This window comes from Streptomyces sp. PsTaAH-124 (genome assembly GCF_000373685.1).
Classification (GTDB): Bacteria; Actinomycetota; Actinomycetes; order Streptomycetales; family Streptomycetaceae; genus Streptomyces; species Streptomyces andamanensis.
Genome location: NZ_KB892162.1, coordinates 191936 through 280205, shown reverse-complemented (window position 1 = coordinate 280205; position 88270 = coordinate 191936). Strand labels below are relative to the sequence as shown.

The 88270-nt window shown below is 74.0% G+C and carries 76 protein-coding genes (1 of these 76 only partly in view); 36 read left to right on the top strand and 40 right to left on the bottom strand.

Annotated features, from left to right (window positions below; translation table 11 throughout):
* The coding region (locus B086_RS39665) for a PP2C family protein-serine/threonine phosphatase (protein WP_018566202.1) at window positions 1-812 on the top strand (812 nt) is incomplete at its 5' end.
* Here B086_RS39665 and B086_RS0109600 read toward each other — a convergent pair.
* From B086_RS0109600 to B086_RS0109580, 5 genes are all read right to left on the bottom strand, one after another.
* The gene (locus B086_RS0109600) at window positions 794-1978 is read right to left on the bottom strand and encodes an MFS transporter (RefSeq protein ID WP_018566201.1); all 1185 of its coding nucleotides are present in this window, start codon (window positions 1976-1978) and stop codon (window positions 794-796) included. The two genes, B086_RS39665 and B086_RS0109600, sit on opposite strands and share 19 nt — an antisense overlap.
* Before the next feature lie 137 nt (window positions 1979-2115).
* The gene (locus tag B086_RS0109595; RefSeq protein WP_026252261.1) at window positions 2116-2712 is read right to left on the bottom strand and encodes a TetR/AcrR family transcriptional regulator; all 597 of its coding nucleotides are present in this window, start codon (window positions 2710-2712) and stop codon (window positions 2116-2118) included.
* A gap of 116 nt (window positions 2713-2828) precedes the next feature.
* A complete protein-coding gene (locus B086_RS39660) occupies window positions 2829-3185 on the bottom strand; it encodes a MerR family transcriptional regulator (protein ID WP_234029282.1) in 357 nt (118 codons plus the stop codon).
* Between the two features lie 30 nt (window positions 3186-3215).
* Complete coding sequence (locus tag B086_RS0109585) at window positions 3216-4292, bottom strand: MDR family NADP-dependent oxidoreductase (protein WP_018566199.1); 1077 nt, start codon at window positions 4290-4292, stop codon at window positions 3216-3218.
* Between the two features lie 221 nt (window positions 4293-4513).
* Window positions 4514-4867, bottom strand: coding sequence for a winged helix-turn-helix transcriptional regulator (locus tag B086_RS0109580; protein ID WP_026252260.1), 354 nt, complete (start codon window positions 4865-4867; stop codon window positions 4514-4516).
* A gap of 52 nt (window positions 4868-4919) precedes the next feature.
* On the opposite strand from B086_RS0109580, the gene B086_RS0109575 reads away from it, so the two are divergent.
* The 3 genes from B086_RS0109575 to B086_RS0109565 all read left to right on the top strand — a co-directional run bounded on the left by B086_RS0109575 (window position 4920) and on the right by B086_RS0109565 (window position 7215).
* Entirely contained in the window at window positions 4920-5807 is an 888-nt protein-coding gene (locus B086_RS0109575; RefSeq protein WP_018566197.1) for an NAD(P)-dependent oxidoreductase, read from the top strand.
* Window positions 5808-6018: 211 nt separating this feature from the next.
* A complete protein-coding gene (locus B086_RS41915; RefSeq protein WP_018566196.1) occupies window positions 6019-6654 on the top strand; it encodes a DUF1707 SHOCT-like domain-containing protein in 636 nt (211 codons plus the stop codon).
* Between the two features lie 114 nt (window positions 6655-6768).
* Entirely contained in the window at window positions 6769-7215 is a 447-nt protein-coding gene (locus B086_RS0109565; protein WP_018566195.1) for a TIGR03618 family F420-dependent PPOX class oxidoreductase, read from the top strand.
* Between the two features lie 25 nt (window positions 7216-7240).
* On the opposite strand, the gene B086_RS0109560 is transcribed toward B086_RS0109565, so the two are convergent.
* The 5 genes from B086_RS0109560 to B086_RS0109540 form a co-directional block, all read right to left on the bottom strand.
* A complete protein-coding gene (locus B086_RS0109560; RefSeq protein WP_018566194.1) occupies window positions 7241-8257 on the bottom strand; it encodes a LacI family DNA-binding transcriptional regulator in 1017 nt (338 codons plus the stop codon).
* A 54-nt stretch (window positions 8258-8311) separates the two neighbouring features.
* Entirely contained in the window at window positions 8312-9328 is a 1017-nt protein-coding gene (locus B086_RS0109555; RefSeq protein WP_018566193.1) for an ABC transporter permease, read from the bottom strand.
* A complete protein-coding gene (locus B086_RS0109550; protein WP_018566192.1) occupies window positions 9325-10293 on the bottom strand; it encodes an ABC transporter permease in 969 nt (322 codons plus the stop codon). The genes B086_RS0109555 and B086_RS0109550 overlap by 4 nt, the downstream gene beginning before the upstream one ends.
* Window positions 10290-11915 carry a sugar ABC transporter ATP-binding protein gene (locus tag B086_RS0109545; RefSeq protein ID WP_037873159.1) on the bottom strand — a complete coding sequence of 542 codons (1626 nt, stop codon included), beginning with the start codon at window positions 11913-11915 and terminating at the stop codon, window positions 10290-10292. The genes B086_RS0109550 and B086_RS0109545 overlap by 4 nt, the downstream gene beginning before the upstream one ends.
* A 91-nt stretch (window positions 11916-12006) precedes the next feature.
* Window positions 12007-13116 (bottom strand): ABC transporter substrate-binding protein, encoded by a 1110-nt coding sequence (locus B086_RS0109540; RefSeq protein WP_026252259.1) that lies wholly within the window; start codon window positions 13114-13116, stop codon window positions 12007-12009.
* A gap of 692 nt (window positions 13117-13808) precedes the next feature.
* Here B086_RS0109540 and B086_RS0109535 point away from each other — a divergent pair.
* A complete protein-coding gene (locus B086_RS0109535; protein WP_018566189.1) occupies window positions 13809-16283 on the top strand; it encodes a beta-L-arabinofuranosidase domain-containing protein in 2475 nt (824 codons plus the stop codon).
* Between the two features lie 127 nt (window positions 16284-16410).
* The gene (locus B086_RS0109530; RefSeq protein WP_018566188.1) at window positions 16411-19062 is read left to right on the top strand and encodes a glycoside hydrolase family 2; all 2652 of its coding nucleotides are present in this window, start codon (window positions 16411-16413) and stop codon (window positions 19060-19062) included.
* A gap of 79 nt (window positions 19063-19141) precedes the next feature.
* Here B086_RS0109530 and B086_RS0109525 read toward each other — a convergent pair whose 3' ends face one another.
* Window positions 19142-20632 carry a family 43 glycosylhydrolase gene (locus tag B086_RS0109525; protein WP_018566187.1) on the bottom strand — a complete coding sequence of 497 codons (1491 nt, stop codon included), beginning with the start codon at window positions 20630-20632 and terminating at the stop codon, window positions 19142-19144.
* Window positions 20633-20966: 334 nt separating this feature from the next.
* Here B086_RS0109525 and B086_RS0109520 point away from each other — a divergent pair, with 334 nt between their 5' ends.
* On the top strand, window positions 20967-21998 hold the full coding sequence (locus B086_RS0109520) for a LacI family DNA-binding transcriptional regulator (protein WP_018566186.1): 1032 nt from the start codon (window positions 20967-20969) through the stop codon (window positions 21996-21998).
* A 30-nt stretch (window positions 21999-22028) separates the two neighbouring features.
* Here B086_RS0109520 and B086_RS0109515 read toward each other — a convergent pair whose 3' ends face one another.
* The 3 genes from B086_RS0109515 to B086_RS0109505 all read right to left on the bottom strand — a co-directional run bounded on the left by B086_RS0109515 (window position 22029) and on the right by B086_RS0109505 (window position 24538).
* On the bottom strand, window positions 22029-22928 hold the full coding sequence (locus B086_RS0109515; RefSeq protein ID WP_018566185.1) for a CAP domain-containing protein: 900 nt from the start codon (window positions 22926-22928) through the stop codon (window positions 22029-22031).
* Window positions 22929-23633: 705 nt separating this feature from the next.
* On the bottom strand, window positions 23634-24146 hold the full coding sequence (locus B086_RS0109510) for a GNAT family N-acetyltransferase (protein ID WP_018566184.1): 513 nt from the start codon (window positions 24144-24146) through the stop codon (window positions 23634-23636).
* Window positions 24147-24160: 14 nt separating this feature from the next.
* Complete coding sequence (locus B086_RS0109505; RefSeq protein WP_018566183.1) at window positions 24161-24538, bottom strand: MerR family transcriptional regulator; 378 nt, start codon at window positions 24536-24538, stop codon at window positions 24161-24163.
* Window positions 24539-24654: 116 nt separating this feature from the next.
* Here B086_RS0109505 and B086_RS0109500 point away from each other — a divergent pair, with 116 nt between their 5' ends.
* Window positions 24655-25734 carry an alkene reductase gene (locus tag B086_RS0109500; RefSeq protein WP_018566182.1) on the top strand — a complete coding sequence of 360 codons (1080 nt, stop codon included), beginning with the start codon at window positions 24655-24657 and terminating at the stop codon, window positions 25732-25734.
* A 102-nt stretch (window positions 25735-25836) separates the two neighbouring features.
* Here the strand turns inward: B086_RS0109500 and B086_RS0109495 are convergent, their stop codons facing one another.
* The gene (locus B086_RS0109495) at window positions 25837-26475 is read right to left on the bottom strand and encodes a ScbR family autoregulator-binding transcription factor (protein ID WP_018566181.1); all 639 of its coding nucleotides are present in this window, start codon (window positions 26473-26475) and stop codon (window positions 25837-25839) included.
* A gap of 109 nt (window positions 26476-26584) precedes the next feature.
* Here B086_RS0109495 and B086_RS0109490 point away from each other — a divergent pair, with 109 nt between their 5' ends.
* Window positions 26585-27541 carry a ScbA/BarX family gamma-butyrolactone biosynthesis protein gene (locus B086_RS0109490; protein WP_018566180.1) on the top strand — a complete coding sequence of 319 codons (957 nt, stop codon included), beginning with the start codon at window positions 26585-26587 and terminating at the stop codon, window positions 27539-27541.
* A 257-nt stretch (window positions 27542-27798) separates the two neighbouring features.
* Window positions 27799-28569, top strand: coding sequence for an HAD family hydrolase (locus B086_RS0109485; protein WP_018566179.1), 771 nt, complete (start codon window positions 27799-27801; stop codon window positions 28567-28569).
* Between the two features lie 162 nt (window positions 28570-28731).
* On the opposite strand, the gene B086_RS0109480 is transcribed toward B086_RS0109485, so the two are convergent.
* From B086_RS0109480 to B086_RS0109470, 3 genes are all read right to left on the bottom strand, one after another.
* Window positions 28732-28926 (bottom strand): ferredoxin, encoded by a 195-nt coding sequence (locus B086_RS0109480; RefSeq protein ID WP_018566178.1) that lies wholly within the window; start codon window positions 28924-28926, stop codon window positions 28732-28734.
* A 30-nt stretch (window positions 28927-28956) separates the two neighbouring features.
* Window positions 28957-30186: a cytochrome P450 gene (locus B086_RS0109475; RefSeq protein ID WP_018566177.1), complete on the bottom strand. Its 1230-nt coding sequence runs from the start codon at window positions 30184-30186 to the stop codon at window positions 28957-28959.
* 112 nt (window positions 30187-30298) lie between these two features.
* Window positions 30299-30910 (bottom strand): TetR/AcrR family transcriptional regulator, encoded by a 612-nt coding sequence (locus tag B086_RS0109470; protein WP_018566176.1) that lies wholly within the window; start codon window positions 30908-30910, stop codon window positions 30299-30301.
* A gap of 319 nt (window positions 30911-31229) precedes the next feature.
* On the opposite strand from B086_RS0109470, the gene B086_RS0109465 reads away from it, so the two are divergent.
* The 4 genes from B086_RS0109465 to B086_RS0109450 all read left to right on the top strand — a co-directional run bounded on the left by B086_RS0109465 (window position 31230) and on the right by B086_RS0109450 (window position 36986).
* On the top strand, window positions 31230-32930 hold the full coding sequence (locus B086_RS0109465; RefSeq protein ID WP_018566175.1) for a PucR family transcriptional regulator: 1701 nt from the start codon (window positions 31230-31232) through the stop codon (window positions 32928-32930).
* A gap of 291 nt (window positions 32931-33221) precedes the next feature.
* The gene (locus B086_RS39650) at window positions 33222-34610 is read left to right on the top strand and encodes a diaminopimelate decarboxylase (protein ID WP_051115797.1); all 1389 of its coding nucleotides are present in this window, start codon (window positions 33222-33224) and stop codon (window positions 34608-34610) included.
* Window positions 34607-35440, top strand: a complete 834-nt coding sequence (locus B086_RS0109455) for a M55 family metallopeptidase (RefSeq protein WP_018566173.1) — start codon at window positions 34607-34609, stop codon at window positions 35438-35440. Before B086_RS39650 ends, B086_RS0109455 begins: the two co-directional genes overlap by 4 nt.
* A 94-nt stretch (window positions 35441-35534) precedes the next feature.
* Window positions 35535-36986 carry an amino acid permease gene (locus B086_RS0109450; RefSeq protein WP_234029281.1) on the top strand — a complete coding sequence of 484 codons (1452 nt, stop codon included), beginning with the start codon at window positions 35535-35537 and terminating at the stop codon, window positions 36984-36986.
* Window positions 36987-37002: 16 nt separating this feature from the next.
* Here the strand turns inward: B086_RS0109450 and B086_RS0109445 are convergent, their stop codons facing one another.
* The gene (locus tag B086_RS0109445) at window positions 37003-37818 is read right to left on the bottom strand and encodes a restriction endonuclease (protein WP_018566171.1); all 816 of its coding nucleotides are present in this window, start codon (window positions 37816-37818) and stop codon (window positions 37003-37005) included.
* A 277-nt stretch (window positions 37819-38095) separates the two neighbouring features.
* Here B086_RS0109445 and B086_RS0109440 point away from each other — a divergent pair, with 277 nt between their 5' ends.
* On the top strand, window positions 38096-38722 hold the full coding sequence (locus tag B086_RS0109440; RefSeq protein ID WP_018566170.1) for a methyltransferase domain-containing protein: 627 nt from the start codon (window positions 38096-38098) through the stop codon (window positions 38720-38722).
* A gap of 85 nt (window positions 38723-38807) precedes the next feature.
* Window positions 38808-39302 carry a DUF664 domain-containing protein gene (locus B086_RS0109435; protein ID WP_018566169.1) on the top strand — a complete coding sequence of 165 codons (495 nt, stop codon included), beginning with the start codon at window positions 38808-38810 and terminating at the stop codon, window positions 39300-39302.
* A gap of 439 nt (window positions 39303-39741) precedes the next feature.
* Here the strand turns inward: B086_RS0109435 and B086_RS0109430 are convergent, their stop codons facing one another.
* Window positions 39742-41457 (bottom strand): MFS transporter, encoded by a 1716-nt coding sequence (locus B086_RS0109430; RefSeq protein ID WP_018566168.1) that lies wholly within the window; start codon window positions 41455-41457, stop codon window positions 39742-39744.
* Window positions 41458-41753: 296 nt separating this feature from the next.
* On the opposite strand from B086_RS0109430, the gene B086_RS0109425 reads away from it, so the two are divergent.
* The 4 genes from B086_RS0109425 (at window position 41754) to B086_RS0109410 (ending at window position 44184) form a co-directional block, all read left to right on the top strand.
* Window positions 41754-42566, top strand: a complete 813-nt coding sequence (locus B086_RS0109425) for a TetR/AcrR family transcriptional regulator (protein ID WP_018566167.1) — start codon at window positions 41754-41756, stop codon at window positions 42564-42566.
* A gap of 184 nt (window positions 42567-42750) precedes the next feature.
* Complete coding sequence (locus B086_RS0109420) at window positions 42751-43221, top strand: hypothetical protein (protein ID WP_018566166.1); 471 nt, start codon at window positions 42751-42753, stop codon at window positions 43219-43221.
* A gap of 74 nt (window positions 43222-43295) precedes the next feature.
* A complete protein-coding gene (locus tag B086_RS0109415; protein ID WP_199790730.1) occupies window positions 43296-43688 on the top strand; it encodes a helix-turn-helix domain-containing protein in 393 nt (130 codons plus the stop codon).
* A gap of 85 nt (window positions 43689-43773) precedes the next feature.
* Complete coding sequence (locus B086_RS0109410) at window positions 43774-44184, top strand: VOC family protein (RefSeq protein ID WP_018566164.1); 411 nt, start codon at window positions 43774-43776, stop codon at window positions 44182-44184.
* Between the two features lie 33 nt (window positions 44185-44217).
* On the opposite strand, the gene B086_RS0109405 is transcribed toward B086_RS0109410, so the two are convergent.
* Window positions 44218-44856, bottom strand: a complete 639-nt coding sequence (locus B086_RS0109405; RefSeq protein WP_018566163.1) for a TetR/AcrR family transcriptional regulator — start codon at window positions 44854-44856, stop codon at window positions 44218-44220.
* Window positions 44857-44958: 102 nt separating this feature from the next.
* On the opposite strand from B086_RS0109405, the gene B086_RS0109400 reads away from it, so the two are divergent.
* Window positions 44959-46005: an aldo/keto reductase gene (locus B086_RS0109400; RefSeq protein WP_037873156.1), complete on the top strand. Its 1047-nt coding sequence runs from the start codon at window positions 44959-44961 to the stop codon at window positions 46003-46005.
* 65 nt (window positions 46006-46070) lie between these two features.
* Here the strand turns inward: B086_RS0109400 and metX are convergent, their stop codons facing one another.
* Window positions 46071-47243: a homoserine O-acetyltransferase MetX gene (gene metX / locus B086_RS0109395; RefSeq protein ID WP_199790732.1), complete on the bottom strand. Its 1173-nt coding sequence runs from the start codon at window positions 47241-47243 to the stop codon at window positions 46071-46073.
* Window positions 47240-48604 (bottom strand): bifunctional o-acetylhomoserine/o-acetylserine sulfhydrylase, encoded by a 1365-nt coding sequence (locus B086_RS39645; RefSeq protein WP_018566160.1) that lies wholly within the window; start codon window positions 48602-48604, stop codon window positions 47240-47242. The genes metX and B086_RS39645 overlap by 4 nt, the downstream gene beginning before the upstream one ends.
* Before the next feature lie 630 nt (window positions 48605-49234).
* Here B086_RS39645 and B086_RS0109385 point away from each other — a divergent pair.
* From B086_RS0109385 to B086_RS0109365, 5 genes are all read left to right on the top strand, one after another.
* Window positions 49235-50164: a DUF1684 domain-containing protein gene (locus B086_RS0109385; protein ID WP_018566159.1), complete on the top strand. Its 930-nt coding sequence runs from the start codon at window positions 49235-49237 to the stop codon at window positions 50162-50164.
* Between the two features lie 301 nt (window positions 50165-50465).
* Window positions 50466-51449 (top strand): ABC transporter permease, encoded by a 984-nt coding sequence (locus B086_RS0109380; protein WP_018566158.1) that lies wholly within the window; start codon window positions 50466-50468, stop codon window positions 51447-51449.
* A gap of 1 nt (window position 51450) precedes the next feature.
* Complete coding sequence (locus B086_RS0109375; RefSeq protein ID WP_018566157.1) at window positions 51451-52440, top strand: ABC transporter permease; 990 nt, start codon at window positions 51451-51453, stop codon at window positions 52438-52440.
* Entirely contained in the window at window positions 52437-54521 is a 2085-nt protein-coding gene (locus tag B086_RS0109370) for an ABC transporter ATP-binding protein (protein ID WP_018566156.1), read from the top strand. The genes B086_RS0109375 and B086_RS0109370 overlap by 4 nt, the downstream gene beginning before the upstream one ends.
* Before the next feature lie 126 nt (window positions 54522-54647).
* The gene (locus tag B086_RS0109365) at window positions 54648-56324 is read left to right on the top strand and encodes an ABC transporter family substrate-binding protein (protein WP_018566155.1); all 1677 of its coding nucleotides are present in this window, start codon (window positions 54648-54650) and stop codon (window positions 56322-56324) included.
* Window positions 56325-56423: 99 nt separating this feature from the next.
* Here B086_RS0109365 and B086_RS0109360 read toward each other — a convergent pair whose 3' ends face one another.
* From B086_RS0109360 to B086_RS0109345, 4 genes are all read right to left on the bottom strand, one after another.
* A complete protein-coding gene (locus B086_RS0109360; protein WP_018566154.1) occupies window positions 56424-56999 on the bottom strand; it encodes a hypothetical protein in 576 nt (191 codons plus the stop codon).
* Window positions 57000-57154: 155 nt separating this feature from the next.
* Entirely contained in the window at window positions 57155-58408 is a 1254-nt protein-coding gene (locus tag B086_RS0109355; RefSeq protein WP_063746770.1) for an MAB_1171c family putative transporter, read from the bottom strand.
* Entirely contained in the window at window positions 58401-59000 is a 600-nt protein-coding gene (locus B086_RS39640) for a ParH-like protein (RefSeq protein WP_199790729.1), read from the bottom strand. The genes B086_RS0109355 and B086_RS39640 overlap by 8 nt, the downstream gene beginning before the upstream one ends.
* Window positions 59001-59044: 44 nt before the next feature.
* Window positions 59045-59518 carry a helix-turn-helix domain-containing protein gene (locus B086_RS0109345; RefSeq protein ID WP_018566151.1) on the bottom strand — a complete coding sequence of 158 codons (474 nt, stop codon included), beginning with the start codon at window positions 59516-59518 and terminating at the stop codon, window positions 59045-59047.
* Between the two features lie 230 nt (window positions 59519-59748).
* On the opposite strand from B086_RS0109345, the gene B086_RS0109340 reads away from it, so the two are divergent.
* Genes B086_RS0109340 through B086_RS0109330 form a run of 3 tightly spaced genes read left to right on the top strand, consistent with a single transcriptional unit; the run spans window position 59749 to window position 63253 of the window.
* On the top strand, window positions 59749-60975 hold the full coding sequence (locus B086_RS0109340; RefSeq protein ID WP_018566150.1) for a lycopene cyclase family protein: 1227 nt from the start codon (window positions 59749-59751) through the stop codon (window positions 60973-60975).
* Entirely contained in the window at window positions 60972-61703 is a 732-nt protein-coding gene (locus B086_RS0109335) for a class I SAM-dependent methyltransferase (RefSeq protein ID WP_018566149.1), read from the top strand. Before B086_RS0109340 ends, B086_RS0109335 begins: the two co-directional genes overlap by 4 nt.
* Complete coding sequence (locus tag B086_RS0109330; RefSeq protein ID WP_026252256.1) at window positions 61700-63253, top strand: FAD-dependent oxidoreductase; 1554 nt, start codon at window positions 61700-61702, stop codon at window positions 63251-63253. The genes B086_RS0109335 and B086_RS0109330 overlap by 4 nt, the downstream gene beginning before the upstream one ends.
* A 13-nt stretch (window positions 63254-63266) precedes the next feature.
* Here B086_RS0109330 and B086_RS0109325 read toward each other — a convergent pair whose 3' ends face one another.
* The 3 genes from B086_RS0109325 to crtI are packed head-to-tail and all read right to left on the bottom strand — an operon-like array spanning window position 63267 to window position 66884.
* A complete protein-coding gene (locus tag B086_RS0109325) occupies window positions 63267-64337 on the bottom strand; it encodes a DUF5914 domain-containing protein (protein WP_018566147.1) in 1071 nt (356 codons plus the stop codon).
* The gene (locus tag B086_RS0109320) at window positions 64334-65326 is read right to left on the bottom strand and encodes a phytoene/squalene synthase family protein (protein WP_018566146.1); all 993 of its coding nucleotides are present in this window, start codon (window positions 65324-65326) and stop codon (window positions 64334-64336) included. The genes B086_RS0109325 and B086_RS0109320 overlap by 4 nt, the downstream gene beginning before the upstream one ends.
* A complete protein-coding gene (crtI, locus tag B086_RS0109315; protein WP_086024188.1) occupies window positions 65313-66884 on the bottom strand; it encodes a phytoene desaturase family protein in 1572 nt (523 codons plus the stop codon). The genes B086_RS0109320 and crtI overlap by 14 nt, the downstream gene beginning before the upstream one ends.
* Before the next feature lie 429 nt (window positions 66885-67313).
* Here crtI and B086_RS0109310 point away from each other — a divergent pair, with 429 nt between their 5' ends.
* Window positions 67314-68504, top strand: a complete 1191-nt coding sequence (locus B086_RS0109310) for a spore photoproduct lyase family protein (RefSeq protein WP_018566144.1) — start codon at window positions 67314-67316, stop codon at window positions 68502-68504.
* On the opposite strand, the gene B086_RS0109305 is transcribed toward B086_RS0109310, so the two are convergent.
* Complete coding sequence (locus B086_RS0109305; RefSeq protein WP_026252255.1) at window positions 68492-69442, bottom strand: helix-turn-helix transcriptional regulator; 951 nt, start codon at window positions 69440-69442, stop codon at window positions 68492-68494. The two genes, B086_RS0109310 and B086_RS0109305, sit on opposite strands and share 13 nt — an antisense overlap.
* A gap of 91 nt (window positions 69443-69533) precedes the next feature.
* Between B086_RS0109305 and B086_RS0109300 the strand changes: the two genes are divergently transcribed.
* Both B086_RS0109300 and B086_RS0109295 read left to right on the top strand, forming a co-directional pair.
* On the top strand, window positions 69534-70445 hold the full coding sequence (locus tag B086_RS0109300) for an NAD(P)H-binding protein (RefSeq protein ID WP_018566142.1): 912 nt from the start codon (window positions 69534-69536) through the stop codon (window positions 70443-70445).
* Between the two features lie 125 nt (window positions 70446-70570).
* Window positions 70571-71029 (top strand): hypothetical protein, encoded by a 459-nt coding sequence (locus tag B086_RS0109295; RefSeq protein WP_158679360.1) that lies wholly within the window; start codon window positions 70571-70573, stop codon window positions 71027-71029.
* Window positions 71030-71098: 69 nt separating this feature from the next.
* Here the strand turns inward: B086_RS0109295 and B086_RS0109290 are convergent, their stop codons facing one another.
* Genes B086_RS0109290 through B086_RS45900 form a run of 3 tightly spaced genes read right to left on the bottom strand, consistent with a single transcriptional unit; the run spans window position 71099 to window position 73902 of the window.
* A complete protein-coding gene (locus tag B086_RS0109290) occupies window positions 71099-72076 on the bottom strand; it encodes a zinc-dependent alcohol dehydrogenase family protein (RefSeq protein ID WP_018566140.1) in 978 nt (325 codons plus the stop codon).
* 36 nt (window positions 72077-72112) lie between these two features.
* Window positions 72113-72778 carry a response regulator gene (locus B086_RS0109285; protein WP_018566139.1) on the bottom strand — a complete coding sequence of 222 codons (666 nt, stop codon included), beginning with the start codon at window positions 72776-72778 and terminating at the stop codon, window positions 72113-72115.
* Window positions 72775-73902 carry a sensor histidine kinase gene (locus tag B086_RS45900; protein WP_018566138.1) on the bottom strand — a complete coding sequence of 376 codons (1128 nt, stop codon included), beginning with the start codon at window positions 73900-73902 and terminating at the stop codon, window positions 72775-72777. Before B086_RS45900 ends, B086_RS0109285 begins: the two co-directional genes overlap by 4 nt.
* Before the next feature lie 455 nt (window positions 73903-74357).
* Between B086_RS45900 and B086_RS0109275 the strand changes: the two genes are divergently transcribed.
* From B086_RS0109275 to B086_RS0109260, 4 genes are all read left to right on the top strand, one after another.
* Complete coding sequence (locus tag B086_RS0109275; protein WP_106436050.1) at window positions 74358-75905, top strand: alpha/beta hydrolase; 1548 nt, start codon at window positions 74358-74360, stop codon at window positions 75903-75905.
* 215 nt (window positions 75906-76120) lie between these two features.
* Window positions 76121-78505: a phosphoketolase gene (locus B086_RS0109270; RefSeq protein ID WP_018566136.1), complete on the top strand. Its 2385-nt coding sequence runs from the start codon at window positions 76121-76123 to the stop codon at window positions 78503-78505.
* Between the two features lie 171 nt (window positions 78506-78676).
* The gene (locus B086_RS0109265) at window positions 78677-79546 is read left to right on the top strand and encodes an MBL fold metallo-hydrolase (protein WP_018566135.1); all 870 of its coding nucleotides are present in this window, start codon (window positions 78677-78679) and stop codon (window positions 79544-79546) included.
* A 141-nt stretch (window positions 79547-79687) separates the two neighbouring features.
* A complete protein-coding gene (locus B086_RS0109260; RefSeq protein WP_026252253.1) occupies window positions 79688-80581 on the top strand; it encodes an NADP-dependent oxidoreductase in 894 nt (297 codons plus the stop codon).
* A gap of 112 nt (window positions 80582-80693) precedes the next feature.
* Here the strand turns inward: B086_RS0109260 and B086_RS39635 are convergent, their stop codons facing one another.
* The 6 genes in view from B086_RS39635 to B086_RS0109230 are tightly spaced (at most 59 nt apart) and all read right to left on the bottom strand, a layout consistent with a single transcriptional unit that may run on beyond the window.
* A complete protein-coding gene (locus B086_RS39635; protein WP_018566133.1) occupies window positions 80694-82670 on the bottom strand; it encodes a TOMM precursor leader peptide-binding protein in 1977 nt (658 codons plus the stop codon).
* Window positions 82663-84087 carry a hypothetical protein gene (locus B086_RS0109250; protein ID WP_018566132.1) on the bottom strand — a complete coding sequence of 475 codons (1425 nt, stop codon included), beginning with the start codon at window positions 84085-84087 and terminating at the stop codon, window positions 82663-82665. Before B086_RS0109250 ends, B086_RS39635 begins: the two co-directional genes overlap by 8 nt.
* A 58-nt stretch (window positions 84088-84145) precedes the next feature.
* The gene (locus B086_RS0109245) at window positions 84146-85507 is read right to left on the bottom strand and encodes a nitroreductase family protein (RefSeq protein ID WP_018566131.1); all 1362 of its coding nucleotides are present in this window, start codon (window positions 85505-85507) and stop codon (window positions 84146-84148) included.
* The gene (locus B086_RS0109240; protein ID WP_018566130.1) at window positions 85504-86850 is read right to left on the bottom strand and encodes a lantibiotic dehydratase C-terminal domain-containing protein; all 1347 of its coding nucleotides are present in this window, start codon (window positions 86848-86850) and stop codon (window positions 85504-85506) included. The genes B086_RS0109245 and B086_RS0109240 overlap by 4 nt, the downstream gene beginning before the upstream one ends.
* 59 nt (window positions 86851-86909) lie before the next feature.
* Window positions 86910-87770, bottom strand: a complete 861-nt coding sequence (locus tag B086_RS41910; protein ID WP_158690379.1) for a lantibiotic dehydratase C-terminal domain-containing protein — start codon at window positions 87768-87770, stop codon at window positions 86910-86912.
* A gap of 47 nt (window positions 87771-87817) precedes the next feature.
* Window positions 87818-88270, bottom strand: partial view of a lantibiotic dehydratase gene (locus B086_RS0109230; RefSeq protein WP_018566128.1) — the 3' end only. It continues 2454 nt past the right edge of the window; 453 of the gene's 2907 nt are visible here — the last part of the coding sequence; its start codon lies off the right edge, out of view — the gene reads right to left on this strand; the stop codon is at window positions 87818-87820.

The window sequence follows — 88270 nt, the reverse complement described above, 5'->3', positions numbered from 1 at the left end:
GGGCGGGGCTGGCCCTTGACAACGCCCGGCTGTACGCGCTCCAGCAGTACACCGCCGAGCAGCTCCAGCTCTCGCTGCTGCCCGACCTGACCGGTCTGGCCCGCCTCCAGCTCGCCGCCCGCTACGTGGCCGCCCGCGAACGCGCCGAGGTCGGCGGGGACTGGTACGACGCCTTCCCGCTGCCCGACGGCTCGGCGGTGCTCGCCATCGGCGACGTCGTCGGCCACGACCTGGCCGCCGCCGTCCGCATGGGCCAGCTGCGCAACATGCTCCGCGCCCTCGCCTACGACAGCGGCGACGACCCCGCCGGAGTGATGAGCCGCCTGGACCGCGTCATGCAGGGCCTGACCGGCATCGAACTCGTCACCGCCGTCATCGCCCGCCTCGAAACCCCCACCACCGACGCCACCTCCACCGAGCCCTGGCGACTCCACTGGACCAACGCGGGCCACCTCCCGCCGCTGCTGGCCCGGCCCGACGGCCGCACCCTGCTGCTGGAGGCGGGCCACGCCCCCGTCCTGGGCGTCGACCCGACCCTCGTCCGCCGCACCGCCACCACCGTCCTGGACCCCGGATCGACCCTGCTCTTCTACACGGACGGCCTGGTGGAACGGCCCGGCGAGGACATCGGACGCGGGCTGACCCGGCTGCGTCAGCACGCCACCGCGCTGGCCCGCGAGCCCCTGCCGGTCTTCCTCGACGAACTGCTCGACCGGCTGAACGACGACCAGCACGACGACATCGCCGTCCTCGCCCTGCGGATCCCCGAGACCCGCGCGGTGCCCGGCACCGGTCAGCCGACGGACCGCTGAAGCGGCTGCCGGGCGGCCCGGTCCCCCAACGCGCGGCGGCGGGTGAATTCGGGCAGGAGCGTGGCCAGACCTGCCACGGCCATGACGGCGCCGAGCCAGAGCGGCGCGCGCAGCCCCCGGGCGTCGATCGCCACGGCGCCCAGGGAGGAGCCGAGGATGACGCCGAGGGTGATGAAGGAGGAGTGGACGGTGTTGACCAGCGGGCCCGCGTTCCCGGCGCGTTGCACCCGGGTGACCATGGCCGGATTCATGGTGACGCCGACCAGTCCGACGCCCAGCATGCAGACGACGGCGGGCACCGGGAGCCCGGCGAGGAGGGCGAAGCCGCTCAGGAAGACCGTGTTGAGCAGCAGACCGAGGGCGAGCACCGGCACGGCGTGGCGGTCGGCGAGACGCCCGACCACATGGTTTCCGGCGACGGTGGCGGCGCCGTACGCGATCAGCAGGACGGGCACGGCACCGGGGGAGAAGCCGGTGACCTCGGTGAGGATGGGGTTGAGGTAGCTGAACGCGGAGAAGGTGGCGCCGATGACGAGCGTGCTGGTGGACAGCACCAGCCACAGCCGGCGCCGCCTGAAGACGCCCAGTTCGGCACGCAGGCCGCCCGAGTCCTCGGCGCGCGCGAGGCGGGGCACCCCGGCGAGGGTGGCCGCGGCGGCGGCCACGGTGATCAGGGTGACGGCCCAGAACGCCGCGCGCCAGCCGAACCGCTCGCCGACCAGGGTCGACAGCGGCAGCCCGAGCAGGGTGCCGAGCATGAGGCCGTTCAGGGCGACGGCGACGGCGCGTCCCCGCACCTCGGGCCGGGTGAGCCGGGCGCACAGCGATATGCCGAGGCCGAAGAACGCCTGTGAGGCGACGCCGGTCACGATCCGGGCGGCCAGCATCATGGCGTAGTCCCGCGCGGTGGCGGCCAGGACGTTGCCCGCCAGGAAGACGGCGAAGAGCGTCAACAGCGCCGTGCGCGGCGGGACCCGCATCAGGGCCACCGTCAGGAAGGGCCCGCCGGCTGCCATGGCCACCGCGAACGCCGTGATGAGGTACCCGATCTGCGGGACGGTCACGTCCAGTCCCCGGGCCATCTGCGGCATCAGCCCGGCGACCACGAACTCACTGGTCACCATGGCGAAGATGCCGAGCGCCAGGACGTATACGGCACGAGGCACGGTGTGTTCTCCTCTGGTTGTGAAACGTTCAGTTCAAAACGCGGGCAGGCGAAGGCGCGGGTCCGCGAGGGGGGATGGCGGGCGGCCTGGCGATGGGGCAGCGGGTCGGTGGATCAGTGCGTCAGCGGTTCAGCGGTTCAGCGGGTCAGCGCGTCCATGGTGACCTCGGCGATCGCCTCCAGGGCGGTCCGGTCGGCGCCGCCCTGACCGGAGACGCGCATGCCGCCGATCGCCGCGTTCACGAAGCGGGCCAGCGCGTCGGCGTCCCGTTCGGAGGTGATGCTGCCGTCCCGCCGGCCCTCCTCGACCGTCGCGCGCAGCGCGGCCAGGCGGCGGGCCGTGTCGCGCTCCAGCATCCGCGCCGCGCGGACGTCCCGGGCGGCCAGCTCGACCGTGGTGTTCACGGTCAGGCAGCCGAGACTGCGGCCGCCGAGCCGGTGTTCCGTCTCGCTGTCCACGATCACGGCCAGCAGGGCGCGGAGACGGTCGGCCGCGGTGTGCCGCCGGTCCTCCAGGACGGCCAGCTGGGTGGCCGTCGTGGAGTCGATGTAGCGGGTCAGGGCGCGCTCGAAGAGGTCGTGCTTGCTCTTGAAGGTGTTGTAGATGCTGCTGCGCCCCAGACCCGTGGCGTCGCACAGGTCCTGGGTGGAGGTGGCTTCGTAGCCCTTCTCCCAGAACATGCGCATCGCCGATTCCAGGGCCCTTTCCTCGTCGAACGTCCTCGGTCGGGCCATGGTGCGAGCGTAGTGTTTTGAATCGTGCGTTTCAATACGGGTGCCGCACTGCGGCCGGGGCGGTTCGGGCCGCTATCGGCCGCCGCCCGGATCCCCGCGTCCGGCCAGGCCCGCCTTCAGCGCGTCCCGCAGCCGGGTGAGCCGTTCGATGTCCGCGTCCAGCGCGGCGATCCGCCGCTCCACGACCGTGGCTCCGACGACTCCGGCCCCCGTGCGCCGGGCTCCGCCGGGGCGCAGCCCGGCGGGCGCCCGGTGAGGAGCGGCAGCCGGTCGGCGATGCCGCGCAGATCCTCGACGGTGAGCCCCAGAGCGAGCAGGTCCCGCACGGTACGCAGCACGGCGAGGTCGTCGGGTCCGTAGTCCCGCTGGCCCGCCGCGGTGCGCCGCGGCGGCGACAGCAGCCCGCGCTGCTCGTAGAAGCGCAGCGCCCTGGGCGTCGCGCCCACGGCCGCCGCCGCGTCCCCGATCCGCATGCCTGCCCCTCCCGCTCCGCGCGGCGGCCGTCAGCCGTGCGGCAACTCGACGACGACCGTGCCGAACCGCTCTCCCGCGATCAGTTCCTGCAACGCCAGCGGGGCGCGATCGATGCCCGGGACCCGGGTGAGCGGGAAACGGATCCGGCCGGAGCGCAGCCAGTGCGCGAACCGCCCGGTCCACTCCCGCTCCACGTCGGGATGGTCGACACCGGTGTACCCCTTCAGCGTCACCCCCTTGACGATGAGCCGGAAGGCGTCGACCTCGACCGGGGCCCTGCCGCCGCCGCCCGCCGCCGCCAACTGCCCGGACAGCGCCCCCACCAGGGCGAAGCGGGCGCCCTGCCGGGCCGCGTCCACCGCCGCGGTGAGCTGGGGTCCGCCCGTCGTGTCGAGCAGGACGTCGATGCCGTCCGGCGCGGCGGCGGCGAGCTGCTCCGTGAACGCCCGCCGCGCCTCGCGGTGCTCCGCCCCGCTCCCGTCCGCCGCCCGGAATCCGGCGGTCAGGGCTGCGTCGTAGCCGAGTTCGGGGACGAGACGCCCTGCCTTGTCCGGTGAGCCGGTGGTGCCGATGACCCGGGCGGCCCCCAGCAGCCGGGCGATCTGCCCCGCGAGGGACCCCACGCCACCCGCCGCGCCGGTGACCAGGACGACATCGCCCTCGCGCACCCCGGTGAGCCTGGTCAGTGCCCCGTAGGCGGCGGATCCGGAGGACAGGTGGGCGACCGGGTCGGGCAGCGCCGGATCGACGGGGGCGCACTGCGCCACCGGGACCAGGGCGTACTCGCGCCAGCCCAGCAGGTGCGTCACCAGGTCGCCGGGCCGCAGCGCGCTGCCCTCCGGCGCGGCGACCACTTCGCCGACCGCCGGCCCGAACAGCGCCTCTCCCGGGCGTATCCCCGGCACCGGAGTGTCCCGGGCGGCGCCGCCGACGAGCGTGCGCAGCCCGCCGAAGACCAGGAACTGCCGGTTGCGGACGAGGACCTGGCCCGGTCCCGGGACGGGCAGCGGGACCTCGGCGACGGTGAAGTCGGCCGGGGCGGGCAGCCCTTCGGGCACGGCGGTGAGCCGGACCTCGCGGCCGGTGCGGGGCAGCGCTGCGGACATGGACGACCTCCTGGGGTGAAACGGGTGGGTGTGCGCACGGCCCGGCGTGCGCGGACGGCGCCGCCTGGCCGGCCGACGCTAAACCCTGACCCGCACGTCAAGGGCAAGCACGCCCCGCCGGTACCCACCTTTTTGTGGGTACTTGTGGGCGGTCCGGCGCGCGGCGACCCTGGTGGAGGACGCACGGAGGACAGCGGATCCCGGCCCCGGGGAAAGGACCGTCAAAAAGCTTGCTGATCCGCCCCGTTGAGCTGCTCCAGACGGCGGTGGCCCCAGTCGGAGAGGGGCGCCAGCGCCTCGGAGAGGTCCCGGCCGAACGCGGTCAGGGAGTACACCGTCTTCAGCGGCAGTACGTCGTGCACCTCCCGGTGCACGAGCCCGTCGCCCTCCATCTCGCGCAGTGCCTGGGTGAGCACCTTCTCACTGAGGCCCGGCAGCCGCCGGCGCAGCTCACCGGGGCGGCGCGGACCGGACTCCAGCAGCCACAGCAGGGCCGTCTTCCACTTGCCGTCGATCACGGCGATGGCCGCGGTCACCCCGCAGACATTCGGATCCTGCGCACGACCGCGCGTCATCCCCGCCCCCCATTTTTCTCACAAAAACCTTTGCCTACCATGGAGTTGCATCATGCCATCGCACACCGGGCAGTCCGCCGTCACCGTCCTCGGCCTGGGGCCGATGGGCCGGTCCCTGGCGGGTGCCTTCCTCGACGCGGGAGTGCGCACCACGGTCTGGAACCGCACGCCCGGCCGGGACCGCGAGCTGGTCGCCCGCGGCGCGGCCGGTGCCCGGACCGCCGGTGAGGCGGTCGCCGCGAGCCCGCTGACGGTGGTCTGCGTGGTGGACTACGACGCGGTGGACGCCGTCGTACGGCGCCCCGAGGTCACCGACGCCCTCAAGGGCCGCACCGTGGTCAATCTGTCCGCCGACACCCCGGACCGCGCCCGCGCCACCGCGGGCTGGGCGGCCGGGCACGGTGTCCGCTACCTCGACGGCGCGATCATGACGCCGACGCCCACCATCGGCACTCCGGCGGCGGTGTTCCTGCACAGCGGCCCCGAGGAGCTGTACCGCGCGCACCGGCCCGTGCTGGCCGCGCTGGGCGGCACCCACACCCACCTCGGAGAGGAGATCGGCCGAGCGGCCGCGTACGACATCGCGCTGCTCGACATCTTCTGGACGGCCGTCGCGGGCTACACCCACGCGCTGGCGCTGGCCCGTGCCGAGGGGGTGGGCGCGTGCGAACTCGCCCCGTTCGCCGCGGGGATCAGCGCCATCCTCCCGCCGATCTTCGAGCAGGCCGCGCGGGAGGTGGACAGCGGGCACTTCTCCGAGCCGGGCAACCCGCTCACCTCCGCGGCGTCCTCCATGGCCCACATCGTGCACACCTCCGAGGGCCACGGCATCGACGCGGGGGTGATGCGCGCCGCCGAGGGCTGGGCCCGCCGCGCCATCGGCCAGGGGCACGGCGCCGACGGCCTCGCCCGGATCGCCGAACTGCTGAGCCGCCGGTGAGCCGCGCCTGAGCCGTGCCTGAGCGGTGCCTGAGCCACCCCGGTTGTCGCCGTCCGCGCCGCTCCGGGCGCGGGCGGAATCCTTGGTGGCGCGGCGAGGTGCCCGGTATCGTCCACCGTGCCGACAGGGGGGCCATGACCGTACGACGCGGGCGCACGTCCGAGCAGGTGCGGGGGAAGCTCCTTTCCGCTCACCGCGAAGGGGCGGCGCCATGACGACCGACCCGGCAGGAACCGACCCGGCACGAACCGGCCCCGCCGGGCGGCCCGTTGCCGCCGCCGAGCAGGCGGTCCTCGCCTCGGACGACGACCGCGAGCAGGCGGCCCGGCGGCTGCGGACGGCCGTGGAGGGCGGGCGGCTGCCCCTGGAACTGCTGGCGCCCCGCCTCGACGAGGTGTACGGGGCGCGCACCCGTGGCGAGCTGGCGGACGCGTGCCGCGGCCTGCCCGCACCGGGCCCCAGGGACGACCTGGTGGTGGACAGCCCGCCGACCTCCGGGCGGTTCGTCGCGGGTGTCTTCGGCGGGTTCGTGCGCAAGGGCCGGTGGGTCGTGCCGCCCCGGCTGACCCTCTGGTCGATGTGGGGCGGCGGCCGGGTGGACCTCGCGCAGGCCCGCTTCAGCAGCCAGGACACCGAGATCCGGACCGTGGCCCTGTGGGGCGGCACCCGGATCACGGTGCCCGACGACATCGACGTCGAGATCAAGGGGTTCGGCCTGTTCGGTGTGTTCGGGAAGGGCGCCGCCCGGAGGACCGGACGGCCCGGCGCGCCCCGCGTCGTGATCAAGGGGCTCGCCCTGTTCGGCGCCGTCGTGACCAGGACGAGCACGACCGGCACCGAGCACTGACGCGGCCCCCGGCGCGACCCCCGCGCGGCCGTCCTGTCGGCCGTCGCGTCGTCGGCCGCCCGGGGGCCGCCCGGGGGCCGGTGTCCGGCGGGCCGCCGTGGGTAGGTGCCCTGGATGGACATGATCTTCGACGAATCCGTACGCGCCCGGCTGCGCGCCCCTCTCATCTGGTACGTCGGCACCGTGTTCGCCGACGGAGCACCCCAGGTCAGTCCGATGTGGGTGGATCTGGAAGGCGACGGCGAGCTGTCGTTCAACACCTCGGTGGGCCGGGTCAAGGAGGAGAACCTGCGTCGCGACCCCCGCGTCTACCTCTCCCACGCGGACGCCGCCGACCCCTTCGACCGGGTGCAGATCAGCGGGGTGGTGGACCGCTTCATCGAGGGCGAGGAGGCGCACGAGCGGATGGACCGGCTGGCCCGCAAGTACCTGGGCGCCGAACGCTTCGAGTGGCTGATGCCGGGGGAGCGGCGGGTCGCGGTGGTCGTACGCCCGGTCAAGGTACGGCACATCGTCGGCGTGGAGCGGTTCCGCCCCGGCGGCCCCGTCCCCGCGCCCTGACCGGCACCGCCGCGCCCCTCCCGGGTCAGGGACGGCGCTCGACCGTGGACTCCCGCACGACGAGTTCGAAGCCGGGCAGGATCCGGCGGGGGACCGGCGGGGTGCGCGCGGTGATGCGTTCCAGCACGCAGTCGACGGCGATCTGGGCGATGGCCTGCTTGTCGGGGGCGATCGTGGTCAGGGCGACGGCGGCGTAGCGGGCCTCCTCGATGTCGTCGAACCCGGCGACGGCGATGTCCTGGGGGACGCGCAGCCCGCGTTCGGCCAGGACGCGCAGGACACCGAGGGCGACCATGTCGTTGAAGGCGAACACGGCGTCGGGCCGCTCGCCGCGGTCGAGCAGGTCGGCCATGCCCGCCGCCCCGTCCTGGCGGTCGTAGCCGTCGGTGGCCACGACCAGCGCCTCCGGGGGCTTCATGCCCGCCGCGGTGTGCGCCTCCCGCCAGCCGCGCAGGCGCAGATGGGCCGGTTCGCGCGCGCTCTCGCGGCGGGCGCCGAGGAAGGCGATGCGGCGGCGCCCGGTGTCGATCAGATGCTGGACGGCGGCGCGCGCCGCCGCCACGTTGTCGATGGCGATGTGGTCGAAGGGAGCGCCGTACTCGCGCTCCCCGAGGAGGACCAGCGGTGAGGGGTCCGTGCGGGAGAGCAGGTCCTCGCGCTCCATCCGGATCGGGCTGAGGATGAGACCGTCGATGATCTGGGCGCGGAAGCCCTGGCAGACGAGGACCTCCTTCTCCCGCAGCCCCGCCGTGTGGTCGAGCAGGACGGTGTAGTCCTGCCGTGCGGCGGCGTCGATGACCGCCCCGGCCACCTCGGAGAAGTACGGGTTGCCCAGTTCGGGCACGGCCAGCGCGATGATGCCGGTGCGGCCGTTGCGCAGATGGCGGGCGACGAGGTTGGGCCGGTAGCCGAGTTCGTCGATGGCCCGCTGCACCCGGGCGCGGGTGCGCGGGGCCACATGGACATAGTTGTTCACGACGTTCGACACAGTCTTGACGGAAACCCCGGCGCGCTGTGCGACGTCCTTCAGGCTGACGCCCACGGAACTCCTTCTGTCGGACGGCCCCATGGGCCGGGCGGGCTCCGGTGCCGGCGGTCAGTCCGGCTGCCGGGCGCGGCTGAGCAGCGTCTGCGCCAGCACCACGACCGCCAGGAACCCGCCGTTGACCGTGTCGGTGAACGCGGAGCCGTACTGGGAGAAGTAGTGGTCGATCAGATTGTGGATGACGGCCAGCACCAGGACTCCGCTGACCGTGCCGCCCACCGAGCCGCTGCCGCCGGTCAGCAGGGTGCCGCCGATCACCACCGAGGCGATGGCGGTGAGTTCGTAGCCGACGCCGATCGTGGTGACGCCCGATCCCAGGCGGGCGCTGCCGAGCGCGCCCGCGGTCGCGGCGAGGGTGGCGGACAGGACGTAGACGAGGACCTTGGTACGGGCCACGGGCAGGCCCATCAGGGTGGCCGCGTTCTCGTTGCCGCCCATCGCGGTCACGGTGGCGCCGAAGCGGGTGCGGGTGAGCAGCAGGGCGCCGAGGACGAACAGCGCGGCGACGACGAGCACCGGCACCCAGGTGCCCTCGCCCAGCCGCCGGAAGGGCGACCCCGCGGGGACCAGATAGGTGGTGGCGCCCTCGTCGGTCAGCGCCTGCAACAGCCCGCGGGCACCCAGCAGTCCGGCCAGGGTGACGATGAACGGCGCCATCCGGGCCCGGGTGACCAGCAGCCCCTGCACCGTGCCCCACACCGCGCCGACCGCCAGCGGCAGGGCGATGGCCAGCCAGGTCCCGCCGGTGTGCGCGCCGTAGGCGGCGACGACCCCGCCCAGCGCGTACACGGACCCCACGGACAGGTCGATGCCGCCGGTGAGGATGACGAAGGTCATGCCCAGGGCCAGCAGCCACACGAAGGAGTTGTTGCCGAGGATGCTGGAGATGTTCGACCAGGTCGGGAAGGTGGAGGAGGTCGCCGAGGCGATGGTCACCATCAGGACCAGCACGGCCAGCGCGCCCCGGCGCTGGATGTGGGAGGCCACGCGCTCGCGGAGCGCGGCGGGCTGCGCCGCGTCGGGCGCGGGCCGCGGCGGCGCGGCGGACCGCAGGGCGGACGGGCTCATCGGGTACCTCGCTCCTGTGAGGCGTAGACCGCGCAGCAGATGATGGCGGCCTCCACGAGCTGGGTGGAGGACGTGTGCACGTTGTGCTGGGTGAGTACGGCGGTGATGAGCTGCATGAACAGCGCGCCCGCCACCGTGCCGAGGACCCGGACCCGGCCGCCGGTCAGCGGAGTGCCCCCGACCACGACCGCGGTGATCGCGTTGAGTTCCATGGTGAGGCCCTGGTGGGCGGGGTCCGCCTCGGCGCCGTGGCCGACGATCAACGCACCGGCGAGGGCCGCGAGGACGCCCGAGAGGACGTAGACGGTGACGAGTACGCGGCGGACCGGCAGCCCGGCCAGCTTGCTCGCCCGGCGGTTGTCGCCGATCGCGACCAACTGCCGCCCGAACGTGGTCCGGCGCACCAGCAGCGCGGTCAGCACGGCACACGCCGCGGCGATCCACGCCATCAGGGGGACGCCGGCGAACCTGTCCGAGCCGAGGCTCAGCAGCCCGGCGTCCATGACAGGCTTGGCGGAGTTGCCGTTGACGAGTTCGGCGACACCCCGCAGACCGATCATGAGGGACAGGGTGGCGACGATCGGCTGGATGCGGGCGAAGGCCACCATCGTGCCGCCGACCGCGCCCGAGACCGCGCCGAAGACCAGGGCGAGCAGCACCGCGAGCGGCGTGCCGTAGCCGAGGTAGAGGGGGACGACCGAGGCGGACAGGGCGATGACGGCGCCCACCGACAGGTCGACGCCCTCCGTCCCGATGACCAGCGCCATGCCGAGGGCGACGATCAGGGTCGGGGCGACCTGGAAGAGCTGGATGCGGACGTTGCCCGCGGACAGGAACGAGGTGTCCAGGGCGGCGGCCACGACGAACAGCACGACCAGCGCGGCGTACACGCCGTACGCCTGGAGCAGCCGGGTCAGCCGGGCCCGGTCCCACCGGTCCGGGGCCGACCAGGTGGTGGGAGTCATCGGGGCTCCTCCTTGGTCACGGCGGAGCCGGCTCCGGCTCCGGCGTCCGTATCGGGGGTGGTGCCGGCCGTGGCCGCGGTGGCGAGCGAGTCGAGCACGGACCGCTCCGTGACCTCCTCGCCCTGGAGGTGGCCGACGACCCGCCCGTCCTTGAGGACCACGATCCGGTCCGAGCCCTCGATCAGCTCCTCCAGGTCGGAGGAGATCAGCAGCACCCCGAGCCCCTGCCGAGCGAGTTCGTCGATGAGCGCCTGCACCTCCGCCTTGGCGCCCACGTCGATGCCCCGGGTCGGTTCGTCCAGGAGCAGCACCTCGGGATCCAGGCACAGCCAGCGGGCCAGGAGCACCTTCTGCTGGTTGCCGCCCGAGAGGTCGCTGACCTTCTGGTCGGGGCCGGACGCCTTGATGCGCAGCCGGTCCATGAAGAAGCGGACGACCTCGTCCTGCTTGGCCTGCGAGACCACACCGGCGCGGGCGAGGCGGGGCAGCAGCGCCAGGGAGATGTTCTCCCGCACGGACAGGTTGGGCAGGATGCCCTCGGTCTTGCGGTCCTCGGCGAGCATCACGACACCGGCCTTGATGGCGGCGGCCGGGCTGCGCCGGGCCAGCGGTCTCCCGCCCACCTCGACGGTGCCGCCGTCGGTGGCCAGGGCGCCGGTGATGGCCTGGGCGGTCTCGCTGCGTCCGGCGCCCAGCAGCCCGCCGAGCCCCACGACCTCGCCGCGGTGGATGTCGAGGCCGACCCCGTGCACCCGGTGCCGGACGGTCAGGTCCGCGGCCCGCAGCGCCGGTACGCCCTCGCGCCGGTCGTGCTGCTCGCCGCCGAACGCCGTGGCGCCCTTGGCCCGCACGGCGGACATCTCCCGGCCCAGCATCAGCGAGATCAGTTCGAGGCGTTCCAGGCCCGCCATGTCGCCGGTGTGCACGACCGCCCCGTCCCGCATCACGGTGACCCGGTCGCAGATGGCGTACAGCTCGTCGAGGCGGTGGCTGACGTAGACGACGGCGATGCCCTGCCGCTTGAGGTCGCGGATCACCGAGAAGAGGGTCTCCACCTCGCGCGGTTCCAGCGACGAGGTCGGCTCGTCCATGACGACCACCCGGGCGTCGATCTGCACCGCGCGCGCCAGGGCCACCATCTGCTGGGCGCCCAGGCCCAGGGAGCCCAGCGGCCGGGTGACGTCCACCTCCACGCCGTAGCGCCGCAGGGTCTGGGCGGCGAAGCGGTTCATGGCGCGTACGTCGACCAGGCCGAAGCGGCGCGGTTCGCGGCCCAGGCACAGATTGCGGGCCACCGACATCAGCGGGACGAGGTTGACCTCCTGGTAGATGGTCGAGACCCCGGCCGCCTGCGCCTCCAGCGGATTGCGGAAGGCGCGTTCCTCGCCCGCGTACCGGATCACTCCGGCGTCGGGGCGGTACACGCCGGTCATCACCTTGATCAGCGTCGACTTTCCGGCGCCGTTCTCGCCGATGAGGGCGTGCACCTCACCGGGGCGCAGGCGGAAGTCCACCCCGCGCAGGGCGTGGACGCCCGCGAAGTTCTTGTCCACCCCGGCGACGTCCACGATCCAGTCGCTGCGAGGTGCCGGGTCCTGCTGGACCAACGTCGTCCTCCTCATGCGGGCTGCCGGGGCAGCCGCCGGTCCGCCGGGCCGGCCGGAACCACCGTGTTCCGGCCCCGGCCCGTTCCCTCCGTGCCGTCGCGTGGCCTCAGTACACGAGACCCTGGTCGAGGGCCTGCTGGGCGTTGTCGTGCGTGAAGTGGCCGTCCTTGATGATGACCTTGGGCTGCACACCGGTGTCGCCGTAGAAGTCCTGGAGGGCCTGGAAGGCGAGCGGACCGAAGCGGGGGTTGGTCTCGATGTCGGCCACCATCTGGCCGGCGGCGACGTTCTTCACGGCCTGCTCGATGCCGTCGATGGAGACGACCTTGATGTCCTTGCCGGGCGTCTTGCCGGCCGAGCGGACGGCCTGGATGGCGCCGAGTGCCATCTCGTCGTTCTCCGCGTACACCGCGTTGATGTCGGAGTGGGACTGGAGCAACTGCTCCATGACCTTCTGGCCGTCGGTCTGGGCGAAGTTGCCGGTCTGCGAGGCCACCACCTTCATCTTCGGGTACTTGGCCTTGACCTGGTCCTGGAAGCCCTTGGTCCGGTCGGTGGTGACGTTGTTGCCGGGGGTGCCGGTCAGGATGGCGACGTGCGCCTCGCCGCCGGTGGCCCCGGCGAGGTCGTCGGCCGCGATCTGCGCCTGGTGGTAGAAGTCCGAGCCGATGAAGGCCATGAAGTCCGTGCACGCGGTGCCGCCGACCGTGCGGTCGATGGTGAGCACGGGGATCTTGGCGGACTTCGCCTTGGCCAGGGCCGGGCCGAGCCCGTCGGAGTTCTCCGGGGCGACGATCAGGGCCTTGGCGCCCTGCGCGATCATGTCCTCGATCTGCGAGTTCTGCGCGTTGACATCGGCGTTGGCGTTGCGCTGGATGAGCTTGACGCCGAGCTTCTTCGCCTGCTGCTCGATGCTCTTGGTCTCGGTCGCGCGGAACGGATTGCTGGTCGACTCCGACTGCGAGAAGCCGACGACCGTCTTGCCGTCGGTGAGGTCGAGCCTGGGGACACCGTCGTTGTAGGTCTTGTACGTGCAGCCGGGGCCCTTCGCGGCCGGTGAGGCGACCTGCTGCGAGGCCGCGGCGTTGTCGTTCGCCGCCGCGGAGGAGGAACCGCCGCCGGAGTCGGACGAGCCGGACTTGGTGCATCCGGTGGCGGCCAGGCACAGCCCGGCGGCCAGCACTGCGGCAGTGAGGGTCTTGGCTTGAACGTTCACGCGCCGATCACATCCTCAACGGGGTGGACGAAGGGGCGGGGCGGAGAAGGCAGGGGCCGCCCAGGGCCCTCGCAGGGCGAAGGCAGAACCGACAGGCGGGCTTTGCAACGTTGTAGACATTGCGGGAACGCCGAAGCGGATGTCAACCCGCTGTAAACAACTCCTCGTCGGAGGTGACGACGGCGCCGGACGGCGGCCGGACGGTCGCTCCGATGGCCCTCCCGGCACCCGTACGCACCCCTCGCGAGGCGGCCAACTCCCCTGCGAGCAGCGGAAACTGTGGTGCGTGCGGCATCCCGGACGGTACTGCCACGGCAATCGCGTACGAGGGGTGGACACCCGGAACGGGGCTGTGCTGTCATGTGGCTGCTCGCGTTTACAACGTTGTCAGGTGCCTGTCGCAGCCGAGGTGCCGCCACCGCGTCGGGGTGAGGCGGACCGAGGCGCGGCGGCGTTCCCCGGCCGGACGCCCCGGGCCCGCGCCGCGACCTCCTCCGGGGTCCGCGCACCCGGCCGGTCACCGACATGTGACGCCACGTCAGACAGCGTCGTGGCACAGGACCCAGCCGATGCGCCCCCTCGCACCCGCACCGCACCCGCACCCCCACGCCCCCACAACCTCCGCCCAGCCCGCACCCGTTGGACACGGTCCCCACCCGTGGGACACGGTCCTCGAACAGGAAGGGCAGCCCATGGAACGCCGTACGTTCCTGACCGGCTCCATGTCCGCCGCCGGCGCCGCAGCCCTGGCCGGCGCCCCCTCGACCGCCCATGCCTCCGCCGACACCTCCGCCCGCGCCGCGGCCCCGCCGAGCCCGACCGGCCCGGCCGCCGCCCCCCGTCCCCACTACACCGCCAACCGGGCCCCGCTGCGGCCGGAGCCGTTCCTGCGGCTGCCGCCCGGCAGCATCACACCCAGGGGATGGCTGCGCGCCCAGCTCGACCTGCAACTGGACGGACTGAACGGGCGCATGCCCGAGGTGTCCGACTACCTCGACGAACGGACCAGCGGCTGGTCCGTCGCCGACCACGACGGCTGGGAGGAACTGCCCTACTGGCTGAGGGGGTTCGGCGACCTCGGCTATGTCACCCAGGACAGCCGGGTGCTGGAGACCACCCGCGCCTGGATCGACCGCATCCTCGCCACCCGGCAGCCCGACGGCTTCTTCGGCCCCGCCCGCCTGCGCACCGCGCTGGGCGGCGGCCCGGACTTCTGGCCGCACATGCCGGTCCTTGACGCACTGCGCACCTGGCACGAGTACAGCGGCGACGACCGGGTCGTACCGGCCCTGACCGGCTGGCTGAAGTACCTCCACACCCAGCCCGGCACCCTCTTCGGACAGGGCTGGGGCGCGGCCCGCGTCGGCGACACCATCGACACCGCCTACTGGCTCTACAACCGCACCGGCGACGCCTGGCTGCTCGACCTGGTGCACACCCTGCACACCCACAGTGCCGACTACACGCACACCGTCCCGACCTGGCACAACGTCAACCTCGCCCAGGGCTTCCGGGAACCCGCCCAGTACGGGGTGCTGGCCGGCGACGACTCCTTCCTCGGCGCCACCCACCGGGTGTACGACACCGTCATGGCCCGCTACGGCCAGTTCCCCGGCGGCGGATTCGCCGCGGACGAGAACGCCCGCCCCGGCTACCACGACCCGCGCCAGGGCTTCGAGACCTGCGGCATCGTCGAGTTCATGCACAGCCACCAGCTGCTCACCCGGATCACGGGCGACACGGTGTGGGCCGACCGCTGCGAGGACCTGGCCCTGAACACGCTGCCCGCCGCCTTCGACCCGCGGCAGAAGGGCACCCACTACGTCACCGCCGCCAACAGCGTCCAGCTGGACAACGTTGCCAAGTCGCACGGGCAGTTCGACAACGGCTTCGCCATGCAGGCGTACCGGCCCGGCGTCCACGACTACCGCTGCTGCCCGCACAACTACGGCATGGGCTGGCCCTACTACGCCGAGGAGATGTGGCTGGCGAGCCTCGACGGCGGCCTGTGCGCCTCCCTGTACGGCGAGTCCACCGTCCGCGCGAAGGTGGGCGACGGCACCACCGTGACCGTGACCGAGCAGACCGCGTACCCCTTCGACGACACCGTCACCCTCACCGTGTCCGCGCCGCGCGCCGTCACCTTCCCGCTCTACCTCAGGGTGCCGGGCTGGTGCCGCGAGCCCTCCGTCCGGCTGGCCGGACGGCCCGTGTCCGTCCGGCGCAGCGGCGGCCACCTCGCCGTGGACCGGCGCTGGCACGACGGCGACCGGCTCGTGCTGCGGCTGCCCATGCGCACCCGGGTGCGCACCTGGCACGGCAGCGCCGACTCCGTCTCCGTCCACCACGGCCCGCTCACCTACTCCCTGCGCATCGAGGAGGAGTGGCGCCGCACCGGCGGCAGCGACGCCTGGCCGGAGTACGAGGTACGTCCCCGCTCGCCGTGGAACTACGCCCTGGAGCTGGACGCCCGGGACCCCGCCCGGTCCTTCACCGTCGAACGCACCCGCGCCCGCGCCGCCGACCCCTTCACCCACTCGGGCACCCCCGTGCTCCTGCGGGCCAAGGGACGCCGCCTGGACGGCTGGACGCGCGACGACCAGGACGTCGTGGCCCCGCTCCAGCAGAGTCCCGCCCGCACCACCCGGCCCGTCGAACACCTCACCCTGGTCCCGGCCGCCGCCGCCCGGCTGCGCATCACCGCCTTCCCGACCGCCGCCGCCGGGGGCAGGGCGAAGGAATGGGCCGCCGTCACCGCCTCCTTCAGCGGTGTCGACAGCCCGCAGGCCCTGCTCATGAACGCGGACGCCGAACCGTCCGGCTCCTACGACCAGTCGGTGCCGCGCTTCACCTGGTGGGACCGGACCGGCACCGAGGAGTGGATCCGGTACGACTACGCCGAGCCGGTCCGCGTCGGCGCGGTGGCCGTGTACTGGTACGACGACACCGGCCACGGCGCGTGCCGGGTCCCGGAGTCCTGGCGCCTGGAGCACCGCGGCACCGACGGCGTGTGGCGGCCCCTCGGCGAGAGCGCCGCCCACGGCACCGCCACCGACCGCTTCAACCGGCTCTCCTTCCCGGCGGTCACCACCACCGCCCTGCGCATCACGGCGCACCTGAAGACCGGGTTCTCCGGCGGCCTGCTGGCCTGGCGCACCGAGTCCTGAGGGCCGGGCGCAAGGCCGCCGCAGAACCCCGGGCCCGCCACGGACGGCAGCACACCCCCAGGCCGCGCCGCCGCACAGCCGTCCGGCGGCGGCCCCTCCCACCGCACCGACGAGAGGTGACACTCCTTTGAGTCCCGGAAGAACGACCCCCGGCAGCACCCGCACCCCCGCCACCCGGCGACTGGCCGCCCTGGCCCCGCTGCTCCTGGGCGCCGCCCTGCTGACCCCGTCCTCCCTCGCCCAGGCGGAGTCCGCCACGGCGTCCGCCGCAACCCCCGCGCAGGGGCTGCGCAGCGACTGCTACCTCAGCTCCGACAGCACCTCACTGGACTTCGCCACCTACACCAGCACCGGGATCCAGCCCTCTCTGAACGTCAAGGACCTCATCCCCACGCTGCGCGGCTGCGCCGGGTCCACCCTGAACGTCGCCGCGCACTGGACGGGCACCCTGGACGTGCCCGCCGGGGGCGCCTACACGTTCTACATCAAGGGCGACAACGGCTTCCGCCTGTCGCTCGACGGTACGAGCGTCATCGACCACTGGACGACCGACTGGGACGTGCCCACCCAGTCCCAGCCCGTCACCCTGACCGCCGGGCGGCACCGGCTCGCCTTCGACTACAACCAGGGCAACGGCGGCGCCTACATCCAGACCGAGTGGTCCGGCCCCGGCTTCGGCCGGCAGCCCGTCCCGGACTCCGCGCTGCACGTCCCGGACGACTACGCGCCCCTCGACCTGGCGAGCACCGTGGACACCACCGGCCGCAAGGCCGTGGTCCGGCTGCCCGGCCGGGTGGACGCGCTCCCCGCCGACCTGACGAAGCACCTGTCGGTGATCGCCGGGGGCCGACGCTGGGCACCGGCCGTGGCGACCGACCCGCACGACCGCTCGGCGCTGGTCCTCACCGCCGCCGCCAAGGACACCCCCGCGGCCATGAAGTCCGACGTCCGGATCAGCTACGACGGCAAGGTCGGTCTGAACACCTCCGCCGGTCCGCTGGGCGTCTTCTCCAGCCTGGCCCGGAACAACTCCACCTGGTACTTCGCCACCCAGTGGGCCAAGGACGTCTCCCCGTCCAACGCGCTGCCCGACTACCCGCGCCCGCAGCAGACCCGCAGGCAGTGGGCCAACCTCAACGGCACCTGGCAGTTCCAGGCCACCGCGCAGGACGCGCCGCTGCCCCGGGGCAGGCTCAGCGGGAAGATCCTCGTGCCCTACCCGATGGAGGCACCGCTGTCCGGTGTCGCCGAGCACCACGACTGGTCGCTGTACCAGCGCACCTTCAAGGTCCCGGCCGGCTGGCGGGTCGGCTCGGGCAACCGGCTGCACCTGAACTTCGGCGCGGTCGACTACGAGGCGTGGGTCTACGTCAACGGCAAGCCGGTGGCCCACCACACCGGCGGCTACGAGGCGTTCACCGCCGACATCACCGACGCGGTCACCCGCCACGGCGACCAGAGCGTACTGCTCAAGATCAAGGACACCACCGACGCCTCCCAGCAGGCGACCGGCAAGCAGTCCCGCGACCCCAGCGGCATCTGGTACACCCCCACCTCCGGCATCTGGCAGACGGTGTGGATGGAGCCGGTGCCCGAGCAGAGCGTCGACTCGCTCGTGCTGACCCCGGACGTGAAGAGCGGCACCGTGTCGGTCACCGTGCGCCCGAGCGCGGGCACCGGGCGCACCGCCCGGGTCACCGCCACCGCGTACGACGGCCACCGGCGCGTCGGCTCGGTCTCCGGCCGCCCCGGCACCGCCCTCACGCTGCGCGTCCCGCACGCCAAACTGTGGAGCCCGGACAGCCCGTTCCTCTACGACCTGAAGGTCACCCTGGACGACGGCCGCTCGCACGACAGCGTCGGCTCGTACTTCGGGATGCGGTCGGTCTCGATCGGCAAGGCGGGCGGGGTCAACAAGATCGAGCTCAACGGCAAGCCCACTTTCCTGCTGGCCACCCTCGACCAGGGATTCTGGCCCGACGGCATCTACACCGCCCCGACGGACGCGGCGCTCAGGTCCGACCTCCAGCTGCACAAGCAGCTCGGGTTCAACACCGTGCGCAAGCACATCAAGGTGGAACCGGCCCGCTGGTACTACTGGGCCGACCGGCTCGGCCTGCTGGTCTGGCAGGACATGCCCAGCCGCAACACCGACAAGGCGAGCGCCGCGAGCAACGCGGAGTTCGACAAGGAGGTGCACGAGATCGTCGACCAGCACATCAGCAGCCCCTCCGTGGTCATGTGGACGATGATGAACGAGGGCTGGGGCGAGCAGAGCAAGCAGTCCACCGGTGAACTCGCCGACGCCGTCAAGCGCCAGGACCCCGCGCGCCTGGTCGACGCCCACTCGGGTGTCAACTGCTGCGCCTCCAAGGGTGATTCCGGCCGTGGTGACGTGATCGACCACCACCTCTACCACGGACCGGCCAACCCGGCGCCCGACGCCACCCGCGCCGCCGTCGACGGGGAGCACGGCGGGTACTCGCTCACCATTCCCGGCCACATCGCCGGGGTCGCGGGCGGCCAGGACTACGGTGACGGCCCCGCCGACATCGCCGAGATGACCAGGACGTACGTGGAGAACACGAGCCAGTTGATCCCCAACGCGGCCGCCGGGCTGTCCGGTTCGGTCTTCACCCAGATCAGTGACGTCGAAGGCGAGCTCAACGGCCTGATCACCTACGACCGGGCCGTCCTGAAGGTCTACCCCGACCAGGTCAGGGACATCAACCGCCGGCTGATCGCGGCCGGGGCCGCGGCGGGCGGCACCGCCCGCTGACAGCGGCGGGAACAGCGGCAGGACAGCAGGGTGCGGGACCGGTCACCGGTCCCGCACCCCTCGCCGTGCCGTGCTGTGCTCAGTTCACATAGACCTCCGCCCGGTCGACGCTCACGAAGGACGCCTGGGACTGCCCGTCGTGCTCACCCGTGACCCGCACCCGCAGGGTGTGCCGTCCGGAGGGCAGCCGCGGACTGAGGTACTGGAGCGTCTCCCCGGTGCGGATCGCGCCGTAGTAGTCCAGCCGCTGCTCGGGACCGCCGTCGATGCTCAGCGCCGCGTAGCCGTTGCCCGTGTCCCGGACGGACAGCAGCGCGATCCGGGTGCCGGTGAAGGTGAACGTGGCGGTGTTCTGCGCCCGGTCGCTCCAGTGGTCGTCGCCCCAGAAGCACTGCACGGCGCAGCCGGACCCCGCGTTCCAGGTGCCGGTGTAGGCGACGCTCCCGGCGCCGTTCGAACGGCCGTCGTCGTTGATCCAGTAGGCGCCCGGACCCGGGTCGCCGGACGGCAGGTCCTGGGTGGCGCCGGTGGCGAGCGGTACGCCGAGGTCGGGGCTGCCGTCCGGGTGCCAGCCGATGCGCTGCGCCCGGGTGGTGCGGTCGCCGTAGGTGTAGGCCGAGGTGGTCTTGGCGTGGTAGACGATCCAGTCCTCGGTGCCGTCCGGCGAGCGGAAGAAGGCGTGGTGCCCGGGGCCGTACACGCCGTGGGCGTCGGCGCGGGAGAAGACCGCGCCCTGGTGCTGCGTCCAGTTGCCGGGCACCAGCGGGTCGGCGCCGGACGGCAGCGACATCATCCACACCTGGTAGTCGGGCTTGCCCGTGTCGCAGGTCGAATACGTCATCCAGGTGCGGCCGTTGCGGTACAGGAACTCCGGCCCCTCCCGGACCTCCGGGCAGCCGCCCGCGCCGTCGATCGCGACGGCGTCGCCCGAGACGGTGTACGGGTTCGACAGCGGCGCGATGTTGAGACCGTTGTGCTGGTACGCGTTGATGCCGCTGTAGGCCAGGTACAGACGGCCGTTGTGCTGGAGGATGCCGGGATCGATGGCGAAGTCGGCGGCGTGGTTGGGCGGCGCCAGCTTCGCCTTGAAGTGGTAGGGCCCGGCCGGGTCGTCCCGGTCGGACTCCGCGACGTAGATCCGGTGGTGGTCGTCGGTGCCGTCGTCGGCGGTGTAGTACAGGTACCAGCGGCCGTCGAAGCGGTAGAACTCCGGTGCCCAGATGTCCCGGTCGCGGGAGGCGTCCGTGTCGGTCCAGACGGTGACCGGATCGGCGGTCAGCAGGGTGCTCAGGGACGGCGAGCGCCACATGCGGATGCTGCCGCCCTGGGTGGTGGTGAGGTAGTAGTTCCCGTTCCAGTACGTCATGAACGGGTCGGGGCCGGTGTTGAGCGGGTTGCGGAACGTGCCCGCGGCGGCGGCGCGCCCGGAGGCCGCCGCGGCGGCGGGGTGCACCGCTCCCGTCCCGGCCAGCAGCAGTCCGAGCGCGGCCAGCAGGCCGAGCAGGCGCAGGCGGAGTGCGCGCCGGTGCCGGTGTGGGGGAGGCGGTGTCCGGTGGAGTCGTGTGCGCATGGGGGGCTCCTTCTCGGGGACCGTGGTGCGCGGAGCGCGAAGGCGCTTTTCATCGTTGCAATGTCGACGGTGCGCCACCGTAGGACGGTGCTGAAAGGCCGTCAAGGCGGCGTGGTGGCCGCACGGCGGGGCGGGGAGGGGCGACTCCGGGGCACGGGCGGGGTGTTTTCGCAGGACATGGCTTGCCAGAGCGGAGCCCGGCCCCGTATAACGTGGGAAATCCGGTACCGGGCCGGGCCGGGCCGCCGGACGGCCGGTGCGCCGGGGCCCGGCTGTCGGGCGGGGGCGGGGTGGCCGTCGGCCCGGGGCCCTGCCCCGGACGGGGAGGAACAGCGTGCGGGTGAGCCTGAAGGACGTCGCGTCGCACGCGGGTGTCTCCATCAAGACCGTCTCCAACGTGGTCAACGACCATCCGCACGTCAGCCCGGCCATGCGGGCGCGGGTGCAGAAGTCCATCGACGAACTCGGCTACCGCCCCAACCTCACCGCCCGGCATCTGCGCAAGGGCAGGACCGGGATCGTCGCCCTCGCCCTGCCCGAACTGGGCAATCCCTACTTCGCCGAACTGGCCGCCGAGGTGGTCGACGCGGCGGCCGCGCACGACTACACCGTCCTGCTCGACCACACCGGCGGGCGGCGCGACCAGGAGGCCCTGGTCAGCCAGGGCTTCCGGGCCAGGGTGATCGACGGGCTGATCCTGAGCCCCATCGAGCTGGAGGCCGAGGACCTGCGCGCGCGGGCCGAGCCGGTCCCGCTGGTGCTGCTCGGCGAGCGCGAGTACGACCTGCCCCACGACCACATCGCCATCGACAACGTCGCCGCCGCCCGCGAGGCGGTGCGGCACCTCATCTCGCTCGGGCGGCGCGACATCGCGTTCCTGGGCGCGCGGCGCGGCCGCAGCCAGCCCGCCCATCTGCGGCTGCGCGGTTGGCGGGAGGCGCTGGACGCGGCCGGACTCGTCGCCGACCACCGGCTGGTGGCGGCCACCGACGGCTGGGGCCACGCCGACGGGGCGGCGGCCATGGCCCGGCTGCTGGACGCCGGGCACCGGCCCGACGCGGTCTTCGCCTACAACGACCCCATCGCCATCGGCGCCATGCGCGTCCTGGCCGAACGGGGGCTGCGCATACCCGAGGACGTCGCCGTGGTCGGCTTCGACGACGTGGTCGAGGGCCGCTTCGGCGCCGTCACCCTCACCTCGGTCTCGCCCGACAAGGCGTCCATCGCCAGGATGGCGGTGGAGTCGGTGCTGTCCCAACTGGACGGCGCGCCCCGGAAGGAGGGCCGCCGGATCCACGCCGGCCACCGCCTGGTCCGCCGGGAGAGCACCCTCGGGTTCGACGCCCCGCCCCCCGCTCCGGCCTGACCCCGCCGCGGAGCGGAGCCGTGCGGCCGGTCAGCGGCTGGTGCCGAAGTCCTGCGTCCAGTAGCCGCCGGGCTGGGCCAGGCCCACACCGATCTCCTTGAACGCGCAGTCGAGGATGTTGGCCTTGTGCCCGGGGCTGTCCATCCAGGCCGCCATGACCTGTGCCGCGTCGGTGTAGCCGTAGGCGACGTTCTCGCCGTAGGTGCTCCAGGTGTATCCGGCGGCGGTGATCCGGTCGCCGGGCGCGGATCCGTCGGACCCGGTGTGCGACATGTTCCGGTGGGCCGCCATGTCCTCGCTGTGCGCCTGGGCGGCCGCCGCGAGCGCCGGGTTGGCGGTCAGCGCAGAACAACCCGCCTTCGCCCGCTCGTTGTTGACGAGCGCCAGGATCTGGGCGGCGGAGTCCGACGGGGCCGAGGCGCTGGGAGCGGGGCTGTCGGAGGCGGTGGGGGACGCGGTGGTGGGGGCGGGCGTGGTGGGCCGGGCAGTGTGCGAGGAGACCGGAGCGGCGGAGGCGCCGCCGTGGTGCTGCGCGGCGGAGCCGGGCGCGGAGGAGGCGGGGACGGCGGGTGCGGCGGAGCGGCGGGCCGACGCGTCGCGCGGGTGCGGCACGGCCGGGGTGCCGGGGGAGGAGGACGCGGCCGGGGAGGAGGGCGCGGACGCGCCGGGCAGGGCCGTACCCGCACCGGCGGTCGGGGACGGGGTGACGGAAGCGGGTCTGCCGCTCGCCGCGCCGGGTGCGGAGCCGCCCCACGCGGACGGGTTCCACTGGACCGAGGGGATCTCCTCGGCGACGCGGTGCGTCTGTTGCGTTCCGCCGCCCGGCCAGCCGCCACAGGCCAGGGCGGCGGACGGGATGCCGACGACGCCCACGGCGACGGCGGCGACGGCTATCCGCCGGTGGTACTGATGCTTGCGATGCTTGCCCATGCGTGACCTCACTCGGTAGTCGCCGAGCGCCTTCCACCGGGTGGCTCCGTGCGGAGTGCGCCTTCTGAACTGCGGCGATGCCTGCGAGTGGTCATCTTGGGACGGCGTCGAGCAGGGACGCAAAGAGCTGTGCTACTACGCTCCCTCGTAGCCTCGCGCGGCCTTGCGGAGCCGCCGCGGTCCGTGCTGATCACCACAGCCCGGCCGGTACCGGGGCCTGGTCACACGTCAGAAGCCCCCGGTGCGCGGGAAGGAGGAGAACGGCGGTGCGCGGCACGGCGAGCCGCCGCGCACCGCCTCCCGCATCCGCATCAAGCCGGACAAGTCCCCCATGTCCCCGGTGTGGCGCCTACTAACCGCGGGGCGTAGTAGCCGGACGCGCTGTGATCGATGTCACGGCCCCCGGGCCGGCCGCAGTCGTGCGGGCGGCGTGCGGTGTCCGTCGCTGACGAGCGAGCGCGGCGGCCGCAACCGGTCGGCGGACACGGCGAGTTCGATGCCGGGGAACCGGTCGGAGAGCCGGGACGGGGCGGAGTGGTGTCGGCCTCCGTGCGGGCGCGAGCGCCACGCGGAAGCAGCAGCGTGCGCCGTACCGAACGCCCTGTGGTCCTCGACCGGGCGGGTGGCGTGGAAGCGGTCGGCGCCCGGCCCGTGCCGGTCGGGGTGGCGGTCCGCGGCGCGGCAGGAGGCGACGCCGCGGGCGGCTCAGACCTCGCCGAACGCGGCGGCGTATCGGATCGTACCGGCCGGAACCGGACGGGTGTCGTCGAGGGACAGGGCCATCATCGCCTCGTCGGGCACCTCGAAGGGGGCGCGGATGCCGAAGCGGGAGGCCGGGGTGAAACCGAACCGCGGGTAGTACGCGGGGTGGCCGAGGACGACGACCAGGTGCTCGCCCCTCGCGCGGGCGGCGTCCAGGGCGGCCCGGACGGCGGCGGAACCGGCGCCGGTGCGCTGGGCCGCGGGCAGCACCGCGCAGGGGGCCAGGGCCAGCGCGGGCCGGTCGCCGATGTGGCACCGGGTCAGCAGCGCGTGCCCGGTCACGGTGCCGTCGGGAGCGGTGGCGAGCAGGGAGAGCCCGTCGATCCAGGCGGCGGGGTCGGCGCGCAGCGCGTCGACGAGATCGGCCTCCGCCGGGGTGGGGAAGGCGGCGAGGCTGACACCGCGCACGGCGGCGGCGTCGGCGGCGGTCTCGGGCCGGGTGGTCCAGTCGGTCATGGGGGCCACGGTACTCACGCGGCGGCGGTCGGCCGCAGGTGCTCCCGGTACTCCCGGGCCGCTGCCATCAGCGCGTCGAGGGCGTCCCTGGTGCGCGCGAGCTCGGCGATGTGCGCGGAGAGCCGGTCGCGTTCCTGCGCCATCCGCTCCAGCGCGGCGTCGGAGTGCTCCTCGCTGGGCGCGTCGACGCACGGCAGGACTTCGGCGATGGTGCGGCTGGACAGCCCCGCGGCGTACAACCGCTGGATGAACGCCACCCGTTCGACCTCCTCCTCGGTGTAGTGCCGCTGGCCGCCGGTGCTGCGGGAACTGCTGAGCAGGCCCTGCTCCTCGTAGTACCGCAAGGACCTGACACTGACCCCCGTGCGCGACGCGAGCTCCCCGATCCGCATACGATCCTCACCTCTGTGACCTGCGGCACAACACTTGCCTCTGACATCAATGTGAGGTTCTAGCGTAACCGTCGTGCCCGAGAGCCGGGCACGGCAGAGCGCGACGGAGTCCTGACATGACGACCCTCTTCGACAGCTACCGGCTCGGGGACCTGACCCTGCCCAACCGGGTGGTGATGGCTCCGATGACCCGGGTGCGGGCCGCCGCCGGGGGACTGGCGACGCCCTCGATGGCGGCGTACTACGCCCAGCGGTCGACGGCCGGACTGATCGTGTCCGAGGGGGTGCAGCCGAGCCTGGTCGGACAGTCGAACCCGGGGACACCGGGGCTGTACACCGACGAGCAGGTCGTGTCCTGGCGTCCCGTGACCGCGGCCGTGCACGCCAACGGCGGCCGGATCTTCGCGCAGATCATGCACGGCGGGCGGGTCTCGCACCCCGACACGACCGGGACGCGGCCGGTGGGACCCTCGGCCGTCGCCGCGACCGGCGACGTGTTCACTCCCTCCGGGCCCCGCCCCGCACCCGTGCCGCGCGCCCTGGACACCGCCGAAGTGCCCGAGCACGCCCAGGCGTACGCCCGAGCGGCCCGCCGAGCCGTGGACGCCGGTTTCGACGGCGTGGAACTGCACGGTGCCAACGGCTATCTGATCTCGCAGTTCCTCTCCTCCAACGCCAACCTCCGCACCGACCGCTACGGAGGCCCGGTCGCCCACCGGATCCGCTTCGCCGTCGAGGCGGTGTCCGCGACCGTCGACGCGGTGGGCGCCGCCCGGACCGGCATCCGGCTCTCCCCGGGCGGCACCTTCTGGGGCGTCGAGGAGCGTGACGTCCCCGAGCTGTACACCGCGCTCCTCGCCGAGCTGGCCCGGCTCCGCGTGGCCTACGTCCACCTGGAGGCGACCGCCGGTGAGGACCTGCTCAGGGAGCTGCGCCGGGCCTGGCCCGGCACCCTCGTCATGAACCCCGTGGTGCCGATGGGGGCCAGGCAGACCGGGCGCACCGACGCCGACCGCTGGCTCGGGCTGGGCGCCGAACTCATCAGCTTCGGCCGCGGCTTCATCGCCAACCCCGACCTGGTCGAGCGGCTGCGCACCGGTGTCCCCCTGGCCCCCGTCGACGAGAGCACGTACTACCAGGGCGGCGACGCCGGATACCTCACCTACCCCACCCACCGGTACACGGCGGCGGGCTGACCGCCCGCACCGGCGCGGTGCGGCGGCGGCGCCGAGGCGGCCTCCGCGCCGGCGCCGGAGCACGGGACGGGGCGCCCGGTGACGTCCCCGGCTCCCCGCCCCTCAGCGCGGCAGGGAGGCGGTGTCCTCCCTGACCCGGTCCAGCAGGGCGGCGGGGGCGGGCGCGCCCTGGAGGGCCGGGAGCATCAGATGCCAGAAGGCGGTCAGCCGGTCCTCGATGAGACGCCGCTCGTCCAGCGCGTCGGACAGCGTGTGCAGACCGAAGAAGGCGGACACCAGCGTCGTCGCGTCCCGGACCGGCTCGGCCCCCGCGGCGAGCGTCCCTTCCGTACGGGCCTCGTCGAGCAGGTGTTCCACCGTGGCGATCCAGTCCAGGAACGGCGGGGGCATCTCCACGTTGATCGACCGGCGTTCGGCCCACAGCCGCGCGCCCGCGCGGACGAACACGTCGTCGCGGAACGCGCGGGCGACCGCGTAGCTGAGCCGCACCAGCCTCTCCAGCGCGGGCGCGCCCACGTTCTCGTGGCGGGCGATCAGCGCGGGCCAGGCGGCGAAATGCGCCTCGACCACCGCGCGCGCCAACTGCTCCTTGCCGGCGTAATGGAAATAGATGGCGCCGCTGGTCCGGGCGGACAGTTCGCTGATGTCGGCGATACTCGTCGCCGCGTACCCCTGTTCGAAGAACAGATGCGCGGCTGCCTGCAATACCGCCCTGCGGGTGTCAGCCGCCCGTTCGTGCACGCGTTTTCCTTGCCCTTGGGGAGATCGCGAGGGGGAATATAGCCCATTTGCGGGAAGGCCGGAAAGGCTCGGCATGCGCACCACGGAATGGTCTTATTAGCATCCCTTCATGGGCTCCGGGCGCAGTTCGCACGCGCCGCGTGCCGTGGACGGACCGCAGGGCTGCGGCGCCGGCGAGACGTGCCTGACACCGTCCAGTTGGTCGCGCACCGTCCCCCGTGAACTCGTCCACCGTGTCTCGGTCGCCGAGGTGCTGCTGACCGACGTACGGCCCTGCGGCCGCCGGGCCTTCTGTGCCGCCGCGCTGTGGCCGCGCTCGCACCCGACGTTCCCGCGCGGACGCGACAGCCGGCACAGCCCGTGGCTGGTCGTCGAGACCGTGCGCCAGCTCGGCATCTACCTCCCGCGGTGCCACTTCGGGGTGCCCGCCGCCGACAGGTTCCTGATCGACGACGTCTCGTACCGGATCGACCCGGCCCGGGAGCCGCGGGCACCGCACGGCGGCAGCGAGATCACCTGCCGGGTCACGGTCACCGGGCTGACCGGGGCCCCCGGCTCCGACCACCCGCGCCGGATGCGGCTGCGGGCCGACTTCCGCAGCGGCGGGCAGGTGTTCGCACGTGCGGACGGCGGGGCGCGCTTCCTGACGGCCGAACGGTACGCGACGGTCCGCACCGTGAGCGCGGCCCCGCCGTCCGGCGCGGGCACCGCCCGCCCCCGGCCCCAGCCGGCCCTGCTCGGCGTCCCGGCGGAGGCGGACGCCCTGGTCGCGCTGGACGGCGGCACCCTGGTGGTGGACCCGGCCGACCTCCGCCACCCGTTCCTGTTCGACCACGAGACGGACCATGTCCCCGGGATGGCCCTGCTGGAGGCGGCGCGGCAGGCCGTGGCCCTGCGCAGCGCAGGACGCCTGGTCCGGCCGCTCGGCGGGCGGATGACCGCGTCGCACTTCACCGAACACGCCCCGCCCGCCGTCGTGGAGAGCGCCGCCTACGGCCGTACGGCGGTCTTCCGCTTCCGCCAGGGCGGCGTGGTGACCGCCGGGGGAGTGCTCCGTTACCAGTGAGGCGTCACCCACAAGTGCGTATTGCGCTGGCAAATGCCTACAGATGAGCCGGTCGAGCGTAACGTTCATTATGTTCCGGTTCCGGAAGCAGGACGGCGCTTCTCGTCCGCGCCGCCCGCCTGTCCGCGCCTGCCGACCGGCCGTGATCGGCAGTGCTTCGCGCTTTGGCCGGCGAAGCACCGCAGCGGCCGGATCCGAGCCGCTGACGGGCGCCCCCACCCCCCAGATGGCACCTCACGCCAAGAACGGCGAAGCACATGACGAAACAGCACACCCTCGATCCCGACTGGGCACCCGAGGCAGTCGTCTTCGACTGCGACGGCACCCTCGTCGACTCCGAACGGCACTGGGAACGCGCCCGTGGCGTCGTCCTGCGCGGCTTCGGCCACGCTCCCGGCCCGGAGTTCGCCGAGCGCAGCAAGGGCCTGCACTACACCGAGTGCGGAGCACTCATGGCCGAAGTGATCGGCAGACCGGACTGCGCCGAGGAGCTGGCGGAACAGCTTCTCGCCGCGTACCGCGCCCTGGTCGCCCGCGATCCGTCGCCCATGTCGGGCGCACGGGAGCTGGTCACCGTCCTCAGCCGCACGGCATCCCTGGCCGTGGCCAGCAACTGCCCCGCGGACCTCGTGGAGTTCAGCCTGGAGTCGGTCGGCCTGCTCCACCACTTCGAGCACGTGGTCGTCCCCGAGGGCCCCATCCGGCCCAAGCCGTACCCGGACACCTACGCCGAGGCCGTCCGCCGCCTCGGCTCCAACGGCGAGAACGCGCTGGCCGTCGAGGACTCGGTCAACGGGCTCCGGGCGGCCAAGGAGGCCGGACTGCGCGTGGTCGGCGTCGGCGCCCGCCCCAGCGCGGACGCCCTCGACCTGTCCTCGCTGTGGGTCCGCGACCTGGAGGACCCCGAGCTCATGGCCTGGGCGAACGGCCTTCCGCCCGCGACCCGCGGTCGCTCCGGTGCCGCCTTCGAGCCGAGCGTGCCGCCTCCGGGAGGCCCGCCCGACACCGACGCCGACGTGCTGCGCTGAGCCTTCGGCCACCGGGCGGTGACCACGCGACGGCGTGCACCCGCCCGGTTCCGGAAGTCCCCAGGACCGCCCGGCCCGCCGTGCGTTCAGCGGCATCGGCGGGCCGGTGCGCACACACCCGGGTCGCACACACCCGGGCCGCGCGGAAGGGGACGCGCGGTCTCAGTTCTCCAGCAGCCGGATCGCGGCGGCCGGGCAGACCGCCGCGGACTCGCGCACCCCTTCCTCGTGCACCGGATCCGGGTCGCTGCTCAGCAGCAGCACGATGCCGTCGTCGTCCTGGTCGAAGACCTCGGGAGCCATCAGGACACACTGCCCGGACGCGACGCACCTGGGCTGGTCCACTTCCACACGCATGGGTTTCCTCGTTCCGTTCGCAGGGGTGTGCTACCAGGTGACCGGGAGTTCGTGGACGCCGTAGACCAGGCCGTCGTGCTTGAACTCCAACCGGTCCATGCCGGTGGCCAGTTCGAGGGTGGGGATGCGGGAGTACAGGGTGCTGTAGACGACCTGTAGCTCGACGCGGGCCAGCGGCTGGCCGAGGCACTGGTGCACGCCGTACCCGAAGGCCACATGGCGGCGGGCATCGCGGGTGAGGTCGAGCCGGTCGGGTTCGGGGAAGGCCTCCGGGTCCCGGTTGGCGATCTCGTTGGCGAAGACCACACCGTCGCCCGCGCGGATCACCTGGCCGTCGATCTCGATGTCCGCCACCGCCACGCGCCGCCGCCCGGAGTGGGTGATGGTGAGATAGCGCAGCAGCTCCTCGACGGCCCCGGCGACGGTCCTGGGATCGTCGGTGTCGCGGAGCAGGGCCAGCTGCTCCGGGTTGCGCAGCAGGGCCAGGGTGCCCAGCGCGATCATGTTCGCGGTGGTCTCGTGGCCCGCACCGAGCAACAGGACGCCCGTCTCGGCCGCCTGACGCTGCGTCATCTCCCCGGTGGCCACCCGCTGCACCGCGAGCTGGGAAAGCAGATCGTCGCCGGGATCGGCGAGCTTGACGGTCAGCAGATCGTCCAGGTAGTCGGTCAGCGCCTCGGACGCCGTGAGCAGTTCCTCCGCCGTGGAGGAGCGGCGGACGATGACTCTGGTGTTGCGCTGGAAGAAGTCGTGCTTCTCGTAGGGGACGCCGAGCAGTTCGCAGATCACGAGGCTGGGCAGCGGCAGGGCGAAGGACTCGACCAGGTCCACCGGCCTGGGCCCGGCGAGCAGGTCGTCGATCAGGCCGTCGACGATCTGCTGGATCGAGGGCCGCAGCGCCTCGACCTTCCTGATCGCGAAGGGAGCCGTCACCATGCGCCGCAGCCGGGCGTGTTCGGGGTCGTCCATGGTGATGAAGGTGCGCCGGGTCTGGTCGCGCACCTTCAGCCCGGCCGTGCGGTGCGGATAGCCGGGCAGGCTGGGGTCGGCGCTGATGCGCGGATCGCCCAGCAGCGCGCGTACGTCCTCGTGACGGGTGATCAGCCACGGGCTGCTGCCGTCCCAGATGCGTACCCGGGAGACGGGTCGGCCGGCCTGGAGGTCCCGGAGCGCGGGGGGCGGATCGAAGGGGCAGCCGGACGCCCGGGGCATCGGGTGCTCGGGCAGCTGGGCCGGCGTGTCCGTCAGTGTGTCGGTCATACCTGCCTCCTCGGCAGAGGGAGCGGTCCCATCACTCCTTACAGTGTTAGGTGCTCAGGGCAACTATATGGACGGGGTCCGGGACGTCAACGACGGCGGGCGTTCGCCGCTGCTATCCGGCCACCATGCGATCGACCACGGCATCCGCCCGTTGCTCGATCCCGTCCGTGTCGACCTCGTAGGGCAACGCCATGGCGATGGCCACGATCCCGTGCAGCGCCGCCCACAGCATCAGGGCGTCCTCCTTGGCGTCCACCTGCGCGGAGCGCGCCCGGTGGCAGGCGGCGAGCGCCTCCTCCCACGCCGCGAGCACCAGCCACACCGGATGCCGGGGCAACTGCTCGCGCGGCCCGGCGACCCGTTCCACGCCGAACATCAGCCGGTAGCGCCGCGGATTCTCCACCGCGAACGCGCAATACCGCCGTGCCATCGCCCGTACGGCCGCACGCGGCCCGTCGTCGCCCCGCCCGGCCTCCCGCAGTTCCCCGACGAGCCGGTCGTAGGCCCGCTGCGTCACCGCCGCCACCAGCTCCGACCTGTCCTTGAAGTGCAGATACACACTCGGTGCCGAGATCCCGACCTCCCGTGCGACCGCGCGCAGCGACAGGGCCTCCTCCCGGCCCGACTCGGCCAGCAGCCGGGCCGCGGCCATCAGGATCTCCTCCTTCAGGGCACCGCCCGCGCCGCGCCGGCTCGGTGCGCGCCGCTTGAACGTGTCGGACACCTCGGCTCCTTCCCGCCGCCCGTGGGGTCACGGCCGCTCGCAGAGCATTATCGGAAACTTCGCAGGCGGCCGGATCCCGCCCTGGCCGACCCGCCCTGGCCGACCCACCGCCCGGCTTGCGCGCCGGAGCGCGTGTTCCGGTGTGCGCCCCACACTGCACATGTGCCCCCACGCCCCTCACACCGGTTCGCGCGCCGGTCCGCACCCGCGCGCCGGTCCGCACCCGCGCTGCGGGCCGCGCCGGGCGCGCACCGCACCACCCGCGACGCTCCGGGAGCCACCCGCGCTCCCGCACTCCCGCGCGCAACATAATGGGTGGATGGAGCCCGAGCCGACCCCGCACCCCGGCGGTCCGACGCTGGCCCACCTCCTCACCCTGGCCGGGCCCGGGATGCTCGACGTGGTCGCCGCACCGCTCGGCACCGACGTCCCGGTGGCCGACGTGGTGGTGCACGACGTCGGCGAGGACCGCGACGACGACTGGGCGGCGCCCGGACACGTACTGCTCACCCCGGGCACGTCGGCCGACTCCCCGGAGGCGGCGGACGTCCTGCGCGCCGCCGACCGGGCCGGGGCCACCGCCGTGGTGCTGCGCTCCGGCGCCCGCAGGCCGCCCGCGGCCCTGGCCGCGGTCGCCGCCCGGGGCCGCACCGCCCTGCTGCTGCGCGCCCCGGGCACCGACTGGACCGAGGTGCTGGGCCGGCTGCGCACCGCCCTGGCGCACAGCGGCGCCGCTGCCCCGGCCGGGATGGCGGGGCTGCGCCTCGGCGACCTGGCGGGACTGGCCAACACCGTGGCCGACCTGGTCGGCGGTGCCATCACCATCGAGGACCCGCGTTCCCGGGTGCTGGCCTACTCCCGGCTGGAGCACGCGGCGGACCCACTGCGCCTGCTGACCATCCTCGGCCAGGAGGTGCCCCGCTGGCGGGTCGCCGAACTGCGCGAGCGGGGCTTCTTCACGGCGCTGTGGAGCAGCGGCGACGTGGTGCGGCTGCCAGCCGACGACCGCTACGCCGAGCGGCTGGCCATCGCCGTACGGCACGGCGGCGAGGTGCTCGGCTCGATCTGGGCCGCCGCCGACGGGCGCCCGCTCGCCGAGGACGCGGCGGCGGCGCTGCGGGCCGCGGCACGGGCCGCCGCACCGCATCTCGTGCACCACGAGACCTGGGGCCGGGAGGAGGCCGGACGCCGCGAGCAGGCGGTGAAGGACCTGCTCGAAGGCCGCCCCGGCGCGCAGCAGGCGGCCCGCGGGCTCGGCGTGGCACCCGAGGGGCCGTACACGGTCCTCGTCGCCGAGGTGCACGACACCCGGAACCCCGGCGGACCCGCCGGTCCGCGCCCGTCCGGCCCCGGTGCGGCCTCCGGCGCACCGGCGGCGGCCACGGACACCACCGGGCACCGTGTGCTGGATCTGCTCGCCCTCCAGGCCGCCGCCTATCTGCCGGGCTGTGTGAGCGCCCGCTCGGGCGGCCGGCTGTTCGTCCTGACACCCGCCGCCGGGGGAGCCGAGGCCGACCCCGCGCGCCGTATGGTCGCCGCCGCCCGCTCCGTACCGCACAGCGTGGTCTTCGCCGGGGTGGGGCAGCGGGCGGCGGACCTGTCGGAGCTGCCCGCCTCCCGCGCGTCGGCCGAACTGGTGGTACGGGTCCTGCGCGAGCGGGCGGCCGCGGGAGGCGGGCCCTGGACCTCGGCCTCGGCGCTCCACCGGGACGTGGTCTCCGAGGTCGCCCTCCTGCGGGTGCTGGACAGCGTCGAGCCCACCTGGCAGGAGATGAACGGTCCGGTGCACGCGATGGTCGCGCACGACCGGACGCACGGCTCCGCGTACGGCGCGTCGGTCGCCGCCTTCCTCGACGCCTTCGGCGACACCCGGGCCGCGGCGCGCGGCCTCAACGTGCACCCCAACACCCTGCGCTACCGGCTGCGCCGCGCCCGGGAACTGTTCGGCGTCGACGTGGGCGACCCCGTGGGCCGGCTGCTTGCGGGCCTCGGCCTCCGCCTCGCCCGGCGCGGCGGCTGACCCGGGCGCGGAAGCTGACCCCGGCCCCTGGTCCAGGCCCCCACCGGCCCGGACCCGGCCCGGTGGATGGTCGGCCATCAAGATCGTTCAGTTGTCGGGCCGGACCATTCCGAGGGCGAGTCCTGGTCGTCTCGGACGAAGACGAGCCCCGCCACCGCGCCCGAAGCTGTTCGTGCGGCCCGGGGCCCGCCCGGTGAACCCGGGCGATGCGCGGCGCACGGCCGCGGCCTGCCCTGCGCCGAGCGGCTTCCGGCAGGCGTCTTCCGACACATGTGTGAGGTGTGATTCAACGTGACTTCCGCTTCGGCCCGGCGACGGCGTACGGCGCGCGATGCGGCCCTGGCCGCAGCAGTCGGGGAAGGGCTCCTGGACGCCCGGTCGCCCCTCGTCGGCCTGCTGGACGTGGACGGTGTCCTGGCCGCCGTCGACCGCCTGCACGACGCCTTCCGCGGCCCGGCCGCCGTGCAGCACACCTTCGCGGCCAAGGCGTGTTCGCTCGTGCCGGTGCTGCGGCTGCTCGCCAGGGCCGGCATGGGCTGCGAGGTGGCCTCGCCCGGCGAACTGGAACTGGCGCTGGAGGCCGGTTTCACCGCCGACCGGCTGGTCTTCGACAGCCCCGCCAAGACGGTCGGGGAACTGCGGTTCGCGCTCGACCAGGGCATCGCCTTCAACGTGGACAACTTCCAGGAACTGGAGCGCGTCGACGTCCTGCTGGCCGGACACACCCCCCGAGGTCCCGTCGGACTGCGAGTGAACCCGCAGGTGGGCGCCGGTGCCATCGGTGCGATGAGCACCGCGACCAGCACCTCCAAGTTCGGTGTCGCACTGCGCGACGAAGGCGCCGTCCAGGCCGTGGTCGACGCCTTCGCGGCCCGCCCCTGGCTGACCCGGCTGCACGCCCACGTCGGCTCCCAGGGCTGCCCGCTGCCGCTCATCGCCCAGGGCATCCGCGCGGCCCACGAACTGGCGGAGCACATCAACACGGCGCTCGGCCGCCGCCAGATCACCTCGCTGGACATCGGCGGCGGCCTGCCCGTCGACTTCGACAGCGACGAGGACCGGCCCGGCTACGCCGACTACGTCACCGAACTGCGCGCGGCCGTACCCGAGCTGTTCGACGGCCGGTACAGCCTGGTCACCGAGTTCGGCCGTTCGCTGCTCGCCAAGAACGGCACGATCGCCTCCCTCGTCGAGTACACCAAATCCGCCGGCGGACGCCGGATCGCCGTCACCCACGCGGGCGCCCAGGTCGCCACCCGCACCGTGTTCATGCCCGACGCCTGGCCGCTGCGCGCCGGGGTGTACGACGCCGCGGGCCGCCCCAAGCGGGGCGCGACGGAGACCGTCGACATCGCGGGCCCCTGCTGCTTCGCCGGGGATCTCACCGCCGTGGCGCGCGAACTCCCGCCCGTGGCGCCCGGCGACATCGTGGCGCTCTACGACACCGGCGCGTACTACTTCTCGAACCACTTCTCCTACAACTCGCTGCCGCGGCCCGCCGTCCACGGCTACCGCGCGGACGCCGAGGGCCGGATCCGCTTCGCCCTGGTCCGGGCGGCGCAGACCGTGCGCGAGGTGGTCGAGGAGAGCGGCGCCGCACAGGCCGACGCCCTCGTCGGGCTGCTGGCCGCCGACCGCCCGGAAAGCGGTGCCGCGCACGAGGACGGTGCCGCCGCATGACCCTGGTACTGATCTCCGCCGACATGGAGGGGGCCACCGGCACGGTCCTGCCGGCCGACGTGACCGCGGGCACCGCGCGCCACGAGCGCTTCCGGCGGCTGCTCACCGGTGATGTCAACGCGGCCGTCGCCGGGTTCGCGGACGCGGGAGCCGACGAGATCGTCGTCAACGACGCCCACTGCGGCATGGACAACATCCTGATCGAGGAACTCGACCCGCGCGCCACTCTGATCGTGGGCCGGCACAAGCCGCTCGGCATGATGGAGGGCCTCGGCGCCGACGTGGACGCGGTCGCCTTCGTCGGCTACCACACCGGCGCGGGCGAGGACGGCGTCCTCGCGCACACGTATCTCTCGCACAGCGTCCTGGCCGTACGGGTCGACGGGGAAGCGGCCGACGAGGGCCGCCTCAACGCCCTGGTGGCCGCCGAGGCGGGCGTCCCCGTCGTCCTGGTCACCGGTGACGACCTCACCTGCGCCGCGGCCCGCCGGTACGCGCCCGGCTGCCGGACGGTCACCGTCAAGACGGCGGTCTCCCGGCACGCGGCGCGCTGCCGCACTCCGGCCGCCACCGGCGCTGACATCCGCGCCACGGCGTCGGCGGCGCTCGCCGAGGCCCCGCGTCCGCCCGCCGCGCGCCCCGTACCGCATGTCGTGGAGGTCGACGTGGACAGCCCCTATCTCACCGAACGCGCCCGCGCCCTGGCCGGCGTCACCGCGGCGGGCCCGCGCACCCTGCGCTTCGAGGCGGCCGACGCCGCGGAGACGCTGCGCCGCTTCCGCGCCCTGACCTGGGTGCTCGGCGGCGGCCGGGAAGCGGACTGGACCTGACCCGCTCCGGTCCCCGACGACCGCGCCCCCCGTATGCCCGACCGTGAACCCGTGAACCCGTGAACCCGTGAACCGACGACCGAGGGAGACCCCCGTGCCCCCTGCCGACCCCCGCAGACCACAGCAAGCACCGGCACCACGACCCCAGCTGAGCCGTTCCCTGCGCAACCGGCACATGTCGATGATCGCCATCGGCGGTGCCATCGGCGCCGGGCTCTTCGTCGGCAGCGGCTCGGTGATCAAGGCCGCGGGCCCGGCCGCCATCATCTCGTACTGCCTGGCCGGCGCCCTCGTGCTGTGCACCATGCGCATGCTCGGCGAGATGGTCGTGGCCCGGCCGTCCGCGGGCTCGTTCGCCGACTACGCCCGCACCGCCATCGGCCCCTGGGCGGGCTTCACCATCGGCTGGCTGTACTGGTACTACTACGTCATCATCGTCGCCGTCGAGGCGGTCGCGGGCGCGTCGATCCTGCACGCCTGGATCGGACTGCCGCTGTGGGTCATGGCGATGGGCCTGATGGCGGTCATGACCGCGACGAACCTGCTGTCGGTGCGCTCCTTCGGCGAGTTCGAGTTCTGGTTCTCCTCGGTGAAGGTGGCCGCCATCGTCGCCTTCCTGATCGTCGGCGGCCTGTACGTCTTCGGCGCGTGGCCGGGCAGCTCCTTCGACTTCTCGAACCTCACCGCGCACGGCGGCTTCGCCCCGCACGGCTTCACGTCGATCTTCTCGGCGATCGTCGTGGTCATCTTCGCCTTCGGCGGAGCGGAGATCGTCACCATCGCCGCCGCCGAGAGCAAGGAACCCGAACGCTCCGTCGCCCGCGCCACGACCGGCATCATCTGGCGGATCATCCTGTTCTACGTCGGCTCGATCGTGCTGGTCGTCACCATCGTGCCGTGGGACAGCGCCAAGGTACTCGCCAGCCCGTACGTCGCGGCCTGGGACCTCATCGGCCTGCCCGGCGCCGGCACCGTCATGGACATCGTGATCCTCACCGCCGTGCTGAGCGTGCTCAACTCGTCCGTCTACGTCTCCTCCCGCATGCTGCTCGCCCTGGCCGCCCACGGAGACGCCCCGGCCTGGTCGGCGTCGACCGGGAAGCGCAACGTCCCGGTGCGCGCCATCCTCGCGGGAACGGTCGTCGGCTGGGTGTCCGTGGTCCTCGCCTATCTCTCCCCGGACACCGTCTTCAGCTATCTGGTCAACTCCTCCGGAGCCATCGCCATCTTCATGTACCTGATGATCGGGGCGTCCCAGTTGCGCATGCGGCGGCGCCTGCAACGGGAGGCACCGGAGCGGCTGACCCTGCGCATGTGGTTCCACCCGTATCTGACCTGGGTGGTGATGGCGGGTTTCGCCGTGGTGCTGGTGGCCATGGCGGTCATCCACGACCAGCGCACCCAGCTGTTCACCAGCCTCGGCAGCCTCGCCGTCGTCCTGATCGCCTACGCCGTACGCCGGGTCAAGGGGCCGCGCCCCGAACCGGCGGCCAGCGCGGCGGACCAGGACACCGACGCCCGGCCCCGGGCACTGCGCACCCCCTGACGGCGGGCGGTGCGGATCACTGCGGCGGGAGGCCGGCGCCGGGGGCCGGGGCGGGCAGCTCCCAGGGGGCGGGGCCGGTGCCCTCGCTCCAGGCCCGCAGCGCCTCGCCGTCCAGACAGACGATCCCGCAGTGCGCGGCGTACTCGACGGCCGGTGCCGTGAAGCCGCTGGTGGTCACCAGGGCCGCCACGTCGGCCTCGTGCACGGTGAAGCAGGTACCGCCGAAGCGCTGGAGGTCCTGGGAGCCGACGCGGTTGTCCTCGCCGTAGCGCTTGCACTGGACGATCAGCCGCCGCCCCTGCGGGTCCACGCCCACGACATCGGCGCCGAGGTCACCGGCCCCGCCGACCACCTCCACGGACCCGCAGCCGTCCCGCTCGCACAGCGCCGCCACGGCCTGCTCGAACGCGTCGGCATCGAGAGCGGCGTAGTCGACGACGACGGTGGGTTCCGGCTCGTCGGCGGGGACGACGGCGACCGTGGGCGCGGGGGAGGGGCGCTCCCTTCCGGCAGGCGGTTCCAGCGCGTCGAGCGCGGTCCGCGTGGCCTCCTGGAGCGCGGCGGCGGCCCGGTGGGCGGCCCGCGCGGCCGAGCGCCTGCGGTACCGGCCGCGCACGCCCGCCACCAGGGCCGGGGCGCAGAGCAGGCACAGGACGACGGTCCAGACCGGGCGCCGCTCGGCGACCGCGCCCGCCGCCCGCGCCACGACTCCCAGGACGACCAGGAGCAGGGCGAGCAGGGTGAAGAACACGGCGGTCGCGCGGAGATCGAAGCGCGGCAGGCCGGGGTGTCGGAGTCTGCTGCCGCGTATGCGGCGGGTGGGCACGGTCACGGCGGGTGGTTTCCCTCCTCCGGCGGATCCCCGCGGCCCCCGAGGGGCCCGGCGAGGCTCCGAGGGGATCCATGGGGTCCTCGGATCTCCACGGGTGTGAAGATCACCTTCGCCGTCTGCCCCCGTTCTCCCGTTTCACCGCCGCACGCATCGCGCCGGAGAGCCGAAGCGCTTTGCGGTATCGGCAAGTTCGCGTGCCGGATCCGGGGCGCGGGGCAAGGCTGGGGCGTGTTCCGCGACAGGTTCCACGACCGCGACCGATGGAGGAAGTGCCCCGATGAGCACCGAGGATGCCCTGGAGTTCTGGGACGGCGTCTACGCGGCCCGGCCGGTGGCCACCGAGCCCCGGCCCAACGCGCGGCTGACCGAGACCGTCATGGGTCTGCCGTCCGGTGACGTACTGGACCTGGGGTGCGGCGGGGGCGGCGACGCGCTGTGGCTCGCCCGCCAGGGCTGGCGGGTCACCGCTGTCGACGTCTCGGCCGTGGCGATCGACCGGCTCACCGAACTCACCCTCGCGCACGGCCTCGGCGACCGGATCCGCGCCGAGCGGCACGATCTCGGCGCGTCCTTCCCGGACGGCCGGTTCGACCTGGTCAGCGCCCACTACCTGCAAACTCCGCTGGCCCTCGACCGGTCCGCCGCCCTGCACGCCGCCGCTCTCGCGCTGCGGCCGGGCGGGCGGCTGCTGGTCGTCGATCACGGCTCGACCGCGCCCTGGTCCTGGGTGCAGGACCCGGACGTGCGCCACCCGTCCCCGCTGGAGGTCGCCGAGGGCATCGGTCTCGACCCGGTGTCCTGGACGGTCGAACGTGCCGACGCGCCCCGCCGGACCGCGACCGGCCCGGACGGGAGCACCGCCGAGGTCACCGACCACGTCCTGATCATCCGCCGCACCGCCTGAGACGGTTCCCGGCACGCGGTGCCCAGGCAGCCGAGCGCGTGGCCTGGCCTGGCGTCAGAATCGTTTCCCTGCACAGGAGAACACCATGCCCAGCGCGCGCCGTCGCCGCAGCGACACCCCGCCGCCCCGGACCGGAGACAGCGAGATCGAGGCCCTGCGCGGTTTCCTCGACTACCTACGGCACTCGGTCGCCGCCAAGGTCGAGGACGCTCCCGAGCCCGGGATCAGGACCGCCGCGGTGCCCTCGGGCACGAACCTGCTCGGTCTGCTCGGCCACCTCACCCATGTCGAACGGTCGATGTTCCTCGGGGACCGGGTCACCGACTGGCAGGCGACCTTCCACGCCGCTCCGCAGGACAGCGCCGCCGACGTCGTCGCCCGCTACCGGACGGCGGTGGAGCAGGCCGACACGGTCCTGGACCGGTGCACCGACGCCGGTGCCCCGGTACCCCGTCCCCGGTCGGACCGGCCCGCGCCCAGTGTCCGCTGGGCGCTCACCCACATGATCGAGGAGACCGGCCGCCACGCCGGGCACATGGACATCATCCGCGAACTGCTCGACGGGGCGACCGGTCGCTGAGGGCGGACGACGACGTCCGTCCGCGGCGAGAGGTCCCGCACGTCGGCCGCGGTGGTCTCCGCGAGCTGTTGGCGGCAGCTCAGGAAGGCGAGGAACGCGGCCCACAGGTCCGGGGCGGACATCCGCCGGTACGGGGCTTCCCGCCCGAAGCTCCTTGGTCTCCACGGGTGTTCCGGACGGAACTCCCTGGACCACCTGGGCCGGTTGCCGGCGTCGCCCCTCTCGCCCCGGGGGATCATGCGCGACGGGTGTCCCGCTCGGGCCGCCCGTCGAACCGGCGGCGCCCCGGCGGCCCCGGCCCGCCTCGCTGCGGAGCACACGTGTCTCCGGGCGCAGGTCGGGCGGGGTCGGGCGGGGGGGGCAGGCCGGGCGGCCCCCTTCCGGTCCCAGGGCTGCCCGGCCTGCCGCGCACCGCTGTGCGTGCCGCGCCGTACGCGGTTCAGTGCGCGCCGGACTCGCCGGGGCGTGCGTGGCGCGGCAGGAGGAAGGCGAGCAGGAAGGTCAGGACGAGCATGCCGTCGACGATCCAGAGCACCGTCTTTATCACGGTGCCGAAGCCGCTGCGGAAGGCGGAGGACGCCGTGTCCTCCAGCGCCGCGGGTATCCGGGCCGCGTCCTGGGGCGACGTCACCGCCGACCGGGTGTCCTTCTCCAGCCGGGTGCAGGAGGCCGGGGTCGTCTCGGGGTCCTTGGCCACGGCGCGGTCCGAGGCGCAGGTGCGCAGGTCCATGACGACGCGGTCCTGGGCGGCCGGTGCGACGTGCGCGGCGGTCAACTGGCCCCGCAGGGTGTCGGAGTGGTCGTCTACGGCACTGGCGATCCCGCCGCCCAGCAGGCCGAAGAAGACGGTGCCGAGGAGGGCCACGCCGAAGGCGCCGCCGAGCTGCTGGATCGCGGTCATCGTGCCGGACGCCGAGCCCGTCTCGTGCTGCTCGACGCTGGCCAGCACGATGTCGAAGAACGGGGCCATGAGCAGTCCCATGCCGACACCGGTCACGAGCAGGGCCGGCAGGAGCTGCCAGGGACCGACGCCGCTGCCCGCCATGTCCAGGGTCAGCCAGATACCGAACACACCGAGCGCCATCACCAGCGTGCCCGCCTGGAGCACGGCGCGTCCGAACCGGGCGACGGCCTGGGCGAGTCCGAAGCCGACGATCATGCCGCCCGACCACGGCACCATCACGAGGCCCGCCTTGAGGGGCGAGTAGCCGAGACCGATCTGGGTGTAGAGGTTGAAGACCAGCATGAAGCCCTGCATGGTCGAGAAGAAGACCAGTCCGAGGGCCATGCCGCCGCTGAAGCCGCGCTTGCGGAAGAGGCCGGGGATGACCAGCGGGTCCTGCCCGGCCCTGCTGCGCCGCGACTCGTAGGCGCCGAAGGCGATGAAGACGAGCACCGAGGCGCCCATCATCAGGAACGTCCACAGCGGCCAGTCGTACTCACGGCCCTGGACCAGCGGGAAGATGATCAGCATCGCGCCCAGCGAGACCAGGATCATGCCGGGGATGTCCAGGCGCGGCTTGCTGCCGGAACGGCCTCGCGGCAGATAGCGCACGGCGCCCAGCAGGGCCGCGGCGCCCAGCGGCAGATTGATCAGGAAGATCATCCGCCAGCCGGTGCCGAAGTAGTCGGCGTCCACGAGCCAGCCCGCCAGGATCGGTCCGCAGACCGCGGACAGCCCCATGACCGGGCCGAACAGGCCGAAGGCCTTCTGGGACTCCTTCGGCGGGAACATCTCCTTGATCATGCCGAGGCCCTGCGGCAGCATCACCGCGCCGAACAGGCCCTGGACGACGCGCGCGCCGATCAGCATCTCCGGGGACATGGCGATCGCGCACAGGAACGACCCCAGGGTGAAGCCGCCCGCTCCGACGAGGAACATCCGGCGGCGCCCGTGGATGTCGCCGAGCCGTCCGCCGGTGACGAGACCGACGGCCATCGAGAGGGTGTACGCGGCGGCCAGCCACTGCAAGGTGGAGGCACCGCCGCCGACGTCGGCCCGGATGGAGGGGCCGGCGATGTTCGTCACGACGGCGTCGAGGAGATCCATCACCTCGGCCGCGAGGATCACGAAGAGCGCGGCCCAGCGCCACCGGTAGGGCGCCGGTGGATCGGCGTGGGGTGTCTCGGCGGACGCGACGCCTGTGGTGGACATCGGTACTACTCCTCGCGGACGGGCGGGCCCGGGAGGAGAACCCCACGGGCACGGCGGGACGGACGGGTGCGCCTCCGGTGCGCGGGCACGCGCCGGGGACGGCAGATCGGCCACCACCCCCCGGAGAACACTGTTCACTGTACCTGAACACTGCTCATCCAGAGAACGGCGTTCATCAAGATATAGCGCAACTCGGCGACCCGGACAAGATATATCGCGTACTGTTCATCCTCCCGGTGCGTACCGGCGCCCGACCGGAAGGTGAACAGTGTTCTCCGGTTGCCTAGACTGTGCTCATGAACGACGCGGCCGCCGACACCCCCGGGCCCCCTCCGCCCACTCCGTGGGAGCGCAGGCGCCCCTCCCGCCCCCGCCTCACGCCCGCACGCACCCCGCTGTCGCGCGAGCGCATCGTGGACGCCGCCTTCGACGTGCTGGACCGGCAGGGGCTCGACGGGCTGTCGATGCGCCAGGTGGCGGCCGGGCTGGACGTGACGGTCTCCGCCCTCTACGCGCACGTCAGCTCCAAGGACGACCTGCTCCAGCTCATGTACAACCGGCTCTTCGAGGGCGTCGAGATGCCCGAGCCCGACCCCGGGCGCTGGCAGCAGCAGTTGCGCGACTACGCCCGCTCGGGGCGCCGGCGTCTGCTGGCCCACCGGGACATGGCCAGGATCTCCATGGCCCACGTCCCCTTCACCGCCGAACTGCTGCCGCAGGTCGAGTCGTTCCTCGGCATCCTGCGGACCGCGGGGCTGCCGGACCGTATCGCGGCCGAGGCCGGTGACCTCATCTCCACCTACATCGACAGCTTCGTCATGGGCGAGACCATGTGGCAGGGGCGTGCCGACCGGGACGAACACGGCGCGTCCGCCGACGCCGGTCCGGACTGGAGCGAGATCGCCGAGGAGATGCGGACGTACTTCGCGTCCCTGCCCGAGCGGGACTTCCCGCATCTGCGCGCCCTGGCCGGGCTGATGGTGACCGAGTCCGCCGACGAGCGGTTCGACATCGGCCTGGAGATCATCCTGCGCGGACTCGCGAGCTATCTCCCGGACGCCCGGACCGGCACGGCCCCGGACGACGGCGAGCCGCCGCGCGTCGGCTGACCGGCCGGCCTGTGCCGACTGACACGTATCACCCGGGTGCCGCGCACGGGTGTCCGGCGCTCCGGCCGCGCACGAGCGGGCCGCGCCGGGACTGGACGCGGCGCGCGGCGGGGAGACTCGGGACAAGCGCGCCGGTGACTCGCGTACCGGCGCGGCCGTCGGCGGAAGGAATCGGTGGCCTCGGATGGATCCGGTGTCGGTGGCTCTGCTCGGCGCGCTGGCGGGCGGTGCCGGTGGTGAGCTGGGACAGCAGGCGTGGGCGGGACTGACCGCGCTGGTGCGGCGGCCGTTCCGGCGCTCCGCCGGGGACGGCGGCGCGGACGGCGGTGCGCCGCCGGTCGTTCCGGGGCAGCGCGAGCTGGCCAGGCTGGGCGAGGATCCGGGCGATCCGCGGCGGGCGCAGGAGCTGAGCGCGGCACTGGCCCGGCGAGCCCTGTGGGACGCCGGCTTCCGCCATGACCTCGAAGCCTGGTACACGCGGACCAGGACCCTCGGCATCGAGGAGGGCGCGGTGCGCAACACCGTCAGCGGCGGCACCCAGAACGGCCCGGTGCTCCAGGGCCGGGACTTCTCCGGTGTCTCGTTCGGCGCCCCGGCGCCGCCCCCGCCCCCGGCTCCTCGCACCGCCGCCCCGGACGAGGAACCGGGGGACTGAGGTCCGCCCGCGGTCCGCCCGCGCCCGGCGGACCGGGCGGCCGGCTCCCTCCCCGGCGGTGGGATGATGGCGGGGTGAGCCGGGCCGTGGAGGAGAGCAACCGCCGTATGCTGCGGGCGCGGGACGCGATGGACCGCGACTACGCGCGTCCGCTGGACGTGCCCGCCCTGGCCCGGATCGCGCATGTGTCACCGGCGCACTTCGCGCGGACCTTCCGGGCCGCCTTCGGCGAGCCCCCGCACCGCTATCTGCGGCGCCGCCGGGTGGAGCGGGCGATGTTCCTGCTGCGCGGCACGAGCCGCAGTGTCACGGACATCGGGATCGAGGTCGGCTACGCCAGTACGGGCACGTTCAGCCGCACGTTCCGGGACATCGTCGGCAGGTCTCCGCGGACGTACCGCGAGGAGGCGGTGGCCGCCGGGGTCCCGACGTGCTTCACCATGGCCTGGACCCGGCCTGGTGCCTGACGTCGCGTCAGGCACGGTCCGGGGCCGCGGTGATCGAGCAGTTCCGGATAAGTTCTCCGCCCCGCCGCTCGGTAGCGTGAGCGTCATGTTCAACGCCATCACGCACTCGCAGATATACGTCCTCGACCAGAACGAGGCCCATGACTTCTACGTCGGCAAGCTCGGCCTGGAGGTCACCGCCGACATCGACATGGGCTTCATGCGCTGGCTGACTGTCAGCGTCCCCGGCCGTCCCGAGCGGCAGATCCTGCTGGAGCGGCCGGGCGCCCCGGCGATGTCGGAGGAGGTCGCGGAGCAGGTGCGCGAGCTGGTGACGAAGGGGGCGATGGGCGGCTGGCTCATCCTCACCACCGACGACTGCCGCAAGACCTACGAGACACTGCTGGCGCGCGGGGTGGAGTTCACCGAGGAGCCCACCGAGCGCCCGTACGGCATCGACTGCGGTCTGCGCGACCCCTTCGGCAACCGGATCCGCTTCACCCAGCCGAAGGGCTGACCACCGGGGAGGGATCCCGCCGGGGGCGTCGGCTCACGCGCCCTCCCGCGTGGCTCCCGTGTCCCGTACCACGTAGGCGCCCGCCCGTGCGGCGGTCGCGGCTGCCTCGGCGGCCCGGTCGGCGGTGGCCTCGTCGAGCGGGTCGCCGCTGACCAGCAGCCGGTGGTAGAGGGGGGCGGAGACGGCGCGGATCACCTCCCGGGCATCGGTGCCCGGGGGCACCTCGCCCCGCTCGACGGCCTGCCCGACACAGGGGGCCCACTCCTTGAGCCGGATGTCGTAGAAGCGGTGCAGCGCCTCGGCCGTCCGCGCGTCACATGTGGCGGCCGCGATCAGGGCCCGGAACAGCGCGCCCTGGCGCGGATCCGTCAGAGTGCGCCGCACCAGGCGGGCGTTGGCCCGCAGATCACCGAGCAGCGAACCGGTCTCGGTGCGCGGTACGGACTGCTCGGCCATGTCCACCAGGAGATCGGCCAGCAGCCCTGCCACGGTTCCCCAGCGGCGGTAGACGGTCGTCTTGCCCACGTCGGCGCGGCGGGCGACGTCGGCCAGGTCGAGGTGGGCGAAACCGTGCTCCGCCAAGGAGTCCTCGGCCGCCCGCAGCACCGCCTGGCGCACCCGGGCGGTGCGCCCGCCCGGCCGTACGGTTCCCGGTTCGGCTTCGTCCGACATAACGGCACTCCAGTTCCATTAACTCCATGGGCCTGCTACCTTTGGCGGCGGCTAACGAAACTATAGACCCGTTAGCTGGATCGTCGGTGAAAGGGGTCAGTCATGGAGTACAGGCGACTGGGCGCATCCGGGCTCATGGTCCCGGCGCTGAGCTTCGGTGCCGGGACGTTCGGCGGGCAGGGACCGCTCTTCGGCGCGTGGGGCACGACCGGCGCGCAGGAGGCGCGGCGTCTGGTGGACATCTGCCTGGACGCCGGGATCACGATGTTCGACACCGCCGACGTCTACTCCGCCGGCGCCTCCGAGGAGGTGCTGGGGCAGGCGGTCAAGGGCCGCCGCGACCAGGTGATCATCTCCACCAAGGCCGGTCTGCCGACGGGAGACGGGCCGGGGGACGCGGGCTCCTCGCGCTCCCGGCTCATCACCGCCTGCGAGGACGCGCTGCGCAGGCTCGGCACCGACCACCTCGACCTGTTCCAGCTGCACGCCTACGACGCCGGAACACCCGTCGAAGAGGTGCTGTCCACGCTCGACACCCTGGTGCGGGCAGGCAAGGTCCGCTACACCGGGGTCTCCAACTTCTCCGGCTGGCAGGTGATGAAGTCCCTCGCCGCCGCGGAGAAGCACGGCCACCCGCGCCCTGCGGCCCAGCAGGTGTACTACTCCCTCCTCGGCCGCGACTACGAATGGGAGCTGATGCCGCTCGCCGTCGACCAGGGACTCGGCGCGATCGTGTGGAGTCCGCTCGGCTGGGGGCGGCTCACCGGCAGGATCCGCCGCGGAGCGCCGCTGCCGCCCGGCAGCCGTCTGCACCGCACCGCCGACTACGGGCCGCCCGTCACCGACGACCACCTCTACGGCGTCATCGACGCCCTGGAGGCCGTCGCGGCCGAGACGGGCAAGGCGGTGCCGCAGATCGCCCTCAACTGGCTGCTCGGGCGCAAGACCGTCTCCTCGGTCATCATCGGCGCCCGGGACGAGGACCAGCTGCGGCAGAACCTCGGCGCCGTCGGCTGGAGCCTCACCCCCGAGCAGACCGCCCTGCTCGACGCGGCCAGCCACCGCACGGCGCCCTACCCGTACTTCCCCTACGAGCGCCAGGAGGGATTCGCCCGGGTGAACCCGCCGCTGTATCCCGCGCCCTGCTGAGAAGGCTGCGGGGAAAGGCGCCCGCTCCCGCGGGGCGCGAAGAACCGCCGTCCGTGCCGGGCGGGTCAGCCCCCGGCGGCGGCCCCTTCCAGTTCCAGCAGTTCCCGCACCAGCGCGGCGACCTGCTCCACCTCGACGAGGAAGCCGTCGTGGCCGTACGGGGACCGGATCGTGCGGAACCGCGCGGCGGGGATCTTGGCCGCCAACTCGGCCTGCTGGTACGGGGGATAGAGGCGGTCGGAGTCGATCCCCGCGACGAGGGTCCGGGCCGTCACCCGGCGCAGCGCGGCCCGTGTCCCGCCCCGGCCGCGACCGATGTCATGGCTGTTCATGGCCTCGGTGAGGGCGACATAGCTGCCCGCGTCGAAGCGGCGCACGAGCTTGGCGGCGTGGTGGTCGAGATAGGACTCGACCTGGTAGCGGCCGCCGCGCCAGGGGTCCTCCGCACCCTGCGGCGTACGGCCGAAGCGGTCCCGCAGCTCCGGTTCGCTGCGGTAGGTGAGGTGCGCGATGCGCCGGGCCAGGCCGAGACCCGTGTGCGGGCCGCGGCCCGGACCCGCGTCGTGGTAGTCGCCGCCCTGCCAGTGCGGATCGTCGCGCACTGCGTGCAACTGGGCGTTCGACCAGGCCAGTTGCTCCGCGCTCGCCGCGGCACCGGTGGCGAGCAGCAGCAGCGCGCCGGTCCGCTCCGGACGGCTCACCGCCCACTCCAGCGCCCGCATGCCGCCCATCGACCCGCCGACGACCAGCGCCCAGCGCCCGATGCCGAGCGCGTCGGCCAGGTGTGCCTCCGCCGCCACCTGGTCCCGTTGCGTCAGGAAGGGGAAGCGGCTGCCCCAGCGGCGCCCGTCCGGGGCCGGGGAGGCAGGACCGGTGCTGCCCTGGCAGCCGCCGAGCACGTTCGGCGCGACGACGAACCAGCGGCGGGTGTCCAGGGCCCGCCCGGCGCCGACGAGCCCGTCCCACCAGCCGGGCCCGGGGTGGCCGGGCCCGGCCGGGCCCGCGACATGGCTGTCGCCGGTCAGCGCGTGCAGCACGAGCACCGCGTTGGAGCGGTCGGGCGCGAGCCGCCCCCATGTCTCGTACGCCAGGCGCACCCCGGGAAGCTCGCCGCCCGCCTCCAGGGGGAGTGGTGCCGCATGCTCGTACCACAGGCGGCGCCCCGGCGGATCCCCCTCCCGCCAGGCCCCGGAGGCCGGCGGCAGGGGGATCCCGGTGGGCGTCGGCACGGTGCTCAGGACGCGCCCTTCGCCGCGCGGAACCCCGCCTCCAGATCGGCCTTGAGATCGGCGAGGTTCTCCAGCCCGACCGACAGGCGGACCAGACCGGGGGAGGCGCCGGTGGCCGCCAGTTGCTCCTCGTCGAGCTGGCTGTGCGTCGTGGACGCCGGGTGGATGATGAGGCTGCGCACATCGCCGATGTTGGCGAGGTGGCTGAACAGCTCGACCGCGTCCACGAACCGCTTGCCTGCCTCGATGCCGTCCCGCAGCTCGAAGGAGACCACGGCACCGGCGCCCCGGGGCAGATAGGTGCGCGCCGCCGCGTGCCACTTGCTGGACTCCAGCCCCGGATAGTGCACGGCGGCGACCTCGTCCCGCTGCTCCAGCCACTCGGCCAGCGCCAGGGCGTTGGCCGAATGCCGTTCGACGCGCAGGCTCAGCGTCTCCACGCCCTGGAGGAGCAGGAAGGCGGAGTGCGGGGAGAGCGCCGGGCCGAGGTCCCGCAGCAACTGGACCCGGAGCTTGACGGCGAACGCTCCCGGACCGAGCGCGGGCCAGTACCGCAGCCCGTGGTAGCTGGGGTCCGGTTCGGTGAAGTCCGGGAACCGCTCGGGGCGGGCCCCGAAGTCGAAGGTGCCGGCGTCGACGACGACACCCGCGATGGCCGTGCCGTGGCCGCCGAGGAACTTGGTCGCCGAGTGGACGACGATGTCCGCGCCGTGCTCGATCGGACGCAGCAGATAGGGGGTCGGGATGGTGTTGTCCACGATCAGCGGCAGCCCGGCCGTGTGCGCCACGTCGGCAACCGCCCGTACGTCGAGCACGTCGCCGCGCGGGTTGCCCAGCGTCTCGGCGAACAGCGCCTTGGTGTTCGGCCGGACCGCCGCCCGCCATGCCTCGGCGTCGTCCGGGTCGTCCACGAACGACACCTCGATGCCCAGCCTGGGCAGGGTGTGCCGGAACAGGTTGTAGGTGCCGCCGTACAGCGACGTGCTGGAGACGATGTGGTCGCCGGAGCCGGCCAGGGTCAGGATCGCCAGTGTCTCGGCCGCCTGCCCGGAGGCGAGCGCGACTGCCGCCACCCCGCCCTCCAGCGCGGCGATGCGCTGCTCGAAGACGTCCTGGGTGGGGTTGTGGATACGGGTGTAGATGTTGCCGGGCTCGGCCAGCGAGAACAGGTCCGCGGCGTGCTGCGTGTCCCGGAACACGAACGACGTGGTCTGGTAGACGGGCGTCGCCCGCGCACCGGTCGTCGGGTCGGGTGCGGCGCCCGCGTGGATCTGCTTGGTCTCGAAGGACCAGGCGGAGGTGTCGGGACCTGCGGGTTCCTCGTCCGCGGTGTGACCGGCGGTGACGGAGTCGACGGGCTGGCTGCTCATGGCGGTTGCTCCTTGTACGGGGAGGGTCGTGCGGGGCGGGCGGGCACGCCCGGGGCACGGCGGAGGGGAGGCGGGGCGCGCGTGGCCGCGGAGGGACGCGCCGGGACGCGGGAGACGCCGGGGAACCGCACGGCCGACCCCGCCCGCCGCATGGGCGGGTGGGCGGAGCGGTGCGGAACGGGGGAAGGACGCGGTCGGAGACCGGAGCGGGGGCTCAGCTCACGACGGAACAGGCCGTGGTGGTGACACGCACGTAGTCGACGTGGCGGCGGGTCACGAGCACGGTCATGGGGCCAGGTAACCACAGGGGAGCGCCCGCGCACCAGCGCTTCGCGGCCGTTCCCCCGTGCGGGCGGCGGGCCGGGCGTGTCGTTGACACCTCTCGCGCCGCGTGCTTGCATCCCGGCATGCCTCCGCTGGAGCCGCTGACCCGCCGCCGTGCCGTGGACCTCGTCCGCGTGGCCGCCGCGCTGTGTCGTCCGCTCGCGGACTGACCTCCCTCAACTCCCCTGTTCCCAGCGGGCGTTCCCCGGCGTGGCGGGACGCTGCCCGTTACCGGTGCCGCTCGTCCCGTCCCCGGGCGCCGGCGCACGCACCCGCACGCACCCGCACATCCGGCAAGGAGCACACATGACCGTCCAGGACACCGGCCGGAGCACCGCCCGGTCCACCGATCGGTCCACCGGTCAGGACGCCGCCCAGGACGCCGCCCAGGACGCCGGTCAGGACACCGGTCAGGACACCGGTCAGGACTTCGACCGGAAGAGCTTCGTCGCGGCCTGGGAGCGGTGGCACCGGCAGAAGGAGGAGGTCCTCTCCGCCCCGCACGGATTCCTCGCGATCACGAGCCTGCACCGGCTGAGCGCGCGGCCCACCCGGTTCGAGGACGCGCCAGGAGCGTGGTCCAGCACCGACTTGGGGGTGGCGGTCGACCTCGCCGAGGGCGAGGAGCTGACACTCGACGGCCAAGTCCTGCGCGGCCGCCATGACTTCGGGGTGATCGCCGAACGCGACAGCCTGTACCCCGCCGCCGGTGACGCGGTCGTCGAGATCGCCAGGCGCGGCGGCCAGGACATCCTGCGCCCCCGCCACCCCGGCAACGGGCTGCGGACGTCCTTCACCCACACCCCCGCCTACGAGCCGGATCCCCGCTGGGTCCGCACCGGCCGCTTCCTGGCGTTCGAGGAGCCCCGGCCGGTCACGGTCGGCGCCGCGGTGCCCGGCCTCGAACACGTCTATGACGCGCCCGGTCAGGTCGAGTTCACCCTGGACGGCGCGGTGCACCGGCTCACCGCCTTCAACGGCAGGGCACCCGGCAGCCTGCTGGTGCTGTTCACGGACCGCACCTCGGGCGTGACGACGTACGCGGCCAACCGCTCCCTCCAGATCGCCGCGCCGGACGCCGACGGCCGGGTGACCGTGGACTTCAACCGTGCCGGGAACCTGCCCTGCGCCTACACCGACCTGGCCACCTGCCCGCTCCCGCCGGCCGGGAACCGGCTGCCCGTCGCGGTGGAGGCGGGGGAGCGGATCCCGCTGGAGCGGGGCGGGAGCGACTGACTCCCGCGCGCCGGTCCGCACGCGATCCGCGCGGGGACCGGCGCGAACGTAACAGCGGGACCGACCAAGATCATCCGAATTGCACCCGTATACCGGGATGTTTGCTACAGCGACATGTCGACCTCGTGGCGGCACCGGCGAAACGCTGGTGCCGCACCCTCGGTACGGACCAGGCTGACCCGCACACCCCGTGTGTCACTGTTCCGCACCCGCAGAAAGCCGCACCTCGCATGTACTCGACCTGTTCCTCCGGCGCGCCCCGAAAGGCGCACACCCCCAGTGCGGTGAGGAGGTGCCGCGCATGCTGCGCCATGTGACACGCAAGGCGGCGGGCTGGCTTCTGATGATCGCGATCGCGACCAACGCAACGTATTTCCTGGCGAGTTGGTTTCTCGACCCGCGTTCGAACTACCGCGAGCTGCGGCCCGTGCGCACCGAGGAGCAGATCGACCGGGCCCTCGCGCCGTACAACCTGGACCCCCGGGTGCCGCTCGTGCACCGCTGGTGGGACTGGCTCACCTCGGTCACCCTGCACTTCGACTGGGGCACCTCGCCCACCGGTGTCCCCGTCAACGGCGAGGTCGGCTACCGTGCCCTCGTCAGCGCGGAACTGGTCGTCGTCGCGACCGTCCTGTCCGTGGTGATCGGCGTGGCGCTCGGCGTCCACACCGCCGCACGCCAGTACGGCTGGGCGGACCGGGTGACCCAGGCCCTGTCCGTCCTCGTGTTCAACATCCCCACCTCCGTCGCCGCCCTCGCCGTCGTCTTCGTCGCGATCTGGCTGAACCAGCACGCCGGACTGCACTTCCTCTACGTCGCCGGTGAGAACTCACCCGACGTACAGGGGCTGCTCCCCACCCTGGGCGACCGGCTGCTGCACCTGATCCTGCCGACCCTGACCCTCACCCTGATGGGCTACGTCGGCTACCACCTGACCCAGCGCTCCCTGCTTCTCGACACGATCGACGCCGACTTCGTGCGCACCGCACGGGCCACCGGACTCACCCGCGCCCAGGCCATCCGCAGGCACGCCCTGCGCTCCGCGCTCATCCCGACCGCGGCGTCCGTGGCGTTCGGCGTCCCGGCCATCTTCACCGGCGCCGTCATCACCGAGACGATCTTCGGCTGGAACGGCATGGGGCGGTACTTCGTCCAGACCATCGGCAACAACGACGTGCACGGCACGGTCGCCACCGCCGCCTTCGCCGCGGCGCTCACCGCCGTCGGCGCGATCCTCGCCGACCTCGCCACGGTCTTCCTCGACCCGAGAGTGCGGGTGAGCTGACATGTCCACCGATGCGACTCCCGGCCCGGCGGCACACCCGGCCCCCGCACCGGGGCCCGTACCGGCGACCGGCCCGAGCGGGCGGCGGCGCACACCGCGCGGCACACCCGGCGCGGACCGGCCCGCACACCTCGGCCTCGGCCGCCTCTACCTGCGGCGCTTCCTGCGCAACCGGCTCGCCGTCGTCGGCGTGCTGATCCTCCTGCTGCTGGTGCTGTTCAGCGCCCTCGGCGGCCGGTTCACCCCCTACAGCCACACCGACGCCGACTTCGCCGCGCTCACCCGGCCGCCGAGCGCCCTGCACTGGTTCGGCACCAACCAGGGCGGCAACGACATCTACGCCTGCGCCGTGCACGGGCTCCAGCGCTCCCTGACGATCGCCGTGAGCGTGTCGGTGCTGACCATCGCGCTCGCCGCGGTGATCGGTTCCGGCGCCGCGTACTTCGGCGGCCGGGTGGAGCGCGCGACGCTCGCCGTCATCCACTTCCTCCTCGTCGTGCCCTCGTTCCTGATCCTCGCCCTCGTCTCGCACCGGCTGGCCGGCGACTGGCGCGTCCTGATCGTCGTGCTGACCGTGTTCGGCTGGATGCCGACCGCACGGATCATCTGGTCCGTCTCGACGTCCCTGCGCGAACGGGACTATGTGAAGGCGGCCGAATTCATGGGGGTCGGCCCGCTGCGCGTCATCCTGCGCCACATCATCCCCAACCTCGGCTCCCTGCTGATCGTCAACCTGACCCTCGGTGTCGTCGCGACCGTCCTCAGCGAGACCGCCCTGTCCTTCCTCGGGTTCGGCGTGCAGACACCGGACGTCTCCCTCGGCACGATGCTCGCGGACGGCGCGGGCACCCTCACCAGCGCACCGTGGCTCTTCGCCTTCCCGGCGGGGCTCGTCGTCCTGCTCACCGTGTCGATGACCTTCATCGGCGACGGACTGCGCGACGCCCTCGACCCCACCTCGGTGACCGGCTCGGCAGGAGGCCGACGATGACCCTCGCCACCCCCTTGCCCGCCCCGGCACCCGCCGCCGGGCCCGTCCCGGTCCTGTCCGTACGGGACCTGCGCGTCACCTTCCCCTCCGAGGCGGGACCGGTCGAGGCGGTACGCGGCGTCAGCTTCGATGTGCTGCCCGGCCGCACCCTGTGCGTGGTCGGCGAGTCCGGGTCCGGCAAGTCGGCCACCGCCATGGGCATCATGGGGCTGCTGCCGCCCGCCGCCGAACTGCGCGGACAGGTACTGCTCGGCGGACAGGACCTCGTCGGTCTCGACGACCGGGCGCTGTCGAAGATCCGCGGCAACTCCATCGGTATGGTTTTCCAGGACCCGCTGTCCGCCCTCACGCCCATCTACTCCGTGGGCAGGCTGCTCTCCGACGCGCTCCGCGTCCACCAGGACCTGACGAAACGGGCCGCCTGGGAACAGGCCGTCGCCCTCCTCGACCTCGTCGGCATCCCCGACCCGCGCGGCCGGGCCGGCGCCTTCCCGCACGAGTTCTCCGGCGGCATGCGCCAGCGCGTCGTCATCGCCCTGGCCATCGCCAACCGGCCCGCCGTGCTCGTCGCCGACGAACCCACCACCGCGCTCGACGTCACCGTGCAGGCCCAGATCCTGGACGTACTGCGGCTGGCCCAGCGGGAGACGGGCGCCGGGCTCGTCCTCATCACCCACGACCTCGGGGTGGTCGCGGGACACGCCGACGACGTCGCCGTCATGTACGCGGGCCGCTTCGTGGAGCACGCCGGCGCCGGAGAACTCTTCCGGCGGCCGAAGATGCCGTACACCGCGCGGCTGCTGGCCGCCGTACCCACCGTCGACGGCGGCACCCGCCGCCCCCTGGTCCCCATCGGCGGGGAACCGCCCGCCCTGGTGGGACTCACCGGCGGCTGCCCCTTCGCGCCGCGCTGCGCCGTCGCTCTCGACACCTGCCGCACCGCCGAACCGGAGCTGCTCCCCGTCGCCGGGCACGGCAGCGCGGCCTGCCTGCGCGCCGCCGAGATCGCCGACGGCTCCCTGGACCCCACCGGCGGCGCCGCGCCCGCCGACACGCCCGCCGCCCCGAACCCGACCGCGACCGGTGAGGTGGTGCTCCGGGTCGAGGACCTGGTCAAGACGTTCCCGGTCACCAAGGGCGCCCTGCTCAAGCGCCGCGTCGGCACGCTGCGCGCCGTCGACCGGGTGGGCTTCGAACTACGCGCGGGGGAGACGCTCGGCCTGGTCGGCGAGTCCGGCAGCGGCAAGACCACGACCCTGCTGGAGATCCTGCGGCTCGCCCGGCCCGAGGGCGGCCGCATCGAGATCGGCGGCACCGACGTCGCCACCCTCGACTCCCGTGGCCGTGCACGGGAGTTGCGGCGGGACGTGCAGATCGTCATGCAGGACCCGATGGGAGCCCTGGACCCCCGGCTGCCCGTCTTCCACTCGCTGGCCGAACCGCTGCGGGCGACCGGCCGCGACCGCGACTCGATCCCCGCCCGGGTCCGCGAACTCCTGCGTCTGGTGGGCCTGGACGACACGGTCGGCGACCGGTTCCCGGCCGCGCTCTCCGGTGGCCAGCGCCAACGGGTCGGCATCGCCCGCGCCCTGGCGACCGAACCGAAGCTGCTCGTGCTCGACGAACCGCTGTCCGCGCTGGACGTCTCGGTACAGGCCGGCGTGATCAACCTGCTGGCCCGGCTCCAACGGGAACTCGGGCTCGCCTACCTGGTGGTCGCCCACGACCTCGCCGTGGTCCGGTACATCGCCGACCGTATCGCGGTGATGTACCTGGGACAGATCGTCGAGACCGGGGAGACCGAGGCCGTCTTCGCCGGGCCGCGGCACCCCTACACCCGGGCGCTCCTGTCGGCGGTCCCGGTCCCCGACCCGGAGCGCGAACGCACCCGCGAACGCGTCGTGCTGGAGGGCGAGCCGCCCAACGCGGCCCAACCGCCCGCCGGTTGCGTCTTCGTCGACCGCTGCCCGCTGTACCGCCTCGCCGACGAGGAACTGCGCCGGCGCTGCCGTACCGAACGTCCGGCCCAGACCCCCGCCGCCGACGACCCGGGCCACCGCTACGCCTGTCACGCCGTCTGAGCCCCCCCGGCGGCGGGCATCCCGCCCGCTCTCCGAGTCCTGACCCGGCACGCCGCCCCGCGCCCGTCACCGGCGGCGCCGCGCCGTGCCCTCACCCACCCCACTCCCCGAAGGAAACACCCCGCCATGCGCGCAAGACTGGCCCTGCCCGTCGCCCTGATCGCCGCCGTCACCGTCACCGCGTGCCAGTCCGCCACCGGCACGGACTCCGCCGCCCCGGGCGCGAAGAACAGCCCCACGGCCGCCTCGTCCGTCGCCGACTACAACCCGGTGCCCTACGACCGGATCAAGGACGGCGGCAGCTACACCACGGTCGGCACCTTCGACGACCAGGGCAACCCCTTCCATGTGAACTCCACACTGACCGCGTCCCGCGTCTGGGCCTGGTACAACGCCGTCGCGATCACCTACTCGCCGACCGGCGAGGTGCAGTACAACCCGGACTACTTCAGCGAGGTGAAGGTCTCGGTGAGCGGCGGCGACCAGAAGGTCGTGCTGACCATCAACCCCAAGGCCGTCTTCAACGACGGCACCCCCATCGACTGGACCGCCGTCAAGGCCACCTGGCAGGCCAACAACGGTTCCGACAAGTCCTTCTCCGCCTCCTCCACGGACGGCTACTCCCAGATCACCTCGGTCGTCGAGGGCGCGGACGCCAAGCAGGCCGTCATCACCTTCAAGGGCGTCAACGCCTCCTGGTCCGCCCTGTTCACCACCTTCCTGCACCCCAAGGCAGCGACCGTCCAGAACTTCAACAACGCCTACGTCAAGAAGGCGCACCCGGAGTGGGGCACGGGCCCCTACACCGTCGGCACATGGGACACCCACTCCGGCAACATCACCTTCGTACGCAACCCCAAGTGGTGGGGCAAGAAGGGCAAGCTCGACAAGCGCGTCTACGTCAACCTGGAGTCGGCCGCGGCCGTCAACGCCTTCAAGAACGGGCAGCTCGACTACGTCGCCGTCGGCGACGCCGAGAGCCTCAAGCAGATCAAGGGACTCAAGGGCACGGAGATCCGCAGCGGCGGCAGCCCCTTCGAGTACTCGCTCTACTTCAACACCAGGTCCACCGTGCTCGCCGACCCGGCCGTGCGCAAGGCCATCGAGGAGAGCATCGACCGCGCGCAGATCGCGAAGATCCAGTTCCAGGGCCTGGACTACACCGAACCGCTGCCCGGTTCGGCCATCCTCTACAGCTTCCAGAAGAACTACCGGGACAACGTCTCCGCCGTCCTCAAGTACGCGCCCGACGAGGCCCGCAAGGCGCTCGACGCGGCGGGCTGGAAGCCCGGATCCGACGGCATACGCGCCAAGGACGGCAAGAAGCTCGAAGTCGGCTACACCCTCCTCGGCGACGACGCCCTGGGCAAGGCGACCGCCGGCGCCTTCGCGGCGATGCTGAAGACCGTGGGCGTCCGCCTCGACATCAAGAAGGCCGACGAGTCGGAGTTCTCCGGCATCCTCAGCGACCGCAAATTCGACCTGTTCCTGTCGGGCAACCGCTCCATGGACCCGTTCGGAGCCCGCTACCTGTGCGACTTCTACTGCTCCGACCGCGACTCCAACCTCACCGGCGCGGGCTCCCCGGCCCTCGACAAGGAGATCCGCTCCGTCGCCCAGGTCGCCGACCTCACCGCGCAGGCGAAGAAGGCCAACGAGGTGGAACGCCGGGCGCTCCAGCAGTACGCCTTCCTCCCGCTGTTCAGCGGCCCCTCCACCTACGGGGTGAAGAAGGGCCTGGCCAACGTCGGCGCGACCATCTTCCACAACCCCCTTCCGGAGACGGTCGGCTGGCAGAAGTGACGTACCGCCGGGGACGGCGGGCCGTGTCCCGGTCCGCCGTCCCCGGCCCGCTCCTCGGCGCGCGTGCCCGCACCCGCGGCCCTGACCGCGCCGGGCGGCTCAGCGGCGCAGCCGGTACCCGGTCAGCCGGGAGCGGGCCGCACCGGCGCTGATGCCGAGCCCCTGGCCGACCGTCTCGGCCGACAGCTCGTCCGCCTCGGCGGCGTAGGCGGCCTCGTGGCCGATGTCGCGCGTGAGCTGCTCCAGTTGCCGCACGGCCCGCAGCGCCGCCACCGGAGCCTGGTCGACGAGCCGGGAGAGCCGCGCCTCCAGCCGGACCAGGGTCTCCGCGATCTCCTCCGGAACCGGCACGGCCCGGCGGTCCACGGCGTCGATGTGCGCGGACCAGTCGTCGTGCGCCGCACCGACGTCCAGGTCCTCCAGCCCGCCGTCGCCGAGGTCGTCCCAGTCGACGGGATGGTCCGGGCCGCGCCAGTCGCACGAGCACGCCGCCCGGTAGGCCGCCGCCCTCGGCCTGCCCCACTTGCCGCTGTAGGCCCACCACTCACTGGTCTGGTACATGTTCGTCCCGCTGCCGATGTCGATGATGACCGGCTTCGGTTCGCTGCCGTCGGCCAGGACCGCGCCGACGTACCCCTCGTGGGACGCCTCGAACTCCTCCGTCTGCCACACCACGACCGTCTCCCTCCCTCGCGTCCCGCCGGGCCGGCGGGACCGCGTCCGAACCAACGAGGATGCCGCAACCCGGCCGCTGCCGCCGGGGAGTCGGCGACTCGCCCGGCTGAAACCCGCGGCTCGGGTGAAGCAGGCGGCCCGGACCGCACGGGAGTTCACTCGGACGACGGCACCGGGTGCGCGGCGCGGGCACGCGCGCGGGCGCGCACACCGGCGACCGTGGCCGAGCGGGTGAACGCGGCGGTGACCTCCAGCAGCCAGGCCGCCTCCGCCTCGACGGTCCGGGGCAGCGGCACCGGCGCACCGCCCGCGCCGCCGCGCGCCGGGACGGCCTCGTGCGGCCGGTCCGCGCGCTTGTGCTCCAGGGCGGCGGCGATGACCGCGGCCTCCACCACGGCGTGCCGGTCGAAGGCGTCCTCAGGTCCGGCGGCCCGTGCCAGGGCACGCACCACCTCCTCCGGCAGACCGGGCTCCTGGTGGGGGCGGAGCGCCAGGTGCGCGTCGCGGATCTCGATGACCCGGCGGTACAGCGCGAACTCGGCGTGCCGCGGCCCCCGGCGCCACACCGCGGCCGGCCCGTCGAGCGCTATCTCCGGGAGCACGGAGTGCAGTTCGGCCCAGAGCGGCTCCAGCGCCCGGTAGGTGCGGCGGGCGCGCAGCCAGCGCAGCGGCGCGGTCAGCCGGCCGCCCCACAGACTGGTGGTGGCCCCGCCGGTGGCGAGCAGCGCGGTCACCGCGCCCAGCACGGCGGAGACGAGGTCCTCACCCAGCCCCTGTTCGCCACGGGACAGATCGGACGCCACGTCGTTGAACGCCCACAGCGTCCACAGCGCGCCGGACGCGGCGGCCAGCATCATCATCCTGAGCCCGGCCCGCAGCGGTTGGGACGTGGTCCGGCGGGCGTGCCGGGCGAGGGCGCGGACCAGGACGAGCAGGCAGAAGCAGCCGTAGCAGGCGAACACCGCGTTGTAGGCGGCCAGCGCCCAGCCCCGGTCCGCCCGCAGCACGTCCCGACCGGCGTCGGTCGTCACCGCCGCCAGCAGGAAGAGAACGGCCGAACCCGCCTGCACGGCCCCGGCGATCAGGAGCTGGCGGCGTCTGCGGCGCCGCGCCGCGTCCGGATCGCGCTCCGATGCGGTGAGGGCGTGGGCGACCAGCACCAGGAACGTCAGGGCTGCGGTCTTCAGTTCGTGCGTGACCAGCAGGTCCGCGTAGTGCCGCGGCAGGAGGCGGCTCACCGCGTCGAGGGTCGCCCGCGCGTTGAACAGCAGTGCCGTGCCCAGACACCACGCGAACCCGGCGACATGGCGCTGCGCGGGATCGGCGCCGTCGCCGCGGGTGGTCCACAGCCGGTGCCCGGCGAAGACGAGCAGGACGGCGGCGGCCAGATAGACCGCGAGGTCAGCCACCGGCGGGGCCGTCCGGGGCGCGGCGCTCCCGCCGGGGCCGGACACCGGACGCGCCGCCGGGCGGCCCCGGCGGCGGCGCCCCGAACAGCGAACGCAGCCGGGCCTCGTCCTGCCCGGCCGGGACGGCGGTGTCCGTGCCACGCTCCAGGCGGGCGGCGCGGTTGAGGATCAGGGAGGCGACCAGTTCCGCCTCGGCCTCCTGGGGCAGCGTGTAGACGGTGCGGCCCAGGACCCGTTCCACCAGGGCGGCGGGCAGGTGCGGCAGCAGCAGTTCGGCGGCGGCCGAGGCGGCGGGGGAGGTCTCGTGGTGCCCGCAGATGAGGTGGGCGGCCTCGTGCAGCAGGATGTGCTGCTGGTGCAGGGGAGTGGTGTCCGCTGCGTACACGATGCAGTCGGCGCGGTCGGTCGTGATCAGCAGCCCGCAGGGGGTGTGCGGGCGGTAGGCGACCGGCATGAGCCGGATGGCGCGGCCGCGTTTCCCGGCGAGCAGCGCGATGAAGGCGCCGGCGTCGAAGGGGGTGGGCAACTCCAGCCCTTCGACCAGGCGCGTACATCGCCGCCACAACCGTCTGCCGCTCCGGTCCTCCCCCACGAGCCACCCCTTCTCGCGCCCTCGCCGCGGTCCGTCCCGGCCGGTCAGCCGGTGGTGCCGTCCCTGGTGTCCGGCGCGGTGCCACCCCGGTCACGGTGGCCGCCGGCGGCCTGTTCACGGCGGGCGAGCACATCGATCATGTCATTGATCGTGTCCACTCCCTCGGGGGACAGGTTCACCGCCCGCAGCGCGACGCTGCGCACCCCGGCGTCCCGCATCGCGCCGAGCAGCTCCAGCTCCTTGGCGATGGCCTCGCCCTGCTCCTCGTCGAAGAAGTACGCCACCGGCACGTCGAAGAACTGCGCCAGTGCCTCCAGATGCCGCTTCGTCGGGTTGTCCCGGCGCCCCGTGCGCAACTGCCACACGTACGTCGCCGAGAAACTCGCGCCGGTGGTCTCCCGGCATGCCCGAGCGACCTCCTCGTTGCTGAACTGCTCCCGGTTGGGCCGCCGTACGATCCGGAACAGCGCCTCGATCCGGTCGGCCAGGCTTGCCGGAGCGGCCTCGGAGCCGGTCATCCGCACCCTCCCCTCCCTTGAGCCGATGTGGGATGTACCGCGTACGCGTGAATCCTAGCCGCCCCCGTGATCCGCCGGCCGGGTACGTGGACGTGGTGGCGCCTGGCCTCACCGGGCGGAACGTGCTCGGGTGGTGCCGTGCCCGGCCGCCCCGTCCGTCCCGGATCCGGGAGGCCGCGTACGGCGGACGGCACCCGCCCCGCCCGCCCGGCGCCCGCAGGAAGAGCGACATGACACGTCAGCAGCGCGCCGCCCCCGGCCCTCCGTCCGGCGTCGTCATCGTCGGCGGCGGAGCGGCCGGACTCAGCCTCGCCCACCGGCTGGCGGCCGCCGCCGTCCCCGGTGTGACGCTCGTGGACGCCCCCGCCGGACCGCTGACGCCGCCCGAGCGGACGTGGTGCTACTGGGACCGGGGCAGCGGCGACCTCGACGAGGCGGTCAGCGCCTGCTGGTCCCGGCTGCGCGTCCACGGCGCCGACGGCCGGGCCGTCCTCCTGGACCCTGCCCCGCTGAGCTACCGCATGCTGCGCTCCACCGACTTCGAGCGGCTGGTGCACGCCCGGCTCGCCCGGACCCCCACCGTGCGCGTCCTGCGGGCCACGGCCCGCACCGTCCGCGACACCCCCGGCGGCGCCGAGGTGCGCTGCACCACGCCCGACGGGCGGACGCTGTCCCTGCGCGCCCGCCATGTGTACGACTCCCGGCCCCGGCCCGTCCTGCCCCCGGCCCGCACCCATCTGACACAGCACTTCCGCGGCTGGTTCGTCCGCACCCGGACCGCCCGCTTCGACCCGGCCGTCGCCGACCTGATGGACTTCCGTGTGCCGCAGCCGCCGCACGGGCTCGCCTTCGGCTACGTCCTGCCCCTGGCACCCGACCGGGCGCTCGTGGAGTACACCGAGTTCTCCCGGACGCCGCTGACCCGTGCGCGGTACGAGGCGGCGCTGGCCCACTACAGCGAGACCGTCCTGCGGCTCGGCCCGCTCACCGTGGAGTCGGCCGAGCAGGGCGCCATCCCCATGACCGACGGCCGGTTCACACGCAGAGCGGGAGACGCCGTGTTCCGGATCGGGACCGCGGGCGGCGCCACCCGCCCGGCGACCGGCTACACGTTCGCCGCCGTGCAGCGGCAGACCCGGGCCATCGCCGCCGCCCTGCGCGCGGGCCGCGCGACCGCGCCGCCGCCGCACCGGCGGCGGGCCCTCGCCATGGACGCGGTGCTGCTGCGCGCCCTGGACACCGGGCGGATCGACGGCCCCGGCTTCTTCACCGGCCTGTTCCGCCGCGTCCCCGCCGAACGCCTGCTGCGCTTCCTCGACGGCACCACCACCCCCTGGGAGGACTGGGGAATCGGCATACGCACCCCCGTGGTCCCCATGCTGCGGACCGCCGCCGAACTCCCCTTCCTGCCCCGCCGCCCCCCAAGCTCCCCACCGAGCGGAGAGAACCACCGATGACACTGCTGCGCGACCACGACCTGGCCCGCGCCTTCGACCACGCCGCGCCCGCCTACGACCGCCTCACCGCCCTCAACCCCGGCTACCGCACCGACCTCCTGCGCTCGGCACGCCGGCTGCGGCTGCCCGCGGGCGGCGCCGGACTGCGCGTACTGGACCTCGGCTGCGGCACCGGCGCCTCCACCCGGGCGCTGCTGCGGGCCGCGCCCCACGCCCGGATCACGGCCGTCGACGCCTCCTCGGGGATGCTGCGGCGCGCTCTGGCCAAGCGGTGGCCGGCCGGAGTGCGCTTCCGGCATCTGACCGCCGAGGAGGTGGCGGCGGCCGGGGAGGGGCCGTACGACGCGGTGTTCGCCGCCTATCTGTTCCGCAACGTCACCGACCCGGACGGCGTCCTCGCGGCCGTGCGCTCGCTGCTGCGCCCGCACGGCCGGCTCGCCGTCCACGAGTACAGCCTCAGCGGCTCGACCGCCCACCGCGCCCTGTGGACGGCCGTGTGCCGGGGCGTCATCGTCCCCGCGGGCACCCTCACCGGCGACCGCGCGCTCTACCGGCATCTGTGGCGCAGCGTCCTGGACTTCGACACCGCGCCCGCCTTCGGCGCGCGGCTGGCGGCGGCGGGGTTCACCGATGTCCGCGCCGTGCCCGTCGCCGGATGGCAGACGGGCATCGCGCACACCTTCCTGGCCCGCGCGGGGGCCGCCGCACCGGCGGCGGGCGCCCGGTGAGCGCGGCAGGCCGCACGGCCCGCCGGGGCCGCGACCGCAGGGCCGAGACCGTGCCGGCCGCGCCCGGCCGGGACCGCTTCGGGAGCGGGGACGCGCCCCGCGTCGCCGTGGCCGGCGGGGGCGTCGCGGGACTGGCCGCGGCCACCCTGCTGGCCGAACGCGGCGCCCGGGTGACCCTCTACGAACGTGAGCAGTCCCTCGGCGGACGCCTCGCGGGCCGCCGCGTCCGCCTCGCCGACGGATCCGCCGCGACCATGAGCCGCGGCTTCCACGCCTTCTTCCGCCAGTACTACAACCTGCGCGGCCTGCTGCGCCGCACGGACCCCGGCCTCGACCGGCTGCGACCCCTGCCCGACTACCCGCTGCGGCACAGCGGCGGACTGACCGACAGCTTCGCCCATGTCCCGCGCACCCCGCCGTTCAGCGCGCTCGGCTTCGTCGCGCTGAGCCCCACGTTCGGCTGGCGCGACCTCACCGCGATGGACGCCAGGGCCGCGCTGCCGCTCCTGGACGTCCGGGTGCCCGAGGTCTACGCACGCTTCGACGGCATGAGCGCCACCGCGTTCCTGGAAGGGGTCCGCTTCCCCGCGGCCGCGCACCACCTCGCCTTCGAGGTGTTCTCCCGCAGCTTCTTCGCCGACCCGCGCGAACTGTCCGCCGCGGAACTGCTGTTGATGTTCCACATCTACTTCCTCGGCTCGGCCGAGGGCCTGCTCTTCGACGTGCCCACCGAGCCGTTCCCCCAGGCGCTGTGGGAACCCCTCGGCGACTACCTGCGCCGCCTCGGGGCGGACCTGCGCCCCGGCACGCCCGTACACGCCGTCCGTCCCGACGAGAGCGGGGGAGTGGAGGTGCGGACCGACCGCGGCACGGACCGCCACGACGCGGCGGTGCTCGCCCTCGACCCCGGGGCGCTGCGCGACCTGGTCGCCGCGTCACCCGCCCTCGGCACCCCGGCCTGGCGCGCGGACATCGCCGCCCTGAGCACCGCGCCGCCCTTCCTGGTCTCCCGGCTCTGGCTGGACCGCCCGGTCCGCGCCGACCGCCCCGGATTCCTCGGCACCAGCGGCTACGACGGCCTCGACAACATCAGTGTCCTCGAACGCTACGAGGGAGAGGCCGCCCGCTGGGCCGCCCGGACCGGCGGTTCGGTCGTGGAGCTGCACGCCTACGCCGTCGCCCCGGGCACCGGGCCGCAGGACATGCGGCGGCGGCTCGTCGACGGCCTGCACCGCGTGTACCCGGAGACACACCGGGCCCGCGTGGTGGACGCCCGGCACGAGTGGCGCTCCGACTGCCCCTTCTTCCCGGTCGGTTCGCACGCCCGCAGACCCACCGTCCGCACCCCGCACCCGCGGGTGACGCTGGCCGGTGACGCGATCCGCTGCGACCTGCCCGTGGCCCTGATGGAACGCGCCGCCACCACCGGCTTCCTGGCCGCCGGTGCCCTCCTCGCGGCCTGGGGCGTGCGCGGCCAGACGCTGTGGACGGTCCCCCGGGCCGGCCGCTCACCCGTGCTCAGGGCCCTCTGCCGGGCCGGGAGGCGCTGACCGTCGGGCGCGCTCAGCCCGGCGCGCCACGGTCCTCGGCCGCCTCGGCGGGCACACGGCGCTGTGCTGCCGTGCCCGCTCCGGGGAAGCGGCCCGTACCGCGCAGTTCCCAGCGCCGCTCGGCGTAGGCGAGGTCGTCGCGCCACAGCCGCCCGGCCGTGTGCCGGATCAACGGGCGCAGCACGGGCGCCGCGGCCCGCGCGAGGGCGAAGCCGCGCCGGTCCGAGGCGGCCACGACCGCCTCGACGACGGCCGTCCGGGGCGACGCGTGCGCGGCACCGGTCAGCGGCGTGGCGTGGGTCTCCACCACCGACGTGACCCCCTCGCCCTCCGTGATGCGCATGACGACCGTACGCGGCCCGGGAGCAGTGAACTCCGCCCGCACCGGCACCACCAGACGGCCCGTCAGCCGGAAGGACACATCGACGACGAAGGCGTCGTCGCCCCGCTCCCGCGGCGGCCGGACCACCGTCAGGTCCACGAACGCGTACGGATGGAACCACGAACCGTGCCACGGGTCGAGCCGGTTGGCGACCACGTCCTGCGGTTCGCACCGCCCGACGGCCGTGAACACGGCGTCCACCGCGCCGCCCGCCGCCGGACGCTCCGGCACCCGGGGACACTCCGACGGCTCCTCGCCGCCGACCGCGTCCAGCCGGACCCACACCAGCACACCGTCGTCGTGCGCCGGGTACGGGTCCCAGCCGGTGAACGGCCCGCCGTCCAGGGCCAGTCCGTGCCAGCGGCACACCAGTGTGCCGCACACCACCCGGCCCTCCCGCAGGGGCGCCCCGAGATGCGGACAGGCGCCCGGCCCCGCGCGCAGCTCACCGGTGTCCGACCGCCACAGCACGACCTCCGCCCCGCCCACCGTCCGGCCGAGCGGCGGGCCCCCGGCGGGCACGTCCCGGGAGGCACCGACGACGAACCAGTTGCCGGTCGGCCGCGCCGAGGCCCGCGCGAGCGCGGCGGCGATCAGCGCCGGACGCGCCTGCCGCCAGGTCGGTTCCTGCGCCGCCCAGCGCGAGCGGCGCCGCCGCCGCACGGGCGGCGTCCAGCCGGTGCGGTCTGCCCGCCCGCTCACCCCCGCTGTCCTTCCCGCCGCAGCGCCGCCCCGGCCACGGGCGGCGCCGGGCGCCCGGCCCGTGCGCGGCGCGCGGCGGCGACCCGTACGATCCCGGCCGCCGCCACCGCCGCCCGGCGTCCGCGCGAGACCACCGCGCGCCGGTGCAGCACCGGATAGCCCTGGTCCGCGATGGCGTCCAGGATGCCGCCGTAGAGCGTGAACGCGGTCCGGATGCACGGGCGGGTGCGCGGATCGAGCAGGGCGATGCCCGGCTCCGCCGCCCGGTACACCCCGCGCGTCAGCTCCTCGGCGGCGACCAGCGCCGCCCGGATCCGCGCGTCGGTGCGGCCCGTACGGCGGCTCCACTCCAGCAGCGAGCGGTCCGCGCCGTGCGCGGCGAGCAGGTCCGCCGGCAGATAGACGCGCCCCCGGTCCAGGTCCTCGCCCACGTCCCGCAGGAAGTTGGTCAGCTGGAACGCCACCCCGAGGGCCGCCGCGTGCGGTGCCGCCTCCTCGCGGGACACGACCGTGCCGAGCACCGGCAGCATCTGGAGCCCGATCACCGCGGCCGACCCGTGCATGTACGCCCGTAGATCGGCGTACGTGGCGTAGTCCGTGACGTGCAGATCGCTGCGCATCGACGCCAGGAAGTCGGCGAACAGCGTGTGCGCGATGCCGTACCGTCCGGCGGTGTCCGCGAGGGCCCGCACCACGGGCTCGGTGCCCTCCCCGGTACGCAGTCCGTGCGCGAGGCCGTCCTCCAGCCGGCGCAGCGCGCGGTCGCGCTCCTCCGCCGTCCGGGTCCCGTCGAGATCGTCGACGATGTCGTCCGCCCGGCGGGCGAAGCCGTACAGGGCGTGCACGGCCGGCCGGCGCTCCACCGGGAGCAGCCGGGTGGCCAGGAAGTACGTCCTGCCGTGGCGGGCGTTGAGCCGCCGGCACCGCTGGTAGGCGGCGCGCAGGGCGGGGTCGTGGATACCGGCGGCGTCCAGTTCACGACGGGTCATGGACGCCCTCCGCGGTCGCTGCGACGGCCCGGACGGTGCGGGACGGGGGACGGACGGGAACGGTGCGGCGGCGCGTGGCGCCGCCGGTGACGCGGGCGGCGGCGAGCTTGCCGCTCAGCAGGACCGTGGGCACGCCCACGCCGGGGGTGGTGCCGCAGCCCGCCAGGACGACGTTCTCCAGACCGCGGACCAGGTTGCGCGGCCGGAACGGGCCGGTCTGCGCGAAGGTGTGCGACACCGAGAACGGGCTGCCCGCCGCGTGCCCCCGCGCCGTCCAGTGCAGCGGAGTGACGAGCAGTTCCTCGCGGACGCTGCCCGCGAAACCGTCCAGGCCCCGCCGCTCCAGCTCGGCGACCAGGCTGTCCCGGTAGCGGGGCCCCAGGTCGCGCCAGGCGGCGGCGCCGGGGCCGACGTCGGTGTTCGGACAGGGCGCCAGGACGTAGTGGAGGTGGCCGCCCGGCGGTGCCAGGCCGGGGTCGTGGGCCGTGGGCCGGGTGATCAGCAGCGAGGGGTCGCTCATCAGCCGCCCGGAGCGGGTCAGCTCCTCGAAGGTCCGCTCCCAGGCCGCGCCGAAGGACAGCGTGTGGTGCGCGAGACCGGGCCAGGTGCGGTCCGTACCGGCGTGCAGCACGACGGCCGACGGCGAGTGCCGCAGGGCCACCGGCCGCTTCGGGGCGCGCCCCACGAGCCGGTGCGCGACGGACAGCTCGCAGCTCAGGACCACGGCGTCGCAGGCGATCCGCTCGCCCGTGGCCAGCCGAACGGCGCGGACCCGGCCCGCCGAGCGTTCCAGCGCGGTCGCCTCGGCCGACCAGCGGAACGCGGCGCCCGCGCGGCCCGCGGCCTGGGCCATGCCCCGCGGCAGCGCGTGCATGCCGCCCCTGGGGAACCAGACCCCGGCCACGGTGTCCATGTAGGCGATCACCGCGTAGGCCGCCAGGGCGCGGGCCGGGGCGAGACCGGCGTACAGGGACTGGAAGGAGAAGACACGGCGCAGGCGCGGGTCGGACAGGAAGCGGGCGATCCGCCGGTCCAGCCGCCCGAAGCCGCCCAGGGCCGCCAGCCGGGCCAGGTCCGGGTGCAGCAACTGGAAGGGCGAGTCGAAGTTGGTGTCGATGAAGCGCCGCATCTGCGCCCGGTACAGCCGGGTCAGCCAGTCCCGCAGCGCCCGGTAGCCGGCCGCCTCCGCCGGACCCGCGAACCGTCCGACCTCGGCCTCCATGGCCTCCGCCGCGGTGTGCACGTCGAGCGAGCTGCCGTCCGCGAAACACGCCCGGTAGGCCGGGTGCAGGGGGATCAGTTCCACATGGCGGGCGAGGCTGTCGCCCACGGCCGCGAACGCCTCGTCGGCCAGGTGCGGCATGGTCAGCACCGTGGGCCCCGTGTCCAGCTCGTAGCCGCCCAGGCGCACGCGTCCCGCCCGGCCGCCGGGCAGGGCGTCCCGCTCGACGACCGTGACCCGGCGGCCCGCGCCCAGCAGATGCAGCGCGCAGGCGAGACCGGAGAGACCGGCGCCCACCACGACCACGTGATCCGTCCGACCCGGCACCGTCCTCACGCCGCCTCCGGCACGTACCGGCATGCGCAACCCCCTCTCGCGGGTGCGGTTGCGCAGATGCCTGCCCGGTACGCGGGCCGTTGCGGACGCAGGTCACCCCACCGGCGCAACGGCGTCCGTGCGGAGCCACAGGGCCGGACGGAGGCGTCCGCGAGGCCCGGGCCCAGGGCCGGCGTGACGAGGGTGATCGGAGTGGTCGCGCTGCGCAGGGGCGCGCTCCTCCCCAGGAGCGGGGTGGGCCGTCCGGTGACGGGTCACTCGAAGGGAGTCATTCGAGGGCTGCCCCGGCAAGGCGGTCCCGGGCAGGCGAACGACGCGCGCACTCGCCGCAGCCGCCGCCCGGACGGCGACCGCACCGCGGAGCGGGCCGCCGGGCGGAGGACAATGGAAGAGCCAGCAGCACACCGCTCCAGCCCCGCCGGATCCCGTATGCCCTCATCCCACGACCCCCGCAGCCCGCGTCAGGCGAGCCTGTTCCCCCTCGACGACCTGATCGACGCCTCGGAGCCCCGGACCGCGGCCGAGCCGTCCCCGCGGGCCGGGGAGGACATGTCCTCGGCCGCCGCGCGGCTGCTGCGGATCCGCGAGATCGTCGCCGAGCCCGCGGCCGCCGTGTCGCCGCGCGGCCGCCAGATCCTGGCGCGGTTCCCGCAGGCCCGCGTGACGGAGGTCGACTCGCACTGGCGCATCCCGCACCTGCACGGCAACGAGGGGAACGTCGAGCGCTGGGTGCGGGTGAAGACCGAGACACTGATCCTCGGCGTACGCAGAACACTGGCCACCCGGCCCAACGGCCGCTCCGCCGACTGGATCGCGCCGGGCGCCTCCAACGGCTGCGCCATGGCCTGCGCGTACTGCTACGTACCGCGCCGCAAGGGCTACGCCAACCCGATCACCGTCTTCACCGACATCGACCGCATCCTGGCCCACCTGGAGCGGCATGTCGCCGGGCAGGGCCGCAAACCGGCGCCGAACCAGTGCGACCCCACCGCCTGGGTCTACGACATCGGAGAGAACGGCGACTGCTCGGTCGACGCGCTGATCAGCGACAACACCGCCGACCTGATCCGGGCCTTCCGGTCCTGGCCGACCGCCAAGGCCAGTTTCGCCACCAAGTTCGTCAACCGCGACCTCCTCCGCCTCGACCCGCGCGGACGCACCCGGGTCCGTTTCTCGGTGATGCCGCAGGAGGACGCCCGGCTGCTGGACATCCGCACCAGCCCGGTGCCCGAGCGGATCGCCGCCGCCGCGGACTTCGTCGAAGCCGGGTACGAGGTCCACTTCAACCTGTCGCCGGTGGTCCTGCGGCCCGGCTGGGAGGCGGCGTGGGCCGAGCTGCTGCGGCAGTTGGACGATGTGCTCCCGGCGGCCGTCAAGGCGCAGGCCGCCGCCGAGGTCATCCTGCTCACCCACAACCGCGCGCTGCACGAGATCAACCTCGGCTGGCACCCGCGTGCCGAGGAGCTGCTGTGGCGCCCGGAGATCCAGGAGGCCAAGCGGTCGCAGAACGGGGACGACAACGTCCGCTACCGCACCGGTCTGAAGGGTGCCGCCGTGGGGCGCCTGCGGGAACTGATCGCGGCCCACGCACCCTGGCTCACCGTCCGCTACGCCTTCTGATCCGCGGGCGCGGCGGCACCGGCCCGCGCGGTCAGGGCCCGGGTGGCGCGCACCAGCTCCGCGGGGCCCTCGACCCGGTAGGGCAGGCCCACCGAGGCGAGGGCGCCCGCCAGCCAGTCCCAGTCGTCCGTGCCGGTCAGATACCGGCAGCGGCCGGGCCCGGCCGGTTCCAGCGTGCCCGCGCGGGCGGTCAGCCGCCGGGCGACCGCCCCGGCCGGTGCCAGGAACAGCACGGCGCCCCGCGCCGGGCCCGGACCGGGGAACAGCCCGGCGGACCCCTCGGGCAGCGGGCGCGGCGGGAACGTCGTGCCCGGCACCCGCAGACCAGAGATCCGGTCCACCCGGAAGGTGCGCCAGGCCGCGCGGTCCTCGTCCCACGCCAGCAGGTACCAGCGGTGCGCCAGCAGCACCAGGCGGTGCGGCTCCGCACGGCGCCCGCCGCTGCCGCCGTCCCGGCCCGCGTACTCGAAGCCCACGCGTGAGCGCAGGTGCGTGGCCGTGGCCAGGCGCTCCAGCGTGCCGAGGCCGTCCGCCGGGCCCGTCCCGCCCGGCACCTCGGTGGCCGCGAGCAGCGCCTCGATCCGGCCCCGCAGCCGTGCGGGCAGCGCCTGTTCCAGCTTGCGCAGGGCGCTGTCGGCCGGACCCGGCCCGTCCGTCCCGTACGCGGCGGCGGCGTGCCGCAGCCCCACCGCCGTGGCCACCGCCTCCTCCTCGGACAGGTGCAGGGGCGGCATGCCCTGCCCGGCCGGGAGCAGATAGCTGCCGCCGGTCCCGCGCGCCGACTGCACCCGGTAGCCCAGGTCCCGCAGCCGTTCCACGTCCCTGCGCAGGGTGCGCGGCGAGACACCGAGCCGCGCCGCGAGGTCGGCCCCGGCGCGCGGGACCCCGGGGGCCAGCAGCGACAGCAGCTCCAGCATCCGGGCACTCGGGTGATTCATGGGCCCAGCCTCGCACCCTTGCGGTCAGATTCCGGCCGCAAGGGCCGTTACGGTGCCGGGCACACCGGACCACGCAACCGAGGAGAGTCCCATGACCGTCGTCGTCACCACCCCCACCGGCCACGTCGGCTCGCGGGTGGTCAGACTGCTGCTCCAGGCCGGCGTACGCCCCCGTGTCCTGGTGCGCGATCCGGCCCGGCTGGCGCCGGACGTCCGGGAGCGGGTGGACGCCCGCCGCGGCGACCTCACCGACGCGGGCTTCGTCCGTGCGGCGATGGCGGGCGCCGACGCGGCCTTCCTGGTGGACCCGACGCCGCACACCGCCGAGGACCCGGTGGGCACCTCGCGCCGCACCGGGGCGGGCCTGGCCGCCGCCGTGCGCGAAGGGGGCGTGCGGCGGGTGGTGTTCCTCAGCAGCATCGGCGCGGAACTGCGGCACGGCGCGGGCCACATCGACGGACTGGCCGCCGTCGAGGAACAGCTCGACGCCACCGGCGCCGATGTGCTGCACCTGCGCTGCGGCTACTTCTTCACCAACCTGCTCCTCTCCCTGGACGACCTGGCCGCCGGGCGGCTGACCATCGCCGACGCCCCGGAGCGGACCCTTCCCTGGACCGACCCCCGCGACATCGGCGACATCGCCGCCGCCCGGCTGCTCCACGACACCTGGCACGGCCGCGCCGTCCAGGGTGTCCACGGGCCCGAGGACCTGTCGTGGCAGCGCGTCGCGCAGATCCTCACGGTGGCGCTCGGACGAGAGATCCGGCTCCGTACGGTGTCCGACGACGACGTCCGCCGGACGCTGGCCGCGGCCGGTCTGGCGCCGGACGCGGTGGACGGCATCGTCGGCATGACCACGGGCACCCGCGCCTTGGTCCCCGAGCCGCCCCGCGACGCCGTCACCACCACGCCCACCGCCCTGGCGGGCTGGGCCCACGCCCACCTGCGGCCCCTGCTCGCCGCCCGCGGCGGCACCGGGCCGGTACCGGGGACGGATCGCTGACGGCCGGCCTCCGCCGCGCGACGCTCCGTGTCACCATCCCGTCACAGTCGGCTCCCGCTGAAACCCGCGCCCGCGGACGGCCCTCTCCCTCGACGTCAGCGGATCCCTCGGAGCAGAGGATGCTCATGAACCACCGTCACGCCGCCGTCGCCGTCCTGGCCTCCGCCGCCGCGCTGCTCGCCACCACGAGCGGCACCGCGGGCGCCGCCCCGGGCCCGGCGGCCAAGAGCCCGTCCGTGTCCGCCACCACCTGGAAGCCGTGCCATCTGCCCGCCGGTTACCGGCACTTCCTCGAACTCAGGTCGGCCTCGGACGTCCGGGGCAGGACCGTCGTACGCGTCACCCCGCAGACGTGCGTGGTGAACACCGAGAACGACGAGGACGTCATCTACACCCCGAGCGGAGCGACCCGGTCGCTGTCCTTCGCGCCGGGCGCCACCGTCGAGGTCCTCCACGACACCGACACCGTCGAGGTCACCCCGCGGTGGCTGGTGCACCACAAGCTCGCCAACAGCCCCTACTTCTCCTACCGCGTCGACGGCCACGGCCGGATCACCGCCCTGCGGGAGATCTACCACCCGTAGGCGTCCGGCGTCCGCGCAGCCGGTGCACCGCGCCCGGTCCACCGGCTGCGCCGACGCCGCCCGGCGTCGTCACCCCTGCAACGCGATGAGGGTCTTCCCCGGCTCCGTGGCCGCCGGGCTCCCGAGATGTGAGGCGAGTCCGCTGAGCCCGACACGCCGTGCGACCACCGTCCCCAGACGGCCGTGGCGCAGGTGCTCGAAGACCGGCGCGAACAGCGCGGGCAGGTGGCGGCCGCCGGTGGGCCGGACGACGTCGCGCAGCCGGAACAGTTCCACGCGGGCGCCCCGCCCGGTGAAGCACTCCGCCGGGAGCGGCGTCCCCGACAGCAGGCCGTAGTGCACGAACACACCGGCACGGGCCGTCAGCGCGTGCACGGCGCCGCCCACATCACCGCCGACGCAGTCGAGGACGACGTCGGCGCCTCCCGGGCCGGTCTCCGCCCGCAGCCGTTCGCGCCACCCGGGGTCGTCCGACGCGATGACCGCCCGCCACCGGGAGGGTTCGGCCACCGTCCGTCCCGGTGTGCCCCGCACGATGCCGACCGGGGCGATCCCGCGCCCGGCCAGCAGCTCCGCCAGTTGCCCGCCGATGACCGAGGCCGCCGCCGTGACCACCACGCGGCGCACGCCCGGCCCGCAGAACCGCTCGGTCATCGTCACGGCCGTGAGCGGATTGACGTAGGCGAAGCAGGCCACCTCGTCGGGGAGATCGTCCGGCACAGGGACGCACCAGGCGTACGCGAGCCGCTTGTACTGCTGCCAGGCCCCCGCCGAACCCAGCGGAAGCACCCGCAGGCCGACCGCCCCCGGCGGCACGCCCGGCCCGGCGGCTTCGATCACGCCGACGCCCTCGAAGCCCGGGACGAGGGGGAACGTGGTCCGTGACCCGTACGCGCCCGACACGGTGACCGCGTCGGAGGGATTGACGGTCGACGCGACCATGCGCACCACGACCTCGCCCGCGCCGGGCGCCGGGGGCGCCGCCACCTCGCGCACGGCCACCGCCTCCGCGAGCCGGCCCGGCGCGTCGGCCACGGCAGCCAGCATGGACAGCCTCCCTCTCGCACATGTGTCCAGGACGTCTCATCCTAGATCGGGCCGCACCAGGCGGCTCTCATAGGCGAGGACCACGGCCTGCGCGCGGTCGCGCAGCCCGGTCTTCTGGAGGATCCGCCCCAGATGGGACTTCACGGTCGCCTCCGCCAGATGCAGGGCGTCCGCGATCTCGGCGTTGGACAGACCGCGGCCCACCTGGGCGAGCACCTGGCGCTCGCGCGCGGTGAGCGGCCGCAGCCGCTCCTCCTGCCCGGTGCCGCCGCCGCCCGGCAGAAGCGCCGCACAGGTGTCCAGCAGACGGCGGGTGACCCGCGGGGAGACGGCCGCGTCGCCCGCCGCCACCTCGCGGACGGCGGCGAGCAGGCGCTCGGGGTGGGCGTTCTTCAGCAGGAAGCCCGACGCGCCCGCCCTGAGCCCGGCGAACGCGTACTCGTCGAGGTCGAAGGTGGTGAGGAGGAGCACCCTGCTGTCCGGTGCGGCCCGCACGATCCGCCGGGTCGCCTCGATCCCGTCCGTCCCCGGCATCCGTACGTCCATGAGGACCACGTCGGGCCGCAGCCGCCGGGCGAGCCGCACCGCCTCCTCGCCGTCGGCGGCGCCGCCGACCGGTTCCATGTCCGGCTGCGCGCCCAGCACGGTGCGGAACGCCATGCGCAGCAGCGCCTCGTCGTCGGCGAGCAGGACACGTATCACCGCCGCAGGCCCCCTGCCGTCCCGTCGCCGGGGCCGAGGCGCGCGCCGACATGCCAGCCGCCGTCCGGGAGCGGCCCGGCCAGCAGCCGCCCGCCGTGGGCGGCGGCCCGCTCGCGCATCCCGGCGATGCCGTGCCCCGGCGCCGGGCCGGTGCTCCGCCCGCCGGGGCCGTCGTCGACGACATCCACGGTGACACCCTCGGCCAGACACACGACCCTGACCCGGGCCCTGGTGCCGTGCGGGGTGTGCCGGAGCGTGTTGGTGAGGGCTTCCTGCACCAGGCGGTACACGGTCAGCTGGGCCGCGGCCGGTACCCGGCTGCGGTCCCCGAGCACCTCCAGGGCAGTGGGCAGTCCGGCGGCCCGCATCTGCTCGGCCAGCACCTCCAACCGGGCTATGCCGGGCAGCGGTTGCGACTCCGTCTCGGCCGTGTCCGCCCGCAGTACCCCCAGCGCGCGCCGCATGTCGGCCAGTGCCTGCCGTCCCGTCCCGGAGATCTGCTCCAGCGCCGGACGGGCCAGGTCCTCGTCCGGGGGCGCGTATCCGGCGGCGTCCGCCAGCGCGACCATCACGGACAGGTTGTGGGTGACGATGTCATGCATCTCCCGGGCGATGCGCGACCGTTCCCCGGCCACCGCCAGCCGCGCCCGCTGGTCCCGTTCGCGCTCCAGGTGGACCGTACGCTCCCGGAGGGCGCGTGTGTACGCCCCGAGCAGGGCGGCAGCGGCGGCCAGCGCGTTGAGCGCGACCGCGCTGGACACGAAGCGGCCCTCCTCCGCCCAGCTGTGGCAGGCCAGGAGGATGCCGCCCTCCAGCACCGCGCAGGCCACCAGCACCTCGCGCCCGGCCGTGTGCGCGGCCACCGTGGCGAGGGCGATCAGCAGGGCGGCGTCCGCCGGGAGCTGGCAGCCCGCCAGCCACTGGACGAACGCGGCGGCGGCCACGGCACAGAACACCGGCAGCGGCGCACGCCGACGCCACAGCAGCGGCAGCAGGAGCGCCGAACTCAGCGCCACCGGCACCGGTTCCCCGGCCGTCGCGGGCAGCGTCGCCCCGCACAGCACGGCCACCAGCAGGGCGTCCCGGACGAAGGCCGGTATCCGGGCGACGGCAGGTGCGGCCATCGTTCCCCCACTTCGTCGGTCCGGTACGGCGCACTGAAACGGTAGGCCGCCCACGCGCGGGCCACGTACGCCGCCCGGCGGAAAGCATCAGCTCCGCTCTGCGCCCCCAGGATGAGCCGCGTTCCTCCTCCAGTGGCAAATCCGTGCGCTGACCTGCACGGACGCCCGGTCTCCCGGGCCGCTGCCGGACGGGCGCGATGCCTTCGCCGCCCCGACCGCACCCTCAGTCGTAGGGGACACCCCCGAGGCGCATCCTCCCCGGAGGGCGAAGGCGCAGGTCATCGCCCGTCCGCGAGCGCCGGACGGGAGGAGGACACCGGGGGCGGCACACCGGCCGGACCACCGACCGCGGGCCGATGTGCCGGCCGGTGACCGCGGCCTAGCGTCGTCGGGCGGCGGACGGCGACGTTCGTGCCGTGACCCGCTGCCCCGGACCCGAAGGAGAAGACACGACGATGCTGTCCCCACGCGGAAGAGCCATGTGCGCCGCCGCCCTGGCGGCCCTGACGAGCGCGTCCCTGATCACCGGATGCACCACCCGGGCCGGGGCCGCGACCGGCGGGCAGGGCCCGGCCCGCTTCGAGCGCCAGACCCTGGCCTGGCACAGCTGCGCGGACGGCCCGAAGGACGCCGAGGGCACGGCGCTCGACCGGGCCGGAGCCCGGTGCGCCGAGGCCACCGTGCCCCTGGACCACCGCCACCCGGAGGGCCGCACCCTCACGGTCGCCCTCACGCGGCTGCCCGCCACGGACCCCGCCCACCGGCACGGCACCCTGTTCTACAACCCCGGCGGCCCGGGTGTGCCGGTCCGCGCCCTCGCCCTGCAACTGCGCCAGGCGGAACCCGAGTTGGCCGCGCGCTACGACGTGATCGGCATGGACCCGCGGTTCGTCGGCCGCAGCAGCCCCCTCGACTGCGGCTGGCCGTCCGTCTCCATCGGCTCCGCCGGGACCGGCCGGGCCGGCTTCGAGAGGACCGTCGCACGCGCCAGGGACCTGGCGGCACGCTGCGCGGACCACCGCACGGAGCTGCCGCACGTCTCGACCCGCGACACCGCCCGCGACATGGACGTGATCCGCGCCGCACTCGGCGAACGCAGGATCAGCTATCTCGGCTCCTCCTACGGCACCTATCTGGGCCAGGTGTACACACAGCTCTTCCCGGGCCGCACCGACCGGGTGGTGCTCGACAGCACCCTGGACGCCGACACGTACGGCCCCGACCAGACCGCCGCCCTGGGTCCGGCCGTCACCCGGGCCCTGCGCAACTGGGCGGCCTGGGCCGCCCGCCGCGACAGCACCTACGGTCTCGGCTCCACCGCCGACGAGGTCATGGAGAGCGTCGGCGAGCTGGACCGGGCCGTCGCCCGCGCCCCGGTCCGGCTCGGCGCCCACACCGTCGACAGCGGCAACCTGCCGCAGCTCCTGTGGAACGTCACCGCGGGCGACAGCGACGAGACGTACGCGGGCTACGCCGCCGACGTCCGGGTGCTCCTGCGGGCCGCCCGCGGCGACGGGGCCGAGCCCACCCCGAGCCTGGAGCAGGCGCTCACCGGTCTGGCCGCCCCGGACACGGACGGCTCGTTCGCCGTCCAGACCGCGAGCCAGTGCGCGGACCGGCCGGCGGCCTCCCGCGACCCGGAGACCTACTACCGGGACATCCAGGCCCACCGCGCCGACGACCCGCTCTTCGGGCCGCTCACCCGCACCGTCACCCCGTGCACGTTCTGGCCGGCCGCCCCGGCGGAGCCGCCCACAGCGGTCCGCAACGACGTTCCGCTGCTGATGGTGGGCGACACCGGGGACCCGGCGGCCGTCTACCAGGGGCAACTGGCGGCACACCGCGCCCTGCGGGGCTCCCGTCTGGTCACCCTGCGCGGCGCCTTCCGCCACACCGTCTACGGCGGACTCTTCGCCCCGAGGAACCCCTGTGTCGAACACGCCGTCAACGCCTACCTGACGACAGGTGTCCTGCCGTCCCGCGACAGCACCTGCCGGAACTGACCGCCGCCCGGACGGCAGACCGGGCCGGTGCCCCCCCACGCCCCGGTCGGCCGCCCGGGCGGCGCCCCGTGCCTTTCGGCCGATCGGCCCTGCGGCACCGGCGATCCTGTGGAACGGGCCGCTCCCGCGGGTACCCGTCCGTTCGGCGGACGGCGGGAGCCACCGGCCGGAACCCGCCGCCGCCCGGACCGTGCACCGACACGGAAAGGAACCCGATGTCCGTCGACACGCAGCAGGCGCACACCCCCTTGACGGAGGAGGAACTCAGGTCACTGGACGCCCACTGGCGGGCCGCCAACTACCTGGCGGTCGGTCAGATCTATCTCCTCGCCAACCCGTTGCTGACCGAGCCGCTGCGCCGGGAGCACATCAAACCGCGGCTGCTCGGCCACTGGGGCACCTCTCCCGGACTCAACCTGGTCCACACCCACCTCAACCGCGTCATCAAGGCACGGGACCTGGACGCGCTGTGCGTCTGGGGACCCGGGCACGGCGGGCCCGCGGTGCTGGCCAACTCCTGGCTGGAGGGCTCGTACACGGAGACCTACCCGGACGTCACCCGGGACGCGGCCGGGATGGAGCGGCTGTTCCGGCAGTTCTCCTTCCCCGGCGGGGTCCCCAGCCATGTCGCCCCCGAGACACCCGGCTCGATCCACGAGGGCGGCGAACTGGGCTACTCCCTCACCCACGCCTACGGCGCCGCCCTCGACAACCCCGGGCTGCTGGTGGCCTGCGTCATCGGCGACGGCGAGGCGGAGACCGGACCGCTGGCCGCCTCCTGGCACGCGAACAAGTTCCTCGACCCGGTCGACGACGGAGCCGTGCTCCCGATCCTGCACCTCAACGGCTACAAGATCGCCAACCCCACGGTGCTCGCCCGGATCCCCGAGGCGGAACTCGACGCCCTGCTCAGGGGCTACGGACACGACCCGATCCATGTCACCGGCGACGAACCGGCCGCGGTGCACCGGGCCCTGGCCGCCGCCATGGACACCGCCGTCGACCGGATCACCGCTTTCCAGCGGGCCGCCCGCGAGGACGGCGCCACCGAGCGGCCCCGCTGGCCGGTGATCGTCCTGCGCACCCCCAAGGGCTGGACCGGACCCGCCGAGGTCGACGGCCTGCCCGTGGAAGGCACCTGGCGCGCCCACCAGGTCCCGCTGGCCGCCGTGCGCGACAACCCCGCACATCTGCGGCAACTGGAGGAGTGGCTGCGCTCGTACCGGCCGCGGGAACTCTTCGACGAGTACGGCACGCCCCGCCCGGACGTCCTGGCCTGCGTCCCGCACGGCACCCGGCGGCTCGGCGCCACCCCGCACGCCAACGGCGGACTGCTGCTGCGCGAACTGCCCCTGCCGCCACTGGAGAAGCACGCCGTCGCGGTCGACCGGCCCGGCGCGACCCTGCACGAACCGACCCGCGTCCTCGGCGACCTGCTCCGCGACGTCATGGCCGCGACCGCCGACCGCCGCGACTTCCGCCTCGTCGGCCCCGACGAGACCGCCTCCAACCGCCTCCAGGCCGTCTACGACGCCAGCGGCAAGGCCTGGCAGGCCCGGACACTGGACGTGGACGAACACCTCGACGGGCACGGCCGGGTCATGGAGATCCTGTCCGAACACACCTGCCAGGGCTGGCTGGAGGGCTACCTCCTCACCGGGCGGCACGGGCTGTTCTCCTGCTACGAGGCGTTCGCGCACATCGTCGACTCGATGGTCAACCAGCACATCAAGTGGCTGCGCACCACCCGGCGGCTGCCCTGGCGCGCGCCCATCGCCTCCCTCAACTACCTGCTGACCTCGCATGTGTGGCGCCAGGACCACAACGGCTTCTCCCACCAGGACCCCGGCTTCGTCGACCACATCCTCAACAAGAGCCCCGAGGCGGTACGCGTCTACTTCCCGCCGGACGCCAACACCCTGCTGTCGGTGGCCGACCACGCCCTGCGCAGCCGCGACTACGTCAATGTGATCGTCGCCGGGAAGCAGCCCTGCTTCGACTGGCTCCCCATGGAAGCGGCGAAGGCGCACTGCGCGCGCGGAGCCGGTGTCTGGGACTGGGCGGGCACCGAGGACGGCTCCCGCGAACCGGACGTCGTGCTGGCCTGCGCGGGCGACGTGCCCACCCAGGAGGTGCTGGCCGCGGCCCAGTTGCTCCGCCGCGAGCTGCCCGGACTCGCCGTGCGCGTGGTGAACGTCGTGGACATCGCCCGGCTGCTGCCCAGCGAGGAACACCCGCACGGCATGAACGACTTCGAGTACGACGGCCTGTTCACCGCCGACAGGCCGGTGATCTTCGCCTACCACGGCTACCCGTGGCTGATCCACCGCCTGGCCTACCGCCGCTCGGGCCACCAGCACCTGCACGTCCGCGGCTACAAGGAGATCGGCACCACGACCACCCCGTTCGACATGGTGGTCGGCAACGACCTCGACCGCTACCGCCTCGTCATGGACGTCATCGACCGCGTCCCCGGCCTCGCCGTGCGCGCCGCCGCCGTGCGCCAGCGCATGGAGGACGTACGGCTGCGCCACCACGCCTGGATCCGCGAGCACGGCACGGACCTGCCGGAGGTCGCCGACTGGACCTGGGACGCCTGACCGCCCCGAAGGGCGGGACGATCAGGTGTGAACCACCCTTTCCGGCGGGCGGTGAGAGAGGGTGGTGTCGCCAAGCGCAAGATCTGTGGGACCTACCGGTCCCGCCGCCCGGTGGCGTATCCCTGGAGAGCGGCCCCGGCCGGGGCCGTCCCCGCTGGAAGGAGCCCTGCCATGGACGGCTGGTACGTGGACGACCGGTGCACCAACTGCGATGTCGCACGGCAGTTCGCACCGGAGCTGATCGGCGAGTCGCAAGGACGCTCGCACATGCTGCGGGCGCCGCGCGACGAGGCGGAGACGAGGCGCTTACACGCCGCCGCCTTCGCCTGCCCCACCCGCTCGGTGCGCCCGGCGACCGGACGGCCGGACCCCGCGCTCGACCCCTTCCCGATGGCCCTGGACGACGGCGTGCTGATCTGCGGCCACAACTCCCGGCACACCGCGGGAGCCAACTCCTACCTGCTCAAGCGGCCGTCCGGCAGCGTGATGATGATCGACACCCCGCGCTGGAGCCCCGCCCTCGCCGCGCGGTACGCGGCCGTAGGATCCGTGACCGACGTCCTGCTCACCCACCGGGACCACGCCGCCCACGGCCGCGACTACGCCGACCACTTCGGCGCCCGGCTGTGGATCCACGAGGGCGACCTCGACGCGGCACCGGACGCGGACCGGGTGATCCGCGGTCTGGACGCGGTGGACGTCGGCGAGGGCGTCACCGCTCTGCCGCTGCCCGGCCACACCCGGGGGAGCGTCCTCTACCTCGCCGACCGGCGGTACTGCTTCACCGGGGACAGCTTCTACTGGTCGCGTACCACCGGTGACCTGGAGGTCGCGGAGAGCGTGACGTGGTACTCGGTCGAGGAGCTGGCCGCCTCCCTCGCCAGGGTGGCCGGAGAACTGCGGTTCGAGTGGGTCCTGCCGGGCCACGGCGACCGCCGCCGGCTGCCCGCCGACGAGATGTCCCGGCGGCTGCGCTCCCTCACCGAGCGCACCCGGCTGCTGCGGCCCCGTCCCGTCGACTTCACCGCCGTCCGCTGGTGAGCGGGCCCGCGGTGCGCACGCCGTCCGGCCCGTGCGGCGAACGGCGTGCGCGACGAACGGCGTGCGCATCGCGAGTACCGCTACCGGATGCAAAAGGCTAACAGTTTTGAAAACCTAACCGATAGTGTTAGGTTCGGCGGCATGAAGAAAGTGAGCTTCGCCGAGTTCGGCGGCCCGGACGTGCTGCGCCTCCTGGACGCCGAGGAGCCCCACGCGGGCCCAGGCCAGATACGTGTCGCCGTACGGGCGGCAGGTGTGAATCCCGTCGACTGGCGTGTCCGTGAGGGCCAGATCCTGGCGGCCCATCCCCTCGAGTTGCCCGCCGGAGTCGGCCTGGACGCCGCGGGGGTGGTGGACGAGGTCGGAGAGGGCGTCGAAGGGGTCGCGACCGGAGACCGGGTGTTCGGCGAAGGGTCGAGCACCTACGCCGAGTTCGCCGTGCTGTCGGCCTGGGCGCTGATGCCCGAGGGCCTCACGTTCGAGGAGGCGGCCGGATACCCCTCCGTGGTCGAGACCGCGCTGCGCATCATCCGCGAGGTCGGTGTGCGGTCCGGGCAGACGCTGCTGGTCAGCGGCGCGTCCGGCGGCGTGGGATCGGCGGTGCTCCAGATCGCCCGCGAGCGCGGCATCACCGTGATCGGCACCGCCGGGGCGGCGAACCAGGACTATCTGCGGAGCCTGGGCGCCCTCGCCACGACGTACGGGGACGGGTGGGTCGAGCGGGTGCGGCGGCTCGGCCGCGTCGACGCGGCGCTCGACCTGGCCGGGTCCGGTGTGATCCGTGAACTCGTCGAACTGACCGGCGATCCGCACAAGGTCGTCTCCATCGCCGACCTCGGCGCACCGGAGTTCGGAGCCCGCTTCTCCGGCGTGGCCGGCAGCGTGCCGGACGCGCTCACCGAGGCCGTGGACCTCATCTCGCGGGGACGGCTGCACATCCCGGTCGAGAAGACGTATCCGCTCCGCGACGCCGCGGCGGCACACATCGACAGCCAGGCCGGGCACACCCGCGGACGGCGCGTCCTGGTCGTCTGACCCGCCGCCGGACGGCACGGGACCGCGGGCCCACGAGCCGGTGCTCGGGGCCCGCGGTCCCGCGCGGGCGACACGTGCGCACGCGCCCTCGCCCTCGCCCGCGCGTACGCGGTCACGGGAACGGGTGCGGATGCGGGTTGACCTCCTCGGGGCGGAGCGGCGCGGTGGTGTGGCCGAGGGTGTGCGGGGCGGTCAGCACGCGGTCCAGACCGCTGATCCGGCGCAGATGATGGCCGAAGGTCATCGGCAGCAGGCCCGGGACGAGCGCCTTGACACAGGAGAGACCGGCCTCGGCGTGCACCGGGGTGGTCTGATCGACGACGATCGCCTCCAGGCCGGACGCGGCGAAACGGCCCACCAACTCGTCCAGATCCGCGCGCAGATCGGCATGGCGCGGCCAGGCGTGGCGCTCGGTCAGCTCCCGCAGACCGGTGCGCTCCCGTGGCGGCCCGCCGCCCGGACCGAGCAGGAAGTCCAGGCGGCGGGCCGCCACCGGATCGCAGTACAGCAGCGCGTGATCGTCCATCAGCCGCACCTGCTCGGGGTCGTCGCGCATCCGGGCGGCGTCCGCCGCACGCTGCGGATAGACCATCCGGTACGCCTCGACGGCGGTGACCAGCTCGTGCAGCGCGCCGAAGACACCGCGTTCGGGATCGAGCCCCGAACCCCCGGCGCACAGCACGCCCGGACGCGGCACCCCCGGACCGGATCCGGCGTCCGGCCGGGTGTCGACGGCGGCGGCCCAGAAACTGGGGATGCCCTCCGCGCCGGTCACGTCGAACACCTCGACGCGATAGCCGGTGCTCTCGCGGATCCGGTCGGCGAGCAGACCGATCCGCCGGTCGCGCGCGGAGCACAGATCGAGCGCGGGCGCCGGCAGCCGGGCGTACCAGGTGAGCAGGAAGGCGTCGCGCTCGGCGAGTTCCAGCAGACCGTACAGGGCGGCCTCCTCCACACAGCCGCCGAGCGCGCAGCCGTTGGAGATCTCGGAGACGAACGGCCGGACGTCCCCCGGGCTGTGCCGTCCCAGCCGGTAGTAGGCCAGGTGCTCGGGGACCAGGACCGGGCGCTCCCGGGTGAGCGAGTAGCCCCAGACCCAGGGCAGGACGAGATCGGCGTGGTACGGCTGGAAGGGGAAGCCCGGCTCCCGGTAGCGGTGCGGTTCGTGGGCGCCGGTGGTCGCCGGGTCCAGGACGCCGCCGGGGTGCAGGGCGGCCAGTTCGCGGTGGCTGCCGCGCACCACGGTGCGCCGTCCCCCCGGACGGCCACCGCCCAGCCGCTCCAGCGCCTCGGCGACCGCGGTGACCCTGGCGGTACGGAAGTCGAGGGCGCGGCCGTACCCGCCGTCGACCGACTCGGGCGGGCCGACCTTGGCCTCGGCGAACGGCAGCGTGTGCAGGCCGCGGGCGCGCAGCCCCTTGAGGACGCCGGTCTCGTCGTCGGCGTAGCGGGCCTCCAGCTCCGTCCGCTCGGCACGCAGGTCCCGTACCCGCAGGACCGCCGGGTCCGGTTTGGGCCGGGGGACGCGCGGGATCACGGCACCGGCGGCGCAGTCGTCGGGCAGGCCGCCGCAGTGCGCGCAGTGCGGATCGGGCCGGAAGGCGTGGCGGCTGATCCCCAGATCGGCGAGGCGGAGCATGGTGACGGCGGGAGCGGCGTCGTCCGCTGCGGTGAGCCGGTGCAGGGCGAGGGTCGCGGCGAGATCGGCGGCCGACGGGGTGAGCAGCGGGGACACCATGCCGGTCAGCCGGCTGCCGTGAGCGGCTTCCAGGGCCGCAGCCTCGGCCGCGTCGGCCCGCGCCCCGGCGCGCCGGGCCGCGAGGCACCGATGGCAGCCGGGGACACCGGGCCGGACCAGCGGCCCGACGACCACGCGGTCCAGCTCGGCGACGACGAGCAGGAAGGGCGCTTCTCCGACATCCTGACCGGAAAGCAGTGCTGACAAGGCGTCAGGTGTGTCGGCGGAGAAGATCCTGATGCCCGACCCGTCTGCCGGGGACGCGGTCGTCAGCCGTCGGGCCAGGGCACCGCCGACGAGGCCCCCGTCGTGGTGCAGCCGCGCGGCGACGGGCAGCAGGGTCTCAGTCATCGCAGCGCACCGCTTTCAGCAGGTGGGGCAGGACCTCGGTGGCCGCCGGGTCGTGGTCCAGCGGAACGATCAGCGCGCCGCGCGTGGGGCCGCGCAGATCGCTCAGCGCCGCCGCCAGCGCCTCGTCGAACGTGGCGCCCGCGCCGAGTCCGCGCGGTACGCGCGGCGCCTGAGCGGACACGGAGGCCGCCGGGACCAGGCGGGCCGTGCCCAGCTCCGGGGACCAGGCCCACAGCGCGGGCCCCTCGGGAGTGTCGACGAACCGCCTCGGATCGAGGGCGAGTTGAGCGTAGTGGAGCAGGGCGCGTCGCGCGGTGCGCAGCCGTGCGGCGGTGAAGTCGCGGCCGGTGGCGTGGACCCGGTGCCCGGCCCGGCCGGTGTGCGGATCGCGCACCAGGGCGCTGGACGCGTGCCGGGGGAACTGCGGAAGCCCGCCCTCGTCCAGCTCCGCGAGCAGCCCGGCCCGTGGGTCGATGCAGTCCGCGGCACGCCGGGAGAACTCGTCGTCGCCGACCGTGGGGCCGCCGCGCAGGGCCGCGATCCGGGCGAGGAACGTCTCGGCGGACTCCGGTGCGGCGGGGAGCGCGGCCGGATGGGGCCGGTAGCGGTGCCGGGTGGTGGTCAGCGCGGCGGCGTCCAGCCGTACGAGGGGTTCGGGCGCGGCCGGGTCCAGGACGGCCTGCCGGAACCGGTGCGCCAGCAGCACGGCGGCCGCCTCCGCACCCGGGGCGGGGCGGGGGACAGGAGTACGGGGCTCCGCGGTGCGGTCGGCGGCCCGGGTGCCGTGGACCCGCAGCCAGGCACCCGCCCAGCCGCCCGCGGCACGCTCCGCGCCCGGGGCGAGGCTCGGGCCCAGCCACCAGGCGGCGGCATCGCGGACGGCGGCGGCGAACCACAGGCCGTGTCTGCGGCAGTCCTCGTCGAGCCGGGCGACGGACGGCGTGTCGGCATCGGCCGTGAGCAGCACCAGCGCGTCGTGGCCGCCCGCCGCCACCGCTGTCCGGGCCGCGTCGAGGTCCTCGACCGCCGTGGTGGTGTGCAGGCCGGTCAGCCGCAGCGCGTCCGCCTGGGCGCGGGTGTGCTCCGGGTCGCCGAGGAGCAGCACCCGCATCCTCGCGTGGGCGGCGGCGCGCGGGTCGGGCCCGGCGGCGGACCGCTCGTCGAGCAGACCGTGCGCGTCGAGGAGCCGCAGGACGCGCAGGACCACCGTGCGGCGGTTCTCGTCGAGACCGCCGACGAGCTGGTCGACCGTACGGGTGCCGTCGAGGAACGGTGCGAGCCGGTCCAGCCAGGCGGCGATGCCCGGCGCGGCGATCAGATCGGTGCCGCGGCTGGAGCGCACGTGCACGGTGCCGCTGCCGCTCGGGGTGAGGAAGACGTCGGGACGCAGAAGGGGAACGGAGTCGGAGGCGAGCACGGTGTCCTCGGCTGGAGAAGGGGGGAACGGTCGGCTGATGCGCTGAGGGCAGTCCCGGTCACCCGGTGGCAGGAGGCGGAACATCCGGGCTGAAGAGCAGGTGATGGGAGGGCGTGCCCGCGCCGCGTTCCGGCCCGAGCAGCGCGGCCAGCAGCGTCGTACGGTCCGGGGGTGTGCGCAGGGCGGCGTCGGCGGCCCCGGTGTCGGTGTCGCAGCGCAGCCCGGCACCCAGTCCGGCACGGGCCGCCGCCAGGCCGATGCGCTGGCCGAGGACACCCGCCCGCAGATTGAGCATCCGGTACCAGCGGTCCCCGTACACCGGGTAGCCCGCCTCGTAGCTGCCGGTCACCACCACCGCGCAGGCGGCTTCGAAAGCGGCCAGCTCGCCCGGACCGCCCGTCGGGAACAGCTCCCGCGCGCTGACGCCGTCGGCGACCGGCACCAGCCGCCCGGTGCGCGGATCGCGGCGGTGGCAGCCGGGCGCGAGCCCGGTGACGCGGTGGGCCACCACGTAGAGGTCGCAGTCGGCGGGCGGGGTGTGGTCCAGTGCCACCGGGCGGGCCGCCCGGTCCAGAACGCCGAGCACCTGGGCCAGCGGGACCGGGGCTGGCTCGTAACCGGACCTGGCCGTACGGCGGTTCGGCAACGCGGCGCCGGACGCCACGGGGCCCGGCCGCCCGGCGGTGACGACGGCGTGGACGCGTTCCGTCTCCGCGTCCAGGCCGAGCAGCCGCCCCACGTGCTCCTGCGCGAACAGCGCGTGCGCCGTCGGCGCGGCACCGGCCGACTCCAGCAGGGTGAGTGCCTGCCCGGCCAGCACACCCGTGTCGAGCGCCTGGAGGCGGTGGCCGAACGGTCCGTAGCGGGCCAGATTCGCCCCCAGCCGGCTGCTGATCAGCAGCAGCACCTCCGGCGGCGCCGCCGGAGGCGGGCTCAGCGCACCGGCGAGGTCGGCGCGCAGGTCGGTCTCGGAGAGCAGTTCGAGGGCGTGCGCCGCCGGCAGGTAGTGGCAGAGACCGGAGGAGGTCGCCACATACACCTCGCCCGGATAGGTGCCGCCACCGGACGGCACCGGCCGTCCGGCGCGTACGCGGCCGTCCGTCCAGTCGGCGCGGGTGACGCCGTTCAGCAGCGCGAGGAGGGCGCCCAGGTGTTCCAGGTCCCGCGGGTCGGGGGCGAGGTCCGGGTCCGGGGACGGCGAAGGGCGGTCCGCCGCGGGGGCGGGCGGGAAGGCCGGTGGATACGGCAGCGGGAGGACGCGCGCCCCCGGATGGTGCTTGGGCGGGGTGCTGCCCGCCGCCGGGTCGATGGCGGGCAGCACACTGCCGTACCGGGCGTGGTAGCGGCGTGCCGCGGCACCGCCGGTCTCGTCGGACGGGGGACGGGTGCCGGAACCGGCAGCCGGTGCGGGGGCCGTCATCCGCGGGTCCGCGCGGGTACGGCGACGGCTCGCGGGGCACCGCCACCGCTCTCGTCGGTCTCCTCGCTCTCCTTGGCCTCCTCGGTCTCCTTGGCCTTCTCGGTCTCGGGGCCGCGCGCGGTGCCGGTGTTCTCGGCGGTGGCCAGGACGAGTTGGAGGGCGCTGACCCCGTAGACCTCCTCCACGGCGTCGGCCGCCAGATGGCAGAGCAGATAGCGGCTCAGTCCCGGAAGGCCGAGCCGGGAGAGGTGGAGATAGGTGTAGTTGAGCATGAGGCGGTACCTCAGGAAGCGCGGATCGCGGTACATCATCCGCTTGTACGTCGCGCTGCCGCTGATCGCCCGGTGCAGCGGACTGGCGGAGAGCAGACCGCCGATGCCGTTCTCCTCGTCGTCCGGTATCTCCGCCTCGGGGATCTCACCGGCCTCGTACAGCGCGGTCCAGCGGCTGCCCAGCGGGTCGATCGCGGCCACCCAGCGGTGCAGCGTCGCCGCGCCGCCCGGCTCGGCGAGGGCAGCGGCACCGGACGTACCGGACGCGGGCACATCGGTCGAGGGCAGGCCGGGGCCGGGCGGGACGGGTCCGGTGGGGACGGGTCCGGGCGGGACGGGGTCGAAGGCCGCGACCACGGCACGCACCTGCGCGGTGAGCACCGCGCGGTTGGCCGCGTAGCGCTGCTCGAAGCCCTGCCGCGCCCGCGGACCGGCCGTGCTCAGGTACCCCTCGGCGTGCGAGCGGAAGGAGACGAACCCGCGCCGGATCGAGGGGTCCTGCGGATGCCGGCACAGCGTGTGCGCGGTGGCGAGCATCAGGCGCAGGGCCAGTGTCTCGCGCGGCAGACCGGCGGCGACGGCCTCCAGGTGCTCGAACAGCAGGTCGTTGGTGCGCTCGTAGAACAGGGCGAGTTCGTCGGCGCCCACCGGGCACCCGAGCACATCGATCCGGCGGTCGTGCGCCTCCCAGGTGATGGAGTTGTCCGGGGAGAAGGGAGTCAGCGGGCCGGTCTCCCGTTCGGCCTCGGCCAGGCGGCGGTGCAGCGGCAGCAGCGCGTCCTCGTCGGGCGCGGGCGCCGTGGACGGGTGCGCCCGCAGATGGCCGCCGATCAGTTCGCGTACGGCGGGCTCCACCACCTCGGCGAAGACGGCGGGTGTGGCCCGGACCACCAGGCGCAGATGCGGCCCGCGACGCCAGTGCCGCAGCACATGGGCCGCGGCGCCGTGAGCGGCGCACCGCTCGATGACCGGCCGAACGGCCCGCAGGATCAGCTGGTCGGTGTCGTCGCCGAAGTACGCGACATGAGCCGCGCGCCACTGGGGTTCGGCCGTCGGCGGGTTGCCTGCCATGGGGGAGTGCCTCCTTCGTGGTTCTCGGTCGGCCGGGGCCTCCCGGCGGGGGGCCGCGGTCATGCGGGACCGGTGCTGCCGGTGAGTTCCGCAACGGCGAGCCGGGCCAGGCCGCGCAGGGTCGCCTCCTGGTCGAGGCGTACGCCCAGGCGGTTGCAGGCCAGGTGGGTCAGGTGCCCGGCGAGCCGGGCGGGATCGGCGGCCTCCCGCTGGGCGCGGCGGCAGCCGGTGAGCCAGCGGGCCACCGGGTCGGCGTCGGCCCGCTCGTGTGCCACGGCGGCCTGTTCCGGGGCCGCCGCGTGCGCCGCCCGTGCCGCGCGGGCGACGCCGAGCAGTGCGTCGCGTCGGCCCCGGTACTGAGCCGCCACCGCCGGATCCGGCCGCCGCGCGGGCGCGGCGGTGCGCGGGTCCAGGGTGCCGGTCAGCAGGGCGAAGCAGTACGCCATCCGCTGGGCCGTGCTCCGGCGGGCGGCCACGGCGGCGGTGGCCAGCTCACTGCACACGCCGAAGGACTCCTCGGCCGCACGCAACGCCGTGCCCCGGCCGTACTTGGCGTGTTCGGGGCGGTAGGGGAGGAACGCCAGGCTGTCGTTGCACGCCAGGGTTCCGGGTTCGCTCTCTGGTTCATGCGCGGACAACTCCGCTGCGAGCAACTGATATTGACGCTCAGTCATAGATGATGAGGCGGGCAGGACTTGGAAGAACGCCTCGGTATGAGCGGTCAGCACGGCGCGCACCTCGGGTTCGGCGGCCGGTTCGGTGAGGCGTACCCGCAGGCGCAGATGAGGGCCGCCCTGCCAGTGGCGGAGGAAGAAGAGCAGGTCGATCAGACCGCATCGGCGCAGTTCGCCGGAGACCTCGTGGACCAGGTCGCGTATCACCAGGTCCAGCGGGTGGGCGGTGAACACGTGAGCGCTCACCCATCGGTCCGTCGACCCGGAGCCGTCTGCGCCGTCGGCGGTAGGGGTCAGCATGATTCCGACCGCCCCTGTTGCGCCGGGACCGCCGTGCCGGGCAGCTCGATCAGGAATTCGGCGGCGTGACGGCGGCCGTCCCGGTGGGCGGGCGCGTCGTGGAGGTCGGGCAGGGCCTCGGTCAGGAGCAGCGGCCGGTCCGTGGCCGCCGCCCGCTCGAAGACACGCAGCAGATGGGGATGGGAGAAGTCGAGGTAGACCGGCTTGCGGTCCTTGTCGTGCAGCGCGGGGCCCGCGAAACCCCCGGCGGGGCGCGGGGTGAGCACGCGCAGGAAGCAGCGCCGGGGCAGGCCGAGGGCGGCGCGCCAGGCGTGTACCCGGACCAGGTGGGCGGCGTCCTGCTCCCCGGCGGCGCGTACGGGCGCCTGTCCCCGGCCGACGAACCAGGTCGCGCGGCGCAGCACCACGCTTCCGAGCGCGAGCCGGGGCATTTTCGTCCAGCCAGT

What these genes read in the sequence shown, in the direction of transcription:
- B086_RS0109595 (WP_026252261.1), bottom strand. Translation starts at nt 2,712, where the DNA reads ATGGCCCGACCGAGGACGTTCGACGAGGAAAGGGCCCTGGAATCGGCG.
- B086_RS39660 (WP_234029282.1), bottom strand. Translation starts at nt 3,185, where the DNA reads ATGCGGATCGGGGACGCGGCGGCGGCCGTGGGCGCGACGCCCAGGGCG.
- B086_RS0109585 (WP_018566199.1), bottom strand. Translation starts at nt 4,292, where the DNA reads ATGTCCGCAGCGCTGCCCCGCACCGGCCGCGAGGTCCGGCTCACCGCC.
- B086_RS0109580 (WP_026252260.1), bottom strand. Translation starts at nt 4,867, where the DNA reads ATGACGCGCGGTCGTGCGCAGGATCCGAATGTCTGCGGGGTGACCGCG.
- B086_RS0109575 (WP_018566197.1), top strand. Translation starts at nt 4,920, where the DNA reads ATGCCATCGCACACCGGGCAGTCCGCCGTCACCGTCCTCGGCCTGGGG.
- B086_RS41915 (WP_018566196.1), top strand. Translation starts at nt 6,019, where the DNA reads ATGACGACCGACCCGGCAGGAACCGACCCGGCACGAACCGGCCCCGCC.
- B086_RS0109565 (WP_018566195.1), top strand. Translation starts at nt 6,769, where the DNA reads ATGGACATGATCTTCGACGAATCCGTACGCGCCCGGCTGCGCGCCCCT.
- B086_RS0109555 (WP_018566193.1), bottom strand. Translation starts at nt 9,328, where the DNA reads ATGAGCCCGTCCGCCCTGCGGTCCGCCGCGCCGCCGCGGCCCGCGCCC.
- B086_RS0109550 (WP_018566192.1), bottom strand. Translation starts at nt 10,293, where the DNA reads ATGACTCCCACCACCTGGTCGGCCCCGGACCGGTGGGACCGGGCCCGG.
- B086_RS0109545 (WP_037873159.1), bottom strand. Translation starts at nt 11,915, where the DNA reads ATGAGGAGGACGACGTTGGTCCAGCAGGACCCGGCACCTCGCAGCGAC.
- B086_RS0109535 (WP_018566189.1), top strand. Translation starts at nt 13,809, where the DNA reads ATGGAACGCCGTACGTTCCTGACCGGCTCCATGTCCGCCGCCGGCGCC.
- B086_RS0109525 (WP_018566187.1), bottom strand. Translation starts at nt 20,632, where the DNA reads ATGCGCACACGACTCCACCGGACACCGCCTCCCCCACACCGGCACCGG.
- B086_RS0109515 (WP_018566185.1), bottom strand. Translation starts at nt 22,928, where the DNA reads ATGGGCAAGCATCGCAAGCATCAGTACCACCGGCGGATAGCCGTCGCC.
- B086_RS0109510 (WP_018566184.1), bottom strand. Translation starts at nt 24,146, where the DNA reads ATGACCGACTGGACCACCCGGCCCGAGACCGCCGCCGACGCCGCCGCC.
- B086_RS0109505 (WP_018566183.1), bottom strand. Translation starts at nt 24,538, where the DNA reads ATGCGGATCGGGGAGCTCGCGTCGCGCACGGGGGTCAGTGTCAGGTCC.
- B086_RS0109500 (WP_018566182.1), top strand. Translation starts at nt 24,655, where the DNA reads ATGACGACCCTCTTCGACAGCTACCGGCTCGGGGACCTGACCCTGCCC.
- B086_RS0109490 (WP_018566180.1), top strand. Translation starts at nt 26,585, where the DNA reads ATGGGCTCCGGGCGCAGTTCGCACGCGCCGCGTGCCGTGGACGGACCG.
- B086_RS0109485 (WP_018566179.1), top strand. Translation starts at nt 27,799, where the DNA reads ATGACGAAACAGCACACCCTCGATCCCGACTGGGCACCCGAGGCAGTC.
- B086_RS0109480 (WP_018566178.1), bottom strand. Translation starts at nt 28,926, where the DNA reads ATGCGTGTGGAAGTGGACCAGCCCAGGTGCGTCGCGTCCGGGCAGTGT.
- B086_RS0109475 (WP_018566177.1), bottom strand. Translation starts at nt 30,186, where the DNA reads ATGACCGACACACTGACGGACACGCCGGCCCAGCTGCCCGAGCACCCG.
- B086_RS0109465 (WP_018566175.1), top strand. Translation starts at nt 31,230, where the DNA reads ATGGAGCCCGAGCCGACCCCGCACCCCGGCGGTCCGACGCTGGCCCAC.
- B086_RS0109455 (WP_018566173.1), top strand. Translation starts at nt 34,607, where the DNA reads ATGACCCTGGTACTGATCTCCGCCGACATGGAGGGGGCCACCGGCACG.
- B086_RS0109440 (WP_018566170.1), top strand. Translation starts at nt 38,096, where the DNA reads ATGAGCACCGAGGATGCCCTGGAGTTCTGGGACGGCGTCTACGCGGCC.
- B086_RS0109435 (WP_018566169.1), top strand. Translation starts at nt 38,808, where the DNA reads ATGCCCAGCGCGCGCCGTCGCCGCAGCGACACCCCGCCGCCCCGGACC.
- B086_RS0109430 (WP_018566168.1), bottom strand. Translation starts at nt 41,457, where the DNA reads ATGTCCACCACAGGCGTCGCGTCCGCCGAGACACCCCACGCCGATCCA.
- B086_RS0109425 (WP_018566167.1), top strand. Translation starts at nt 41,754, where the DNA reads ATGAACGACGCGGCCGCCGACACCCCCGGGCCCCCTCCGCCCACTCCG.
- B086_RS0109420 (WP_018566166.1), top strand. Translation starts at nt 42,751, where the DNA reads ATGGATCCGGTGTCGGTGGCTCTGCTCGGCGCGCTGGCGGGCGGTGCC.
- B086_RS0109410 (WP_018566164.1), top strand. Translation starts at nt 43,774, where the DNA reads ATGTTCAACGCCATCACGCACTCGCAGATATACGTCCTCGACCAGAAC.
- B086_RS0109405 (WP_018566163.1), bottom strand. Translation starts at nt 44,856, where the DNA reads ATGTCGGACGAAGCCGAACCGGGAACCGTACGGCCGGGCGGGCGCACC.
- B086_RS0109400 (WP_037873156.1), top strand. Translation starts at nt 44,959, where the DNA reads ATGGAGTACAGGCGACTGGGCGCATCCGGGCTCATGGTCCCGGCGCTG.
- B086_RS39645 (WP_018566160.1), bottom strand. Translation starts at nt 48,604, where the DNA reads ATGAGCAGCCAGCCCGTCGACTCCGTCACCGCCGGTCACACCGCGGAC.
- B086_RS0109385 (WP_018566159.1), top strand. Translation starts at nt 49,235, where the DNA reads ATGACCGTCCAGGACACCGGCCGGAGCACCGCCCGGTCCACCGATCGG.
- B086_RS0109380 (WP_018566158.1), top strand. Translation starts at nt 50,466, where the DNA reads ATGCTGCGCCATGTGACACGCAAGGCGGCGGGCTGGCTTCTGATGATC.
- B086_RS0109375 (WP_018566157.1), top strand. Translation starts at nt 51,451, where the DNA reads ATGTCCACCGATGCGACTCCCGGCCCGGCGGCACACCCGGCCCCCGCA.
- B086_RS0109370 (WP_018566156.1), top strand. Translation starts at nt 52,437, where the DNA reads ATGACCCTCGCCACCCCCTTGCCCGCCCCGGCACCCGCCGCCGGGCCC.
- B086_RS0109365 (WP_018566155.1), top strand. Translation starts at nt 54,648, where the DNA reads ATGCGCGCAAGACTGGCCCTGCCCGTCGCCCTGATCGCCGCCGTCACC.
- B086_RS0109345 (WP_018566151.1), bottom strand. Translation starts at nt 59,518, where the DNA reads ATGACCGGCTCCGAGGCCGCTCCGGCAAGCCTGGCCGACCGGATCGAG.
- B086_RS0109340 (WP_018566150.1), top strand. Translation starts at nt 59,749, where the DNA reads ATGACACGTCAGCAGCGCGCCGCCCCCGGCCCTCCGTCCGGCGTCGTC.
- B086_RS0109335 (WP_018566149.1), top strand. Translation starts at nt 60,972, where the DNA reads ATGACACTGCTGCGCGACCACGACCTGGCCCGCGCCTTCGACCACGCC.
- B086_RS0109320 (WP_018566146.1), bottom strand. Translation starts at nt 65,326, where the DNA reads ATGACCCGTCGTGAACTGGACGCCGCCGGTATCCACGACCCCGCCCTG.
- B086_RS0109310 (WP_018566144.1), top strand. Translation starts at nt 67,314, where the DNA reads ATGCCCTCATCCCACGACCCCCGCAGCCCGCGTCAGGCGAGCCTGTTC.
- B086_RS0109305 (WP_026252255.1), bottom strand. Translation starts at nt 69,442, where the DNA reads ATGAATCACCCGAGTGCCCGGATGCTGGAGCTGCTGTCGCTGCTGGCC.
- B086_RS0109300 (WP_018566142.1), top strand. Translation starts at nt 69,534, where the DNA reads ATGACCGTCGTCGTCACCACCCCCACCGGCCACGTCGGCTCGCGGGTG.
- B086_RS0109295 (WP_158679360.1), top strand. Translation starts at nt 70,571, where the DNA reads ATGAACCACCGTCACGCCGCCGTCGCCGTCCTGGCCTCCGCCGCCGCG.
- B086_RS0109290 (WP_018566140.1), bottom strand. Translation starts at nt 72,076, where the DNA reads ATGCTGGCTGCCGTGGCCGACGCGCCGGGCCGGCTCGCGGAGGCGGTG.
- B086_RS45900 (WP_018566138.1), bottom strand. Translation starts at nt 73,902, where the DNA reads ATGGCCGCACCTGCCGTCGCCCGGATACCGGCCTTCGTCCGGGACGCC.
- B086_RS0109275 (WP_106436050.1), top strand. Translation starts at nt 74,358, where the DNA reads ATGCTGTCCCCACGCGGAAGAGCCATGTGCGCCGCCGCCCTGGCGGCC.
- B086_RS0109270 (WP_018566136.1), top strand. Translation starts at nt 76,121, where the DNA reads ATGTCCGTCGACACGCAGCAGGCGCACACCCCCTTGACGGAGGAGGAA.
- B086_RS0109265 (WP_018566135.1), top strand. Translation starts at nt 78,677, where the DNA reads ATGGACGGCTGGTACGTGGACGACCGGTGCACCAACTGCGATGTCGCA.
- B086_RS0109260 (WP_026252253.1), top strand. Translation starts at nt 79,688, where the DNA reads ATGAAGAAAGTGAGCTTCGCCGAGTTCGGCGGCCCGGACGTGCTGCGC.
- B086_RS39635 (WP_018566133.1), bottom strand. Translation starts at nt 82,670, where the DNA reads ATGACTGAGACCCTGCTGCCCGTCGCCGCGCGGCTGCACCACGACGGG.
- B086_RS0109245 (WP_018566131.1), bottom strand. Translation starts at nt 85,507, where the DNA reads ATGACGGCCCCCGCACCGGCTGCCGGTTCCGGCACCCGTCCCCCGTCC.
- B086_RS0109240 (WP_018566130.1), bottom strand. Translation starts at nt 86,850, where the DNA reads ATGGCAGGCAACCCGCCGACGGCCGAACCCCAGTGGCGCGCGGCTCAT.